Source organism: Leptospira jelokensis (assembly GCF_004769635.1).
In the GTDB taxonomy this organism is placed as follows: Bacteria; Spirochaetota; Leptospiria; order Leptospirales; family Leptospiraceae; genus Leptospira_A; species Leptospira_A jelokensis.
In genome coordinates, this window is sequence record NZ_RQGH01000028.1 from 57672 (window position 1) to 173014 (window position 115343).

General features: G+C 38.8%; 116 protein-coding genes (2 of these 116 cut by a window edge). 67 read left to right on the plus strand and 49 right to left on the minus strand.

Annotation, left to right across the window (positions count from 1 at the left end):
* The 11 genes from EHQ62_RS14200 to EHQ62_RS14250 form a co-directional block, all read left to right on the plus strand.
* On the plus strand, positions 1 to 498 hold the end of the coding sequence (locus EHQ62_RS14200; protein WP_135643911.1) for a glutamate synthase subunit beta. 945 nt of this gene lie to the left of the window's left edge; 498 of the gene's 1443 nt are visible here — the last part of the coding sequence; the start codon falls outside the window, past its left edge; it ends in the stop codon at positions 496 to 498.
* A gap of 215 nt (positions 499 to 713) precedes the next feature.
* Positions 714 to 1682, plus strand: coding sequence for an LA_0442/LA_0875 N-terminal domain-containing protein (locus EHQ62_RS14205; RefSeq protein WP_135643914.1), 969 nt, complete (start codon positions 714 to 716; stop codon positions 1680 to 1682).
* A 188-nt stretch (positions 1683 to 1870) separates the two neighbouring features.
* Positions 1871 to 3301: a cytochrome-c oxidase, cbb3-type subunit I gene (ccoN, locus tag EHQ62_RS14210; RefSeq protein ID WP_015679272.1), complete on the plus strand. Its 1431-nt coding sequence runs from the start codon at positions 1871 to 1873 to the stop codon at positions 3299 to 3301.
* Positions 3301 to 3996 carry a cytochrome-c oxidase, cbb3-type subunit II gene (gene ccoO, locus EHQ62_RS14215; RefSeq protein ID WP_135643917.1) on the plus strand — a complete coding sequence of 232 codons (696 nt, stop codon included), beginning with the start codon at positions 3301 to 3303 and terminating at the stop codon, positions 3994 to 3996. Before ccoN ends, ccoO begins: the two co-directional genes overlap by 1 nt.
* A gap of 4 nt (positions 3997 to 4000) precedes the next feature.
* Positions 4001 to 4150 (plus strand): hypothetical protein, encoded by a 150-nt coding sequence (locus EHQ62_RS14220; RefSeq protein ID WP_015679355.1) that lies wholly within the window; start codon positions 4001 to 4003, stop codon positions 4148 to 4150.
* A 5-nt stretch (positions 4151 to 4155) separates the two neighbouring features.
* Entirely contained in the window at positions 4156 to 4686 is a 531-nt protein-coding gene (locus tag EHQ62_RS14225) for a c-type cytochrome (RefSeq protein WP_135643920.1), read from the plus strand.
* 2 nt (positions 4687 to 4688) lie between these two features.
* A complete protein-coding gene (ccoG, locus tag EHQ62_RS14230) occupies positions 4689 to 6008 on the plus strand; it encodes a cytochrome c oxidase accessory protein CcoG (protein ID WP_135643923.1) in 1320 nt (439 codons plus the stop codon).
* A gap of 2 nt (positions 6009 to 6010) precedes the next feature.
* The gene (locus EHQ62_RS14235) at positions 6011 to 6499 is read left to right on the plus strand and encodes a FixH family protein (protein WP_135643925.1); all 489 of its coding nucleotides are present in this window, start codon (positions 6011 to 6013) and stop codon (positions 6497 to 6499) included.
* Entirely contained in the window at positions 6496 to 8958 is a 2463-nt protein-coding gene (locus EHQ62_RS14240) for a heavy metal translocating P-type ATPase (protein WP_135643928.1), read from the plus strand. Before EHQ62_RS14235 ends, EHQ62_RS14240 begins: the two co-directional genes overlap by 4 nt.
* Positions 8940 to 9155, plus strand: coding sequence for a cbb3-type cytochrome oxidase assembly protein (locus EHQ62_RS14245; protein ID WP_135643931.1), 216 nt, complete (start codon positions 8940 to 8942; stop codon positions 9153 to 9155). Before EHQ62_RS14240 ends, EHQ62_RS14245 begins: the two co-directional genes overlap by 19 nt.
* Positions 9133 to 9822, plus strand: coding sequence for a sulfite exporter TauE/SafE family protein (locus EHQ62_RS14250; RefSeq protein ID WP_135643934.1), 690 nt, complete (start codon positions 9133 to 9135; stop codon positions 9820 to 9822). The genes EHQ62_RS14245 and EHQ62_RS14250 overlap by 23 nt, the downstream gene beginning before the upstream one ends.
* 17 nt (positions 9823 to 9839) lie before the next feature.
* On the opposite strand, the gene EHQ62_RS14255 is transcribed toward EHQ62_RS14250, so the two are convergent.
* The 7 genes from EHQ62_RS14255 to EHQ62_RS14285 all read right to left on the minus strand — a co-directional run bounded on the left by EHQ62_RS14255 (position 9840) and on the right by EHQ62_RS14285 (position 13126).
* On the minus strand, positions 9840 to 10166 hold the full coding sequence (locus tag EHQ62_RS14255) for a hypothetical protein (RefSeq protein ID WP_244241789.1): 327 nt from the start codon (positions 10164 to 10166) through the stop codon (positions 9840 to 9842).
* A gap of 108 nt (positions 10167 to 10274) precedes the next feature.
* Positions 10275 to 10535: a hypothetical protein gene (locus EHQ62_RS14260; RefSeq protein ID WP_135643938.1), complete on the minus strand. Its 261-nt coding sequence runs from the start codon at positions 10533 to 10535 to the stop codon at positions 10275 to 10277.
* A complete protein-coding gene (locus EHQ62_RS14265) occupies positions 10516 to 11040 on the minus strand; it encodes an RNA polymerase sigma factor (RefSeq protein WP_135643941.1) in 525 nt (174 codons plus the stop codon). The genes EHQ62_RS14260 and EHQ62_RS14265 overlap by 20 nt, the downstream gene beginning before the upstream one ends.
* Before the next feature lie 3 nt (positions 11041 to 11043).
* Entirely contained in the window at positions 11044 to 11496 is a 453-nt protein-coding gene (locus EHQ62_RS14270; protein ID WP_135643943.1) for a Spy/CpxP family protein refolding chaperone, read from the minus strand.
* A gap of 92 nt (positions 11497 to 11588) precedes the next feature.
* Entirely contained in the window at positions 11589 to 11969 is a 381-nt protein-coding gene (locus EHQ62_RS14275; protein WP_135643946.1) for a TIGR04452 family lipoprotein, read from the minus strand.
* 91 nt (positions 11970 to 12060) lie between these two features.
* A complete protein-coding gene (locus EHQ62_RS14280; protein WP_135643949.1) occupies positions 12061 to 12741 on the minus strand; it encodes an SH3 domain-containing protein in 681 nt (226 codons plus the stop codon).
* Between the two features lie 37 nt (positions 12742 to 12778).
* Positions 12779 to 13126, minus strand: coding sequence for a hypothetical protein (locus EHQ62_RS14285; protein WP_135643953.1), 348 nt, complete (start codon positions 13124 to 13126; stop codon positions 12779 to 12781).
* A 71-nt stretch (positions 13127 to 13197) separates the two neighbouring features.
* Between EHQ62_RS14285 and EHQ62_RS14290 the strand changes: the two genes are divergently transcribed.
* The 3 genes from EHQ62_RS14290 (at position 13198) to EHQ62_RS14300 (ending at position 15745) form a co-directional block, all read left to right on the plus strand.
* On the plus strand, positions 13198 to 14604 hold the full coding sequence (locus EHQ62_RS14290; protein WP_135643957.1) for an aspartate ammonia-lyase: 1407 nt from the start codon (positions 13198 to 13200) through the stop codon (positions 14602 to 14604).
* Between the two features lie 72 nt (positions 14605 to 14676).
* On the plus strand, positions 14677 to 15066 hold the full coding sequence (locus tag EHQ62_RS14295) for a response regulator (protein WP_135643960.1): 390 nt from the start codon (positions 14677 to 14679) through the stop codon (positions 15064 to 15066).
* A 52-nt stretch (positions 15067 to 15118) separates the two neighbouring features.
* The gene (locus tag EHQ62_RS14300; protein WP_135643964.1) at positions 15119 to 15745 is read left to right on the plus strand and encodes a lytic transglycosylase domain-containing protein; all 627 of its coding nucleotides are present in this window, start codon (positions 15119 to 15121) and stop codon (positions 15743 to 15745) included.
* 19 nt (positions 15746 to 15764) lie between these two features.
* Here EHQ62_RS14300 and EHQ62_RS14305 read toward each other — a convergent pair whose 3' ends face one another.
* Entirely contained in the window at positions 15765 to 17096 is a 1332-nt protein-coding gene (locus EHQ62_RS14305; protein WP_135643967.1) for a hypothetical protein, read from the minus strand.
* A gap of 101 nt (positions 17097 to 17197) precedes the next feature.
* Between EHQ62_RS14305 and EHQ62_RS14310 the strand changes: the two genes are divergently transcribed.
* Together EHQ62_RS14310 and EHQ62_RS14315 are read left to right on the plus strand one after the other, a co-directional pair.
* Positions 17198 to 19216, plus strand: coding sequence for a protein meaA (locus EHQ62_RS14310; RefSeq protein WP_135643970.1), 2019 nt, complete (start codon positions 17198 to 17200; stop codon positions 19214 to 19216).
* Between the two features lie 99 nt (positions 19217 to 19315).
* A complete protein-coding gene (locus EHQ62_RS14315; RefSeq protein ID WP_135644390.1) occupies positions 19316 to 20308 on the plus strand; it encodes a P-loop NTPase family protein in 993 nt (330 codons plus the stop codon).
* A 17-nt stretch (positions 20309 to 20325) separates the two neighbouring features.
* On the opposite strand, the gene EHQ62_RS14320 is transcribed toward EHQ62_RS14315, so the two are convergent.
* The 7 genes from EHQ62_RS14320 to EHQ62_RS14350 all read right to left on the minus strand — a co-directional run bounded on the left by EHQ62_RS14320 (position 20326) and on the right by EHQ62_RS14350 (position 26469).
* Positions 20326 to 20763 carry an acyl-CoA thioesterase gene (locus EHQ62_RS14320; protein ID WP_135643972.1) on the minus strand — a complete coding sequence of 146 codons (438 nt, stop codon included), beginning with the start codon at positions 20761 to 20763 and terminating at the stop codon, positions 20326 to 20328.
* A complete protein-coding gene (locus tag EHQ62_RS14325; RefSeq protein WP_135643975.1) occupies positions 20764 to 22404 on the minus strand; it encodes a glycerol-3-phosphate dehydrogenase/oxidase in 1641 nt (546 codons plus the stop codon). It lies immediately after the preceding gene.
* A 4-nt stretch (positions 22405 to 22408) separates the two neighbouring features.
* Positions 22409 to 23335: a diacylglycerol/lipid kinase family protein gene (locus tag EHQ62_RS14330; RefSeq protein ID WP_135643978.1), complete on the minus strand. Its 927-nt coding sequence runs from the start codon at positions 23333 to 23335 to the stop codon at positions 22409 to 22411.
* Positions 23335 to 23976, minus strand: coding sequence for a TetR/AcrR family transcriptional regulator (locus EHQ62_RS14335; protein ID WP_135643981.1), 642 nt, complete (start codon positions 23974 to 23976; stop codon positions 23335 to 23337). Before EHQ62_RS14335 ends, EHQ62_RS14330 begins: the two co-directional genes overlap by 1 nt.
* Positions 23976 to 25592, minus strand: a complete 1617-nt coding sequence (locus tag EHQ62_RS14340) for an FAD-binding oxidoreductase (protein ID WP_135643984.1) — start codon at positions 25590 to 25592, stop codon at positions 23976 to 23978. Before EHQ62_RS14340 ends, EHQ62_RS14335 begins: the two co-directional genes overlap by 1 nt.
* Before the next feature lie 77 nt (positions 25593 to 25669).
* Positions 25670 to 26122 (minus strand): VanZ family protein, encoded by a 453-nt coding sequence (locus tag EHQ62_RS14345; RefSeq protein ID WP_135643986.1) that lies wholly within the window; start codon positions 26120 to 26122, stop codon positions 25670 to 25672.
* A 41-nt stretch (positions 26123 to 26163) separates the two neighbouring features.
* Positions 26164 to 26469 carry an HU family DNA-binding protein gene (locus tag EHQ62_RS14350; protein ID WP_004788037.1) on the minus strand — a complete coding sequence of 102 codons (306 nt, stop codon included), beginning with the start codon at positions 26467 to 26469 and terminating at the stop codon, positions 26164 to 26166.
* A 177-nt stretch (positions 26470 to 26646) separates the two neighbouring features.
* Here EHQ62_RS14350 and EHQ62_RS14355 point away from each other — a divergent pair, with 177 nt between their 5' ends.
* Positions 26647 to 27924, plus strand: coding sequence for an STAS domain-containing protein (locus tag EHQ62_RS14355; protein WP_135643988.1), 1278 nt, complete (start codon positions 26647 to 26649; stop codon positions 27922 to 27924).
* 457 nt (positions 27925 to 28381) lie between these two features.
* On the opposite strand, the gene EHQ62_RS14365 is transcribed toward EHQ62_RS14355, so the two are convergent.
* Entirely contained in the window at positions 28382 to 28909 is a 528-nt protein-coding gene (locus EHQ62_RS14365) for a hypothetical protein (protein ID WP_135643994.1), read from the minus strand.
* A gap of 87 nt (positions 28910 to 28996) precedes the next feature.
* On the opposite strand from EHQ62_RS14365, the gene EHQ62_RS14370 reads away from it, so the two are divergent.
* Positions 28997 to 30499: an HDOD domain-containing protein gene (locus EHQ62_RS14370; protein ID WP_135643997.1), complete on the plus strand. Its 1503-nt coding sequence runs from the start codon at positions 28997 to 28999 to the stop codon at positions 30497 to 30499.
* A 2-nt stretch (positions 30500 to 30501) separates the two neighbouring features.
* Positions 30502 to 30753 carry a hypothetical protein gene (locus EHQ62_RS14375; protein ID WP_135644000.1) on the plus strand — a complete coding sequence of 84 codons (252 nt, stop codon included), beginning with the start codon at positions 30502 to 30504 and terminating at the stop codon, positions 30751 to 30753.
* Between the two features lie 2 nt (positions 30754 to 30755).
* Here the strand turns inward: EHQ62_RS14375 and EHQ62_RS14380 are convergent, their stop codons facing one another.
* A complete protein-coding gene (locus EHQ62_RS14380) occupies positions 30756 to 31187 on the minus strand; it encodes a Crp/Fnr family transcriptional regulator (RefSeq protein WP_135644003.1) in 432 nt (143 codons plus the stop codon).
* 111 nt (positions 31188 to 31298) lie between these two features.
* Between EHQ62_RS14380 and EHQ62_RS14385 the strand changes: the two genes are divergently transcribed.
* A complete protein-coding gene (locus EHQ62_RS14385; RefSeq protein ID WP_135644005.1) occupies positions 31299 to 32369 on the plus strand; it encodes an acyltransferase in 1071 nt (356 codons plus the stop codon).
* Here EHQ62_RS14385 and EHQ62_RS14390 read toward each other — a convergent pair.
* Genes EHQ62_RS14390 through EHQ62_RS14405 form a run of 4 tightly spaced genes read right to left on the minus strand, consistent with a single transcriptional unit; the run spans position 32320 to position 35197 of the window.
* Positions 32320 to 32922 carry an NADPH-dependent FMN reductase gene (locus EHQ62_RS14390; RefSeq protein ID WP_135644008.1) on the minus strand — a complete coding sequence of 201 codons (603 nt, stop codon included), beginning with the start codon at positions 32920 to 32922 and terminating at the stop codon, positions 32320 to 32322. The two genes, EHQ62_RS14385 and EHQ62_RS14390, sit on opposite strands and share 50 nt — an antisense overlap.
* Positions 32919 to 33569 carry a DUF1569 domain-containing protein gene (locus EHQ62_RS14395; protein WP_135644010.1) on the minus strand — a complete coding sequence of 217 codons (651 nt, stop codon included), beginning with the start codon at positions 33567 to 33569 and terminating at the stop codon, positions 32919 to 32921. Before EHQ62_RS14395 ends, EHQ62_RS14390 begins: the two co-directional genes overlap by 4 nt.
* A 7-nt stretch (positions 33570 to 33576) precedes the next feature.
* Entirely contained in the window at positions 33577 to 34287 is a 711-nt protein-coding gene (locus EHQ62_RS14400) for a ParB/RepB/Spo0J family partition protein (RefSeq protein WP_135644013.1), read from the minus strand.
* Positions 34271 to 35197 carry a ParA family protein gene (locus tag EHQ62_RS14405; protein ID WP_135644017.1) on the minus strand — a complete coding sequence of 309 codons (927 nt, stop codon included), beginning with the start codon at positions 35195 to 35197 and terminating at the stop codon, positions 34271 to 34273. The genes EHQ62_RS14400 and EHQ62_RS14405 overlap by 17 nt, the downstream gene beginning before the upstream one ends.
* 178 nt (positions 35198 to 35375) lie before the next feature.
* Here EHQ62_RS14405 and EHQ62_RS14410 point away from each other — a divergent pair, with 178 nt between their 5' ends.
* The 4 genes from EHQ62_RS14410 to EHQ62_RS14425 are packed head-to-tail and all read left to right on the plus strand — an operon-like array spanning position 35376 to position 38835.
* Complete coding sequence (locus tag EHQ62_RS14410; protein WP_135644392.1) at positions 35376 to 36443, plus strand: putative porin; 1068 nt, start codon at positions 35376 to 35378, stop codon at positions 36441 to 36443.
* Complete coding sequence (locus EHQ62_RS14415; RefSeq protein WP_135644020.1) at positions 36430 to 37137, plus strand: M48 family metallopeptidase; 708 nt, start codon at positions 36430 to 36432, stop codon at positions 37135 to 37137. Before EHQ62_RS14410 ends, EHQ62_RS14415 begins: the two co-directional genes overlap by 14 nt.
* Positions 37100 to 37561 (plus strand): low molecular weight protein-tyrosine-phosphatase, encoded by a 462-nt coding sequence (locus EHQ62_RS14420; RefSeq protein ID WP_135644394.1) that lies wholly within the window; start codon positions 37100 to 37102, stop codon positions 37559 to 37561. Before EHQ62_RS14415 ends, EHQ62_RS14420 begins: the two co-directional genes overlap by 38 nt.
* On the plus strand, positions 37561 to 38835 hold the full coding sequence (locus tag EHQ62_RS14425) for an NAD(P)/FAD-dependent oxidoreductase (RefSeq protein ID WP_425269543.1): 1275 nt from the start codon (positions 37561 to 37563) through the stop codon (positions 38833 to 38835). The genes EHQ62_RS14420 and EHQ62_RS14425 overlap by 1 nt, the downstream gene beginning before the upstream one ends.
* Positions 38836 to 39077: 242 nt before the next feature.
* Here EHQ62_RS14425 and EHQ62_RS14435 read toward each other — a convergent pair whose 3' ends face one another.
* The gene (locus tag EHQ62_RS14435; RefSeq protein WP_135644028.1) at positions 39078 to 39506 is read right to left on the minus strand and encodes a hypothetical protein; all 429 of its coding nucleotides are present in this window, start codon (positions 39504 to 39506) and stop codon (positions 39078 to 39080) included.
* A gap of 93 nt (positions 39507 to 39599) precedes the next feature.
* On the opposite strand from EHQ62_RS14435, the gene EHQ62_RS14440 reads away from it, so the two are divergent.
* The 11 genes from EHQ62_RS14440 to EHQ62_RS14490 are packed head-to-tail and all read left to right on the plus strand — an operon-like array spanning position 39600 to position 53303.
* Positions 39600 to 40460 (plus strand): alpha/beta fold hydrolase, encoded by an 861-nt coding sequence (locus tag EHQ62_RS14440; protein WP_135644030.1) that lies wholly within the window; start codon positions 39600 to 39602, stop codon positions 40458 to 40460.
* On the plus strand, positions 40457 to 40999 hold the full coding sequence (locus EHQ62_RS14445; RefSeq protein WP_015679356.1) for a PaaI family thioesterase: 543 nt from the start codon (positions 40457 to 40459) through the stop codon (positions 40997 to 40999). Before EHQ62_RS14440 ends, EHQ62_RS14445 begins: the two co-directional genes overlap by 4 nt.
* Complete coding sequence (locus tag EHQ62_RS14450; RefSeq protein WP_135644033.1) at positions 40996 to 42315, plus strand: LIC20035 family adhesin; 1320 nt, start codon at positions 40996 to 40998, stop codon at positions 42313 to 42315. The genes EHQ62_RS14445 and EHQ62_RS14450 overlap by 4 nt, the downstream gene beginning before the upstream one ends.
* Positions 42306 to 43286, plus strand: a complete 981-nt coding sequence (locus tag EHQ62_RS14455; RefSeq protein ID WP_135644036.1) for an AAA family ATPase — start codon at positions 42306 to 42308, stop codon at positions 43284 to 43286. The genes EHQ62_RS14450 and EHQ62_RS14455 overlap by 10 nt, the downstream gene beginning before the upstream one ends.
* A gap of 1 nt (position 43287) precedes the next feature.
* On the plus strand, positions 43288 to 44106 hold the full coding sequence (locus EHQ62_RS14460; protein ID WP_135644039.1) for a DUF58 domain-containing protein: 819 nt from the start codon (positions 43288 to 43290) through the stop codon (positions 44104 to 44106).
* The gene (locus EHQ62_RS14465) at positions 44099 to 44938 is read left to right on the plus strand and encodes an LB_053 family protein (protein WP_135644042.1); all 840 of its coding nucleotides are present in this window, start codon (positions 44099 to 44101) and stop codon (positions 44936 to 44938) included. The genes EHQ62_RS14460 and EHQ62_RS14465 overlap by 8 nt, the downstream gene beginning before the upstream one ends.
* A gap of 1 nt (position 44939) precedes the next feature.
* A complete protein-coding gene (batA, locus tag EHQ62_RS14470) occupies positions 44940 to 45893 on the plus strand; it encodes a VWA domain-containing protein BatA (RefSeq protein WP_135644044.1) in 954 nt (317 codons plus the stop codon).
* Positions 45893 to 47530 carry a VWA domain-containing protein BatB gene (batB, locus tag EHQ62_RS14475; RefSeq protein ID WP_135644047.1) on the plus strand — a complete coding sequence of 546 codons (1638 nt, stop codon included), beginning with the start codon at positions 45893 to 45895 and terminating at the stop codon, positions 47528 to 47530. Before batA ends, batB begins: the two co-directional genes overlap by 1 nt.
* On the plus strand, positions 47514 to 49085 hold the full coding sequence (locus EHQ62_RS14480; protein WP_135644051.1) for a BatD family protein: 1572 nt from the start codon (positions 47514 to 47516) through the stop codon (positions 49083 to 49085). The genes batB and EHQ62_RS14480 overlap by 17 nt, the downstream gene beginning before the upstream one ends.
* A gap of 3 nt (positions 49086 to 49088) precedes the next feature.
* A complete protein-coding gene (gene htpG / locus EHQ62_RS14485) occupies positions 49089 to 50921 on the plus strand; it encodes a molecular chaperone HtpG (protein WP_135644054.1) in 1833 nt (610 codons plus the stop codon).
* Positions 50922 to 50978: 57 nt separating this feature from the next.
* The gene (locus EHQ62_RS14490; RefSeq protein WP_135644057.1) at positions 50979 to 53303 is read left to right on the plus strand and encodes a sensor histidine kinase; all 2325 of its coding nucleotides are present in this window, start codon (positions 50979 to 50981) and stop codon (positions 53301 to 53303) included.
* Here EHQ62_RS14490 and EHQ62_RS14495 read toward each other — a convergent pair.
* On the minus strand, positions 53287 to 54096 hold the full coding sequence (locus EHQ62_RS14495; RefSeq protein ID WP_244241790.1) for a magnesium transporter MgtE N-terminal domain-containing protein: 810 nt from the start codon (positions 54094 to 54096) through the stop codon (positions 53287 to 53289). The two genes, EHQ62_RS14490 and EHQ62_RS14495, sit on opposite strands and share 17 nt — an antisense overlap.
* Positions 54097 to 54187: 91 nt before the next feature.
* Between EHQ62_RS14495 and EHQ62_RS14500 the strand changes: the two genes are divergently transcribed.
* Together EHQ62_RS14500 and EHQ62_RS14505 are read left to right on the plus strand one after the other, a co-directional pair.
* On the plus strand, positions 54188 to 55351 hold the full coding sequence (locus tag EHQ62_RS14500) for an AZOBR_p60025 family cell surface glycopolymer formation protein (RefSeq protein ID WP_135644063.1): 1164 nt from the start codon (positions 54188 to 54190) through the stop codon (positions 55349 to 55351).
* Positions 55348 to 56175: a 1,4-dihydroxy-6-naphtoate synthase gene (locus tag EHQ62_RS14505; RefSeq protein WP_135644066.1), complete on the plus strand. Its 828-nt coding sequence runs from the start codon at positions 55348 to 55350 to the stop codon at positions 56173 to 56175. The genes EHQ62_RS14500 and EHQ62_RS14505 overlap by 4 nt, the downstream gene beginning before the upstream one ends.
* On the opposite strand, the gene EHQ62_RS14510 is transcribed toward EHQ62_RS14505, so the two are convergent.
* The 4 genes from EHQ62_RS14510 to EHQ62_RS14525 form a co-directional block, all read right to left on the minus strand.
* Positions 56161 to 58671, minus strand: coding sequence for a discoidin domain-containing protein (locus EHQ62_RS14510; RefSeq protein WP_135644069.1), 2511 nt, complete (start codon positions 58669 to 58671; stop codon positions 56161 to 56163). The genes EHQ62_RS14505 and EHQ62_RS14510 overlap by 15 nt on opposite strands.
* Before the next feature lie 52 nt (positions 58672 to 58723).
* The gene (locus tag EHQ62_RS14515) at positions 58724 to 59614 is read right to left on the minus strand and encodes a helix-turn-helix domain-containing protein (RefSeq protein WP_135644396.1); all 891 of its coding nucleotides are present in this window, start codon (positions 59612 to 59614) and stop codon (positions 58724 to 58726) included.
* Positions 59615 to 59987: 373 nt separating this feature from the next.
* Positions 59988 to 60809, minus strand: coding sequence for a ParB/RepB/Spo0J family partition protein (locus EHQ62_RS14520; RefSeq protein WP_135644071.1), 822 nt, complete (start codon positions 60807 to 60809; stop codon positions 59988 to 59990).
* A complete protein-coding gene (locus EHQ62_RS14525; RefSeq protein ID WP_015679390.1) occupies positions 60793 to 61545 on the minus strand; it encodes a ParA family protein in 753 nt (250 codons plus the stop codon). The genes EHQ62_RS14520 and EHQ62_RS14525 overlap by 17 nt, the downstream gene beginning before the upstream one ends.
* A gap of 284 nt (positions 61546 to 61829) precedes the next feature.
* Between EHQ62_RS14525 and EHQ62_RS14530 the strand changes: the two genes are divergently transcribed.
* The gene (locus EHQ62_RS14530; RefSeq protein WP_244241792.1) at positions 61830 to 63095 is read left to right on the plus strand and encodes a helix-turn-helix domain-containing protein; all 1266 of its coding nucleotides are present in this window, start codon (positions 61830 to 61832) and stop codon (positions 63093 to 63095) included.
* 2 nt (positions 63096 to 63097) lie between these two features.
* Positions 63098 to 64096, plus strand: a complete 999-nt coding sequence (locus tag EHQ62_RS14535) for a hypothetical protein (RefSeq protein ID WP_135644074.1) — start codon at positions 63098 to 63100, stop codon at positions 64094 to 64096.
* Between the two features lie 105 nt (positions 64097 to 64201).
* Here the strand turns inward: EHQ62_RS14535 and EHQ62_RS18590 are convergent, their stop codons facing one another.
* A complete protein-coding gene (locus EHQ62_RS18590) occupies positions 64202 to 64378 on the minus strand; it encodes a hypothetical protein (RefSeq protein WP_167482883.1) in 177 nt (58 codons plus the stop codon).
* A gap of 247 nt (positions 64379 to 64625) precedes the next feature.
* On the opposite strand from EHQ62_RS18590, the gene EHQ62_RS14540 reads away from it, so the two are divergent.
* From EHQ62_RS14540 to omp85, 8 genes are all read left to right on the plus strand, one after another.
* Positions 64626 to 65057, plus strand: coding sequence for a phosphatidylinositol phospholipase (locus EHQ62_RS14540; RefSeq protein ID WP_135644077.1), 432 nt, complete (start codon positions 64626 to 64628; stop codon positions 65055 to 65057).
* Between the two features lie 955 nt (positions 65058 to 66012).
* Complete coding sequence (locus EHQ62_RS14545) at positions 66013 to 66228, plus strand: hypothetical protein (RefSeq protein WP_135644400.1); 216 nt, start codon at positions 66013 to 66015, stop codon at positions 66226 to 66228.
* A 246-nt stretch (positions 66229 to 66474) separates the two neighbouring features.
* Positions 66475 to 67731, plus strand: a complete 1257-nt coding sequence (locus EHQ62_RS14550; protein ID WP_279638329.1) for an MBOAT family O-acyltransferase — start codon at positions 66475 to 66477, stop codon at positions 67729 to 67731.
* A gap of 8 nt (positions 67732 to 67739) precedes the next feature.
* Positions 67740 to 69260 (plus strand): hypothetical protein, encoded by a 1521-nt coding sequence (locus EHQ62_RS14555; protein ID WP_135644083.1) that lies wholly within the window; start codon positions 67740 to 67742, stop codon positions 69258 to 69260.
* A gap of 36 nt (positions 69261 to 69296) precedes the next feature.
* Positions 69297 to 70346: an aspartate-semialdehyde dehydrogenase gene (gene asd, locus EHQ62_RS14560; RefSeq protein WP_135644085.1), complete on the plus strand. Its 1050-nt coding sequence runs from the start codon at positions 69297 to 69299 to the stop codon at positions 70344 to 70346.
* A 15-nt stretch (positions 70347 to 70361) separates the two neighbouring features.
* Complete coding sequence (locus EHQ62_RS14565) at positions 70362 to 72365, plus strand: hypothetical protein (RefSeq protein ID WP_135644088.1); 2004 nt, start codon at positions 70362 to 70364, stop codon at positions 72363 to 72365.
* A 4-nt stretch (positions 72366 to 72369) separates the two neighbouring features.
* Positions 72370 to 73803 carry a pyruvate kinase gene (gene pyk, locus EHQ62_RS14570; RefSeq protein ID WP_135644091.1) on the plus strand — a complete coding sequence of 478 codons (1434 nt, stop codon included), beginning with the start codon at positions 72370 to 72372 and terminating at the stop codon, positions 73801 to 73803.
* 48 nt (positions 73804 to 73851) lie between these two features.
* Positions 73852 to 75228, plus strand: a complete 1377-nt coding sequence (gene omp85, locus EHQ62_RS14575; RefSeq protein WP_208720705.1) for an Omp85 family outer membrane protein — start codon at positions 73852 to 73854, stop codon at positions 75226 to 75228.
* A gap of 7 nt (positions 75229 to 75235) precedes the next feature.
* Here omp85 and EHQ62_RS14580 read toward each other — a convergent pair whose 3' ends face one another.
* The 5 genes from EHQ62_RS14580 to EHQ62_RS14600 all read right to left on the minus strand — a co-directional run bounded on the left by EHQ62_RS14580 (position 75236) and on the right by EHQ62_RS14600 (position 80384).
* Positions 75236 to 75538 (minus strand): P-II family nitrogen regulator, encoded by a 303-nt coding sequence (locus EHQ62_RS14580; RefSeq protein ID WP_015679400.1) that lies wholly within the window; start codon positions 75536 to 75538, stop codon positions 75236 to 75238.
* A gap of 2 nt (positions 75539 to 75540) precedes the next feature.
* Positions 75541 to 76518 (minus strand): sodium-dependent bicarbonate transport family permease, encoded by a 978-nt coding sequence (locus EHQ62_RS14585; protein ID WP_135644097.1) that lies wholly within the window; start codon positions 76516 to 76518, stop codon positions 75541 to 75543.
* A gap of 9 nt (positions 76519 to 76527) precedes the next feature.
* Complete coding sequence (locus EHQ62_RS14590) at positions 76528 to 77211, minus strand: carbonic anhydrase (protein WP_135644099.1); 684 nt, start codon at positions 77209 to 77211, stop codon at positions 76528 to 76530.
* Between the two features lie 221 nt (positions 77212 to 77432).
* Complete coding sequence (locus tag EHQ62_RS14595; protein WP_135644102.1) at positions 77433 to 79163, minus strand: S41 family peptidase; 1731 nt, start codon at positions 79161 to 79163, stop codon at positions 77433 to 77435.
* 483 nt (positions 79164 to 79646) lie between these two features.
* Positions 79647 to 80384 carry a pirin family protein gene (locus tag EHQ62_RS14600; protein WP_135644104.1) on the minus strand — a complete coding sequence of 246 codons (738 nt, stop codon included), beginning with the start codon at positions 80382 to 80384 and terminating at the stop codon, positions 79647 to 79649.
* Between the two features lie 107 nt (positions 80385 to 80491).
* On the opposite strand from EHQ62_RS14600, the gene EHQ62_RS14605 reads away from it, so the two are divergent.
* Genes EHQ62_RS14605 through EHQ62_RS14630 form a run of 6 tightly spaced genes read left to right on the plus strand, consistent with a single transcriptional unit; the run spans position 80492 to position 89187 of the window.
* The gene (locus tag EHQ62_RS14605; protein ID WP_135644106.1) at positions 80492 to 82069 is read left to right on the plus strand and encodes a methyl-accepting chemotaxis protein; all 1578 of its coding nucleotides are present in this window, start codon (positions 80492 to 80494) and stop codon (positions 82067 to 82069) included.
* Positions 82070 to 82111: 42 nt separating this feature from the next.
* Positions 82112 to 83380 (plus strand): caspase family protein, encoded by a 1269-nt coding sequence (locus EHQ62_RS14610; protein ID WP_244241793.1) that lies wholly within the window; start codon positions 82112 to 82114, stop codon positions 83378 to 83380.
* Complete coding sequence (locus EHQ62_RS14615) at positions 83364 to 84878, plus strand: Kelch repeat-containing protein (protein ID WP_135644111.1); 1515 nt, start codon at positions 83364 to 83366, stop codon at positions 84876 to 84878. The genes EHQ62_RS14610 and EHQ62_RS14615 overlap by 17 nt, the downstream gene beginning before the upstream one ends.
* Positions 84865 to 86718: a Kelch repeat-containing protein gene (locus EHQ62_RS14620; RefSeq protein ID WP_135644114.1), complete on the plus strand. Its 1854-nt coding sequence runs from the start codon at positions 84865 to 84867 to the stop codon at positions 86716 to 86718. Before EHQ62_RS14615 ends, EHQ62_RS14620 begins: the two co-directional genes overlap by 14 nt.
* On the plus strand, positions 86711 to 88459 hold the full coding sequence (locus EHQ62_RS14625; protein ID WP_135644117.1) for a Kelch repeat-containing protein: 1749 nt from the start codon (positions 86711 to 86713) through the stop codon (positions 88457 to 88459). The genes EHQ62_RS14620 and EHQ62_RS14625 overlap by 8 nt, the downstream gene beginning before the upstream one ends.
* A gap of 2 nt (positions 88460 to 88461) precedes the next feature.
* Positions 88462 to 89187 carry a hypothetical protein gene (locus tag EHQ62_RS14630; protein WP_135644119.1) on the plus strand — a complete coding sequence of 242 codons (726 nt, stop codon included), beginning with the start codon at positions 88462 to 88464 and terminating at the stop codon, positions 89185 to 89187.
* On the opposite strand, the gene EHQ62_RS14635 is transcribed toward EHQ62_RS14630, so the two are convergent.
* The 7 genes from EHQ62_RS14635 to EHQ62_RS14665 are packed head-to-tail and all read right to left on the minus strand — an operon-like array spanning position 89184 to position 96404.
* Positions 89184 to 89522 carry a nucleotide pyrophosphohydrolase gene (locus EHQ62_RS14635; protein ID WP_135644122.1) on the minus strand — a complete coding sequence of 113 codons (339 nt, stop codon included), beginning with the start codon at positions 89520 to 89522 and terminating at the stop codon, positions 89184 to 89186. The two genes, EHQ62_RS14630 and EHQ62_RS14635, sit on opposite strands and share 4 nt — an antisense overlap.
* The gene (locus EHQ62_RS14640) at positions 89509 to 90654 is read right to left on the minus strand and encodes a hypothetical protein (RefSeq protein ID WP_135644124.1); all 1146 of its coding nucleotides are present in this window, start codon (positions 90652 to 90654) and stop codon (positions 89509 to 89511) included. Before EHQ62_RS14640 ends, EHQ62_RS14635 begins: the two co-directional genes overlap by 14 nt.
* A 2-nt stretch (positions 90655 to 90656) precedes the next feature.
* Positions 90657 to 92153 carry an MBOAT family O-acyltransferase gene (locus EHQ62_RS14645; RefSeq protein WP_135644127.1) on the minus strand — a complete coding sequence of 499 codons (1497 nt, stop codon included), beginning with the start codon at positions 92151 to 92153 and terminating at the stop codon, positions 90657 to 90659.
* A 10-nt stretch (positions 92154 to 92163) separates the two neighbouring features.
* Positions 92164 to 93450 (minus strand): hypothetical protein, encoded by a 1287-nt coding sequence (locus tag EHQ62_RS14650; RefSeq protein ID WP_135644130.1) that lies wholly within the window; start codon positions 93448 to 93450, stop codon positions 92164 to 92166.
* An 11-nt stretch (positions 93451 to 93461) separates the two neighbouring features.
* The gene (locus tag EHQ62_RS14655) at positions 93462 to 94049 is read right to left on the minus strand and encodes an LIMLP_18675 family protein (protein ID WP_135644132.1); all 588 of its coding nucleotides are present in this window, start codon (positions 94047 to 94049) and stop codon (positions 93462 to 93464) included.
* A complete protein-coding gene (locus tag EHQ62_RS14660; RefSeq protein WP_208720706.1) occupies positions 94046 to 95140 on the minus strand; it encodes a glycosyltransferase family 4 protein in 1095 nt (364 codons plus the stop codon). Before EHQ62_RS14660 ends, EHQ62_RS14655 begins: the two co-directional genes overlap by 4 nt.
* Positions 95118 to 96404, minus strand: coding sequence for a glycosyltransferase family 87 protein (locus EHQ62_RS14665; protein WP_135644135.1), 1287 nt, complete (start codon positions 96402 to 96404; stop codon positions 95118 to 95120). Before EHQ62_RS14665 ends, EHQ62_RS14660 begins: the two co-directional genes overlap by 23 nt.
* A 63-nt stretch (positions 96405 to 96467) precedes the next feature.
* On the opposite strand from EHQ62_RS14665, the gene queA reads away from it, so the two are divergent.
* The 7 genes from queA (at position 96468) to pnuC (ending at position 104179) form a co-directional block, all read left to right on the plus strand.
* Complete coding sequence (queA, locus tag EHQ62_RS14670) at positions 96468 to 97508, plus strand: tRNA preQ1(34) S-adenosylmethionine ribosyltransferase-isomerase QueA (protein WP_135644138.1); 1041 nt, start codon at positions 96468 to 96470, stop codon at positions 97506 to 97508.
* A gap of 121 nt (positions 97509 to 97629) precedes the next feature.
* A complete protein-coding gene (locus tag EHQ62_RS14675; protein WP_244241794.1) occupies positions 97630 to 98583 on the plus strand; it encodes a hypothetical protein in 954 nt (317 codons plus the stop codon).
* Positions 98543 to 99073, plus strand: a complete 531-nt coding sequence (locus EHQ62_RS14680) for a FlgO family outer membrane protein (protein ID WP_135635619.1) — start codon at positions 98543 to 98545, stop codon at positions 99071 to 99073. The genes EHQ62_RS14675 and EHQ62_RS14680 overlap by 41 nt, the downstream gene beginning before the upstream one ends.
* A gap of 109 nt (positions 99074 to 99182) precedes the next feature.
* Positions 99183 to 101438 (plus strand): aconitate hydratase, encoded by a 2256-nt coding sequence (locus EHQ62_RS14685; RefSeq protein ID WP_135644144.1) that lies wholly within the window; start codon positions 99183 to 99185, stop codon positions 101436 to 101438.
* Positions 101439 to 101492: 54 nt separating this feature from the next.
* On the plus strand, positions 101493 to 102713 hold the full coding sequence (locus tag EHQ62_RS14690; RefSeq protein ID WP_244241796.1) for a hypothetical protein: 1221 nt from the start codon (positions 101493 to 101495) through the stop codon (positions 102711 to 102713).
* Positions 102713 to 103393: a class I SAM-dependent methyltransferase gene (locus EHQ62_RS14695; protein ID WP_135644147.1), complete on the plus strand. Its 681-nt coding sequence runs from the start codon at positions 102713 to 102715 to the stop codon at positions 103391 to 103393. Before EHQ62_RS14690 ends, EHQ62_RS14695 begins: the two co-directional genes overlap by 1 nt.
* Positions 103394 to 103516: 123 nt before the next feature.
* Entirely contained in the window at positions 103517 to 104179 is a 663-nt protein-coding gene (gene pnuC / locus EHQ62_RS14700; protein ID WP_135644150.1) for a nicotinamide riboside transporter PnuC, read from the plus strand.
* A 210-nt stretch (positions 104180 to 104389) separates the two neighbouring features.
* Here pnuC and cutA read toward each other — a convergent pair whose 3' ends face one another.
* From cutA to EHQ62_RS14725, 5 genes are read right to left on the minus strand one after another with little or no spacing between them, the layout of a single operon-like run.
* Positions 104390 to 104719 carry a divalent-cation tolerance protein CutA gene (gene cutA, locus EHQ62_RS14705; RefSeq protein ID WP_135644153.1) on the minus strand — a complete coding sequence of 110 codons (330 nt, stop codon included), beginning with the start codon at positions 104717 to 104719 and terminating at the stop codon, positions 104390 to 104392.
* A 50-nt stretch (positions 104720 to 104769) separates the two neighbouring features.
* Entirely contained in the window at positions 104770 to 105015 is a 246-nt protein-coding gene (locus EHQ62_RS14710) for a hypothetical protein (RefSeq protein WP_135644155.1), read from the minus strand.
* A 7-nt stretch (positions 105016 to 105022) separates the two neighbouring features.
* Positions 105023 to 105355 carry an LBF_4227 family protein gene (locus EHQ62_RS14715; RefSeq protein WP_135644157.1) on the minus strand — a complete coding sequence of 111 codons (333 nt, stop codon included), beginning with the start codon at positions 105353 to 105355 and terminating at the stop codon, positions 105023 to 105025.
* Entirely contained in the window at positions 105356 to 105640 is a 285-nt protein-coding gene (locus EHQ62_RS14720; RefSeq protein WP_135644160.1) for a DUF883 family protein, read from the minus strand.
* A gap of 8 nt (positions 105641 to 105648) precedes the next feature.
* Positions 105649 to 106374, minus strand: a complete 726-nt coding sequence (locus EHQ62_RS14725) for a response regulator transcription factor (RefSeq protein WP_012476707.1) — start codon at positions 106372 to 106374, stop codon at positions 105649 to 105651.
* Positions 106375 to 106432: 58 nt separating this feature from the next.
* Between EHQ62_RS14725 and EHQ62_RS14730 the strand changes: the two genes are divergently transcribed.
* Positions 106433 to 106849 carry a DUF4279 domain-containing protein gene (locus EHQ62_RS14730; protein ID WP_135644164.1) on the plus strand — a complete coding sequence of 139 codons (417 nt, stop codon included), beginning with the start codon at positions 106433 to 106435 and terminating at the stop codon, positions 106847 to 106849.
* Here the strand turns inward: EHQ62_RS14730 and EHQ62_RS14735 are convergent.
* Positions 106818 to 107177: a hypothetical protein gene (locus tag EHQ62_RS14735; RefSeq protein ID WP_135644167.1), complete on the minus strand. Its 360-nt coding sequence runs from the start codon at positions 107175 to 107177 to the stop codon at positions 106818 to 106820. The genes EHQ62_RS14730 and EHQ62_RS14735 overlap by 32 nt on opposite strands.
* Before the next feature lie 12 nt (positions 107178 to 107189).
* Here EHQ62_RS14735 and EHQ62_RS14740 point away from each other — a divergent pair, with 12 nt between their 5' ends.
* The gene (locus EHQ62_RS14740; protein ID WP_135644169.1) at positions 107190 to 108158 is read left to right on the plus strand and encodes an amino acid--tRNA ligase-related protein; all 969 of its coding nucleotides are present in this window, start codon (positions 107190 to 107192) and stop codon (positions 108156 to 108158) included.
* Between the two features lie 169 nt (positions 108159 to 108327).
* Here the strand turns inward: EHQ62_RS14740 and EHQ62_RS14745 are convergent, their stop codons facing one another.
* Positions 108328 to 108720, minus strand: coding sequence for an LA_2478/LA_2722/LA_4182 family protein (locus EHQ62_RS14745; RefSeq protein ID WP_135644172.1), 393 nt, complete (start codon positions 108718 to 108720; stop codon positions 108328 to 108330).
* Between the two features lie 90 nt (positions 108721 to 108810).
* Between EHQ62_RS14745 and EHQ62_RS14750 the strand changes: the two genes are divergently transcribed.
* Positions 108811 to 109395 (plus strand): DUF6935 domain-containing protein, encoded by a 585-nt coding sequence (locus tag EHQ62_RS14750; protein WP_135644175.1) that lies wholly within the window; start codon positions 108811 to 108813, stop codon positions 109393 to 109395.
* Positions 109396 to 110208: a ZIP family metal transporter gene (locus tag EHQ62_RS14755; protein WP_135644178.1), complete on the plus strand. Its 813-nt coding sequence runs from the start codon at positions 109396 to 109398 to the stop codon at positions 110206 to 110208.
* A 758-nt stretch (positions 110209 to 110966) separates the two neighbouring features.
* On the opposite strand, the gene EHQ62_RS14760 is transcribed toward EHQ62_RS14755, so the two are convergent.
* Positions 110967 to 112736: an alginate export family protein gene (locus EHQ62_RS14760; RefSeq protein WP_135644181.1), complete on the minus strand. Its 1770-nt coding sequence runs from the start codon at positions 112734 to 112736 to the stop codon at positions 110967 to 110969.
* A 390-nt stretch (positions 112737 to 113126) separates the two neighbouring features.
* On the opposite strand from EHQ62_RS14760, the gene EHQ62_RS14765 reads away from it, so the two are divergent.
* The 3 genes from EHQ62_RS14765 to EHQ62_RS14775 are packed head-to-tail and all read left to right on the plus strand — an operon-like array spanning position 113127 to position 114705.
* Positions 113127 to 113720: a GNAT family N-acetyltransferase gene (locus EHQ62_RS14765; RefSeq protein ID WP_135644184.1), complete on the plus strand. Its 594-nt coding sequence runs from the start codon at positions 113127 to 113129 to the stop codon at positions 113718 to 113720.
* A 45-nt stretch (positions 113721 to 113765) separates the two neighbouring features.
* Positions 113766 to 113990, plus strand: coding sequence for a TIGR02450 family Trp-rich protein (locus tag EHQ62_RS14770; RefSeq protein ID WP_135644187.1), 225 nt, complete (start codon positions 113766 to 113768; stop codon positions 113988 to 113990).
* Positions 113991 to 114042: 52 nt separating this feature from the next.
* Positions 114043 to 114705: a YdcF family protein gene (locus EHQ62_RS14775; RefSeq protein WP_135644189.1), complete on the plus strand. Its 663-nt coding sequence runs from the start codon at positions 114043 to 114045 to the stop codon at positions 114703 to 114705.
* A gap of 43 nt (positions 114706 to 114748) precedes the next feature.
* On the opposite strand, the gene EHQ62_RS14780 is transcribed toward EHQ62_RS14775, so the two are convergent.
* Positions 114749 to 115343, minus strand: the 3' portion of a protein-coding gene (locus tag EHQ62_RS14780; protein WP_135644191.1) for a zinc-dependent alcohol dehydrogenase family protein. It continues 428 nt past the right edge of the window; the window shows 595 of its 1023 coding nt (coding positions 429-1023); its start codon lies beyond the right edge, outside the window; the stop codon is at positions 114749 to 114751.

The window sequence follows — 115343 nt, forward strand, 5'->3', positions numbered from 1 at the left end:
CCGGAACCACCAAAGGAAAGAGACAAGTCCACTCCTTGGCCTTTGTATCCAAAAATGTTACGCACTTCCACTTCCCATGAAGAAGGTGTGAGCCGTAAATGGGCAGTCTCTACGATGGGATTTAAAGCCAATGAAAAAGGCGAAGTCACTGCCATTTATGGATCGGAAGTCAAAGAGGAAAACGGAAAATTCATTCCTGTGCCTGGCACTGAGTTTGAATGGCCTGCAGACCTTGTCTTTTTGGCAATGGGATTTGTGAATCCAGTGAAAGAAGGATTACTTGCTGACCTACAAAAAGAAGGTTTGGAACTCGATGGAAGGGGAAATGTCAAAGCAGAATTCGGCACAAAAGCTGGCTCTTTTGCGACCTCCGTTCCAAAGGTGTATGCATGTGGGGATGTAAGACGAGGGCAATCCCTGATTGTTTGGGCGATATCAGAAGGAAGAAAGTGTGCGGACCAAGTGCACCAATTTTTGACGTCTGACGTAGAAGCTTAAAACCTCACGAGATCAGAATTACGATCCACATTTGGAACAAACTTTCTCATAACAGGGATAATTTGTTTCCGACTGTGGATTCAGTTTCGGTTTGTCTTTGGCAAAAAAATTCTTGCCTAACTTCCAAATTGATAAAATCATTGGAGAGACCAATTGGAACGTAGCAAGTAACACTATAAATATTGTTAGATAATATTCCAACATTTGAGACTCCCTTGAAACTAACTGTAAAACAAATCCTAAAAATCGCAACACTTTTGGTAATCGTTTCCTCTGCCCTTTCTGCTGAGAGTATCCTTCTCAAAAAAGGTGGCACCATCAAAGGAAAAGTCATCGAACAAGACCAATACAAACTCAAAATCCGAAAAGAAGATGGGACAACGATTGTTCTTAACAAAACTGAAATTTTAAAAGTAGTTTATAAAGAAAACTTAACTGCTGCTGAAGAAGAAAAACTCCGCAAAGCAGAAGAAGACAAAGAACGGATCAAAAAAGAAAAAGAAGAAGCGGCTAGGCTAAAAAAAGAGCAGGAAGAAGCGGCTCGATTAGAAAAAGAAAATGCTAAAAACAATGCAGCATTAGAAGCGGAAGCCAAACGAAAAGCGGAAGAAGACGCAAAACTCGCGGAAGCAGATCGTAAAAACCTAACACGAAAAGGGGCTATGTGGCGTTCTGCGGTTTTACCTGGGTGGGGGCAATGGAAACAAGGCAGAAAGGTACAAGCCATCGTTTACCCTTCCATCATCGCAGTAGGTCTCTTTTTCACCTATGACAAACATCGAATGTATCTCAATGCTAAAAGAGATTATAATAATTTAGAAAATCCTTATACAACAAATGGTCTTGTACGTGCGGCGTTTACACCACAATCAGCAGCAGTTTCTCCAGGGGAAGCAGTGATTGCAAGCCAACTCGGTCCTTTTAAAGGGCAAAGGGAATCGGTGGAAAGGCATTACCAAGAAATGCAATACATTGGAATTGCCACCTTACTTGTGTATGCTTGGAATATTTTTGATGCTTATTATTTCCATCCAACTGGTTCAGGACTTAGTATGGATGATACAAGGAAAGAAAAGTTTTTCCTCACTTCAAGTGTAGACCGAGTGGGTTACCACCCAACCGCTCTCGCAGGAGACAGAGGACTTGAACATCGTACACAATTAGGATATGAAGTCACCTTCTAACGCAGATTAGAGGGATCCAACCATCATATTATTTTAGATTAATTCTAAATCTCAAATCCTCCCTTGACAAATATCAAGGGAGGATCTCACACTCACTCCCCTGTTTTTCTTTCTTTTCTTCGTCTTCTTTGTATAAAGGATTAAGTTCTCTATATACATGGAACTGATAAAGATTAAGGAGAGAAACATTGGCTACGGAAAAAACTCAATATGACGATTTTATCGTAAAAGGGTTTATCATTTCAGCGTTAGTCTGGGGCGTTGCTTCTATGACATTTGGTGTCATCATTGCGTTCCAACTTGTGTATCCACAGCTGAATTTGGAATTACCTTGGACGAGCTTCGGAAGATTACGACCTCTGCATACAAATGCTGCCATTTTTGGATTTGCATTAAGTGTGATCTTCGCCACTGCTTATCATACAGTACAAAGACTTTGTCGCACAAGAATGTGGAACGACACACTTTCCAAACTGCATTTGGCATTATACAACCTATCGATTGTTTTAGCTGCAATTACACTACCACTTGGTTACAGCCAATCCAAAGAATATGCTGAATTAGAATGGCCGATCGACTTACTGATTGTTGTATGGTATGTTATCTTTTTTGCAAACTACCTGATGACGGTACTCAAACGAAAAGAAGAACAAATGTATGTTGCCATTTGGTTTTACATTGCTTCCTTCGTAACGGTTCCCCTACTCTTCATTGTGAATAACATTGTGATCCCTGCTGGATTCTTAAAATCGTATTCGGTTTATGCAGGAGTATTCGATGCCAACATCCAATGGTGGTATGGCCATAATGCGGTGGCATTCGTCCTCACAACGCCATTTTTGGGACTTATGTACTACTACCTCCCAAAACACATCAAACAACCAATTTATTCTCATAGACTTTCCATCATCCACTTTTGGTCTCTCATCTTTATTTATATCTGGGCAGGCCCTCACCACTTATTGTATTCTCCAATCCCTGAGTGGTTACAAACAACAGGAATGGTATTTTCCATCATGTTATGGATGCCTTCATGGGGAGGTATGTTAAATGGATTTTTAACACTCACCCAAGCAAAAGATAAAATCAAAGTGGATGCAACCCTCAAAATGATGTTAGCTGCCGTAACATTTTATGGTATGTCAACATTTGAAGGACCTCTTCTTTCCATTCGTGCGGTTTCCGCACTTGGCCACAACACTGACTGGATCATTGGTCACGTTCACTCTGGAACACTTGGTTGGGTTGGTTTTATGTCTGCCGCCGCATTGTATTACCTAGTCCCAAGACTTTGGAATGCAAACCTCTACAGCGAAAAATTGGCAAATGTCCACTTTTGGCTCGGAACCCTTGGGATCCTACTCTACATCATTTCGATGTGGGTGTCTGGAATCACAGAAGGATCTATGTGGAGGGCTGTTGGTGAAAATGGGGAACTCGTTTACAAAGATTGGATCGAAATTGTTGAGTTCCTAAAACCATTCCGTTTGTTCCGTGCGATCGGAGGGACACTCTACCTAACAGGGATTATCCTTATGGTGTATAACTTTATCAAAACCATTCAAAACAAAGACAGTGGTTTTGTGGAACAAGACTTACGTATAGGAGTGAAATCATAATGTTTGGTTTTAATAAATTCTTAGATTGGTTTTCAGAAATTGCCGACCGCTGGGACACAAAAGGTGTTAAGTTTACCATTTATACAACCATCGCAGTTGTGATTGGTGGACTCTTTGAACTCATCCCTCCGTTTTTTTTGACAAAAACGGTCACACCGATTTCTACTGTGAAACCATATTCCGCATTGGAACTAGCAGGGCGTGATACCTACCAAAAAGAAGGATGTATTGGTTGCCACACACAAATGGTTCGACCTTTTAAATGGGAAGTGGATCGTTTTGACCCAACCAAATCCTATGGGCGAACAGGGTATTCGAAAGGTGGTGAGTTTGTGTATGACCATCCATTCCTTTGGGGATCAAAACGAACTGGTCCAGACTTAGCTCACGAATCACAAATGTTACGTTCTGATGAATGGCATAAAAACCACCTCATCAATCCAAGGACTGTTGGTGGTGTGCCTAACTCTATTATGCCAGCCTATCCTTGGTTATTCGAAGAGTCACACAAAGTGGACGTTGAACAAGTTGTTGCAAATATGAAGGCACTAAGATCCATCGGGGTTCCCTACACGGATGCGGACTTGGCCAATGCACCCTCTCTACTCAAAGACAAAACTGAGGGAGATGCACTCGTTGCCTACTTACAAAAACTAGGTCGCGACTCCGCTGAGTTACAAAAAGGGATGAAGTAAGTGTATGAATGACGCAGACCTTCTTCTCATTTACAAAAGTTTGCGATTGCCGGTCCTTGTGATCGCAATTGCCTACATCACCTACTACGTTTATAAAAAACGTACGAAAGAAGAAATGGAAAAACCCAAGTATCGAATGCTTGAGGAGGATTAATACGAATGAAAGAACCAAAAGAAGTAGACGGAATCTTCCAAGCCGACAACCCCATGCCACCTTGGTGGAAAATGGTGTGGCTTATCAGTATCATTGTATCCATCGGTTATGTTGTATACTTTCACTGGTATTCCGAATGGCCACAAGAAGTTGCTTTTGAAAAGGAAGTAGCAGAACATGAAGCCCAATTCCCAACCAAACAAGCTGTTGTTGCCAACACAGAAGATGGATCAAATCCATACCGCGACGACGCAGTTGCGATCAAAGAAGGGGAAGGAACTTACAAACAAATTTGTTCTGCTTGCCATGGTCCAACTGCGGAAGGTGCTGTTGGCCCCAGTTTAGTTGATAAGGAATGGATCCATGGAAATACGGATAAAGAAGTATTCCATAACATCATGAAAGGAATCGGACCTGAAAGGCAAAAACTCAACCGAGGTGGCATGCCCGCTTGGGAAGGGTTGGGTGCTGAGAAAGTTTATGCTGTGATGGCATGGCTTGCAACTAAGAATAGTACACTTGTGAAGGCAAAATAAAGATGATCATTTCAAGACCACAGTCAGGAAAAGTAAGGACACGTAGAAATATTGTTATGAGTATTCTCGTGGGATTATTTTTAGTCGCTCCATGGGTGGTGTTACCAGACGGTAGCCCACTCATCCGACTTGACATCCCAAAAAGGATGTTTCACCTGTTTGGTGGTCTTTTTATCCCACAAGAGGGATTGATTTTATGGTTTTTCCTTCTTACAATGGGACTCTCCCTTTTCTTTTTTACCTCCGTCATTGGCCGTGTTTGGTGCGGATGGGGGTGCCCTCAAACCATTTATACCGACTTATTTGATCGAATTGGTCGGTTTGTTTTGGATTCCAAATATGGGAAAAAAGACGCATCCATTTTAGGCAAATACACAGTATACTTTATATGGATCGTCGTATCTTTTATTGCATCATTCCATTGGATCGGATACTTTGTCAGCCCCTACGAAATGTTAGCTGACTACCTAAACCTTTCCGCCTTCTCTTCTACTTACTTTTATTTTACTTTATTTTTTACCGCTGCGATGTTTATCGACATCGGTTTTATCAGAGAACAATTCTGTCGGTATGCTTGCCCCTATGCTCGTTTCCAAACACTCCTCATGGATGAACATTCCTGGAATGTAACTTATGATTTCAAACGAGGGGAACCTCGCCGCGATGGAAAAACAAAAATTGGTGATTGTATCGCGTGTAATATGTGTGTGGTGGTTTGTCCCACAGGCATCGACATCCGTGATGGACTACAAGTGGGTTGTGTGGCATGTGGGAAATGTGTGGATGCTTGCACTTCCATCATGGCAAAGGAAAACAAAAAAACTCTCATCGGGTATTTTTCATTAAAACAAATTGAAACAGGTGATAAAATCAAATGGGTTCGCCCAAGAACTGTGGTGTATGCAATCTTGCTTGCTGTAGTCCTAACAGGTGCTACCATCCAACTCCTCACAAGGATTCCCATGTCCATGATTGCAGCATCAAACAAATCGATGCCACCTATCCTCATTCCCGACAATAAAATCAGAGCTTTTGTGGCACTCCGCATCCAAAACATAGCGCCAGTGGAAAAAGAATTCCAACTGTCTGCCTTTGATACAAGGCATGGGAAAGAAATTCTTGTCCGATCGGGGGAAGAAAATAATCAATTCACCTTGGGTTCTGGAGAAATCAAAAGTTTCTCAGTCGTTTTGGAAACACAAAGTCTCACAGAACAAGAATTAAATGAAGGGTACTTGCCAGGTTCTATCGTTTTAAAGAATACCCAAGATCCAGATGAAACATTAGAAAAAAAACTGTCACTCTCTCTACCAAGGAAATGATGATGTTCAAAGAATTACACCCAAGCCTCAGAAATGCAATGTATGTGGTATTATTCAGTTTTACTGCACTTGTAGCGGCAACTTTTTACACAATACGATTAACCTTCCAACATTTTGAACCAGTGATGGACAAAAACTATTACGAAATTGGTTTGAACTATGAAAAGGCAATCGAAAACCAAAAAGAACTTCTAAACCAAGGTTTTCAACTCACCACAAATTGGGACAATGCCACCCTCCTCACCCAAGGGGAATTGGAACTCAATGTATCTTTAACCCAAAAGGGAAAACTGGCAAAAGCGGATTCAATGTATATTGTTTTAGAGAGAAACGCAACCACCAAACATACATCCAGATACGACCTTACCCCTTCTAATCTTAGTTTTACGGGAAAAATTCCGTTAAAAGAGACAGGGACTTGGAATCTACGGATCATTTCGAGTATCAATGGAAAATCGTTTGAAAGGGAAGGAAAAATTACAGTTCGATGAACGAAGCAAGCTCACACCATACAAAGACTGAATGTGATCATTGTGGAAATCCCATTCGTTTGGTGGCGATAGAAACAAAAATAGAAAATGAAACTAAAGTTTTTTGTTGTGAAGGCTGTGAGACGGTTTATTCCATCATCCATTCCTTAGGCGGAAGTTACTACTACAGCCTAAAAGGAAACACCAAACTAAGCCCCGTTGAAATTGAAGAAAATGATACGGACATTGAAAACGATCTTGTTTACCAAAAATTTGTTAGGCCTTCAGGAGGATTCTCAGAAGTATCCATACAAATCACAAACATCCATTGTTCCGCATGTGTTTGGATCAATGAAAAAGTTCTAAACGAAGAGGACGGAATTCTTTCTGCACAAATCAATTTTGCTTCTGGTCGTGCCAGGATTCGATTTGATGCATCCAAAATCAATATCTCAAGGATCCTAACTCTGATCCGTGCCATCGGCTACAAACCCATTTTATTCTCTCCAACAGAAGGGAACTTACAAAAATCAAAACAATTAAAAACCCTACTCCTTCGGATTGGAGTCGCCGGTTTTTGTTTTGGTAATATCATGATTTTGAGTGTTGCCTTGTATTCAGGTTATTTTACGGGTATTGAGCAAAACCTCAAACGTATGTTCCATTATGCGTCATGGGTCTTTGCTACACCCGCGTATTTGTATTCTGGATTTCCATTTCTTTCGGGTTTTATAACAAGCATCCGAAGGCGCACACTCTCCATGGATTTTTTATTGTTTTTGGGAATCTCTATGGCTTACTTCTATTCCGTTTATGTAACGTTAACTGATAGAGGGGAAGTGTATTTTGATTCCGTAGCGATGATTTACTTTTTTATTTTGGTGGGGAAATACTTTGAAGAAAAAGCAAGGGTTTTTGCTTCGGATAAATTAGAATCCATCCTTTGTAAACTACCAGAAACATCAGTTCGTTTAACAGATGGTGGCGAAAATACCATCCCCAGTAGCGAAATCAAGTTAGGTGACAAAATCCAAGTCGCACCTGGGAAACGAATCCCTGTGGATGCCATTCTTTTATCGGAAGAAACTTATGTGGATGAATCTTTTCTCACGGGCGAATCGGTCCCCATTCGCAAACAAAAAGGTGATTCCATTTTAGCAGGGTCACTTTCTATCGACAACCCAGCGCTAATCCTTGCCAATTCCGATTACCATGCATCCACTTTGTCTTCTTTAAAACTTCGTTTAGAAGAGGCACTCCATCTAAAACCAAAAATCCAAATTTTAACAGAAAGGATAGCTTCTTATTTTATCTCTGTTGTTTTCCTCTTGGCCTTTCTTTGTTTTGGTGTTTGGATGTTTTTGACTTCAGGTGATTTGGAGCAAAGCCTCGTCATAACGATTTCGGTGCTCATTGTTGCATGCCCTTGTGCACTTGGAATTTCTGTCCCCACTGCACTAGTCACAAATCATATCATCAATGCAGAAAAAGGTGTTTTATTAAAAAACCCATCGGTGGTAGAGACTTTAGCAAAAGCGGACACCATCTTTTTGGATAAAACAGGAACACTTACAGAAGGAAAATTTCTGGTTCGTTTGGTGACTGTAAAAGAAGACCACCTACCTTTTGTTTATCGCATTGAAAAAGAAATCAACCATCCACTTGCCAAATCACTTGTGAAGTATTTGAGTCCCTTTCGGTCAGTCAAAGAAAAGGCTAACGCTATGGACCTCAGCCATTTGCAAAATATCCCAGGGCAAGGTGTCAAAGGAACCATTGTATGGTTGGGGAAGGAATACTCGATTTTAATTGGGAACCAAACTCTCTTCAAAAACCAAAATGTCTCGGTTCCTACACTTCCTGACAAAGATGGTTCCCTAATCCTCGTGGCAATTGATGGGAACATGGTAGGACAGTTTGTTTTAGCAGATGAAGTGAGGAGAGGTGCACATTCTTTTGTGAGCCTCTTAAAACAAATGGTTCCAAAGATTGCCATTCTTTCTGGAGACAGATTCCCTGCTGTGAAACAAATCGCAAGCACACTTGGCATCGACCAATACTACTCGGACCTTTCACCTGAAGAAAAATCAAATATCATACAAGATTCGCAAAACAGAGGGAATGTGGTGGTAATGGTAGGAGATGGCATCAATGACAGTTTATCATTAGCAAGGGCAAATGTATCGATTTCACATACAGAAGCAGAAGATATGTCTTTAGAAAAATCTGATATCGTACTCACTTCAGGTAATCTCAATGGAATCGTTCATTCTTTGCTTTCAGCAAAAAAAACAAGGCAAGTGATCATACAAAACATCATCATCTCATTCTGTTATAACTCCATCATGTTACCACTCGCCATGTTTGGACTAATGTTACCTGTTATCTGTGCTGTGTTTATGGCTTGTTCTAGCTTGACAGTCTTACTCAATTCGTTATCAATACGATTAAGGATCCCAAAATGGAAGCCCTCTATTTAACCATACCAATGGCAATGTGTATTGCTGGTTTCTTTTTATATGTATTTGTATTGGCATTCCGAAAAGGCCAATTCGAAGACATTGAGTCACCAAAGTACCGAATGTTTTTTGAAGAAGAATACCCCGTACAATCAAACCGCGAAACTGGGGAAACCGATTCCAAAACGAAAGATAATGGAAGAGCTAGCAAATCTTAGTTTTTTTGGCTCCATCTTAGTTTATGGATTCCTAAGTAGTTTTCACTGTGCATTGATGTGTGGACCATTTGTTTCTCTTTTGCAAACTTCACATCCTTCCAAAGCCACTCCTGTAATTTTATACCATTTTGGTAGGATGGTATCTTATAGCTTCTTAGGTCTCGTTTTAGGTATGATTGGGAAAGGAGCAAATGCCCTTGGAGAACTTTCCACCATACAAGGGTTTGCTGGTATTTTTACATTTTTGTTTTTGGTTTTTTTTCTCATTCGTATGTTTGTAAATCCTTCCAATACAAAATTGGGAAGTTTACCAAAAGGAATTTCCAACTTACTCCAGACCATACGCAAAAAAACATCTCAAAATGGATTGGGATTTGGAATCGGGTTACTGAGTGCCCTACTCCCTTGTGGAGTTTTATACCCAGCATACGCAGCTTCGTTTGCAACGGGAAGTGCACTCACTGGAGGAATTGTTATGTTTACTTTTTATTTGGGAACCGTTCCGGCGCTTACAGGCCTAAACCTTGTTATGGGCAGGATCAGAAAATACATCCAACCTAAGTGGATTCCAGTGTTCGGAACCTTCCTCATACTCACTTCTCTTGGATTTTTACTCTTCCGATTTTTTTTCCATTCGCATGGCGAGTCTTGCGACCATTTACTCTAAACACAAAGAAATCGAAACTAACCTCTGGGCCGAAAGTATTTTTCTTTAAAATGACTGACAAGTTGCGGGTTGATTTTTGTTTCCAATGTACTCCCAATCACAGCGATGAGTTTTTTAGCCAAAACTCGGTCGTGGTTGGCAAGCCACCTTCGGTATTCTGTATTTAAGCCGGAGTCCCCGACAAGGATCACTTCGCCCGGTGAATCCAAAGTTTTTGTGATTTCAGCAAAATCCCATTTGTCTGAATCTCTGTGTTTTTCCCAAAACTTTGATTCCATGTGATCTGATTCTAACTTGATCATCTCAATTCGTTTGTTGTTTAAGTAGAGAATGCAAGCGTTCATTTTCATTTGTCCTTTCCCTAAATTTGACGGAACAAATGTGAAAATCATACTCCTTTATGTAAATTGCAGCTCTGTCTCGTACTGATATTTATCAATGACATATATCAATTAATACAAAAAACTCACTATCGATTCTGAACTAAGTTCTTCCACCAAATAACTCATGTTACTGATCATTTCATTTGGCTCAATCACCCATTGGTTGACTATGACCGTCACGAACACAAGGAAAAGGAAAACAATTGAAACTGCCATCTTCTGAGTCTTTTTTTGTTTTGCGATCCGTGTTGTTGTTTTCCTAACAATTCGCGATTCAAAATCAGAATCATTCAATAATTCTTCCCATTTTTTACGATTCTTGGAATTCATTTTTCACTCCTGGCAATGTTTTTCGGATCCACTCCTTGGTTCGGAACAATCTGGACTTCACGGTTCCTTGTTTGATTTGCAGTTCGGATGCAATTTCGTCCATACTTTTCCCTGAAAGATACAATCGTAAGGTTTGCCGATACACTTCTGGAATTGTTCCCAATAAGGATTCAATCCAATCATCTTTGAGAAGTGAGTTGTTGCCATCAGATTGGAAAAGATCATATTTATTTTTTTGAAGGTAACGTTTTGCTTTTTCCTCTTCTCGTAATCGTTTTTCATTCATACGGAGGGATTCATTTTTTGCTATTGTATAGATCCAAGTGGAAATTTTAGACCTTCCATCAAACCCACCTTTTTCAAGTGATTTGAATACACGAAAGTACACTTCCTGGACCACATCCTCTGTTGCATCGTCAAAACGATCGATGAGGGTTTCACCGATCGTTTTTAAAACCAAGTATTTGGTTTCTTTGACTACTGTTTCGAAGTCAAACCTAACCATTGTTTACTCTTCTGGTGGTTGGTGACGCGATGCAAATTTTTCCACGAGCTCTGCAAACTTTTCTCTTTGTTCTGGCTTGAGAACGGCATGGAATTCAACGAGTTTTGTTTGGAAAAACTTACGCATCTCTTGGTGGCGAGTTTCTCTTTCTGAACTCATTTTATCGAGTAGTTTTGTATCAATTTTTTCAGCACGAATTTGGGTTGCCATTTCTTTGGCCCAAGATTCATGTTTTGGTTTCATTTCCTTGTGTTTGGCAATGAGTTCTTGTTTGATACTTTCCAGTTTTGCTTTTTGGGAATCATCCAAATCCAATTTTGAAGTGAGTTTGGAGGCTACCCATTCCATACGTTTTTCAAAGTCTTTGTGACCACGGCAATTTCCAAATGCAAATGCCATTGTGGAAACAAGGACGATTGTTGTTGTCATTTTGAGAACTTGTTTGAAAGAGATCATAAAACCTTCCTGTTTTGTTTTGAGAATATGACCCGGAAGATTTTGGTTTGGTTCCCTGCCCTAAAAAAAAAGAGCAGGGAGAAAACGAAAGATTAGAAACTTGGGAATGGTTCTCCCGTGATGTAACCATCCGAACTAATGTCTTGGCAAGAGATGATGTTTGTAATCAATGAACCTAAAAGATATCCTTTAAAACCTTTGATTTCATTTACGCATGCGTCAACGTCAGATTTGATGTAGTATTTGTCAGATTCAATTTTAGCAATCTCAGGGGCTACCAAACTAAAAATTGAGATATTGCCTCTTCCCGTTAACACAACAGAGTTGATCAAGTCCGTTTGTATTGCGGCATCAGTGATACGAGAAGCAGCTTCCGAACCTTTTTCACGATCAAGTGAAGCCCCTGCTGGGTTTAAGACCAAACAGTTGGTTAGCGAAATCGCTAGTAATAGAAATACAATTTTTTTTAACATATATGTTCCCTTGGATATGGTTTCACCTAATCTAAATTTTCCCGAATTCTGGTTCAAGAAAAAACTGAAATCCATTTCGATTTAACAGGGATCAATCGCCCGCAACAAAGATAGCGAGCACCCATTGGCCTTTTCGTTTTTCAAAAAAGGCCCTGTAGTCAAGAGGACTACGAACAAACCGGTCACAAACAAAACCAGGTTTGCCTTGTGGTGTACAAATTTTTTTCCAATTGCAATTACTTTCCTTCTCCAACCGACGTCCATCCAGGTCATCTGCTTCTGAACGCACAATTTGGTAACTGAGTAAACCAAGGGATTTGGATTCTTTCGATGCGTCTTCTCTCACATTCACATTTTTGCCAATGACCAAGTAGTGGGAAAAAGGATCGTACTCACTGGGGAAGGTTTCAAAGAAATAAGGAGCGACCATCTGTCCTTCTTGGTTTTGCCGGAAACCCAATTGGATGGTGTTGGATAACAAATCCCAAAAATCAGAATCATTTGGTTTTTCTGTTAGTTGGAAGGATTTTAAAAAATCTTTTTTACCAGACTCGGGTCCAAAACTGAAGTGGATATCTGATGCAATCATGGCCTCGAGCGACTTTCTGTCTTTGGTTTTCAAAACCTTTTGTAATTTGGTTTTGAATTCCAAAAAACTTTTGTCTTTCGACGAATGGTCGATAGGTGATAATGTTTTTGAAACAAAAGGTTCACATGGAAAAAGGGCCAAGGGAGTGATCAAGAAAAAAACTGTAAAAAGCAATTTCAACATAAAATTTGCAATAAATTTACAAACGCGAAGGGAAGAATCAATTCTTTTTTGTTAGGTTGGGAAGAGAATTACATTGTTTGGCCAAACCTAAACTCTCTTTGATGTCATCAAGTGATCGTTTTTTACGTTTGAGTTCACATACTTTTAAAAACAAATGGTTGTATTCTTTGTCCAATTTTTCTCCCTCTTCATCCTCTTCCGTAAGGACAAGTTTGGCAATCTCGGTGCAAGTCCTTTCTGATTCAGGGAGCAATTCGTATATGGTTTTCACGGTTTCTTCTTTTTGTTTGCAAGTTGTTGGGGAAACTTCTTTTTCATTACCAAAAAGGAACAACGGGGAAAAAACAAAGAAAAATAGGAACAAGGGCAATTGGATTTTCTTCATGCAGAACATAAATCTTCTTCCCTTTTCCTTTTGGTCGAGTATCTTTCGTCTTGATTTGGAGAAATTCTGGTATGACAAAACCCAATGTTCGCATTGAACACGACCTTCTTGGCGAAAGAGAGATTCCGAGTGATGCCTATTGGGGGATCCATACCTTACGTGCCTTAGAAAATTATCCCATCACTGGCAAAACCATTGGCACCTACCCTGATCTAGTGTTTGCCTTAGCCCATATCAAAAAGGCTTCCGCTTTGGCCAATTTAGAACTAGGGCTCCTTTCGAAAGACAAAACCAAATTCATTTCAGAGGCCTGTGACCTAATTTTAGCGGGAAAGTACCACTCTGAGTTTGTTGTGGATGTGATCCAAGGAGGAGCCGGAACATCTACCAACATGAACGCAAACGAAGTCATCACAAACATTGCCTTAGAACTTGCAGGCCATCCAAAGGGTGACTACCATTTCCTACATCCCTTAAATGATGTGAACATGTCACAAAGTACAAACGATGTGTATCCATCTTCGATAAAATTGGCTGCTGTGTTTTCCATTCGAGGTTTACTCGAAGCCTTGGAAAGTTTACAAATGTCATTTCGAAAAAAATCAGAAGAATTTAAGGATATACTAAAAATTGGAAGAACCCAATTACAAGATGCAGTTCCCATGACTTTGGGGCAAGAGTTTTCAACGTATGAAGTCATGTTAGGTGAAGATATTTCCCGCCTAAAAGAAGCAACATCACTGATAGGCGAAATCAATTTGGGTGCGACTGCCATTGGAACTGGAATCAACACAGACATTCGGTATTCGAAAATTGTGACAGATATCCTTGCCAAACAAACTGGATTTGATTTGAATGCTGCACCCAATTTAATTGAAGCCACACAAGACACAGGTGCCTTCGTACAATTGTCTGGAGTATTGAAGCGGATTGCAACAAAACTCTCAAAAGTTTGTAATGACTTACGACTGTTATCCAGTGGGCCACAAGGTGGCTTCAACGAAATCAATTTGCCCGCAAAGGCCGCAGGATCTTCCATTATGCCTGGCAAGGTAAACCCAATCATCCCTGAAGTTGTCAACCAAATCGCTTATGAAGTGATTGGGAACGATATCACCATCACGATGGCAGCAGAGGCTGGGCAACTACAACTAAATGCATTTGAACCAATCATTGCCCATAGTTTATTCAAAAGTATTGAGCACCTAACAGCTGGTTGCAAGACACTAGAAACCAATTGTGTTTCCGGCATTACGGCGAACCGAGAATTATTAGAAGCTCGGGTGAAAACATCTGCAGGCCTTGCGACCGCACTCAATCCATACATTGGGTATGAAAATGCAACCCTTGTTGCCAAACGGGCACTGGCAGAAAATCGATCTGTGGAATCCATTGTCCTTGAACTTGGTTTACTTGAAGAAAAAAAATTAAAAGAGATCCTAAGACCCGAAATTTTGACTTCGCCTCACTCTCTTTAAACTTGGTTAAATGGTATTTAATGGTTGCTTCTTTTTGCTAGATTAGTAACTTCTAATGGAAGTTTTCCAGCCATGATGAACCAATTGCCCAAAGTGTTTTTAATCGAAGATGATTTGGTCACAACATTTCTCATCAAAACCTTGATGGAAAAATTTTCCTTTGCTTCCGAAATTTATACCTACCCGAACGGTGCAGATGCCCTAGATGCCCTGCAGCAATCCAAAATCTTCCCTGATCTTTTGTTTTTAGACTTGAATATGCCCATTATGGATGGTTGGCAATTTTTAGATGCCATCCAAAATTCCCCCCTACTTTCCAAAATCCCTACCTATATCCTTACCTCTTCCATCGACCCGAATGACAAATCGAAAAGTGAAGCCTTTCCGAATGTGAAAGGGTATCTCACAAAACCCTTGGTCTTAAAGGACCTAGAGGCGATCCAGACTTCCCAAGGATTCTAAGAGACATAATTTTTTTTCTTTAGTTTTTGAGAATCTGACCGATGTATCCATTGTGAGACTCACTGACATCCCATCTGTTTCTTCCGTACTGACACGTATGGAATCACTCACCCAGTTGGCAAAAGACCCAAAGTCTCTTGTTTCGTTTCCCGATCTTTTAGAACGAGAATTTGCCAAACAGAGAGACAACCAAACAGTGCCAGACGGAAAATCCCAATCCATTGACAGTGCCAAATCCACTTTACCAGAACCCAATTTCAAACCGAACTCGAAAGACGAGTTAGGCGCGAACCAAAATGGATCCCTTTTGGAGACCATCGAATCGATAGCAGAATCGCAAGGGATGGATCCCAATTTAGTGAAAGCCATGGTAAAAGCAGAATCAGGATTCAAAACAAAGGCAGTTTCTCCCAAAGGGGCGATGGGTCTTATGCAACTCATGCCTGAAACGGCAGAGAGTTTAGGGGTGAAGGATCCGTTTGATCCAGAAGAAAACGTGGCCGGTGGTGTGAAATTTTTAAAAGGCCTTTTAAAAGAATTCAAAGACCCGGAAAAAGCCATTGCCGCTTATAATGCAGGTCCAGGTGCTGTGAAACGATACAAGGGGATCCCTCCTTATGAAGAGACAAAACAATATGTTTCGAAAGTGAAACGGTTTTACAAAGACTTTAGTTCCTAAAAAAGGAATTACAAAAAAACTAATAAAAACTCAAATACCCAAATTTTTTCTGTAAACTAGCCGTATACTCATCAAACGGACGTTTTGTGGGAGTACTAACCCATGCTTCGTCTACTTTTTTGAATATAAAATTCAAATTCTTTTCGTTTTTCATCCGATCGAATGTGGTTTTTTGGATGAGGACATCATCTTCACTGAGAGGCACAATGCCTATAGATCGATTGGATTTTCGAAATAAACCAGACTTTTGCACCAATTGGATGTCTTGGTTCCAAATCCCTTCCACATACAAAAAAGATTTGTCAGAGAGGTTTGTTTCTTTTAAATATTTTGTTTTGGTTCCTGTTTGGAAATACAAAGCAAACGAAAACTCTTTTGGTAGATAAATGGGATCAGATTTTAAAATCAAAGCTTGCCCAAAGGATTTGGTAAGATTTTTGGTTTGAGTTTCCCAAGGTTCTATGGCACTCGCTTTTAAATCTTTAAAAATAAAATAAATAGAAGTGAGAATCGCAAGGCCTAACACTACTGAGGCGGTGATCGTATTCAATTCTTTTTCTGTTTTTAATAAAACATGTCCGATCCCAATCGTTACCATTGGGAGTAAAATCACAAGGGAAGTTTGGTACCAAGTTTTAAAAAGAAAGGAGATGGAACCTTCTCCAAAAAAATTGGAATAGGAAAAGTAAATTAAAGAAATCACAAAAAATGCGAGGTACCCAAGTAAAAATAAAAACGGAACATTTTTCTTTTTATAGAAAACAGATGTTTTTTGAGCTGCCTTCCTTGACCCACGAATCCCCGTGAAGATCACAAAAAATGTGAACCCCAAATAGAACATGATGAAACTAGAGAAAAAAGCAAGGAGAGTGAAGGTAGGAAAAATGAGTAAGTCCGACATCTTCTCCAAACGGAAGGTTAAAAAAACGAGTAATAAAAATACCAAACAAAGTGTTTCGGTGAAGTAGGATGTGGGGAAACCGTAGGAAAAAGGGAGGAATGCTGCTAGGTAAACAACGAAATAATGATTCCGTTTCCATTCGAAATTCCTAAGGAGCAAAAGGAACAAATGAAGGAATAAACTATAGAAAAGACCAGCTAACGCAATGAAGGAAGGAATGTAATTGGAACTAAAGATTTTTTTCCAGGTGACCACAAACCAAAAAGCGAGAGGTTCTCTCGCAGAAACGAGTCCCCCTTCCTCCGTTGCTGACTTCACATTTGCCAAAAATTCCCATTCCGATTCCGTTGTAGGGAACGGGCGAAAATACGAGAACAAGGCATAACCCAAACTTAAGAGTAAGATGCTAAAAAAGAAAGGAATTGGGGAAAAAGGTTTAGGTTCGCGCATCTTGGAAAAGGCTTAATTTGCCTAGTCCTGTATAAATTTTTAGGTGAAAATATTCCAGAAGATTTTCAATTATACATAGAAATTATAAAACGAGGCAAAGAATGTCCGCCGAAAAAAAAGATTACCTTCTCGTTGACGAGAATGGACAGGGAAAACCTGACAAACCATGGATTTTTAGGACCTATGCAGGGCACACCAACGCAAAAGCCTCCAATGAGTTGTACAGAAAGAACCTTTCTAAAGGCCAAACAGGGCTTTCCATTGCATTTGATTTACCCACTCAGTGTGGTTATAGCTCCGACCATGAAGTTTCTAGGCCCGAAATCGGAAAAGTGGGAGTTCCTATCAACTCACTTGAAGACTTCCGCATCTTATTTGACCAAATCCCGATCGAAGAGATGAACACCTCCATGACCATCAATGGAACCTCCATGTGGTTGTTATCTCTATATGTTGCCCTTGCAGAAGAGCGCGGAGTGCCTCTGGAAAAGTTAAATGGGACCACCCAAAACGATCTCATCAAGGAATACCTGGCTCGCGGAACATACATTTACCCACCAAAAGATTCCATGAAAATCATCGTGGATATGTATGAATATTGCCTCCACAATATTCCAAAGTGGAACCCTTCTAACATTTGTTCGTATCACTTACAAGAAGCTGGTGCTACACCAGTTCAAGAACTTTCGTTTGCTTTAGCCACAGCCATTGCGGTGCTTGATGCCATCAAAGAAAGAAACTGTTTCACAGCAGATGAATTTGAGCAGTGTGTGGGAAGGATCTCGTTTTTTGTTAACGCAGGGATTCGTTTTGTGGAAGAGATGTGCAAGATGCGTGCTTTCACAGAGATGTGGGAAGAAATCACAAAAGAACGATATGGCGTGAAAACGGCAAAATACAGAGTGTTCCGTTATGGAGTCCAAGTCAATTCACTTGGTCTCACAGAAGAACAACCAGAAAACAATGCGTGGCGAATTTTGATTGAAGCATTGGGAGTCACACTTTCCAGAAATGCAAGATGCCGTGCACTCCAATTACCAGCATGGAACGAAGCCCTTTCCCTTCCAAGGCCTTGGGACCAACAATGGTCACTGCGATTACAACAAGTCCTTGCTTACGAAACAGACCTGCTCGAATACCCAGATATTTTCGAAGGTTCCAAAGTCATTGAAGCGAAAGTGAAAGCTCTTAAAGAGGAAGCCAAATTGGAAATCCAAAAGATTCTCGATATGGGAGGAGCTCTCGTGGCCATCGAAAACGGTTATATGAAATCACAACTTGTGAAATCACAAACCGAAAGACTTTCCAAAATCAATTCCAACGAACTAGTGATTGTTGGTAAAAACAAATGGACTGACGGAATCAAATCACCTCTTATGACCGACTCCGATGGTGGTATCTTCAAAGTAGATCCAAAATCCGCGGAACAAACATTAGGTGTTCTTTCTGAAGTGAAAGGCCGTCGGAATGCAGAACTTGCAAAAAAATCTTTAGAAGAACTCAAACAAGCTGCAAAAGATGGAAAAAATCTAATGCCTTTCTCCATCGCTTGTGCAAAAGCACTTGTGACAACCGGAGAATGGGCAGATGCACTCCGAGAAGTATATGGTGAATACAACCCACCTACCGGTGTGGATGGCCAAAAACTTTTCCTAACAGACGACAAAGTGGCGACGGTCCGTGGAAAGGTAGAGGCATTCACCAAAGCACATGGGCACAGGCCAAAAATTGTAGTCGGAAAACCAGGGCTTGACGGTCACTCCAATGGGGCAGAAATGATTGCCGTTTCAGCAAAACACAGTGGTTTTGATGTGATTTACTCAGGAATCCGTCTTTCACCAGAAGAGATTGTTCAATCTGCAGTAGAAGAAAATGCAAATGTGATTGGACTCTCTATCCTCTCGGGTTCCCATAAGGAAATCGCAAAACAACTGTTCGATGAACTAACTCATTACAAAGCGAACATCCCTGTTGTAATCGGTGGCATCATCCCTGAATCCGATTTTGAGGAACTTAAAAAAATGGGGATCAGAGAAATCTTCACTCCAAAAGATTACGATCTTATGTCGATCATGAATAAAATCATCGACATCATTTCTGTAGAACCAGCTCTCGTTTAAGAAAACGAAAGTCATCATAACCTTCACAAAAGATCGATTAGGGTCTGTTGTGGAGGTTTTTTTTAACGTATCATGTATTCATTTTAAATGGCAAATTCCTTGATTGATCCCACAGAAACATTATCCCAATTGGTATCCGAAGCCCTTCTCGGCGAAAAATTCCCAATTGCAAAAATCATTTCAAAAATTGAAACAGAAAACAACTTAGAATTTAGGAAATCTTTATTCGAAGAAATCCAATCACAAAAACCGAATGCCAAAGATGGACTCACGATTGGGATCACAGGTACACCTGGCGCCGGCAAATCTTCGTTACTCGGAGAACTTTGTCGAATGTTCCTTGATTTTGCACCAGACAAAAAAATGGCAATCGTTGCGATTGACCCCTCTTCCAATGTAAGTGGAGGCTCCATCCTTGGTGACAGAACTCGTGTGACTCTTCCTAGAAGGGACACACGGATCTATTTTCGTTCACAACCTTCTCAACTAGAACTTGGTGGTCTCAATCCTTATACCTACCACGTGATTCGTTTTTTACGCAAAATATTTGATTATGTTTTCATTGAAACTGTTGGTATTGGGCAAAATGAAATTTCTGTTTCACTTATCTCAGATATCTCATTCCTTGTGATGCAGCCACTTGGTGGTGACCAAGTGCAATTTATGAAATCAGGGATCATGGAAGTACCTGAAGCATTTATCATCAACAAATGTGATGAAGAATCACTGGCCAATTCAAGTTTTTATATGCTCCAAACTACCTTGGAATTTATCAAAGACATCCTACCAGACCAGTCCCTTCCCCCTATCTTCAAAACTTCTGTTACCAAAAGGAAAGGAATCGAAGAACTCTTACAGTATATTCTCGGTTACCCGAAGCGAAAGGATAAAAATGCTGAGACAATGACCCAACTTTTGCAATGGATCCGAAATGAATACGGTCGATTTGGTATTGGGATCTGGAACCAATTGGAGTCAAGTTCTTGGAACCAAGCAGTGAGGTTAAGTCCTGTTGGTGGGATTCAAAAACTGAAATACGAAGAGGAAGAAACTAAATTTGTTTCTCTCATCCAAAAACGACTCTTACCATAGAATTGGCATTCATTCATTTACTTACTTTCTTTCTCCCCTATCGCTTGCAAAAAAACGCCTGGGATCGAACATGCTTTCCGTTCCGAGTAATCAAAAAAGACAATTGCTGTTTTTGCCCGAGCAATTTCTTTTCCATCATGTTTATGAGTGATCACATAAACCATGTCTAATGACTTCTTTGCAACTTGATCAACATACAATTGCATTTGCAAATCATCAGGGAAAAATGCCTCAGATTTATAAACGATTGCAACATCGGAAACAACAATCCCCTTCCCTTCTACATTGATTTCTGTCCATCCATGTGAATGGAAAAACCGTGCCCTACATTCATGGGTTAATGTTAAAATGGCATCGTGAGCCAAATGCCCTGCAAAATTGATATCAGAAATCCTTACACTTAATGAAGTTTCATAAACTAATTTGGTTGGGATATCGATGACAATTCTTGGCATTTAGTCCACAAACCACTGGTAACGTTCGTCAACTTTTTTACTTTCTTGTCCCAGACGTTCCACATTCCAACCGAGTAATTTTGCTATTTTTTTATCCAATCTGTTGCGTTCAGGTGGGTCTAACTTCCCTACCGTACCAACTCCTGACCTTCTAAAATAAAAATCTGTTAGGTGGCAAATATCCTCATGTAACACAATGTACTCCACTTCCTCTTCGTAATACAATTCACCGTTGGGGATTCGGAATACATCGGATCCTTTCCCTTGTAAGATCCGCCATGTGGTACTTCCATAACGTCTCACTAAAGTTTCAATTTTTAATCCAGAAACCTGTGGGTATTTGGATTGGATCTCACTTACCAATTCTTTCAAATTTTGGTAACGACCACCAAGTATAGGTGTGAACTTTGTGGCAGAAGGGGTTTCACTCCCTTTTGAAAACATATCAATTGCATTTACTAAACTTTCAGCAACTGCTCTACTGGTTGTATACTTACCACCTAAGGCTGAGAAAAACCCTGGAAAACCTTCCTTTTCATAATGCAAAATTTCCGATTTTCGAGAAGCTGAATAAGTCCCTTCCGTACTTCCTGGGTCTTCTACAAGAGGACGTAAACCCCCATAATAATAATCAACATCTTTTAATGTAAGTTTTGCGAAGCCGAAACTATAATTTACTTCGTCAATTAGATCCACAATCTCTGACTGTTTGACTTTAAATTTGTCTGGGTCATCTTCATAGGCAGTATCAGTGGTTCCAATAATGGTTTTTCCACGCCAAGGAATAACAAAAAGGTGTGATCCATCACGTTTGGACAAAACAACACACTCATTCCCACAGATTTTACGAACCACTGCATGGATTCCTTTCGATCTTACTAATTTTTTTTCTGCAGAAATACCAGCCATAGATTCAATCACGTCGGCCCATGGACCTGCGGAATTGACAACTACCTTTGCAGATACCAAAATCTTTTTGCCAGTAATTTCATCTGACAATCCAACCGTATAACCACCGCTATTTTGTCTTTTTAAAGTAGTGACAGATAGGTAATTAAAGGCATGCGCACCTTTTTCTTTTGCAGAAAGGATAAACTCTGTTGTATGTTTTTCGGGATTTGGGTTGGCGTAATCATAATATTGAAAACTTCCTTTTAGAGACTTTCTACCTAGCCCAATCACTTTATAAATTGTCTCTGTAACTGAATTCCATCTATATTTTGGAAGTTGTACATCCGGATCGATTTCTTTATTTCGATCATACGAGAGTATGTTGTATAACTCCATACCTAATAATAATTGGATCCTTTGGAACCAAGATCGAATGGGAATGATAAAACCCATTGGCCGAACGGCATGGGGAGAAATTTTTGCCAAATATCTTCTTTCCGATAATGATTCTCGAACAAGTCCTATCTCAAAGTTTTTTAAATACCGAAGTCCGCCATGGATCAACTTGGAAGTAGCTTGGCTAGTTCCAGAGGCATAATCATTTTTTTCCGCAAGTAGGCAATTGTAACCTCGTAAGGTCGCATCCCATAATACATTGGCTCCCGTAATCCCACCACCGATGATGAGAATATCATATTCTTTTTTTATATGATTGAGTCTCGAATTTTCTTGTTTGGTGCTGTTTTTCATAAAATTAACATTTAATCGGTAATACTTTAGGTAGGACTTTGAACTCGGCAGGGAGTTGGCCCATATTTTCTCCGTCTACATCTATAAATACATCTTCATCCGATTCTGCTTTGAGTTCGGAAATTTGTTTAGAAATCACCTTTGCATCATCCGATAATTTCCCTTGGTAAAGATTTCCAAACTTTCGTAAGGTTTCAAATACCGATACATCTTGGATGGCTAAAAAATCCATTTTACCATCATCCAACTTTGCTTTTGGGGCAAACCACATACCTCCGCCAGCATATTCGCCATTTGCACAAACGATTAACCTACATTTATTGGTGATCTTTTCAAACTTTGAAAGTGTTAACGTAATTTTTTTGTTTGTATAGGAAAAAAGACAAACCACTGTATAAAACAAAAAGACGGCTTTCCCACCAATGAACTTGCCTAACTTAGATTGGTTCACTCGGTATACAACTTCCCCACCCATTCCAAAATCGGCCAAATTTAAACATAGATATTTTCCTTTTGATTGATCAGACTTTGTGTAGGTAACATCGATTAAATCGACCATCCTCTCACTTCCAACTAATACTTGTTCCAATGCTTTGACGGGATTTTTAGGAACTTTTACTGTTTTGATAAAATCATTTCCCCTTCCAGCAGGGATGGGACTAAATACTACATTTTTGTTAATAATTTTTCCATTTTCAAAAAGCCCATTGATGATGTTGGAAAAAGTTCCATCACCTCCAATTCCTACGATCCAGTAAAACCCCTGTTTGACGGCTTCTTTCGCAATGTCTTTGGCTGCTTTTTCTTTTGTGGTGGCTTCGTATGAATAGGGAATTCCCTTTTGGATGAGGATTGGCTCGATTTTTTTCCATACTTTTGCGGAAAGGCCTCCACCTGAAACTGGATTTAAAATCACCTTTATCTTTCTCATCACGTTTCTCCTTTATTTCCACCCGAAAATAAACCAAAAAATAAAACATGTTCGATCGTATCTAAATAAGCTTTTTCACTTTTGATCTCATTTTGGAAATGACCATCAAGGATCACTTCCACAGCACCACGAATCATCCCCCATGCAACTGCCACATTCGGATAAGTGCCACGCGAGTTGATTAAATTTTCTTGTTTTGCTTGTTTGTATATTTTTTCCAAAAGAGACAACCGATTTGACCTTTCATCTGTTAACATCTTTCGCAGATCTTCAGATACATTTTCAATATTCAAATTGACACCACATTGTTTAGCGACCACATACATATGTTTGTCGCCAAGGCAATGTTCAATGTAGGCTCTAATGGCACGCCTGGACATTTCAATAGCTGTTTTTTCATCCAATGCCATTTCTAAACGTTTTCGTAACCGAACATAGTCTTCATACTGGATACGCGCCATTAAATCGTCTTTGCTTTTGAAGTGAAGGTAAATCGTCCCACGACCAATTTCTAAATGTTTCGCAATATCATCCATCTTCACTAAGGATGGATGTTTTGTGCGAAAAAGTTCAATCGCACAACTTAGAATGTCATCTTCCCTTTTTGCAAATTCTCTTTTTTTCCGTTCCGAAACACCCATTATTTCAATCCTAACAGTCCACCTGGATTCATTATTCCCTTTGGATCAAAAGTTTTTTTCAAAGATGATAGAATGCGAAGGCCTTCTTTTCCTACTTCTTTTTCCATCCAAGGTGATAACATCCTTCCAATACCATGATGGTGTGACAACGAACCACCATTCTCGTGGATATGATCTATGATCCCTTTATGGAATTTTATAAAATTTGACTCTTCACCTGTTTCACTCATAGGGCTAATAAAAATAAAATATAAATTGGCTCCGTTCTCATAGGCATGTGAAATGTGTACCATACAAGATGTATTCTCAAAACTTTTGATGTACCCTCTCGTATTCTCCCATAATGTGTGCAAATTTGACCAATTCACTGCAGTTTCTAATGTATCGATACGAATCCCTTCATCCATTAAATAATCGCGGAGATAAGCACTCGAATACCTTTGGTGTAACCATTTATTAACCGGAGATTCGCCAGTTGAAAATCCACCGTTCCGTTTTGCAATTTTTTTGATTTTCTTTAATACTTCTTTTGTGTATTTAGGATCACCATCGACAATGATGTGCATGAGAGAACGTTGCATTGGTTTGTATCCAATGAATCGTAAAAACAGATCTTCTTTCCCACCATGTAATCCACTCATATGAAAGGAAATATCGGTTTCTTCAGGATCCTGAATCCGAAAGAAATGTGGTTTCCCAAATCCACCTTGCATCACTTCACGCATCGTCTCCACAGCCTTTTCAAAGTTTTTGAAAATGAAGGATCCTTTCGCAGAGTTCTCTACGTGGTACTTTCGAATTTTTAATGTGGCTTTTGTGATGACTCCAAAACTCCCTTCTGTTCCAAGAAACAATCGAAACAAATCGGGACCAATGGAAGCCGCAGGATAGGCTTTGGATTCAAATTTCCCTGAAGGTGTAATTGCTGTGATGCTAAGTAATATATCTTCTATTTTCCCATAGCCTGTCGATGCTTGCCCTGCACCTTTGGCAGCAATCCAGCCACCAACAGTTGAAAATTCAAATGATTGTGGGAAGTGACCACAAGTATAACCTCTTTCATTCAAATGTTTTTCAAGTACTGGTCCATAAACACCTGCCTCCACTGTGACAGTTGAATCAATCGCGTTAAATTCTAAAATCCGATTGAGCCTGGATAGATCCAGAGAGATCCCACCTTTGGGAGCTTGCAGAGCTTTTGTAACAGTTGAACCTGCACCAAAAGGGATGACTGGAATTTTATTGGAATTGGCGAGAGAAATTATCTCTTCGATTTCTTTTTCGTTTTTGGGAGAAACAACGACATCAACGACATCGTTTACTTCTCCAAACCTTGCTTTGTAAATTTCGGTATAAAATTTTCCAATGGAGTGCCTTGCCCTGTTCCCATCATCTAACGAAACATTGGCGTTCCCAACAATTTTTTTAAGTTTTGTTATTACCACCTGACTTAGTTTTGATTTTTTAAGTGGTTTTAAAGGCAATTCTCCTTTTGGCAAAGATGACTTAAATTCTTTTGATACAGGGAATTGATGGTTTAAAAAATCTAACGTGTGTGAGGGGAGTTTTTCTTCGACTTCCGGTGATCCCCATTTATAAATGCTTCGAGTTTGCATAGTGGTATCCAATTGCTTATTTGCTCCAATTTTTGAACCAAGTTCATAAATTGACAAGCAAAAAATTTGAGTTTGCTTTACCCTCGGAATTCTTTAAAGTATTCGGCCCGAACGGAAATCAAAAATTCGAGGTTTAAATTTGTTCCAAATAACAAGGACAAGGTTTCTCGAAGCACTTCATCCAAATCGAAACCAGTTAACAGCCATTCAATGAGCTCAAACGTTATGTCAACAGATGGGTCAGGGTTTGCTGTTGTTTTTCCTTTCGCTATGTTTACGAGTAATGTGGGAATCTCAGAACTTCGGTTTTCAGCAATTAAGTTTCGAATTTCCGTTGGGAAGGACACCATTAACTTTTGTTTTACGGCATTGGGCGTAAAAACCAACTGGTCTTCCTTTAAATTGAGAGCAGATAAAAGGTGTTCTTTTAGATTTTTTTCAGAATGATGGCTTTCTTGCCAAACAATGAGAATCTTCTCTCCTACGAGAGAATCTTCAAATGGTAAAAATGGATATGGTTTTTTATCCATAGTATCCCCAGGTGGTTGTCCTCCTGGGAGAAACGGTACCTTTATTTTTTAGGTGGAACAACAGCGTCTTTACAAGTTTTTGAAAGAGTGAATTTCACAACTGTTTTTGCAGGAATGACAATCGCTTCACCAGTTGCAGGGTTTCTACCTTTTCGTTTTGGACGATTCCGTTTTACCAATTTACCAAGTCCAGGAATGACGAAAGCGCCATTTTTCTTTGTTTCTTTGTATGCGAGTTCAACAAAAGAGTCAAGAAATGCTGCTACATTCTTTTTGGTCATACCAGTTGTTTCTGCTAATTCACTTAGCATTTCGGACTTTTTCATTGGGGTAGGAGTTGTTGCCATACTTTGATTTTCCTCTAAACCATTTAACGGTTACACATTATTTACAAAACTACCTGTTTTGGTACAAGATTAAATTGATTTTGGATACAATTTTTCTTAGGATTTCCTAAGAAAAACGTAGTTTTTTGAAAAAAACCTTTATTTTCCTAAGGAAAATGGGAATTTCTTCCAAAACTCATGGCTTCTCTCAAGTATAAGAAGATTGTCGTCGTATTCAAACGTACTAAATACGAATTGGATTTGGAAACTTACGGGTCCATCCAATCCTATAAAGAAGTCACAAAACAGAATCCAGATGTATTCCAAAGGACATTTGAATCCCATGAAAGGCAAATTCGTTCCAGAGAGTACCTAAAAACACATGTATTCCCTAAGGCAGACTTTGTGTTTCGGGAACAGTTTGAACCAGAAGGTGGAATGGATTATGATTTGGTAATTGCCCATGGTGGCGACAACCACTTCACTTATGTTGCCCATTTAGTGGGGAATACACACCTAATTGGTTGTAATTCCGATCCAGATTCATCCGTTGGTGCACTACTTGGGTTCACTGCTGAAGAATTAGGAGAAGCAGTCCGTACTAATTTCAAACAAACGAAATTGGAATCTTGGTCTTTACTTGATACCGAAATCATTTATCCAAATGGAACCAAACTCAAAACTGTACCGGCGATCTGCGAACTATCGATCCGCAATAATAGCCCGGATTTAACTTCGAGGTTTTGGATTTCTTATTTGGACAAAAAGGAAGAACAAAAATGTTCTGGATTACTTGTGTACACAGGTGCAGGTTCTACAGGTTGGATCAGTTCCTGTTTCCCTAAAAAATTCCCTCCATTTTCCAAACATGAGCCTTTTTTCCATGTTTATTCCCGAGAAATACGAGTCAAATCTCGAGAAACAGAGTTTTCCTTGGCAGATTTTAGGGCTTTGGATCAAGTGGAAGTTATTTCCGAAATGAATGGTGGTTTGGCCGTGGATTCTCTCACTGAGAGGCATTATCCGTTTCCACCATATGCAAAGGCGATGGTTCGATTATCGCCTGAGAAATTATTTGTAGTTGTTCCACTAAAGAGAGGGGAATCCATGCAGGACTTACCATACGAAATAGAACAAAAACGCATCAATGGAACTGTCATCGTTCAAATCAAAGGACGAATGGAATCAGGTCCTCTTGATCGCATCACACAAACGATTTTAGATGAAATGGTTGGTGCAGACCGTAAACATCTGATTTTAGATTTTTCTGAACTTCGCTACATTTCAAGTTTGGGGATCAGAATGATATTAGATGTTAAAATGAACCTTCAAAAACGAAATAAAGAAATGGCCCTAGTTGGCGTTACCAGTTCGATTTTACAAGTATTCCATCTATTGGGATTATCAAATGCGTTCCAATTTTACCCAGATAGAGAAGAAGCGTTGAAGTCTTTTGAGGAGCCATCTAATTCCTAGATGACACCACGAACTTCCGTTTGGATTTCCAACTCGGTTTTCGTTTCCTTTTTGGTTCTTACTCTATTTTATTCCTTAGTTCACTTTGAAAATCTATCTCTCCGAGAAGAATCGACCCAACTCGTGGACGAAAAACATAGAAGTTTTGCAAGAGTGCAAGAATTATCCAGGATCAAAAATCAGTTTCCCATTGCATACCAATGCCACTATAGTTTTGGTTTGAGCAATGGCTCACTTTTTGAATCCACGGAAAAGATCCCCTATTCCATCTATAAAAAACTGAGGTTAGGTGATTCGATTGAAATTTATAAAAAAGAGATATGGATTTTAGGTAAGAAGACTGCAATTTCTAGAATTATGGGGAATGATGAACCACTCCCCTTACTTGAGAACTTAGAAAAATATTTTCAGTATAGTTTCTATTATTTTCTTGCTCTAACAGTTGTTTTTCTGACTATTAGGGTTTCGGGATGGTTATTTCAAATTTATCCTTCCCAACAAAAACAAGTTGAGACTGACGTGATTGCTGTAAATAATTCTCAGGATTCACATCAAAAGTAACAAAACACATATATTTATCATACTTAACTACATACATAAACTCCATATAGTTTAAGTGAGTGTTTTGAGTCATAAATCCACGTAACCATTTACTCTCACGGTAAACCCTTTCGTATTGGATATTGGTCGCATCGATTTTTTTGATAGATTCTGCGGATTCTTTTGAGTAGTCACGGCTCATGATTTCTTTTTTGAGCGTCTTAATTAAGTTATACTCAAGTTTCGCTTTATTAGGTGGTAAATTTTCAGGACGTGTTTTATAATAGTACTCGAATAACTCTTTATCTTGGCCTTCTTTGGCATCGTGATTCTCTTGGTTCACGTCAGTGGGAGTTGTTTGTGGTTTTGTGTCCTGGGCAGAGATTGAAACAACTGCTAAACTGAACACAAGGGAAAATAGAAGGGATTTTTTCGAGAGTTCCATAGTTACTATTATCGGTTTTTTTAAGTAATTTTCAAAATAAAATTTTCGGTTTTCAAAAAGGGAAACAAGGTTCAAAACAGTTTTATCATGGCGATTCCCCCACTCATGACTTTCCAGGAGGACTTCCTCTCTGGAAAATTGATCAAAAAAGAATACGTTCACTTTTCGGAGATTGATTGCCCGGAACTAGACGTATGGATCGGTCGTGTGGTGAGGAGCATTTCGCTCGAATTCCTTCACGAAATTCTCTTTACGATTCTCAGTGAACTTTTGGTCAATGGGTGTAAGGCAAATGGGAAACGTGTTTTCTTCTCCGAACAAGGGTTAGACTTGTGGAATGAAAAGGACTATGCCAAAGGCATTGCTTTGTACAAAGACGAGTTTGGACACAACCGCAAACGAGTCTTTTTATCCTTAGAAAAAACAGATTATAAGATTTCCTTAAGTACCAGATACCAAGAAGATTTCATTGAATTTCGAGTTCGAAATAATGCCAAAATCCTTCCAGAAGAGAAAAACAGGATTCTAAAACGAGTACAAGCCTCAATCAAATACAAAAACATCAATGATGCGTACCGTGAGTCCGTGGATAATGAAGAAAGTTCTGGTCTTGGGATCGTGCTCATCCACATCCTTCTCCGTAACTCAGGCATTCCGAATCAGTTTTTTGAACTGGTGACTGAGGAAGAGTATACAGAAGTCATCATTCGGATCCCAAAACAACTGATCCCAAAAGAAAACCAAACGCGAATCAAAGAACTTTTGATTCGGGAAGTAAATTCCTTGCCCCCCCTACCCTCTCAAATCAGCAAACTCATCGTAATCGCAAAGAAAAAGGATGTCACGTTTCAAGAAATCGCTTCGGAAGCAGAAAAAGATCCGGCCATTTCAGCAGAAATCATTAAAATCGCCAATTCCCCCTTGTTTGGTGTCCATAAATCAATTGTTTCGATCGTAGAAGGAGTGAAACGAATTGGTTTAAAAAATCTAGAGTCAATTTTCCTTGCATTGGGAGCAAAAAAAATACTTAACTCTCGTTATGCGAAACAAGTTTTAGTTTGGACCCATTCCTTTAAAGCATCCATGTATGTAAAATTCTTATTGGAAGAGAAAAGGAAACACATTCAATTATTAGAAACGGCCACAATTGCCGCCTTGTTACATGATTTAGGAAGAATGGTTTTGTTATCACTAGATTTGAGTCAGGTGAATCAAATACGAGTTTTAAGGAGTGATGATAACACGGAAATATCCGAATGGGTGGAAGAATACACAGTAGGAACAACACATTCTGAGATTGGTTATTTGATTTCCGAAAAATGGCACTTCCCCGAAGAAATTTTAGACGTGATCCGGTTCCATCACAAACCTTGGCAATGCAAATCCAGAAACAATATCCTTTGCCAGATCATCTACCTTGCGGACATCTTAGCAAATATAGGCAAAGGAAAAGGGAATTATTTTACTGTTGAACCCGAAGTATTGGATTATTTTGAAATTCACTCTGAAAAAGAATTTCGTGAAATGCAAGATCGGTTTAAACTGAAATTCGAGGAACATAGGGAAGAGTACCAAAATCTCTTTATATAAATATGGAATGGAAACAACTACTTCGTTTAGATGAAAAAGAATTGGAAGACCCAAATTTAGCCGATGAATTCAATTTAGTTGGCCATCCCGAGTATCCTTTTCTTTCTAGTTTGCCTCCTGAAGAAACCTTAGAAATCTTAAAAGAATTTGTGATGGCGGAAGGACATGTGGTAAACTTAAAAAACCTATTGAGTTATGCCCCTATCCTAGAGCTTACATTGGTCAAAAAAAACCTACCTTCTATCTACGGTTAATTTTAACCTGTCGCCCCAATATCCGATTTTAAATCACCACCTAATTCTGTACTAAACTCTATCTTTTTCGCTACTGATTTTTCCATACTTGTAATTAATAATTCATTTGTTTTGGCAAGTCGATCTGCCATAATCGAAACCATTTTCGCTGCAAATTTTGGATTTTTTACTAAAAAGTTTTCTAGTTGTTGTTTGCTTTCTATGACTGCCAATTCGCAGTTTGTAATTGTCCTTGCGGTGGCACTTCGCGGATTCGAACTAAATAAAGCCATCTCCCCAAAAAAGTCTCCAGGTTTCATCAAAGCAAGCCTTGTCTGACTATTATTCACTGTGAAAAATATTTCAACATTCCCTTGCAAGATAATGTACATAGCATTATTCAACTCCCCTTCTTTGAAGATCCTCTGGTTCGGTGGAATGTTGAGTTTGCTCATAAAATGGTGACTCCTATATCTATTTTTGGTCATTTTGACTAAAATCTGAATTCATTTTCCTTTCCTTTGAGAAATATCAAAAGAAAATGTGACAAAAGGACATCTTACGTTATGGAATGGGAATACCTAGGGATCTTACTAGCTGGGCTTACATCACTTACAGTTTATTTTTTTAAGATCCCTGTTGAATTTCCAGCTCCGAGTGATTCAAAGGAAAAACGAGAGATCCGCTTTGATATCTTACGAGGATTTGCAATGATCGGAATCGTAATGATTCACATTCATTCCTATTTCCAATTTTTCCATCCAAATGACAACTTGGTGATCCAAAGCACGTTATTTTTATCGAATTTATCCAGGTTTTCAGTCCCTCTTTTCATTTTGACTTCTGCAATTTTTTTAAAGAAGAAAAGCAGATATTGGAATTCCAAATTATACCATTTGATTTTGCCTTATTTCGCATTTTCTGTTTTAGGTTACTTCATCAAATACAAGGACCATAGTGTTTATGAATTCGTTTATTTTTTCTTTTTTGGAAAAGTTTTCACACCTTTTTACTTTGTTCCGCTTCTCCTACAATTTTACTTAGTTTTTTATTTCATGAATTCGATATTCTTACGAGAATCATGGAAACAATGGATTTTATTCTTCTCATTTTTCATTAATTTTGTTTCAAACTTAGGATTTTTTGATCCTTATTTGCCAAAGGATTATCATTCTATTTCGATTTTTAACTACCTTTTTTTCTTTGTCCTGGGATTATCCATTGGCACATCAAAACCAACTAAGACCAATCCCAAACCAGAGCCAAATTTTATATTATTTGTTTATCTGCTCTTGGTACTCGTAATGATCTATGTTTTTAGTTTTTCATTTCAAATCGATTTTAAAAACCATCATCTATTCTATCCAATTTTTATCATGATTTTTGTTTGGAATCATTTGTTTGGCTTAAGCCCAAAAATTAAAAATACAATCAACTACATCGGTAATAATAGTTTGTATATATTTTTGTTACACCCCTTCATCATTCATTTTATGCACAGCATTGATCCATATACATTTGGAGGGCCGATAGTTGGTTATTTGTTTACCCTTCTATTAAATGTAGGGATTCCAATACTTACATCGTTCATAATCCAAAGGGGTAAGATTTTATATCAATCACGCCGCTATTCCTGATGGAGACAAATGCTTTGCCATATTCTACTAGAACTTTTAATACATAGTTCAGACGACCACGAATGTATTCATCATCCTTTGAAACGGGTGTTTCTCCATTTAAAACAGACTCTACATGCCTCACAATGACATGGTCAGGAATGTAAACAATCCTTGTATTTTTGTAACTTGACATTCTAAGTTCAGCATTTGGGTAACTGCCACCCATTCCACTTGAAACTGTAATGATTAAACCAGGTTTATGAGAAATGTCCCCACCAGATAAATACAAAAAGAAATTCTTCAAAGCAGGACTCGCCATTCCAGCGTATTCTGGGGTAACGAAAATGTAGGCATCCGACTCAAACAATCCTTTGCTATATTCCAACCAAAACTTCTTTAAATCCGAATCCTTTTCCCACATTGAAGGGTCCCAAACAGGCAATGGATGACTGCCTAAATCAATGAGTTTAACTTCAACACCGTTTGACTCTAAACTGTTACTTAAAAATTTCGCAACTTTTAATGATTGTGAATTCTTTCTATGGCTACCAGCGATAATTGAAATTTTCATTTAGGGCCACCACCCTGGTTTTTATTTCCTTTATAGTGAAATTTCTTCTTGTTTTTCCATTTTCTACTATTATGACCGCTAGGTTTTGTATCACCTCTATCCTCTTTTTTCTTTTGTCCTTGGTGATGGTGGTGTTTTTTCTCCGCGAAATTTTTATCTTTTTTGTTTTCGCGGTCTTTTAAAAATCTTAATTTTTCATCACCAAACAGTTGTATGTAGCCAAATAGGTAGGTCGCAAGAATACTATGCACTCTTTCCCATTGTTTTTTGTCTAACTCTCCAAAAACTTGATGTTCGGCAAATGGACCGGAGTGTAACTTAAATGCTGTTAATGAAGTTTTTAATCGAAGTTCTGCTGCCTGAGCATCTCCTAAATCTCTTGGTGGAAATCCAGGAATTTGGTTTGCCTTGGTGTAATTCCCTGTAGAAATTAATTTGGCAAACTTGTACTTCCCTAATAATTTATTAATTGTTGTCCGTTTTTTATTATAACTTATACCCTGAATTGACACCTCAATTGATTCTGCCAAAAAATCAAAAATTTGTGATAATGTAATATCTGATTTTTGTTTTCTTTCGCAGGCAAGAATGATGGTTAATTCTCTTTCGATATCATCTATCGTTTTTAATTTCAAATTTGATTTCATTTTTCCTCTATTCGCTGATACCGTATTTCTTTTTTAGGGATGCTAAATCCTTTAAAAAACTCTCTCTTAATTTCCCACTAAGTTTCCCAACATTGATACTGATCTTATTTTGGGTTGAAGAATTCCGGGGTGAAACCATTTCACCCCCCCTATTCTCTTTTCTTTTTAAAAGTTCTTCTAAATTTTTTACCGAAAGTGGTTTCCCACTTATCATTAATTCCATCACAGACTTTTGGTCTAAACGCGCAATGCTACTGAGTTGTTTTACATATCTTTCGCTATAGCCTAATAATATAGAAACTTCATCAGCAGTTTTCTTTTTTTCTTTTCTTAGAAACTGTATTGCTTTCCCCACTTCCCACGGATTTAAGTTCTTTCTTTTTTCGTTTTCTGCTAAGGACATCTCATAACAGACATCTTCATTAGCATCGGTTATGATAGCCGGAATCTCTTTCCATCCTAATTTGAGTGCGGCTCTGTAGCGACGTTCACCAGCAACAATTAAAAACTTACCTTTATCTTTTCGAACTAAGATTGGCTCAATTAGTCCCAATCTTTCCATTGAAGGTAATAAATCGGAAGTATCCTCTCTACCAATTAATCTTGGTTGGGTAGGATTTGGGAAAATCTGACTTAATTCAAGGTGAGAAGGATTCTTCTTTTTCTCAGAATAAGCGGAGATTAAATCTAAAGCTTGAAATTCAGTTTTTTTCGACATTGATTTTTTCCTTAATTTCAGCGGCTAGTTCCCGAAAGTTTTTCATAGTGGCAAGATCAATTTTCGCCAAAAAACTCATCTTTGCTTGTGCTTGAGGAATTGATTCTCTTCTTTGAATCACAGTTTCAAATACTGGAAAATATTTTTTCACTCCTTCAGCTAATCCCGCCAATGCTTTTTGTCCTTCAAACTGATTCAAAACCGCACCGAGTAATTTTAATCTTTGGTTAGCCTTTCTTTGAATTTTTAAAATTGTTTCATGAAGATCTCTTATGCCCTGCAAACTAAAGGCCCTGGTTTGTATTGGTACCAAAATAAAATCCGCACATATCAAAGCATTTTCTAAGATCAAACCTAATGACGGAGGGCAATCGATAATGATATATTCATAACTGGATCGAATTGGTAATATCGCTTCTTTTAACAATTCAAAGTCATCTCTTTCATACGGAGTGGTTAAATTTGCCAGTTCTAATGTGGAAGGCAATAAATCAAAGTTCTCGGAAACATTTTTTATTATTGGCATGATATCTTTTGATTTTTTGCCTCGATACCCAAGGTAATCCATAACCGAAGGAACGTCATCATTCAAAAACAGCTGAGTTGCATTTGCCTGCGGATCCCAATCAATTAATAATACTTTGTGATTTTCTGCAAGAGCTTCGGCCAAATAAAGACTAATCGTCGTTTTCCCTTCCCCACCCTTTTGATTTGAAATTGCAATCACACTACTATCAAAACCTTCATCGGATTTGATTTCAAAATATTTTGATAAAATTGACCTTTTAAATTCCCCTGTTTTCCAACCTGGAACTTTTAACTCAGAAACTTTTCTCTGAAAGTCAACTAGACCAAGGCCTACATATTTTGAGGCCGCTTCCAGATCAAAAACAGTATCCGCTTTACTCATAAACTTTCTTTACCCTCATACTTGCAAATCAGATGTCAATTTAATTATGTCTCCTAGGGGTGAAATGATTTCACCCCTAGGTATCTGATACCAAAAACCCAAACAACCGACCCGGAAAATGCACCACTTGAACTAAATAACGAATTTACAACAATTAGGTAATTTGGAACTTAAGTTGGTGCCAGAATTTTCCAAAATTTCCTTATTTTTAATCAGTTTGCTATTTTTGAATCGATCCCTATTCCCTGAAGTGATCTGGGGGCCTTCTTTAGAAAAATCTGGAGGTGAATATATTTTTGAAACTGGAAATAAGTTCCCTAACTTGTCTGGTATCAGAGGTGGGTCAAGGATCTCATTTCCAAGAACTTTTACTTTATTTGGAATCCAAGGGATCTATACAAAAGACAAATGGGAAATCAATGGAAAACTAAAAACAACCGGTTGGAACCAAAAATCAGGAGAAGCCAGAGATGAAGATTTTCTTTTGGGAACAATATCCACCGAAAACACAACGAATATTGCAACTAGAGAATGGAGTTACAGAGACTCTGCTACAGTTTATTCTGGTAGCCGTAATTTTGCCGATGGAAAAGGAAAATCCACAATTGTAGAAAATAGATTCGAAATTTACGGAAGGTATTATTTCCAAGAAGCAAGTCCAGATTATTGGAAAGATGGCTCTGGATTTTTTCTATCTACAGGTGTCCGCTATTCATACTTCAAATACCTTTTTTATGATGTGAACCAATTCATAGAATCAACTCCAGTGATTTATACTCCAATCGGAATTGGCCTAAGTTTCTCAAATGATTTATGGGAGGTTTTTTATGGTGGTGGTTATCGATTTTCCAAAGGAGATATCTATTTCGATTTAAATTTTATGCCATCAATTGGCAGAATCAAAACCAGAGATTTTCATATCCAAAGGAATATCAATTTTTTCTCAGACAATTATGGATTTGGATGGTCATCCAAATTAGAAATTGGTTACAAATTTTATCCCAACTGGCTCAGTTATTTTCGAGTGAATCATCGACGATTTTTTTCAGAAGGTAGATTCACTTCACAGGGAGGCTTAACTGTTTCAGACTTGTCATCAAACTTAGTTTCAGGGTTCAAATCACACATCAACATAAAAGATTATTCCCTTGAAATAGGGGTATTAAACAAAATAAATTGGGATAATCATTCTGAAACGGAACCCGAAACTTCAAAATATAAACCAGAGAGTAATGAAACCAATTAATATCGAAAGGAAAATTACAAAAGGTAGAAATTTATCATTAACTGTTTACCAAAACGGACGTGTTGTATTAAAACATCCAGTTAGGTATCCAAAACACCAGATTGAGAGTTTTTTAAGCGAAAAAAGAGAATGGATACAAAATAAACTCCAAAACTTACCAAAAGACTTTCCAACCAAACTTAATTTCACAGAAGGGGAATCATTTCCAATCTTCGGCAAAATGTATCCAATTTTAAGCATAGAGAAAGGATGTTATTGGAATCCAGAAAATGGTTTTTTTATCCACTCTCTCCTTCCTGACTTAAAACGACAAAAGAAAGCGAAATTAATTCTTAAATCATTACTCCAAGATAAAGTAAATCCAATCATTGAGAAGTATGAACGAAAATTTAATACAAAGGTAACCAAAGTATCAATTAAACCGATGCGGTCACTATGGGGAAGCTGTAATTCAAAAAACGCAATCGCAATCAACTTAAGTTTGGTACATTGCCCTGATTTCGTAATTGAATATATCGTCTTACATGAGATGGCACATACCTTAGAGCATAATCACTCTAAAAAATTTTGGGAGATTGTAAATTCGCAAAATCCAAATTACAAACTTGCAGAAAAATGGCTAAAAGACACCGGGAAAAAGTATATTTATTACTTAAATCAAAGTATTGTTTATCTGCCTTGGAAACATTTGTAGATCACCTGCCGCGGAAGGTGCATTTCGGAATTTAGTAAAAATAAAAAACTTAGAATCTAAATTTGAAATCGATTCTTGTGGTACCTCAGGTTACCATGATGGAGAACTTCCCGACCCCAGAACAAGAAAAGTTGCGCTCAAAAGAGGAATAGAACTTACCCATCGGTCTAGAAAACTAAAACATAGTGATTTATATGAATATGACTATTTACTTGTTATGGATGATCAGAACTTTAAAGAAGTAATCAGTCTAATAAAAGAGGAATCCATAAAAAACAAAATCTTTAAATTTGCAAAATTTAGATCCGGTTCAGGATCAGACATTGTTCCCGATCCTTATTATGGAACAGAAAAAGATTTCGAGTCAGTGCAAAATTTAGTGGAAGATTGTTCCATTGGATTTCTTAAATTTTTAGGAGAATGATTGTGTCCAAACAAAAAAAGAAAGTAGTTATCATTGGTGCTGGTTTTGGTGGGTTACAAGTCATTAAATCTTTAGCGAATCATCGTGATTATGAAATCGTTGTTGTAGATAAAAAAAATCACCATTTATTCCAACCACTTTTATACCAAGTTGCCACAGCAGTATTGTCACCTGCAGACATTGCGATCCCAACTAGGTCGATCACTACGAAATATAAAAATGTGAAAATCCTTTTTGGAGAAGTATCTGATATCAATTTTGAAAAAAAGGAAATCGTATTCCAAAATAGTACTGAATCTTATAATTACTTAATCCTAGCAACAGGAGCCAAAACAGGTTACTTTGGGAATACCCAATGGCAAAACAAAACTTTAGGTTTAAAAAACTTAAAGGATGCTTTGTCGATCCGAAGGCAAATTTTATTATCTTTTGAACAAGCGGAACTGATTGGTGATTATGAAAAAGCAAAAAGTCTGATGCACTATGTTATCATAGGTGGTGGACCTACAGGGGTAGAACTTGCGGGCTCGATCGCGGAATTATCTCACAATATCATCCGCAAAGACTTTAGAAACATCGATTCTGGAATGACAAAAGTTACCTTAATTGAAGCTGGCCCAAGAGTATTAAGTGCATTTAGCGAATCTTCAAGTCAATTTACAAAATCAAAATTGGAGAATAGGGGAGTAGAAGTTTTAACCAATTCACCAGTTCTGGACATCACCGATTCAGGTGTTGTATTAAAAGACCGAGTCATCGAATCTAAAACAGTGATTTGGGCAGCAGGAGTAGAAGGTTCAGATCTTGCAAAGAAACTATCGCTTAACAAGGATAAGTCGAATAGAATTTTAGTCGACGAATACTGCAAGACACTTGATTACCAAGAGGTTTTTGTGATAGGGGATGCAGCAAATTTTAGTAAAGGATTGGCGAAACCTCTGCCCGGTGTATCGCCAGTTGCCATGCAGCAAGGTCGGTATGTTGCAAAATACATTCAAAACCTTGACAAAAAAAGAGAAACCCCACCTTTTCAGTACTTCGATAAAGGGAATATGGCAACAATTGGAAGGACTGATGCCGTTGCAGAATTTGGGATCTTCAAACTCAAAGGAATTTTAGGTTGGTTAGGATGGTTATTTGTTCACTTGGTTTACCAAGTTGGATTTAAAAATAAAGTGAGCACCTTACTCAGTTGGGTTTGGAGTTATCTCACGTTTAGAGCCGGATCGCGGCTCATACAAGAAGAAGTGCAAGACCTATCAATTAGACCTTAAATTCAATTGGTTTTTTTTGGATTCAGAAATACATTTATTATAGGTAATTTCCGTATTACCAACCCAATATAAAGCATTTGTTTCCGTAACTCCAATCGGTGCATGCCTTTGCAATAGAGGAATCATATACAGGTAACTATTATAGCGAGTAGTGTCACATTCTTCTCTTATTTGATCTTCTCTAGAAATCTCTGAACAGCTGAAGAAAAAAAATATTAAGTGAAAAGAAAAATTTTTTAATTTCATTGCGAATTTTTATGCAAAACTTTGAGTTCTTCGATTTGTTTTTTTTGATCATCTGAACAATGGCAAATGTTTTGTTCTACGAACAAAATGTCTTCTTCCGCTTTCTTCAGTTGTGTCGCCTTATATTCAGGTTTATGGCTTACCTTTAATACGATTTCTCCTGTATAACCAGTTTCACCATTTGCCTCTAAGATGATGGATCTGGTTCTTTTTAAATACAATGAAATCAGCAATTTCATATCGGCGTCTTTAGAAAATTCTTCAATCCCCGTAGAAAGAAAGGTGATTTTTTTTCTATGAATCGAAGTGAGATCTGCTTTTTTATCACATTCAATCAGCGAATTACATGGAAGTTTTGTTTTAGTTTCACCATTCAAAGCAAACGAAACCAAGAGAATTGAAAAAATAAATCTGAGCACTTTCATACCAGAAATAAAATCAAACTCGAGAAAAAGAATCAAGCGCAAATAGTAAAGATAAATGTTTACAATGGGAAGGTTTGGAAAAACCCTTAGTTTATGTTGCCGATTTCAATTCGCACAAAATTCCACACAATCGAGGGAATAGAGTGGGGGAATCCACAAGGTGTTCCAATCCTTTGTTTTCATGGATGGTTGGACAATGCCAATAGCTTTGCTCCACTCGCGAAGTATTTCCCAAACTATCGGTTCTTATCTTTTGATTTTCCTGGCCATGGCAAGTCTAGCCATAAACCAGAAAATTCAATTTACTATTTTGCAGAATATGCTCTAGAAATTGTATCCATTGCACAAACCTTAGGATTAGAAGACTTTATTTTAATGGCTCACTCGATGGGAGCCGCCATTTCCACGTTAGTTGCAGGCACAAATTTACTTAAAATAAAAAACTTGGTGTTGATCGAAGCATTAGGCCCACTTACAAATGTCTCTGAGTCAGCTCCAGACATTATGGCAGAAGCAATCAAACAAGTATTGCACCCAAGAGGGAAAAAAGAGACCTATTTCCCAAATATGGAATCCGCGGTTGCCATAAGACTAAGAGCAGGGGATATGGAAAAAGATTCTGCATCTTTACTAATGGAACGAGGGATTGAAAAAACCCCTCGAGGTTTAAAACCGAGAAGAGATCTTAGATTGCATTTTAATTCTTTTTTTCGTTATACAGAGGAACAAGTTGTATCCTTTTGTGAAAGGATCAATTGCCCTACATTACTGATATTAGGTGACAAATCAAATTTTCCAATTGCAAACGCTTATCCTAATAGAAAATCTGCCGTTAAAAATCTAACGGAAATTACCCTAAGTGGAGGCCATCATTTACACATGGACCATCCAGAAAAGGTAGCACATGTCATTTTACAATTTTTAAATGATCACGATACAAAGGAAAATTCATGACATCACCAATCGAAAATCCATCTCGGCATGGTTTTGAAATTCACCACGACACTTGTTTTGGATGCGGAAAGGAAAACCCCCTTGGGCTCGTTGCTGATTTCACTTTCCATGATGAAACAGGGGAAGTAAACTTTACTTATAATTTCAAAAAATTGTATAATGGAGCACCTGGCTTTGTACATGGTGGGATCTTATCAACCATGTTAGACGAGGCAATGGGTGGATTATGTTTTCACCTTGGTTACATCGTTATGACTGATACCATGAGTTTTAAATTCCACAAGGCCACACCTGTCGAAACAGAATTACTCATCCGAGCATGGCCGATCAAAAAAGCAAAACGCAAAGTATTTTTGGAATGTGAACTTACTTCTCTGAATGGAGAAATTCTTTATGTCAAAGGTGAAGGCGCATTCCACATCTTACCTCCTCGATTTTTCTCAGAAAAATTGACTGGTGGAAAAATAGCGATTGCGAATGAATTATTATCTGTTAATAAATTGAAACGAGCACATCTCTTTGACAGGATAGAAACATGAATCGAAAATTTTACACAATACTAATCACTACACTACTCATCCAATGTTCTGGTGCATCAGTGAAAGATGGGTCTGGTGACCAGGAATTTGAATTAAAATTAACAAAGGGAAAATGGATCCGCACAGAAAGATTTAAAAATTCTGGTGGAATCCGAGCTGTTGGAGAAGTGAAGGCAGAATGTGGTGGCACTAAATGCACTGAAGACCAAGTGGCAAAATTTGCTCCACCTAAAATCAAATCGTTACCTAAACATGGAATTTGGGAAGAATACATCCAATTTGAACAACCTGGTTCCACACCTGAAAATCCTAAATTCAAATCAACACTCGATCAAGTTGGAGAATACATTGATGGGAAAAAAACTGGAATTTGGAAAAAACCTGACCCTGAAAACCCACAGAAATTCATTGCAGAAACTCCATGGATTGACGGAAAAAAAGAAGGTGTCGCTAAAACCTTCGACAAACAAGGAAATGTGACATCAGAAACTACTTATGCAGATGATAAAAAAAATGGACCTTACTTTCGTAAAAATAGCAAAGGTGAGTGGATTGAGAAAGGAGCCTTCAAAGACAATGAAGAAGAAGGGGAGTGGCTCTATCATTTCGTAGGAGCCGATGGAAACGGAATCAAAACAAAAGTTTCATACTCAAATGGTTTAAAAAATGGTTTAGAGATTAACTATTACAAAGATGGTGTTATCGAATCTCAAGGAAGTTATGTTGCAGATGTTCGGACTGGACCTTGGAAGATGTTTGGCGGGAAGGGAAATTTATTAGCAGAAGGGAATTACTCTAAAAAAGAGAACTCAGAAAATTTAGATATCAAATATGAAAGGTCAGGGATTTGGAAAGAATACTATCCTGATGGAAAACTATTTGGACAAGGACCTAGAAAACACACTCGCACTGGCGAATGGAAGTTCTATTACAAAAACGGTCAAGTTGCGTATCATGGGAACATGGCAAATGAAAGTATGTTAGAAACCGCGAAAGTGTATGACCAAACTGGAAAAATTTTAGGTGAAGGAAAACTATTTTTTTCTCTTGTTAAAATTGACGAAGAACTCCAAGACTTAAAATTAAATTACAAACCAAGCATACCTTTTACTTATTTTTATCCCTCTGGTAAAAAGAGAATGGTCATCAGATCAACGGAAGATGCAACAGAATATTCCGAAGATGGAAGAGAATTAGGAAAAGGACCAGTAGAACCACAAGGAAGGAAAATGGGATGTTGGACAATCGGTGGAAAAACAGAATATTACATGATCGATAAGCCAATGCCAAAAATGACTGCTTCACAATGCAAATAAACCAAGAACAAATCAAAGAAATCTCTGACCAAATCAAATTGATTCGGTCAGAATTAGCAGAATCAATCTCTGGGATGGAAAATGTCATCCAATCGTTGTTTGTTGGCCTCGTTGCAAACGGACATGTTCTTTTGGAAGGGATGCCTGGGCTTGCAAAAACCTTAGTAGCAAAAAATTTGGCATCCATTATCGATGCAAAATTTTCCCGGGTACAGTTCACACCAGATTTATTACCCGCAGATCTTATTGGAACAAATATATTCAATCCAAAAACTTCTTCGTTTGAGATTAGAAAAGGTCCAATATTCACCAATGTATTGTTAGCGGATGAAATCAACAGGGCACCTGCGAAAGTACAATCAGCTCTATTACAATGTATGGAAGAAAGGCAAGTATCCATCGCTGACCAAACTTTTGATCTTGACCCTCCTTTTTTTGTGATCGCAACCCAAAACCCAATTGATCAGGAAGGAACCTATCCACTTCCAGAAGCACAATTGGATCGGTTTTTGTTCAAAGTAAATGTTGGTTATCCAAATTTTGATGAAGAAGTTGCAATTCTGCACCAACATGGCAATGTTCATTACCAAAAAAAATCTCCAAAAAAATCAATGAATCCAAAAGAAATCCAAAAGATTTCAGAAATTTCCAACCATGTTTTTGTAGATCCAAAACTCTATTCCTATATCGTTAATTTAACGAGAAACACGCGCCCAAATTCAACTAACAGTGCAGAGTTGAAAACTTATATCCTTCACGGTGTAAGCCCAAGAGCAAGTTTAGCTTTGCTTAAAGTAAGCCGAATCAATGCTTTATTGGAAGGGAGAACTTTCGTAATCCCTGAAGACATCCAAAGGTTCTTCGCAGAAATCGTCAAACACAGAATTCACCTCACCATTGACGCGATCAGTGAAGATATAAGCACAGATTCTATCGTCAAAAGGATACTATCAGTAACGGAAGTTCCTTAAAATGCTTAACCCAGAGTTAAAAAGACTACTGCAAGTTTTGCAATGGGAATCAAAAAAGAAATTTGCTTCAAACAGAAAAGGACTTTTGTTCACGGCTGATCGAGGCAGAGGTTTAGATTTCAAGGAAGTACGGAACTACCAGTATGGTGATGACATTCGTTATATTGATTGGAATGTAACTTCACGAACAGGAGAATTACACACAAAAGAATTTTTTGAAGAAAAGGATGCGACGGTCATTCTCTTCATTGATACAAGCCTTTCGATGGATGAAACAAAGGCTAACTCAACTTTTCAAATTGCTTTATTTTTATCATTATTCCATATTCGACTTGGTAACCGTCTATTCATTGTCAGTTTTTCCGATCATATTTTCTCTTCAGGCAAATGGTTTAAAACGGAAACGGAAATTTTAACTTTTTTTGACCAACTAAAAAAACAAAAAGCAGGCATTGAAACGAACTATTTGCAAGCTTACCAATACGCTTTCAAAATCCATCCAAAATATGCTGTTACTTACTGGCTGAGCGATTTTATGAATGTGTCATCATGGTCAAAACAATTCACAATTCCTAAATTATGGGAACAATACGGAATCTGGATCAAAGATGCAATCGATGAAATAGATATGCCTTTTTCTCTTAGATTCTTTCGGGCCATCTCTCAAGAATCTAAATCGATGAAAGAAAACAAATCGACATACAATAATGATTTATTTGCTGCTAAGTCAATTTTTGGAAAAAATTTAATCCAAATCGATCCAAGTGCCAAACTCCACAACCAAATATTACCTTTGTTCAAAGTGAAAAACAATGTATAAATTGATACTTGTTTATTTATTTTTCTTTTCTGCCTTATTGGCATCCCCTAAGGAATTCCTCACTAACGATACAATCTATGTTGGTGACAAAGTTAAATACGAAATCAGTTGGGAAGATGACTCGGTAACAGATGTTATCCTGGAAGCCGGAGAACTCTACGAAGATGAATCGTTACCAGTTTTAGAAATTTTATCAGTAGAGAAAACTGAAAACAAACTTATAGCAACCATTATCTTTTTTATGGCTGGGGAATTTTATTTACCCACAGTATGGAAAGAAAATGGAAAAGAAGTAAAGTCTAAACTTAAAATCGTTGTTTCCTCTAATTTAACAGGCAAAGAAACTGATATTGAAGATATCGAACCACCTCTTTTGTTTTCAGGGCCTTATCTACTTAGGCTACTCGGACTCATCCTCTTTACTTGCATCAATTTATATGGATTGTATGCTTTATATTTGTATTGGAAATCAAAACCAAAAGTTGTAGATGCCATTTGGGAAAAAAATCCAATCCTCCCTGAATCTACAAAACGTTTACAAAGTATCGAACAATATCTACAAGCCGATTCCATTTTGGAAAAAGAATTAACCTTTAAAATCAGTGAATATTTAAAGGAAGTGTACTCTGAAAAGTTAAACGAAAATCTTCTTGGACAAACAGATTCTATGTTCCTTTCTACGATCCATGACAAAACACACATTCCCGACGCATTGATACGTGAGATCAGAATGTACTTCAGAGAATTAAAATACAACCAAAACGATGTGATCCTTACGAAAGAAAAAGCAAAGGCAGTTTGGGAAAAAATCAAAAAGGACTTTTTAGTATAAAATGGACCAACTCCAAAGACCTTTGCTACTTTTTTTAATTTTACCTATTGTTTTAATTTATATTTACCAATGGAGAAAAAATCCATATGGCCCACTTTTCCTTTTACAATCAGACCGTTTTGAAAAACCCAAACAAAAACTTTTCATAAAGATCAGAACCATCACGTATATCATCTCTGAATTTTTGGTGTACCTAGCTCTGTTCTTTCTGATCATAGCAGCAGCAGGACCAGGAGAAAAATACAAACTAACTCCAGATACCACGAAAGGTGTGGATATTATGATTGCCCTTGACATATCGGGCTCCATGGTCAATTCTTATGATTTTTTGCCAAAAAATAGATTAGCAGTTTCCAAGGATTTATTAAGGATCTTTATTCAAAAACGATTATATGATAGAATCGGAATTGTTTTGTTTGCTGGAGCTGCCTACTTACAATCTCCACTCTCTAGCGATCGTTATGCTTTAGAAGAACTAATTGCTGAAACTTCGAGTGAAGACATAGAAGAACAAGGTACAGCAATTGGAGATGCCCTTGTATTGTCCACATACCGACTCAAAAATTCAGAAGCAAAGTCTAAAGTCATCATACTTCTGACAGACGGAGTTTCCAATACCGGGAAACTTGATCCGGAAACAGCTGCTTATGCTGCCAAAGCAATTGGAGTAAAGGTATACTGCATCGGTATTGGCAAAGAAGAAGGCCAATACGAAGTGAATTATGATTCTCTTGCTAAAATTTCAATGAATACGAATGGACGTTTTTTTAGAGCTGAGTCTCCGGAGATTTTACAAGAAGTTCTTAATGAAATTAATAGCCTCGAAGTTGTAGATTTGCCATCCAAACCATTAGAAATCCATGAAACACATTTTCCTAAATTTGTTTACTTCTTCTTTTTATCATTACTCATCTATTTGCTTTTGAAACTATACCCCTTACACGAGAAAATTTGATGGATACAAATACAATCATCATTTATGGCATCATCACATTGTCGTTTGAGGCAATGCTCTCCGTTTTAAAAATATTCATCAATCACTCTGCAGAAAAAATAAAATCGGAACATCCTTCCCTTAAAAATAGACTTCAAACAACAAATTCGATACTTTTATTTGTTAGATCCACAATCTTCCTATTGGCATTATTTTTTGCCATTGAGTCCTTGTACAAAGTGAAATCTGTGGATGCCGAAACCACAAAAAATTTTGAATCAAGCGATATCCTCTTTGTTGTCGATGTAAGCTTATCGATGAATGCAATCGATGTAAAACCAAATCGATTGAAACGATTCCAAGATTTAAGCTTACGTTTGTTACCTGACTTAAAGGGAAACCGAGTGGGAATGATTGTATTTGCAGGCCAATCCTTTGCCTATTGCCCTCTCACCTCAGACATTACAGCTGTTTCCGATTACATTAAATCATTGGGAGTAGAAATGGTAGGTGCCAAAGGAACCAACCTAGGAAATGCATTAGAAAAGGTGGAGACCGTTAGAAAAAAAAGTAAAAATCTACAGTCAATGGTCACAGTCATTGTAACGGATGGAGAAGATCATGAAAAACAAAAACTGCCAAACTTAGAAGGCGATGTTGTTGTATGGGGGATCGGGACAGAAGAAGGAGGACCCATCGAATTCCGAGATCCAAGCACAGGGAAAGGTGGTTTTGTCACTTATGATTCAAACTTAGTAGATTCACCTTATTCGGATAATGTCATCATTACAAAGTTAAACGCAGAATTCTTATACAATCTTGCCAATCAATACAATGGAGTATACACCAATGTATCCTTCTATGAAGATGGAGCATACCAGCTTCTAGACAAAATTGACTCAATGAAAAAAACAAAAACTGAACGTTTGGAACGGTTTAAAAATGAAGATGGGGCTCATCCATTTCTATTGATTGCATTTTTTTTATTACTTCTAGAACGAGTTTTGTCCATTCAAATGCAAAAAAATCCATTTTTGAAATCTGCCCTTCTCCTTGTATTCTTTTTTACATTCCAAAACCAAATCCATGCATGGGAATTGGATCCAGGTGGCAATGCAATCGAAAGAGGGATACAAGCTTATGAGAACCAAAATTATAATGAAAGCGAAAAAGAATTTCAAAAAGCAAAAGAATACATCGAAGATGATCCTAGGTTACTATATAACGAATCTTCATCAGCTTACCAATTGGGTAAATTTTCTGAATCAAAGGAACTTCTCGAAAAAACAATCAATCACCCAAAAGCAAATTCTGAACTGAAATCCAAAGCTCATTTTGCCTTAGGCAACATTTATTCAAAGTTAGGCCAAAAGAAAGAAGCCCTTCGTTCTTATTTGGATAGTTTAAAAGAAAATCCAAATAACCAAGCAGCGAAAAAAAACATCGAACACTTAACCAAAAAGCAGAATTCCAATCAAAACAATCACCAAGGACAATCACAAAACCCAAAACCTTCCGAAAAACCCAAGGAAAACCAAAAAACGGAACATGAGAACCAAAATCCTTCGGACGTAGACCGAATCATGGAACCTTTTACGAATGATTCGATTCTAAAAAATAAAAGGGGAGGTTCCTTCGATAATGAAAAATTTTGGTAAAAATTTATCCCTCATCCTAGTTTTCATCTCCTTTCCCTTTTCTCAAATATTGCCAAATGAAGTTGAATTTTATTTTCACCCAGACGAATTTTCGTTAGGTGAATATGCAAAACTCGAAATCAAAGCTTTCGGAGACAAACCTTTTCGAGTATTACAAACGAGTCTCAAACAAAATGGAGTTCGAGTGCGTTATGTTGGAAGTGGCACAGAAACACAAATTATCAATTTAAAAGTAACAAAATCCCAAATCATCAACTATTATGTTGATACGGAAACGGAAGGAAGTTTCCAACTCCCAGAAATTACTGTTGAATATGACCAACAAAAATATACTTCACCTCCCATTAAATTTAAGGTAAGCAAAAAAACGAAACACAATCCTAACGGTTTTATGAACCCATTCCCATTTGAATTCGATGATAACGATACAAATGAAATACCGGAAGTGGCTTTCCATACTAACAAATCCGTGTTTTATAAAGGAGAACCCATCGTCGGATATTTTGTGTTGTACTATTCCCATTACAGGCAACCATTCTTAGAGAGGGACCCAAACCATTCGATTTCATTTCCCTTTTTTCTTTCCGAAACCCTTAGACAAGTTTCCGTTCAAATTGAACCAGAAGTATTGAGAAACAATACTCCCAAAAAAACGATGGTATTTGCAAAAGAAATTTATGGATTGACTGCTTTAAAATCAGGAACATTCACATTAGGTAAAACAAAATTCATTACAGGTGATAGCCTTCGCTTCAATTCGATCCAAGAAACAATCGAAACAAATCCAACAAAGGTAATGGTCCTTGATTTACCAAACAAGTCCCCAAAAGGTTTTACGGGAGCCATCGGTAATTTCAAACTCAAATTTATTTCCACACCCAAACAAGTTTATGAAGGGGAAACGGCTTATTTTGAAGTGAATATTGAAGGGGAGGGTGGATTTGAAGGAATCAAACCCATGGATTTTTCGAACGCAAAAATAAAATGTATCTCACAAACCAAATCGAAAACTTTCCAACAATTGGATTCTGGTGAATATGGATTTTATTCTAAGGTTAAATTTTTATACAGTTACCAAGTACTAAACAAAAAAAAAGAAATCATTGAACCGTATCGATTCAGTTTTTTTTCTCTTTCTGAAAAGAAATACACCACTCTCGAATTGCCATTCCCAGAGTTTCAAATTTTACCAAAACGAAATCTGAATTTAGAAACAATCCCACAGAACACAAAAGTAAATTTAGAATGGCCATTTTTTACTTTAGTTTTACTTGCGATTTTTGGGATTTTTTCCTACATAGGATTTAAGAAGTATTCATTTCATTTGGAGATCCAATCCTTTGTTGCGACTGTGGAAAGTTTTGGGAAAAAACGGGGATTCTTTTTAACGGAATACTTAACAAAACAAGGAATTCCTAGTTCTGATTCCGAGTGGTTCACCCAAATATTGGAGTCAGATCCAAATTCCGACCTCCAAGGTTTGTACAAAGGATTATCTTCCAAAGACCGTACCAAAGTATTAACAATAACAAAAAAAATTCAACCGAAGGAGTAAACTATGTCAAAAGAAGAAACAGGCAAAATCAGTGTCGAAACCGAAAACATATTCCCAATCATAAAAAAATGGCTCTATTCAGAAAAAGATATTTTTCTAAGAGAACTTGTTTCAAATGCAAGTGATGCCATTACAAAACTAAAAAAGATTTCTCTTAGCGAAGAATTTGATGGAGGAACTGATTATAAAATCAATTTAGATTTCGATGTAGACAAACGAATTCTCACAATTGAAGACAATGGGATTGGAATGACTGGTGAAGAAGTCAAAAAATACATTAACCAAATTGCTTTTTCTGGTGCAACAGACTTCGCCAAACAATACCAAAACTCTGAAAACAAAGCAGAAATCATTGGCCACTTCGGTCTTGGATTTTATTCATCGTTCATGGTTTCTAAAAAAGTAACCATCGAAACAAAGTCCTACAAAAAAGGTGAAACTGCCGTTATGTGGTCTAGCGAATCAGGCACAGACTTCACAATTACCACGATCGAAAAGGAAAATCGAGGCACAAAAATTTCACTCTACCTTGATAATGAATCTGGTGAATACCTCGATAAGTGGAAGTTAAAAGAACTAATTAAAAAGTACTGTGATTTTTTACCAGTTGGCATTTACGTGCAAGGGGAAAAGGCAAACCGAGAGAAACCACTTTGGTCTGATGAACCTTCTAAAATTACCGCTGACGATTACAAAGATTTTTACTCATACCTTTTTCCTTTTTCAGGTGAGTCTCTCTTTCATATCCATCTAAACGTAGATTATCCTTTTCGATTACAAGGGATTTTATACTTCCCGAAACTCACTCACGAATTGGATGCATCTAAAAATGGAATCAAATTGTTTTGTAACCATGTCTTTGTAAGTGACAATGCAAGCGAATTGATCCCACAATTTTTGACCATACTCAAAGGTACCATCGATATACCAGACTTACCATTGAATGTCTCTCGGTCCTATCTGCAAAACGATCCATTGGTTAAAAAAATCTCTAACCATATCATCAAAAAAGTGGCAGACCGTTTGATTGATGATTTTAAGAAAAATAGAACTAAATACGAAGAGAACTGGAACGATATATCCATTTTCGTGAAGTATGGAGTCCTGACAGATGAAAAATTTTATGATGCGATGAAAGATCATATCATTTTCAAAAATTCAGAAAACAGTTTTTCAACCGTTGCTGAATATTGGGACAAAAATAAAGAAAAGAACCAAAACAAGATATTTTATGCAAATGAAACCGAAATGGGTTCCGTTTACATGCAATTACTGAAATCACAAGGACTAGAGGCCTTACTTGTAGATTCTAAAATTGATTCACACCTCATCCAACATCTGGAAACCAAAAATCCTGACTGGAAATTCCAACGTGTTGATTCGGAACTTGCTGATCAAGTTTTGGATAAAGACTCTAAAACTGAAATTGTGAACGAAGCCAACGAAACAGAATCTAGCCGGATCACAAAGCTGTTCCAATCAGCACTTCCAACAGAAGGTGTTCAGGTCAAAGTGGAAGCACTAAAATCAGTAGAAGTCCCAGGCGTGATTTTACTTCCCGAATTTATGAGAAGGATGACAGAAATGAACTCCATGTTTAACAGGGAGGACACAAAATCATTACTCAAGTCTCATACGTTAATGGTAAATTCAAAATCACCACTCGTAAAATCCGCCTTACAGGCGTTTGAGGGCGTTAACCCAGAGAAAGGGAAAAAACTTGCTAGAGTTATTTATGACCTTTCTCTCCTCTCAGCCAAAGTAATGGACGAAAAAGAAGTCTCCGAATATACAAAGAGAACTACAGAATTTTTGCAGGAGATTTTTTCGACTTAAGACAATTTCCAAAATGAAAGATTTGGCAACGATTCCCGCAAATGGAATTGTTGCCATGTGATCCAGATTTGTATAACAAGTCGCCTTAGCTCCCTACCCATTGTAGTTGCCTACAAAAAAGGTTATTTCGAAGAGTTCGGAGTTAAAGTAAGCCTTCATTTAAACACTCACCATAAAGCCATTTTGCCCTTACTCGATGCAGGTCGGGTGGAAGCTGGAGAAATTCCCACCATTGCGTATCTACAAGAAAGTTTTTTAAAGAAATCCAAACTCAAACGAATTTATAAAGGGATTTATCTTTACCATTCACCATTAAGTTTTTATTCAAGATTTCAATTCAAACCAGAAGATCTCACAAGAAACAAAGCCTATATCCTACCAGTACCCCACATCAATTCTGTTGAACGATTATTCGCTGAAAAATTTTTAGAAGAATATGCTCCCAAAAACCCCGTTAAAGTTCGATACATCGATACTCCAGGTTTTTTAGAAGAAAAAGAATTTCTAAAACCGAATTGTTTGGGCCTCGTTTCGGATTCCTTCTCGAGCCCGTTCCTAAAAAACTTTCAAGATTTTGGGAACTCCTTAGACCTTCCCATCTTAAAACCAAATACTTTATATCCATCCACCTTACTAGCATTTAGTGGAGACGCAATCCTCAAAACAGGTAGAGAGGTTTCAGGAGTATTACTTGCTGTCAAAAAAGCAATTGATTTCCTCCAAAACACAACAAACCAATCAACAGGAAATTTATGGGATGACTTACAACTCTCTCATTTTTATCCACATTTACGAGTAGGGGAGACAAAAAACCTTCTTACGGCACACCCTCTGATCCAAAAGGGGATTTTTTCGCACCTTGGAGATGAATCCTCACTCTATCCACTTCTTAAAGATGTTTACTTTAGATTGATACGACGTGTGATCCAACCGGAAGCTGTGTCAGCGGCACTCAACTTTGAGGAAATCCTATCCGCCTTAGAACCGAAAAAGGTTTTTGATGTTAGGAAATTATCTAGCTTCCAAGAACCAACCAATGTAAAACTTCATGCCCCTTCCCAAATCAATTATCGAAAACTCAATGCAGTCAGGCATCTCATTGTAGATGTCAATTCACTTGTTTTGGATATGTTACAAGGTAATTATGGATCAAGACTCAACACAGACGAAACATTACAGTTAGATAACCGAGTAAAAGTTCTCGTCAACTCCATGTTAGACTCTTTTAATGCAAAAATCGAATTACAAAGAGAAGAAATCACGGAACTTGAAAACCTAATTTCAATTTTAGAAATCAAACTGGATCGTTCAGCGGTAGATTTACAATATTCGGAAGAAAAATATCGATATTTATTTGAATTCTCAAGAGAAGCAATTGCCCTTGTGGATGCAGATACAGGAAGCATCTTAGAAGCCAACAACCAATTTCGATTACTTACTGGTTATACACGTGGTGACATAACAAAGATGACAATTGAAGATATCATTTTAGGAAAACAAGTTTCTAGCCAATTGGGATTTGGATCAGATTTGTCTTCAGACACCATGTTATCTTTGCCTGATGTCGAAATTTTGGCGAAGGATGGTACGAAAGTGGAAGTTGATATTAGTTTTACATCCATTCTCCTCTCTCCCAAAAAAAGATACCAAGTACAATTCCGCCCAAATTCAGAACGTAAAGAACAAGAACGTTTGCAACATGAATTCATATCCAATGTAAGCCACGAATTAAGAAGTCCTATGACCAATATCCGAGGGTATTTGGAATTTTTTAAATCAGACACTTCTTTGCCATTTAATGCAGAACATACCAATATGTTGGAAGTGATTGATAAAAATGCCAAACGGCTCAGTTTTCTAATTGAAAACCTTCTAAAGTTAACGACTTCGCGAGAAAAAGACAAAGAAGTGGAAGTAGTCGAAATTTTTGATCCCGTTCCTGTGATTGAGGATGTGATTCATATGAATTCACATCTAGCCAAAGGAAAATCAATTGAGTGGGATCTTTCTTTAAAGAAAGGACTCTTTATCCGAGGAATAAAATTTGAGTTCTCACAAATCATTACAAACCTTTATGTAAACGCATTGAAGTATACGTTTAAAGGAAAAATCGGAATCTCACTTAAAGAATCCAACGGCAAAGTAGAAATCATCGTGGAAGACACTGGGATTGGAATTGATCCTACTTACAAAAATCAAATTTTTGATCGATTCTTTAGAATTCCTTCATCAGATAACAAAAAGATAGGTGGGACAGGCCTTGGTTTATCCATTGTTAAGTCTCTTGTTGAAAAAATGTCTGGAGAAATTTTTGTGGAGAGCACCATGGGAGAAGGTAGTAAGTTTAGTCTCTACTTCCCAAAGATCAATGCGACCGTTTAGATTGTTTTTTCTTTTTGGCTGAAGGCTTCTTTTTGACAGCTACTTTAGCCTTTTGCAAACCAGGTTCCATCTTTGTTTTGAATGGTAGGTGAGAAGGTATATCTGATTCTGCTAATTGCATTTTGGATAAAATCACTGACAATTCCATCATTTCTCTGGTTCCAAGTAAATGCATCATTGCTAGAGCTTGGTTCATGCCCAATTTTTTAAAAATCTCTAATACATTGGATACACCAAAAAACTTTAGTAAAATGGGCAATTCTTCCAGCCCCCTTTGTTTGATCCACTTTTTACAATCAGCCACTGACAATTCATTCACGAGTCGAAGGATTGGTTCTACTTGGACCTGGTCCACTAACCATAAAAAATCCCTCATGGGAATCTCCTTAAGTAAGGCAATGGACTTCTGGATTCCAAGTGATTTTAAGATTTCAACGCTGACTTCCCGACCCAAGGTTTTCGCAAGCAGGCCAACATCTTTTGGAGGGATACTTTTTGAAACAGTTGCTAAATCTGTGATTGATAATGAATGGATGAAATAAACCAAATCATCATCATCATTTTCACTGATCATTTCCACTAAAATTTTCTCAGGGATTTGGTTTACCAATTCAACAACTGTTTCTTCGCTTAACTTTTGTGTAAGAACAATGAGTCTCTCTTTAGGTACTTTTCCAGTGAGTGAAAGTAGTTTTTCATAACCTAAATTTTTCAATATTTGAAAGGATTTTTTAGGACCCAGTTTTTCTAAATATTGATACACGGTTTGAATCGTAACGAGAACTTCTTTCATTTGCCCCAACTTTGGATACAAACTGCCAGAATCTTCTTAAAATTCCAGAGAAATTCCTTTCAAAATCCATTAAATTTTACAAAATGGAAGAGTGAAACCGAGAGATCTTTGGATTGTTTTGATTTTGTTCATTTTAGGTGTCGTAGGGCTCATTTATGCCAAAACAGAACCCTATGGAAACTCACTTTCAGCGCTCATCGGCATTTGGGAAGGATTTTACGAAATCAATCCAAACCTAGTTGATCCCCAGTTTGTGATCTATTCTTCGGGCGGGTATGATGGACAATTTTTTTACTTACTCGCAAAAGACCTGTTTGCTGATGAAAAATGGGATTTGATTGTGGATAGTTTTTATTTTCGATACCATCGCATCGGACTTTCCTTTGCATCGGGAACTTTATCCCTCCTATTTGGTTCTGCAAACTATCCAATTCTAACATTAATTTTACTTTTTTCAGTTTTCATTTTATCTGTTTATTGTCTTTATGAACTTTTGCCAAAAAACTCAAAATGGTTGGTTTTATTTTACATTGTTTCACCTTATTCACTTAACGCCAATCTACTGCTAGTTGCCGATTCATTCTTTGTGAGCCTGGCCTTGATTGCGTATTATTTTTATTCAAAAGAAAAACACTTTCTTGCATTCCTATTTTTCTTTTTCACCGTATTCACAAGAGAACTGGGAATTTTATTTTTAGCACCTATTGGACTTCAATTTCTACTGAAAAAAAACTGGAAACTCCTTCTATTATATTCCATCCCAGGAATTCTATTCATCGTGTTTATCATTTATGGGTGGGTTGCAACACCCAATCACTTAGGCACAAACCCTCTTGGCTTTCGTGATATGACTGATTACCCTTTATTTGGTTTTGCAAAAAGTTTTATCGAAAATGGATCTTTCCATTTTAAAATCAAAGAATTTCCAAAACTTTTGTTTCTGTTCTCATTTTTTGTTGTTTGTTATTTATGTTTCAGCTCTCTCCGCCAACCATCGCTACAGAAGCTGGAGATCCTTTTACCAATCCTTGGAAGCCTATTGGTAATCGCCATTGCAGAAGAGGGCTATTGGCGATCCTTTGATAACCTCAGTCGGATGTTCACATTGATTTTACCATTTTCAATCCTACTCATAGAGGATAAAAAAAACATTGGCCTGAAACTTTTTTTAACTTCATCAGCATTGTTATTTTTCTTTTTACTCATTCGCATTCTTTTTATCACACCAAAGAAGGAGTACTTTTTAGCAATATGATCTCTCTTGCCTATTCACCTTGCCCAAACGATACATTTTTATTTTACCATTTGATCCGAAATCCCAATTATCCAGTAAAAGAAGAACTCTATGATGTAGAGAATCTAAACGAGTTTGCTAAAGAAAGCAAATTCCCAGTAACAAAACTTTCGTTTGCTGCCTACTTCCAAATCATGGATCGATACATTTTGTTGGAAACAGGATCTGCTTTGGGTAGGGGTTGCGGTCCCATTCTTGTGCGAAAAAAAAACTCCAACACAAGTCTTGCTAACTACAAACAACTATACATTCCAGGGCAAATGACAACGGCAAACTTGCTTTTGTCTTTGTATACAAATGGAACACACAAACCAACAGCCCTTCGGTATGACCAAATCATCCCAAAACTTTTATTAGAAGACGATAGTTTGGGTGTCATCATCCACGAAGAAAGGTTTACATATGAGGAAAGGAGGCTTGAGAAAGTGGTAGATCTTGGCGAATGGTGGGAATCTTCCACGGGTTACCCAATCCCACTTGGTGCCATTGCCATCAGGCGTGACATCCCAAGAGAAGAGGCATTACAATTCCAGATGGAATTACAACGGAGTTTAGAAAAAGCCTACCTTGAACCAAAAGAGATGATGGATTATATTAAAGAGAACTCACAAAACAAAGATGAGGTGGTGATCCGATCTCATATCAATTTATATGTAAATGGATTCACAAAAAAACTAGGCGAAGAAGGCCATAACGCTGTCTCCTACCTACTGAGACGGGCAATTGATGCAGGTTTCGTTCCAAAACCCACAGCAATCCCACCCTTATTTTTAGGAGAAAGTTAACATACAAAGGATATGACCCTTGTCTTTTTTACAAACTTCCATGGCTTTTGCGACAAGCATTCCTGGTTTTAGTTTTGCGGGATCTGCCTTGATTGCATGACCAGAAGAAAGTCCTGATACCAAAAGGTCTCCCGGATAAATTGGCACTTGCGTCGCATCCACATGGACTTTCGTAATTCCTAACATGGCAACAAGGACATACTCCACACCTTTCTCCTGCTTCCCAAACACAAGATTGGCATTGGATACCGCAACTCCAATCACATTGGTAGAGTAGGGGTGTTTGGACCTACCAAGCACACCTGTCTCTTCTGTAGCCACAAGTAAGTCACCGGATGTGATCACATCTTTCCCATCCAAGCGGAAATACCGAGCAATGCATTCTTCACCACCATCTTTTGTAATGCGAAGGTTCCCATCGAATACAGACTCTCCGTTCGCATAAATCGCTTTCCCAGACCCTGTTAATTCGTACCCGGGGATCCCTTTCCCGTCTGCAATGATGGCAAACTCTGATTGTGAAACAAAACGACCACCAGGTGACGAAGTTCCGGCACCTAAGACACCAGCAGAACGAGTATTGTCTTTGCCTTTGGAAATTCCATAAAGACCAATGGATTCCCCAAATCCAACAACACCAATCCCAGAAGATACACCCAGTACACCTGATCCGTTTTTTGTATTTTTACCGTAAATGATGGCATCACTTGGTTGGGGAGGGACATATCCTTTAGAAATCGATTCGGCTTCGCCAGTAATCTTTAATAAACCTGTATGGGAATTGAAATCATGTTCTTTTTCTGCGTAAGGATGGGTATGAGGTTTTGGATCTCTTTTGTCCGATAACCTTGGATCGTCAGATAAAACTACCTTACCTGGAACAGCTTCGCCGTGATTGGCAAGAACCACAATCCCAGCTTCATCAAACGCAGCTTTGGCGAGACGTTTGTCATTCCCTTGTACAACCACACCGGCTTTAGTTTCACCAGAGTGTGCAAGTTGCACAATCCCATGCGACTCCGTACTGGCCAATTTGAGGCGTTTGTCATTACCTTGGACAACGGTATTTGATTCCTCACCACCATTGGGTGCCAATTGTACAATTCCTTTCGCTGTCGTGGTTGCATCCTTTAGTCTTGGATCATCACCTGTGACTACCTTATCGATTGCAGTTTCACCCGCTTCTGCCAATTGAACAAGTCCAACTGATTTTTTTGTCGCTACCCGAAGCCTTGAATCATTCCCTTGTACCGCAACACCAGGCCTTGTCTCTCCATCTAACGCAAGCTCTACGATTCCGGGATGGTCTGTTGTGGCATTTCGCAAACGTTCATCATCTGATTGTACAACAAGCCCAGGCCTTGCCTCTCCACTCCTTGCGAGCCTCACAAGTCCATGTGTGAGTTCAGTGGCGATTTTTAGGCGTTTATCATTTCCTTGTACGGCCACTCCAGGTTTTTCTTCTCCATCGGAGGCAAGTTCCACAATCCCACGATATTCCGTTGTGGCATCTCGAAGGCGCCTATCGTTTGACTGGACAACAACTCCCTCTTTCACTTCACCATCAACAGCAAGCCGGATGATCCCTGATCTTAATACAGAAGCATAGGGGAGAGGTTCTCTTGTTGGCCCACCAGATTCTTTTTTGTCAGCACTGGAATAGAGTTCGATTTCGATGACTTCGGTAATGTATTCTTTTTTGTTCGATTGTTTTTCATCGACAAAAACGATTTTCAAAAATCGTAAATTGACGGGAGGGAAACGCCATTTGTACCAGGTACCTGGTTCCGATAAAAAATAATTCTCTTCATGCAACTGGTGCCAAGTCAGATCGTCTTCACTGTAATAAACAATGAAACGTTCTGGGAAATTGGTAATCGGATCATTTTTTGTCAACATTCGGAATTCTTCGATTCTGTTGACAGACCCCATATCTAAAATGACATACTCATCCGCTGGTTCTTCCTTTTTTTTGGAAGACCAACCATAATCAGGTCTTGTATCAAATAAGTTTTCTTTTACATACAACCTGTCCAATTCCGAACTGACTTGGATGGATTGCACACCACTGACGAGGATCCGTAGAGGCCCAAAACTAATTCTGTTTTTCCCATTACTTGCTTTTCTCGAAATTTTTGAGATGAACTTCACATAACGAGCGCTAGTTAACGAAAATAACCATTTGGCAGACGTTTTGAATGATTTTCTAAAGGATGATTCTTGTAAGATTGGTTCCCAATACTTTCCATCATGGGACAATTCAAACCGAAAAGAATCTGGGAAAAAATCCAATCCATCTTTACCAGGCAATAACTCGATTCCATTAAAAAAAACAACATCATCAAATTGAAAGATGATCGAGGAAAGGGAGGATTGCTCCTTTTCTTCCATAAAGGATAAAAATTCGTTATTTTTGATCTCAAAAGTGCCCGTAGTTGTTACGGATTGAATGGGGAGAGAGTAGGGGTGGCTTGTGCGGATTAAATGATCTTTCATGCGCTTTTTTCTGTTATGATTCCTTCCAAAAAATACCGTTTTTCTAATCAGTCTATCGAATTTCGCTCACACGTGAGCCTTCTTCCACTTCTGTAAACACCACAAGGACCACTGGTTTCACACGTTCCGTAAAATACATTTGGATGATTTGTCTCAAATGGCCTAACACAGGGGAAGTGACCACAATGACATTCCCATCGGTTTCCACTTTCACTCTTTCCAATTGGCGGTATGAGGATTCCGTTAATTCTTTGGAAGCCCAAGCCAAAAATCCAGACCAAGAAGCGGGGTGGGGGGTGGTTGCAGGTGAGGATTGAATTTGCCCAAGATTAAGCACTTCCTTTCTTTGCTGGCTGACCAATTCACGGCAAAGGGTTTTGACGTAGGATGCATTTGATTCCATATGTAGACTCACGGCTTTGCGATAAGCTTCCAAAGCAATCTCTGGTCCAAACAAATCCACTAGAGACTCAAAATCTTTTTTCTCTTCTTTGGTTTGCCCAAGTCCTTCTCCCATTTCTTTCGGCGTTTGCGCATTGTTTGTATTGGATATAGTTATATTAATATGGTTAGGGGTCCCAAAAGAACCCCCCTTGGCATCCAATTTCGGCCCCCCAGAGGGATCTTTTTCTGGCTCCCTGAGGTGTATCTGTGTATCCCCCAGAGGGGTAATTTTGGAACCCTCGTAGTGGAAGGAGAAGTGGTAACGAGTAGAGGTGCGCCCATTGCCAGGAACTTGGTATAAGAGCCCCGCACTGGTTAATTCTTTTTTGGCGGAAACAATTGATTTTTTTGTTTTGAATCCGGTGAGCCTCATGAGGGTTTCCGTGTTCGGCCAAACTGGTTTGAAATTGTAATCACTGAATTTTAATAGGACCGGGTAGAGGGTCTTTGCGGCATGGGATAACTCTGCCCAAACACCTGAATCTATGATGTCGGTCATCAGACGGATATAGGGGTGACGCAAGTCGCTCACAGGACTCCTCCATTTTTCTGCAAAAATGAAACTAATTTTAAGCAATTAAAATGAAGGAGTTGACATTATCTGACATAATGTTAATTATGTCTCATCCAACAACATTCCTTCGGGAAACCCCGACCCCCTGGTGTTCCAGGGGAATTTTTTTCTTTTCGGGTTGGGACAAAACTTGCCCCTCACCTTTTCCGTAACGAAAAGGTTTCTGCTTAAACTCAAATAGTTTTATTATGTCACATTATTGTCGGATTCTGGTGGATGTCAAGTTCGTACAGTATTTTTCCCAGCCAGTACTAAAAATTTTTTTCCTAAGTACTTGACTGCTAAGTACTTGTTTGGGTTATGCCGAGTCACCGTATTTTTTGGACAATTCCTTTCGTATAAATTTATAGATATCACCGAGTAAGATTTCGTCATCAGATTGGATTTGGATGCCGCTTCCTGTCCTCCGGATTTTGTATCCCGAGAGGGGAGAGGGATTTGGTTTTTGTGGTTCTCCTGACTTTACTTGTTTGTTAAAGTCTTTCGCGTCCTTAACGGTCTTCAGGGCGCCTTTATGGTAGAGGGTTAAGAATTCATCCAAACTTCCCTTTTTGGCGGCCTGTGCGGCTTGGACCAGGAGGTTTTTATTATAGATCTCGTTTTTCTTACATTTGTCCAAATCGGCCTTTGACATAGAGGTGATGGATAACACCTCAGTCATGTAGCTGCGGCTTTTCCCAAACAAATCTCCTAATTCTTGGTCCGTATAATTGTGTGCTTGTTTCAAAAAAACGAGGGCATCCACTTCTTCATAGGGGGAGAGGTTTTCCCTTTGTAGGTTTTCGATGACGGCAAGTTTATAAATTTCTTTGTCGGGTCGGTTGAGGATTTTGCATTCGATTTCAGACCAACCAAGGGACTTGGCAGCATGGTATCTCCTTTCCCCAGCGATGATCTTATAACTCCCTTCCTTGTCGCTTTTAGAAACGATGATGGGTTGGAGCAGACCATCTGCTTTTAACGTTTGTGCTAACTCTTCGATCCCTTTTTTCCTTTCTTGGCGAGGTTGGTGTTCGGAGGGTTGGATTTTGTCCATCCGGATGGTACGAATGGTGCCATCTAAGTTTTCGGCTTGGTAGATATCAGCAAGGGAACCGAGTCGTTTACTTTTTAAGCTCATTCAAAACCTCCTCGATAAAACCTTCATACTCCTGAGATTGCCTGGACGATCGGTTGTAATCATAAACTGATTTTTTTGCCAAATGGCTTTCCCCAATGGCCACCCCGTCCGAAATTGTGTGTTCAAAAATTCGGAAGTACTTGGTAAGAACAGGAAGGATGGTTTTTGTCAAAAGGGTTTGGGGTTTGAGTTGGGTGATGAGTGCACCTAGGATTTCTAGGTCTGGGTTGATCCTTTTTTTGATGGAGGAGATGGTTTGCTGTAAACCCATAATCCCATCCATTGAAAACTTTTCTGCCTGCAAGGGGATGAGGACGTAATTGGCGGCCACAAGGCTATTCACCGTAAAGATCGATAGCGATGGCGGGCAGTCGATGATTACAAATTCAAAATCCTTAAGTCCCGAGAGTGAGTCCCTCAGGATATAGGGAGCTTCCACTGAGTTAACAGAAACGGTTTCCATTTCCGCCAAACGCATGCTAGATGGGGCTATCCACAAATGCTCGTTATACGCCGGCGCAATGATGTCTTTGATATGGGCAGAGTTTTGGAATAAATGGGCAAGGTCTTTCTCAACGGTTTCCGGATTCAGAAAAATTCCAGTGGAGTTTGCCTGAGGGTCCATATCAATGAGCAAAGTTTTGAGATTTCGGCGAGCCAATCCCATGGCAAGATTCAAAGAAGTAGTTGTTTTTCCCTCTCCGCCTTTTTGATTCGCAACTGCAATGGTGATCATCTATCTCTTGTTTCCCTTCCCAATTGGTATGCTTTCGTTTCGAAAAATTGGGATCAATTGAATTTTTGGAAATGACCAAAAAAAGGATTTTTGGACAACTTCTACCCACATTGTCGGACATCCGACATACCAAAAATTAGCAAAAACTATCTCGTCTCTTTTGGTCGGACATCCGACATTTAAAACGGTACGTACTTGACAAAGTGATTAAATTTAAACAGTTTCATAGCATGCATTCTCACACCCTGTCCTTGTTTGCCTCTGGCAAAACAGGCAAAGATTGGATGGATTCCGTCCTCCCTGCTTTGTGGGTTGAGCTGTGTACCGAATTTGGATTGCATTGCGGGGTTGTGGTCCTCAAAGCCGAAGGCGAAGATTCATTTTACGAATCCGCAAGTTTTGGATATGGTGAGGATGGCTTTTATTATTCATTTTTAAACAGGGGTTCTGTTCACTGGGAAACCCTCATGACATCCAAAGAACCTGTTTCTTTTCCGGGAGTTGAATTTCCGGTTTTTGGGAAAAATACAAACGCCATTGGGATCCGGATCCACGCAAAAGAGAGTGTTGGTTTTTTGTTGGTAGAGCTTGAGGGTAAACCAAGTTTTTCTGTGTTGGCACTTCTTGTTTTGTTTGCAGAAAAAATTGGAACCGAGTGGGAGAGGGCAAACTTCATTCACTCTCCTGCCAGCCAAGTTCCGGTTTCTCTCGATGGAGCCCATCGTTTCTTTCGCGATGAAATTTCCAATTTGGAAACAGCCGTTTCCGAATTCCGAGAGAATCGAATTGTCTCCATTTTTGGAGCTGCGGGGACAGGGAAAAAGTCCCTAGCAAAGTGGATCCACCAGAGCCAAAATCCAGATGCTCCCATCCTAGTTGTGGAGTCACTCCCTGACCATTTTGGCAAATTTGAAAAGGCAATCTTTGAATGGGGGAAGGAGGCAAATGTTGGCAGTCTCGTGTTTACCAACGTCCAGTCTTTCTCATTAGGACAGCAGCAAATCCTTGTCGACTGGTGGTCGAAATCGGGTTACAAAGGTTCCCTTTTCCTTTTGGGACCAACAGAATTTGGACAGGAAATCCTCCCCGAATTCAAACAACTCCTCGAGCGGAATTCGATATTTTTGCCTTCCTTACGTCTGCTCCCTAAGGGGAGTTTTGTCCGCATCATCCAGTCGATTTTCCAAGAGCTCTGCCGGACTCAGAATCGGTTGGGACTGGTTTTAAGCCCCCAAGCAGAAAAGGAGCTTTCCGGTAGAGTTTACCAAGAAAATTTCGTCGAATTACGCAATCGAATCTTGTCAGGAATTCTCACCTGTCGCACCCAGACGGTGGAAGTTTCTGATCTAGAGGTTGGAAAAGTCCGAATGGATTTAGAGATTCCTGATGCGGAAGATTTAGACTTGCGGCGAGGGATAGAAGCCTTAGAAAGGCAGAAGATTCTTTTGGCGATGCGGATCTTCTCAGGGAACCAAATCCGAATGGCGAAGGCCTTGGGAATCTCGAGGGGTTCCCTCCAATACAAAATGAAACAACTTGGTTTGATGTAAAGATGGATGATACTGTATACGAAGAACGAAAAACCCCTGCCGGTTTTCTCGTAAAGGTCCGACTTTCCAAACTGACTTATGTTGTCTTTACCGAGTCGGGACCTGAGGTCCCCAAGGGTGCCAAAAACAACTCCATTGTGGTCAATGTCCCTCGGGTGGGTTTTTTCGGAGACGACTTCGACGTCTCCCATTTCCACTTGGGGGAACTTTCCTTTGTGAATGTCAAAGCTGGAAAAATGGTCATCCCATACCAACACGGATTCTCCAATGAAATCAAAACGATTTATTTGGGAACGGGGAGCCAAAGTGACGTCCTCCCTGTTGTCATTTACCACTACAAAAACAAAGAAGAATTGATGGCAGCTTGGGAGAAGGGTGAACAGGCCCAGTTTTTGGTTGTGGACGAAGAGATCCCTCGTTCGGACATGGTGTCTTTCAAAATCCGTTATCCAAGTATGAATATCCTTGTGATCAAAAAAAGGATCAATACCTCTGCGGAATCGCAGTCCCCTAAAACAGAAGAATCCAAAGACAAGGGTGTCGTGGACTATGACAAAGTCCGTGCCACCGATGTGGCGAAAAACCAGAACCTAAACACCTACAGCGAAAATCCTGTTTTCCTTGCAAGGATCCACTTGCGAGCCATGGAACTCGATAAGGTGAAACAGCTCCTCCTTGATTTCCATCTTTCCTCTGACGATGTGATGTTCATCCGTACATTTTTAGATGTGATGATCAAAAATGAGTACAAGAAGCCGGAACTTGACTCAGTCAAACCACAGCTCATTGCCATGAATGAAGCCTTTCGATTGGCAGTTCTCATTTTAGAATTCCAAGTGGAAGTATTTGAAAAAGAATTGGATGTGGGATTTTCGAAAGATATCTCCCATATGATTTATGCCCTACTTGCCAAAGAGCAGGACCTGGCCAAAGACCTGGAACATGAAATTGTTTTATGGGAATGGAAACTTCGGGTAAGAGCTTCCCTCTACAAAAAATAGCCAAAATTTCCAAAAAAAAGCTTTATTTTTCCCTGATTTCGGTGAAAACTATGGATATCTATATGTTTTTCGCGGTAAAATTCAAAAATTTGGCACGGAACTTGCTTAAAGTTGCGCCCTTGCTCTGCCTGCTTGGATTTTTGATTTTTCCTCAATCTGGTCTTTTGGCAAACGAGTGGGACAAACCCGTTGTCCTTTTGGAAGAACCACTCCAACCAGCCATTGAACTCCGCGACGGAAAAATTGCAGAAGTTCGTGTTGGATCCGAAACAGAAATTGCATTGGAAACTCCGGAATCCTTCCTTGGGTTTCATTCCAATCTGGGAAATGAAACTTCTGGTTCTCGCATCACTTCTGTTCCTTGTGCAATTTCAAATGCACAACTTTCTGCCCACTTGGAAAAATCAAATACCCTCATCCCTCTTTCCATTTCAAATTCTGAAGTAGGGCCAAACCATTCTTACGTCTGTCCGGAGCAATTTGGCGTAAAATCGATTGCCAACCCAGGACTTTTTGGTTTTCTGGGGATATGTCTCAGCCGAAGCGAGTTGCCTTCCAAAAATTCCTCAACGCCATGCGAAAACTTTCCACTGAAGTCAATGACTCAGAAATCTGCAAACGATTGGAAATCCTCATGGCAACGAGTAAGGACGACCTCCCTTTGGCACATGTCAACCAACTCCTCCAGGAGCCAAAAGACTTCGATCCAAAGACCATCCCAGAGCCTTACACCCAGTATGTCCGACACTTCATCTACATGGTCAAACGCAATGGAAGAATCCCTAGCGACATCCTCGCCACTGTTGATGAGCCAGGAACGGAAGGAACAGGTTCTCGGTCTGGAAAAAAATCCAGCAAACAGCAAAGTACTGCCTCTGGCACAAAACCCAAGAAGGCCAGTGCCAAATCGAGTCTTGCTGTAAAAAAATCAAAATCTACCCAAGCAAAATCTAAAAAATAAACTACGAAGCCGTAGTCCTTCCTTTGGGTTGTAGTTCCCAATGACCCAAAACCGAACTTTTCCTAGCCATTCACCTTCCCTGTGCGCACCACAGGGCGAATTGGCGGGAATATCCACTTCCAACCGTTTCCATCAAATCTCAAAAAAATGCCCAAATTTAGTCAAATATATGCTGTAAGAAAGCGATTTTTCACCTCGCGGCCCCGAAATTCCTCTCCCGTGCTCCGAACCAAGGCCAGATTGTAAAAACTGCCTAAATTAAGTCACTTATTTAGAGGGACCGATTGGGCATAGAAGTGGCGATGGGAGGGCAGGCAACTTTGGATCCAATCAGTCCCCGTGACGACAAGTAGGCAGCCAGTGCCAAACTGTGGGCACCGAAACACCTTAGCTGCCAGTTTTCCGGCGCCAGCCATCAGGCAGAAGTAAGGAATCCGATGGTTGCCCAATTGACGTCACTCGGGGCGGCTACAGACCAAATGGTCGATGTGAGGAGAGGGCATAAGAATGGCTTTCGAAAGATTGCCCTTTCGATTCGGCCCACTGCCGAAAATGCGCCAATTAGGACCGTCTACCGATGCAAAAAACACCCGCAAAGGATGCTTGAAAAATGGCACTCCGAGGGGAATCGGGAAAAGAGGCATAGAGATGGGCCCCTTTCATTAAAGAGGGCAGGAAACAAAGCAGGCATTGGGTAGAGCGATTGGATGCGGGTTCATCGCGGCCCCGTTTTGCCGAAAATCCGGCATTTAAACGGAGAAAATAAGGAATTTTTGGGGATTTCGCCTGTAGGTCTCACAACGGGGTTTTTGCCGTTTCTGCCTCCCGGCGCCTCTGAATTTTGGCGGTATATCTGCCAAAATGTCATGTGTAGACAGATTGCATACACCTGTAAAATTGGCAGATTTTGGAATATTGGTTGCCAGACAGGTCCTCCTCCTCATCTTTCCCTGGTATGGCAGAAACGATACGTTTGCGGGTGAAGTGCCACGCATGCTCCAATGTGATTGAAGGAACGGCAAAATATGGATCTGGTCACTTCGTTCCAGAAGGTGTCTCATTTGAATTTGTGGCTGTTGGGAAGGTGGAAGACTCAAAAGGACGAAGGGTAAAGGCTGAAGTCACTTGTGTCTGCCCCAATTGTGGGGTAAAATGCAAATACAATGTATAATGACTAATATTAAGCAATAAAATGCTATTTAATTCGGCAATCTATGCACTTTTTTTGGGTGCCACATTTCTTTTCTACTCCTTGCTCCGTGTTTCGCTTGCTCGACTTGGGCACATTCTATCACTTTATTCAGCAAGAATTCGACGATATTTGGTCGTTTATTTGCTTATTATTAGTCTTTTATTCTATGGTTATTGGAGTATTTACTACTTAATTTTAATCATTTGGATTGCCTTGGTTGATTTTTTGATCGCAAAGGCAATCTTTCGCTCCGCTTCGGACCGCAGGCGTTTCTGGGTTCTTTGGGTATCGCTTGCCAATAGCCTGGGAATCTTAATTTTCTTTAAATATGGTCACTTTATTGCTGAAAATTGGGCAATAATATCGGGAAGCCCTTTGCCAGCCGATGATCCATTTTGGAGCCAGTGGCTCCTTCCAGTTGGAATTTCTTTTTACACCTTTCAGTCGGTCTCTTATGTAGTGGATGTTTACCGAAAGGAGTTGCATCCCGAGTCCAAGTTTTCATCTTATTTGCTCTTTCTCAGTTTTTTCCCGCAATTGGTGGCAGGTCCAATCGTGACGGCGAAATCGTTTTTGCCCCAAATCCGACGGCCGATGGATTTTTCACGGATCCCTCTCCTCTTCGGGATTTTTTTGATCCTACTGGGGTTGTTTAAGAAAATGGTATTGGCTGACCATTTGGCTGAAGTTTCTGATTTGGTATTTTCTCATCCGGCCGGTATGTCGACTCGGTCCCTATGGATTGGGATGTTTTCCTATTCCTTCCAAATCTATTGTGATTTTTCTGGTTACACCGATATTGCCCAAGGCACGGCACTTCTCTTTGGGTTTCGTTTGCCTGAAAATTTTCGAATGCCTTACCTTGCTTCTGGATTTTCCGAGTTTTGGACCAGGTGGCATATTTCCCTTTCCCAGTGGTTAAAAAAATACCTCTACTTCCCACTCGGTGGCAATCGATTGGGGCAATTGTTTACCTATCGCAATCTCATTCTCGTCATGGCAATTGGTGGTCTTTGGCATGGTGCTTCTTGGAATTTCGTCATTTGGGGTTTGGGTCATGGTGGGTTTCTTGTTTTGGAGAGGTGGATGGCAGAGAAGGTTGGAAAGTTTCATTTCCTAAATTGGAAACCAATCCAAATCCTTTTTACATTTTTCATTGTTACTCTCCTCTGGATTTTCTTTCGCAGTATCAATTTAGAGGATTCTCTGTGTTACCTACAGGGGGTTTTTGTGAAAAAAGACGGTTTTTCACTGCCTTACAGCTTAGAAATGAAGTTTGTTTATTGTGTTTCTCTTCTTTTATTAGGCCATATTATTGGGGCCAGATACTTTAAGGAAAACAAACAGTTGTTAGGGATGTTTCAAAAAATGCAAAATTCCTTAGGAAAATCGTTGCTTTTTGCTTTTTTGGCAGTGATCGGTTTGGTGCTCGTCGTTTTGTATTCAGCGGAAAGTAAACCATTTGTTTACTTTGTGTTTTAGGGAATTTTATGAAAAAACGGATTATTTTCCTTATTTGTTTTTTGGTGTTTCTTGTGGGGATTGATTTTTTGTTTTTTAGGAAAATCCAATTCCTTTTACCAAACGAATCTCCTTGGAATACCAACCATTTCTTTAATTTTTTGTATGAGTATGAAAGGATCCGTTCCCTTCCCAAAACCAAAAAACGAATCATCATTGTGGGTAGTTCTGTAGCTTACTATTCCTTAGATGCAAAGGCATTGGAAAAGTCCTTACTTGAAAAATTTTCATTGGATGTAGATGTTTTTTATTTAGCATATGCGGGGAATAGTCCCCTCTATGTATATTTATTACTGGGTTGGTTAGAGCCTTTGGCTCCTGATTTGGTTGTATATCCGGTTAATTTTATTGATTACCGTCTCCACCGAACATATGTTTTGTTCCCTGAAGGAAGGAATGATTCCGTGGAAGAAACAGTTATGGTGCAAGATGCTCTGACGTTTACGGAGGCTCCCCAATCTTTATGGGTATTCCCTTGGGAGACAATCAGAGAAGTTGGATCTGCCATGGACATGGAAACTCTTTCGCGGTATCTGGTTTCCTCAGGTTTTTCGTTTTATCGTTATAAAGATATTTACGAGCAAAACTTACAAAATCTCTTCCAACACCGATTTGGTCGGAATACAAGTTATCATTCTTATATGGGTGTTTCCATCCCTGAGGGTGTGAACGGGCTTGGTTGGACGGGGAAACAGTTTAGCTTTTACCCAACCAAAAAAATGGAAGAAAAAGGGATTTGGTTAGAGGTGACCCCCTTTTTACTTTCCGGTTCTTCGTGTCAGTTGGAGTTTTCGAATGGCGAAACAAAACAAGTTGTGGAACTACGTGAGCCGCGTTGGACCAAAATCCACTTGGATCTTGCTTTTTTTCGAGAAAATAAACAAATCACCGCAACACTGGAACGAGTTTGGTTTGCCCATGAAGCAAGTGGTGCCTACCTAGACTACCATTGGGATCCAATGGGTGTGCGTTTAGAACAAACCTTTGGTTTGGAAGAACCGAAATCTGGTGTCCAATACATACGCGAGCCAAGGACGGAAGACTTTCGCTACAATGGGATGGATGATGAAACTTACACTCGGTATTTTTACTATCGATTGTTAGAAGGTTTGGAAAAGCGGCCGGGGATAGGTTATTTAGTCGCATTAAAAAATGCCAAAGAACGGATTCGAAGCGAGAAATTCCGTCCCATCTTCCATTTTCGTTACATCCAAAAAATTGCGGAACATTTCCGAAATCGGAATCTTCCCTTTTTACTCATCAACAACCCAGAAAATCCAATCTCACTCCGTTGGTATGAAGGTTCCGACTGGTACAAAGACCACTTACAATACCTACAATCTTTGGAATCAGGATCAGTCCATTTTTGGGACATCCACAATGCACTTCCGATGCAGGGATTTTCCGATTTCCATCACTTCACTTATGTGGGAATGGAGCAAATGAATTCGATTTATGCGGAAAGAATTGGAAATCTCTTTCCGAAATAACATGTTTTTCAATCCTTACATTAGATAAGGAAAATTATGGAAAAAATCAAAGTTGGAGTCCTGGGCGCAACAGGATCCGTCGGTCAAAGATTCATTCAACTTTTGGAGGATCACCCTTATTTTACGGTGACTCATTTAGCAGCTTCTGAAAAAAGTGCAGGCCAAACCTATGGTGAGGTGATGAAGTCGCGTTGGAAGATTTCTTCTGACATTCCTTCTTATGCAAAAGACATTATCATTTCATTACCAGATCCAAATGTAACAAAGGGCGTGCAACTTGTGTTTAGCGGTCTTGATGCTTCCATTGCTGGGGAAGTGGAAACTGCTTATGCGGAAGCAGGGGTTATGGTTTTATCCAATTCCAAAAATCACAGGATGGACCCTAATGTCCCAATCCTTTCTGCGGAAGTGAACGCACACCATTTGGATGTTCTCTCAGCACAAACAACAAAAGGAAAGATCATCACAAATTCAAATTGTACGATTATGGGTGTGACGATTTCTTTAAAACCTTTGATGGATGCGTTTGGTTTGAAATCAGTGATGTTATTTTCGATGCAAGCAATCTCTGGTGCGGGTTATCCTGGTGTTCCAACCATGGATATCCTTGGTAATGTAGTGCCATACATTGGCGGCGAAGAAGACAAAGCAGAAATCGAACCACAAAAATGTTTGGGGACTGTAGAAGGTGGGGTCATCAAATCGGCAGATTTTAAAATTTCGGCTCATTGTAACCGAGTGCCTGTGTTCGATGGACACACCGTTTGTGTTTCGGTAGCATTTGATAAAAAACCAAAAAAAGAAGAGATTTTAAAGGTTTGGGCCGATTTTAAAGGGGAACCTCAGAAATTGGGATTGCCGTTTGCACCAAACCCCGCTATCCTTTACCGCGAAGAAAACGATCGCCCCCAACCACGTCTCGATTTGGACACAGGAAAGGGCATGACAACTGTTGTCGGAAGGTTACGAGAGGATTCTATCTTGGACTGGAAATGGGTTGTTTTATCGCATAACACGATTCGAGGTGCTGCAGGGGCAGCCATTTTGAATGCTGAGTTATTGTATAAAAAAGGATATTTTAAGTAAGGATTCACCCGTTACATGTTAGATCCAAATCTCCCAGAATTAAAAGTCATGGACTACACTGCCTGTCTCCAAAAGGTGCAGGCAATGGATTCTCGCGGAGATTTTTCTTATAAAGGGATTTATAAGGTACTACTTGTTATCTTTGAATGGACAGATAAGTTTTTACAAAATAGGGTTCTGCCGAATGTAGAACAAATTGAACGAGATAGTTCGATTGATCGGGATCGCACGGAAAACTATGTGATTGATCTTAGTTACAAACAGAATCCTGCCATCATCAAAAAATTAAATGTTTTGGAATTCCACCCAAATGAACCTGGGGATCCGGAAAATCCAAAAACTTACATCAAACACAATACTGTTTTTGCAAGGCCAACTACCTCTGATGGAGGAACTGCCTTCCGATATGCACTTGGATTGAATGAACTTTCGACCACTGCAATCAAGGGTTGGTTCAATGAAAAAAGAAAGTATGTTGGGAAAGAAAAAATGCGTAAGGTCATCAAAGCAGCAGTGGATGCGAATCGATTGTTTGATACCTATGCTTCCACTGAAATTGGAAATTTGTTCCAATGTCCATATGACAAAACAAAGGTGCAAAAAGATGCAACCATTGTCATCCATCTAAAACCAATCTTAAAACAGTTGGTAGATGATAAAATTTTGTTTTTCTTTCGGAATGATTCGGCTTCAAGGCCTGCAAATAAAAGTGTCTTTTTATACAATAGGCCATCGGAAATTGCCGATCGGTATGAAGCTTATGTGGATTATGCCAAAAATACAATTTACCCTGCCTTAAAAAACTTAGGTGTTATGGGGGATGTCACCGAAGATTCTTGGAATTCACCTAAAAACATTTTAACAGAAATCAAAGGATACATGAACGAATCCTATGGTGACCAAAAAACGCTTATGGAAGAGTGTTTGGTATTAAATGAAATCATAGAAAAAGATAAAGAAAGAGAAGAAAAACAAAAACGTAAACAACACATCGAAGACCTGATGGCATTCCTTGCGGAAGCTGGTCGTATCGTTGAGGTGAATTTATTACGAGTGAGTGGTGAGCCATTGACAGATGAATTCCGGTCAATGTTATTGTCACAACCAGAGGTATTATATACGGAATATGCCGACAAACGAGTGTACAATGAATTCATTTTGCACAAATCTTGTATCCCACAAGCAATTGAGTCGGCAAAACGTACGTTCCAAATCAAACATTCGGATTTAGAAATTCGTGTTCTCAACCAAATGAACGTGACTCTCCATTTAAATGATGAGAGTCCAAAACGACTCTTAGAAGAAATTGAATCACAAAGTTTATTTCAGTTTTTGCCATTTTTTACTCGGTTGTGGCGGATGATCATGGGAAGTATGACGGTACATAAATTTGAAATCCCTCCGATCAAAGCCCGTTTGCAACAGCAACTCACGAGGGATTTGGCGAGCCAAAAAGCAAAGAAAATATCCCAAGAAAAAGAAAAATTGGTGAAAGCAAGGTTAAAAGAAAGAGAAGAAGCGGAAAAAGAAGCGGAACGCAAATCAAAACAAAGCCATTCCCAATCGACTGCTACATCAAATAGTTCTTCTGACGAAGATGAGGACCAAGAGTCTGTCAAACAAGGCAGTCCTGAGGAAGAAAAAAAATGGAAAGAATCCATTGAAACTGTTGTTCGCATTTTAGATGAAGCTTGGGAGTTTGGTGTCTTCCCCGACCGCGAATATGTTTTATCAAAACTCAACGGTAAGTTTACAGAAGAAAATTTGATCTTTTTCCTTAAAAAATTTGGAGGAAAGGAAATCTATAGTTTTCCAATCCGCAACCAAAGAGAGAAGTTCCCTTGGCCCATTCTTGTTTCAACTGGGTATTTGAAACGGCATGGCAAAAAACTTTTAGATAAGGTTTCTGCTGAGAGCGAAAAACAACGAAACGACAAATTCCCTAACCAAGAAAAATTCGACATTGCGGAATCGCAGTTGGATTTTTTAAACCGAATTTTACCCAAATTAAAACCTTAACATTATGCCAGCAATTGAACAATTAAGAGCCAGAAAAACCAAGATCGTTTGCACCATAGGTCCAGCGACAGCATCAAAAGAAATGATCCGAAGTTTAGCTTTGGCGGGGATGAATATCGCAAGGATCAACATGAGTCATGGTGATCACGAGTTCCATAGGAAAATCATTCGCATCATCAAATCATTAAACAAAGACGAATTACATAAACAACCGATCTCCATTTTGTTAGATACACAAGGACCAGAAATTAGAACTGGGGATGTCCAAAATGATTTACACTTAAAAGTGGGTGAGACTTTTACCTTCCACATCATTCCAGGGATGGAAGCAGAAGCACAAAGTGTTTTTGTGAATTACCGTGATATCGTAAAAGATTTAAAAGTAGGCGATAAAGTCACAGTGGATAACGGACTTATCAACCTTGCCGTCCAAGAGATCCGTGAAAACGAACTTGTCTGTACTGTGTTAGATGGTGGAAAATTAGGATCCAGAAAACATATTAATCTGCCAGGGATTCGAGTGAATATCCCTTCGATCACACCAAAAGATTTGAAAGACATTTTGTTTGGATTAGAAGAGGACATTGATTTTGTGGCCTTGTCATTTGTACGATCACAAGAAGATGTGGTACAACTTCGTGGCATCATCGATGAAAAAAAACACCATGCGCAAATCATTGCTAAAATTGAAGACCAAGAGGGCTTAAAAAACTTAGACGAGATCATCAAATCGTCTGATGGTATTATGGTGGCACGTGGCGATTTGGGAGTTGAGATTGAAATCGAAGAACTTCCTATCGTACAGAGACGAATTATCAAACGTTGCCAAGAAGAAGGAAAACGAGTTATCGTTGCTACCCATTTACTTGAATCGATGATCCATAATCCGTCTCCAACTAGAGCTGAAGTAACGGACGTAGCCAATGCCGTGTATGAAGAAGCAGATGCCATTATGTTATCTGGTGAAACGGCAATGGGCAAGTATCCAGTTCGTTGTGTGGAAATGTTAGATAAAATTGCGCGTCGAATGGAGATGTCGATTAACTTAGGTCTTGCGGCACAACGTAAACCAAAAGACCAAAAGGAAGAAATGGCAAGATCTGCGGCAAATCTTGCAGATTCCATGCAAGCACACGCGATCATCGCCATCACAAGGCGAGGGATTACTGCAAATAATTTAGCATCGTTTCACCCGAGATACCCCATTGTCCATGCTTTTACAAACATGACATCTGTTAGGCGAAAGCTTTGGTTAACTCGAGGTGTCATTCCCTACCGAGTGGATTTTTCTTCCGATCCTGAAAAAACGATCAAACTTGCCATCCAAACGTTAGTGAATAATGGATATTTGCAAATGGGTGAAAAAGTAGTCATTTTATCTGACATCATTGCGGGTGAAGAAAGAGTCGAAACCATTCAAGTCCGCGAAGTCAAATAACGCATGCCATTTAGGGGAACGACGATTTGGTTGGTAATGCTATCAACAATGGTCGTTTTTCCTTTATTTACTGAAGAAAGAAAATCAGATGTACCAGAGTGGTTGGGTGAATTCAAAAAACTCGACGAGAAAGAACTGGCCAACAAAAAAGAAGGTTGGTATGCAACAGGTCTGCCACTATTTGGAAATGATGCAGTCAATGGAGCTGGTCTTGGGATCCTAGCCAATATTTTTTATAACGGAACCAAGTCAGATTCCTCCTTTCAATATACTCCTTATGAACATATGTTTAATGTGGGAGTTTACAGAAGTAATCGTGGAACTCAAAACAACTACCTTGCTTGGGATGCTCCTTATTTTTTAGATACCGCCTATCGTTTGCGTGCTTATATTGGGCATGATGAAAGCCTTTATAACCAATACTTTGGAGTGGGGAAAGAAAGTTTACAACCATTGTACTACCGAGATCGTAATGCCGATGGAAGTAGAATCGTAAGGAATGCAACTTTTTCGGATTTTGAAAATGCAAATGCATATGCCAAAAACCAAGGGCCAGGCCGTGAGTTTGTTTCCACACAACACTATCACGATTACCAATTTGAAACTACTTATGGACAATTTGCTGCCGACAAAACAGTATTTCAAATTTTTCGCGTTTGGGGTGGTGTTGAGTTTTCTAAAAACATTGTTAGGCGCTACGATGGAAGATCAACGGACGCAAAAGACCCTCTCACCAGTGGCAAAGTCCCAGCCATCGAAGATGTATCTAAAATTACGGAAGATTCAAATTCAGGCAAAATCGTTGGTGTGAATGGTGGTAATCTAAATTACCTAAGGGCAGGGATTGCTTATGATACAAGAGACTACGAACCGGACCCTGATCGGGGATGGCTCATCGAATACAATATCAATAAAGCAGAACGAACCATAGGATCTGATTTTAATTATGTAAGACAGTTTGCTCAAATTAAAAATTTTTACCAACCATTCCCTAAACTTTTTGAAGAGTTTGTGATCGCACAACGTGTGGCACTCACCAAAGTAGAGGGGAATGTACCTTTTTTTGAATACCGATATTTGTTTTCAATTGATGGGCCCTTTGGTGCGTTAGGTGGACAGAATACTCTTCGTGGATACCGTCAGGAACGATTTTTTGGTCCTGTAATTGGTTTTTATAATATTGAATTCCGTTTTCGAGTGGGAAGTTTTTCTTTTTGGGATCAATTTTTTCAAGTCAGCATTGTTCCATTTTACGATGTGGGTCGTGTATGGGACAAATTACGCCAAGTGAATGCTTTGGATTACAAACATTCTCGAGGGTTAGGATTACGACTTGTTTGGGACCAAGCTACCGTAATCCTAATTGATTACGCTTATTCAAAAGAAGACCAATTGTTTTATGTAGACATTGGCCATACATTTTAAAGTTTTGTTAGTTGAATCTTTCCTTTCGGATCACTTCCACATCGTTCATAAAGATAACCATTGGATACTTTTCAAGGTATTTTTCCGAGATGATTTGGAATACCTTCAGGGCTTTCCCTTCCGAAACTAACGATTCCAATCGAATGTTTTTACCTTCCCATGATGTTAGGTGAGAGTGATTGATACCTTCCCCTTTTGCTTCGCTTATGGTATAACCTTTCACATTAACTGATTTCAATTCCGATACCAATCGATCTTGTAATGCTTCGTCAGCAATGATGGTGATGAGTTTTGCTTTTTCTAATTTCATGATTAGGCTCCGTAGAGGTATTTTGAGACAGCCAGGTATAAAGGTAACCCAACCGAAAGGTTAAAGGGGAAGGTGATGGCAAGGGAAGCTGTCAGATATATGGCTGGACTTGCCTCAGGGATGGCAATGCGAACAGCAGCAGGGGCAGCAATGTACGAAGCACTGGCACTGAGAGTTCCAAGTACCATGGCGCCACCCATTGATAATCCGATTCCATATCCTAAAAACAATCCAAACATAGCCGTACAGATAGGAAATAGGATTCCGAAACCAATCAAAAATACACCTGCTTTTTTTAGGTCTGCTAACCTTCTTCCTGTAACAATTCCTACTTCCAAAAGGAATAAAATCAACATGCCCCGGAAAGGTGTTTCAAAAAGTGGAGCAAATTGTTCGTGGCCTTTTTTTCCTGAGATCATTCCAATGAGGAGACCACCTAATAATAACAAGGTGCCTTTCCCTGTAAAAAGTTCATGTAGGATTTTATTCCAAGAAGATTCTTCGGATTTGTCTTTTGGGTTGATTTTGATGAGGAGTAAGGCAACAAGAATGGCCGGTACCTCCATAATGGCAAGTAAACTTGGCATAAATCCTTCATAACTGATTTGCAGTGAATCAAGGAACGCAAGGGCTTCACTAAATGTCACAGCCGAAACTGATCCGTAATGAGCAGCAAGGGCTGCCGCATTTGCTTTATCATACTTGCCAAATTTCGTTAACAACCCAAAAGCAATGAGCGGGATTGTGACACAAAGTATGAGTGCTGCGAGTGCCGGTCGGTAGAATTCGAGCAGTGTGGTGTTACTCAATTTGACACCACCTTTTAATCCAATCGCAAACAATAAATAAATGGTTAGCCCTGCATACATTCCATCAGGGAATTTAAGATCACTTTTGATCAGAGTTGCAATGATCCCGAGCAAAAATGCAAGGAACATTGGCGTCTGTAAATTGGCAACTAATGCGTGTAAAATGTCCATTTGTATATCCTACTTTGTGATGGAAGAGATGTAGTCTTCTGTCAGAAAATTCACTTTACCAGTTTCTAAATCGTAAACTGCACCCACGATTTGCAATTGGCCTTTGTTATAGTATTTGGATATAATTGGATCGAGTTTGCGTAGTGATACAACTTGTAACGCAACGTTGGCTTTGACAGCATTATCTAAAAAATCACCTTCCATGTGTTTGACCTTTTCGGCGGCTGGTTTAATGGCATTGGTAAGTGCGATGATGTGACCTGGAACTTCATCGGCTTTACACGCAGCACCCACAGCACCACAACTGGAATGGCCGAGGACAACAATCAGATTCACTCCAAGGACTGCTACGGAGAACTCAATCGAACCCCAAGAAGCGTAGGTAGAAACTTGACCTGCGGTTCGTAAGATAAAAAGGTCACCAAGTCCTTGGTCGAACACAATCTCATTTGGCACTCGTGAATCTGAACACCCTACGATCGTCGCAAATGGATTTTGTTTTTTGGAAACTTCTTTGATTCTCTCAACAGATTGGTTTGGGCGGATGGATTTTCCTTGTACAAATCTTAAATTACCTTCAACCAATCGTTGTAATGCTTCTTTAGCAGAAACACTGGTATTCCCACTCTGAGCCATTAGCTGTGCCGTAATGGAGAAAAAAAAGAAACAAATCAAAAACGTAAATCCTTTCATTGGATCCTCCTTGGCTTCCCTGATTCGATTTAAGGAGCCTTTAAAATACAAAAAAATAATTCGCGAATAAAAATACACGAAAAAATATACGTATGATGAAAAAAATGTAGGCCCTTGGTGTGAACAGTTCACACCTCAATTTTGAAAGGATCCTTGCTTCCTAAAGGAATGGAACTCGCATTCTGTTTCGTTTGGATGGATCGAAGTGAGTTTCGTTTTGGTTAGTTTCGAGTCGAAAGGATTCCAGAGAACACATCGAGAGAATGGATGAGTTGGTAGTCTGGTGATTGCCCGGCTTTTAACTCAAATTGGATGCGTTCATTGGCGGAACCATTTTTTTCCACCCATTGGCTAATCGTTGGTAGATCCAATAGGAATTTGGAATCCTTTGGTTGCATCTCTACCGACTCATTTTCTGTGAGATTGGAACTCGGTTTGGAAAATTTTGGGTTCTCATTTGCCCCATCAGCAATCCATATATCAGGTGTTATGCCGATGCCATGGAATGTTTTGCCATCGGGTAGGTATAAAAAACTTGTTGGGAATTTGATAAGGAAGGTTTCAAATCCTGGAACGTGCCTTAAATTATGAATGATCCCTTGTCCAAATGATTTTGTACCAAGAACTCTGCCTCGGTTTTGGTATTGTATCACTCCTGCGATTTGTTCTGATCCAGAGCCAGTATTTTCATTGATGAGGACTACCAATGGTAAATCAGTCATGGTGGAGTTTGTTGCAAAGGATTCGTTTGGTGGTGCATTTCGATTTTGAATTGATAATAGTAAACCTTTAGGAACAAACAAACGCATACATTCGATAACCATATCCAGAAATCCACCTGAATTGTCTCGTAGATCCAAAATGAAACCGTGGATCGTGATATTTTTGGTTTTTGCTTCTTCCATCAAGGATTGGTAGTTATCTTTGATGAGCTTGATAGAGTCTGAATCATTGCCTTTCAAAAATTTTAGAACTTTCATGTGAATGAAATTGTATTTGCCTGTTAGGATTTTTGCTTCTACAATTTTATCTTCTACTGATTCATCGCTCCAATTGGCCATTAATGGGATATTCAAGAAAAGGATTTGGTTAGTATTTCTTTGGATTTCGATTTTGATACTTTCACCAACTTTACCTTTGAGCATCGAATTTATCGTGGAGATTGATAGAAATCGAACTGAATTACCATTGATCGAAAGGATTTCGTCTTCCGTTTGGAAGCCTAATTTTTTTATGGAATGGGACTTCCGTAAGAGGTCTATGAACTTTCTTTTTGTTTTTGATTCTTTGATGGGAATCGAAATAGTAATAAAAGATTTTGGTTTGAATGAATCTTCCCATAATACTTGTTCGAAGATTGTCGTCGAAAATAATTTAGAAACATATCCTTCTAAGGCTGCGATTTCAATTTTTTCCCATTCTTGTTTGGAATCGGGTTGCTTATACTTCTTGTGAATTTGTTTGTTTAATACTTCCATGACTTCCTCAAGTTGTCCTTGTCCAAACGGAAGTTTTGTAAATTCCCCTTCTAGTTCTAATATGGTTTCGTCCGTTTTTAAATTTGGATTTTCTAAATCGGGGTTTTGGATGACGATCACGTCAGCCATTTCTCCATCTTGGATCACCTTCCCTTTGATTGCAGTATTGTATTTATGATAAAAGGATTTTGGGAGGAGGATATGATTGCCCAATCGTTCTGTTGCCACAATTGCCGCCGCTAAATGGGCACTCGGTAAATTCAATTCTTTGGGATAGATGATGTTTCGTTGCAAAAGAGTTTTGGTTTCCGTAATCCTTTTGGAGTAAAGGTACGTTTTATCCAAACCAGGAAGAGTTGAAAAAGTAGTGAGTGTTTCCGATTTCTGTTTTGGGAGTTGGCAGGTTAAAAAAAATAAAAAGATAGAGAATGAACCAATCAAGGTGAGTGGGGAGCGGTGGGAAAGTGGTTTCATCTGACGTGTACCTACCTGAGCTGATATAAAATGGCAATTTTACCGCCAACTAACAAACGATTTAGCGAACAGTTTTCTATTTCAATGAAAAGTCATATGCGAGTCAAATGACAGTTCCTGTAAAATTTCAGGTACTGTCAATAGAAGTAAGGGGAGAAGGGATTTGGGCTTCTTAGTGGTCAGGAGGTTTGTGACTGAGTGCAACCAAATGCAATGGATCTCCGAGGCATTTGGCAGGGAAAGGGAGGTAGTGATGAAAATGATTGCATGGGTAATTTTCTTTGGAAGGGAATTTTACACTGCGTGTAAAAAAAATCGCTCTAAAAGGCTACTGGAGTTTGAAATGGAATCGAAAAGGACCCATCGTACGAAAGTGTTTTTTGTGATGCCAATGCTACCCATTCGTTTCGAATGGATCTCACGTTGTCAAAACCCTTTTTTTAGTCCGTTGGTCCTTCTCTTGATTGGATACAGAGGAATCTTTCACTTCATTGGTATTTCTATCACAAGAAATTCTGATTTCACTGAAGCTTCAAAATGAACCTCATCAATCCCCCAAAGTCCTACTGCATCCCTTCGCCCAAGTTCTGTCCCTTCCACTTTGAGTTTTCCATTGATCAGGAAGGTATAAATCCCTTGGTTTGGTGCATGCACTTTGTAAGAAAGTGAATTGTTTGGCTCCAAGGTCGCTAAAGAAAAGTAGGCATCTTGGTTGATCCAAACAGCTTCCTCGTCAATGGGCGAAACAACGGTTTGGAACCTGTTCAATCTCCCGGCTTCGTGGAAAGACTTTTGGTCGTACCTCGGTTGGATATTGGCCACTTTCGGTAAAATCCAGATCTGCAAAAAATTCACTTTTTTCTCAGAACTATGATTGAATTCCGAATGTTGGATCCCAGAGCCTGCAGACATAATCTGCACATCTCCTGTTTTGATGATACCATTCGTACCTGTACTATCTTTATGCGCGAGTTCCCCAAATAAAGGGATGGAAACGATCTCCATATTTTGGTGGGGGTGGGTTCCAAATCCCATACTTGGTTCTACGATGTCGTCATTCAGTACGCGGAGTGCACCGAAGTTGGTTTTTTCAGGGTGGTACCAATGGCCAAAACTGAAGGAGTGATGGCTATCCAACCAACCAAAATTGACATGCCCGCGTTCGTTTGCAGGGTAGAATTTCTTTTGAACTGTGGTTTTGTTTGGGTTTGTTGCTTCCATATCAAATAGTTTAATATTAAACTATAATTTGTCAACCAAGATTCTTTTACACTCAGTGAAAAAAGAAAATCACTTTCCAATCACTTTGGCATATAGAGGATCAACCTATGCCGAAAACTTCTGTAGAATTGATCAAAAATAAAAAAAATTGGTTAGAACTTGGGCCAGTTTACGCAAACCGAGTGAGATTTTTACTCGCTGGTTTTTATATCATCGCCACTTTGGGATCGTTCAAAACGTCCACGACATTACAAACTACGAGTTATCTCGTGGGGATCACATGTATGTTCATGTACGGTGGTTTACAGGCTTACCTTTTTAAAAAAGGTCGTTTGAATGTATTTTTTCCCAAGTTATTAATTCTTTTTGATATCACAGTTCTTTTTGCAGTGACTGCTTCTGGGCTTATGGGTGGGAGTACGGTAGCTGCTGATTTAATCAAATCACCTACACTCTATGTCCTATATTATTTTTATGTGGTGTATTCTGCGTTTTTATTTTCGAAACGAACTTTACTTTTGAGTACTTTTTATTCCGCGTTTTGTTTGGTGTTGTTATTGGGAATTGCCTATGGCCAAGGTGTATCCTTTAGGGAAGCGGAAGGTCTCCAAAGTGAAAAAGGAACGGTTGCGATCTCGAATGAAGTATTTAAAATTCTATTTTTGATTTGTTTTGGGTATCTTACATCGACGGTTTTAAATTTGTTAAATGAAATCAAAAATGAAGCAGAAGAAAAACACAAACAAGCCGAAGAGGAAAGGTCTAACGCCGATACCTTAAATCGAGATTTAAAAAGAATTGGGTCTGAACTATTTGTAACATTAAAAAACATTCGCGAACTTTCCAGTGATTTTAATGGGCAAATTGAATCCCAAGACAAATCGATTGGTGAGTTAACAGAATTTGTTTCATCCTTTTCAGAGAGCATTCAAACTTCTGTGGAGAATATCGGGAAACAACACAATCAAATTACTCACTTAAATCATAAATCTGATTCGTTAAAACTCAATATCGTAGAGATTGGGAAAGCAGTTGAAGAGTTGAACGCAAATATGAGTGACTTCCAAGAAAGGAGTACGGTCCTTTCACAAACCGTAAAAAATTTAGAAGAAAGATTACGTTCCATTAATCTTTCACAAAAAGAAGTGAGTGAAGTGAATGACATCATGGCAGAGATTGCTGACAGAACTAATTTATTAGCACTCAACGCATCCATTGAAGCCGCAAGAGCAGGTGAACATGGTAGAGGATTTGCAGTTGTGGCACAAGAAGTTGCAAAACTTGCAGAAAACTCAAATGAGAATGCTACAAAAATTAAAAAAATCATCAATAATTCAAATCGATTTATCTTAGAGGGGACAGAACTTGCTTCTGTTGCATTGAACCAAACCGATACATTGCAAAACAAATACGCAATATTGAGTGAAGTGATGGATTTGGCTACAAAGAAAATTAATACACAAAAAGATTTGAATAACGAAGTTTTAGAATCTATCGAAACGATTGATTCCATTTCCAAGGTTCTAGACCAAGAATCAAAAATTTTGGATAAGGACAAAGAGCAAATGGTTTCTGTTGTGAATCAGATGGAAGAAATCAACCGACATGTTGTAATAAATGCTAGAAAAATTGGAGATAATACTGTAAGTTTGGAAAACCAAGCACAGGAATTAGCGACCAATTAAATCATTTCAATGAAATTTAAAATCCTAATATTCTTTCTTCTTATGCAGCCACTTTGTTTGTTTGCTGAAACTGCAAGCAAACGTTTTGGATTTGTGGTTGGAGTGAGCGAATACAAAGATTTAAGTTTAGTGAATTTAAAAACGGCAAAAAATGATGCACTAGGGATGACCAAAATTTTGTTTAGTTATGGTTCGTATAATCGCATCCAAACATTATTACAGGAAGGATCTACAAAGTCTACTCCAACAAAAATCAATATCATATCACAATTTGAATCAATGTTAGAAGAAACAAAACCAGATGACCTCGTTGTCTTTTATTTTTCAGGTCATGGAGTTGTGGACTATAATGATAAGGTGTATTTACTTCCAGAAGATGCAAATCCACAAAATCCATTTGAAACCGGGATTGCAGTGGAACAATTATTAGAAATGACGAGGCGTTTCCAACTCAAACGTGTTGTTTTTTTTATTGATGCATGTCGCAATCCTGAAGATAGTAAAGGTGATATTGGACGAAGGTATTTGGAAACAGTCCAATTCAAGGACAGCGAAATTATCTCTGTATTCTATTCAACGAAAGTTGGATATTCAAGTTTTGAAGATCCAAAATCTGGTTATGGGATTTTTACAAAATATTTAATATATGGATTAGAAGGTCGTGCAGATTCGAATTATAACGGAGAAGTAACATATTCTGAATTATCCAACTATGTAATCCAATCCATGAAGGAATGGTCAAAAGAAAACCAAAAGATTCAAAAACCTTATACGAAAGAATACGCAGAAAAATCTGAAGATACAATTTTGACTTATGCAGTGAACCCTGAGACTTCACTTGCCGATGCACCAATGTTTAATCCATACAACCCAACATATGCTTTCCGTTCGTTTTTGTATCCAGGTTGGGGGCAATATGCCAGAGGCCAAGAAGAGAAGGGAAAAATATATATGTCTATATTTACCTTGGGTCTTATGTATGCTGGGTATCAGTTCAACCAATATCGTTCTGACAAAGAGGCGTATGAATCTGCCATAGGGATTCCACCTAATTCTAGGGTATCCGAAACAATTGTATTCAATTATCTTTTAATTGAACCGTACCGACAACGTATGGAGTCTTCTCGTGCCAGTTTATCGCAGGCGCTTAACGTCTTGGTATTACTTTGGTCAGCAAATGTGTTTGATTTTTATTTGTTAGGGCCAAATCCTAAGGAAAAGACTGGTGTGTTTTTGGATTTGGATATGGAAAGCCAAGGTTATATGGGAGTCAATCGAATCGGTAAGGTTGGTTATGCGCTTCGGTTTTAAGATCTTTTTGCTTTTAATTTTGGTGCAATGTAGGGTCGATGCGCCAAAAGATAATATATTTGATCCCAAGTCTTTGTTAGGTGGATCTGCTTCCGTTTTATTCGGAATTTTAGATGGAACGGATATCAAAATCACGACTCGATATTTAGAGAGTGATTATCCAACTTTTGTCAAAACTGAATATTTGGATTTAGACTTAAGCGAACCAATCTCCGATTTATTTTCAAAGTCAGATTTCCAAATCTCTAATCCCTATCAAAATGATTTAATATTACGAGATGTATACCCACTATCAAACAAAAGATTAAGAGTTCTATTTTCTGTATCTTCCCGTTCTGAATGGCGTGATCCTCTTGTCATCACCATCACTCGTCCCAAAGATTTAAAAGAATTTGTGTTTTTAGGTAAACAACTCACTTTTCGATTTCCATATCCTAAATACTACGGCTCTATTTCGGAAGCAAAAGGTTATATCACAACAACCAAATTATTGGATGGTAAGGTGCTTTTGGTAGGAGGAGTCAATCCAAGTGGCAATACCGTACCAACAGTCGAAATTTGGAATCCAGATACTGGAGTATCAGAGTTATTACCTCAATTGAATCAAAATTTAATGGGGTTATCAGTATGTAGGTTTAATAGTGGTAAGGTGGTCGTTTCTGGTGGAAAATTGAAAGTTGGAAAACCTACTATTGATTCGGACATTTCCGATCGAATCTATCTCATTGATCCAATCCAGAAAACTGTCGATGAATTACCGTTTGTTATGCAAAAACGTCGTCATGGCCATGTTATGGTATGTTTGAATAATGGAGATCTGTTGGTTTCAGGTGGACAATTCAAAGTAGGAGATGATCCGAGTGCCATTGCAAACGATCATGAATACATCTCATTAAGTCAATATACATCCACTATCATAGGTGGTGCTTCTGATTTTTCGATAGGGATCCATTTCCACTCAGCAGAGTACGATGAAATCAATTCCAGGGTTTTGTATTTTGGGGGAAGGGATAGGCAAGACCAATATGCTTTATTTTCAAACAAAGTATTTAGCATCGATACAAACAGTTTCTCTGTTCAAATGTTGTCTGGTGTTCTTCCAACAGGTAGGGCAAATGTAACGTACGTAAAGATGCCAAATTCTGAATATGTTTTATTTGGTGGTTCTATCAGAGATGCAACAGGAACAAAAGCAATTGAATCTTGGAATGAGAAAAATGGGACGACATCGTCGTTAGGATTTACGAGTCGATTTAAGAACGGAAGTGGAATTGTTCAATTTTCTAATGAGCAAGTATTTTATACAGGTGGGGTTGATACTTATTACAAATCTGGAATTTTAGAGTTATACGATCATTTTGAGCGGAAAAATTTTATTGTAGATACAATGATGTTGCCTAGATCAGAACATTCTGCAATCCAAACCTCAAAGGGGATTGCGATTTTTGGTGATTCCGCCAGTCTCGATACAAGGGTAGAGATTTATGGGAAAGATTAAAAATTTGTTATTTTTAATTTTCCTATGCTCTTGTGAAATACCAACGGGTTCGAATCATTTTGATCCCAATTCACCTGTAAGCTTAGGCCTACTCATGTTAGGTGCCGATCGGATTGTACAAATGGAATTTTCTTCCAATAAGGTTCAGCCAGGAGGAACATTATTCATTTCTACAAATCATGATTTCACAACAACAGCAAATGGTTTACAACTTCCAGTTAAAAACTTAAGTATCAATCCAATCTCACAAGTGATTGCAAGGAGTAAATTTTTATACGAAGTGAGAATGAATCCAGCAGTAACCAATGGGAAATTCACTTTGAATCTGAAGGACTATTATTTAAATGAATCACTTTTGGTGAATCCTGAAACTTTTGAATTTGAAATCGATGCAAACCCTCCACTTTTGCAGTTAAAAACTGGAAATGGAATTGATATTTCAGAATTACAAACTGGATTTTTGGACATTGAAGCCAATGAAGAGATTGTTTGGGAAGGCAATTTATCCCAAATTTCATTATCTGGTAATGCAAAGAATAGTTTGGTTGTTTCCGATGTGATTGTTACGGAAAGGAATATTCGTTTGTTATTTGCGGGAAATCCGAATGCAAACGGTGGCATCCTAACAATAAGTTTAATGGGAATAAAAGACAAAGCGTCTAACACGGATGGGACGGTTATGGTCCCGGTGCAAGTTTTTGCCTTTAAAAGTGGGCCAAATATGAATTTATCCAGAAGGTCCTGTGGTGCAATAGAATTGGACGATGGTCGTAAAATTGTGTTAGGCGGCAGGGTTAAAAGTGGAGTGGTGGTCAATGGAAATGGTACTCTAAGTAGTATGGAGTATTACAATTCTGTTACTAAGGAGTTCAGTTTTGGACCTGATATGGTTTATCGTAGGCAGGAATTTGCGATCGTTAAATTATTAGATGGCAGAGTGCTTGTTTCGGGAGGTTTTGGGGCTTTGGTTGGCCCAGGCTCCAACGATGGCCTGGCATCTACAGAGATATTTGATCCGACAACAAATACCTGGACTGAAGGGCCAACTCTACATTCTCCAAGACAGTTCCACAAGATGACAGTCCTTCCTGATGGAAATGTTCTTGTTGTAGGTGGTATCAATCCATTTGGACCTTTCCAAACAGTTTCAGAAGTAGAACTCATCCATGTTACACCTGATCCGATGGCAATGACGGTTGAAAGTGTTGGCCACCTTACTGAATCTAGGTCAAAACATGCGCAGGTTTTATCAGCAAATGCAGGTAAGGTGGTGATATCAGGTGGAGAAAGGTCTGATGTGACTGGCCCTGGGGTTAATGATCATTATATCCGTTCAATTGATTCGATTGAAATCTATGATATCAACACAAAAACGATTACGACTTCCAATACAAAAATCACACGAAGGTTCAATCATTTCGCACACGTTCTTTCAACTGGTGAAGTCTTAATTTTAGGTGGAATCAGTTCTAGGTTTAACGATGGGCAACCAATTTTAAGGGCACAAATTTATAATCCAAACACAGATACAATTCGGGATCACAAAAATTTGCTATTTGGAAGGGAATGGGGATCTTCTTTTGTTTTTCCTTATGGAAAAGATCAGATTATGATTGCAGGCGGATTGGAATACCGAACGGTAAATGGGAATACTTTTGATTCCATATTGGATACGGAATCTTGGTCAGAATCAAGCCAACGTTTTTATCTGACTGGTAGATCATTGAATGCACGATGGGATGGCTGTGATTTGCCATTCACTGCAACAGGTGGTGGCATGATTTTGGGTGGTCGGATAGGTGCCATCGTTGCAAATACGGAGGAGTATAGTTTTGAATAAGCTGATCCTTCCTTTACTATTATTGTTTGTTGGTTGTATGGTCAAAGCAGAATTTAAGAATGTTTTTGATCCAAAAACAATGACGAGTATACTTCTGAGTTCTACATTCTCCAATGAAATATTCTCTTGTACTGAACGTTCTAATACAAAGTCTTTTGGTAATATTGACCAAATCTTACTCAAGTGTAACAGGGAACTGGCAAAGGTTGATACTGAATTTTTGACTTCAATCAATGAGGAAACTTTTAATAACATTACATTCACGAAATTGGGCAATGACCAGCTGTTGGTCCAATTTGATCCTTTAGTATCTGATGGTAAATATGATTTGAAATTACAAAGTGTTGTTTCTGGGTTTGGTGAAACTTTAGAGAAAGATACCTTTCCAATTATCATAGATACCCAACTGCCAACGGTTAGTCTTTCTAATTATTTACCAATCACGGATTATACATTTTTTTCAGAGAGGTATTGGGATTTTACAAGTTCGGAACCTCTCTCCCATTTTTCTCCTCCTACACTTAGCGGGAGTTTAGCGCCTTCCATCATCATTCGTTCCATCCAACGTATTAGTGATTCTAGTTTTAGAGTTTATTTTGAAACGAATTTTATCTCCAATGGACCAGGGACTCTCATTTTTTCTTTTGAAGATTCCAAAGACAAAGCCCAGAATCCAGTTACGAATTCTACAACAGTGAGATTGATTGGACTAGTCAAAGGTCCTGAACTTAACCAAGGTCGTTCAGAATTTGAGGGCTTCCAAAACCAAAATGGGGATGTCATCGCAATTTATGGATACAATGCGTCTGCTGAAATATTAAGAAAGGGAACAAATACGTTTGTGCTTACCAATCCGAGTTTACCGAGCATTGGTAAAGGAGAGCGAGGGGTGATGTTGGATGGGAAAAAACTACTCATCACAGGTGGGTTCCCTCCATATACTTATATTTCATTAAGCGAAAGTTATATTTTTGATACCGAGACTACTTCATTTTTACCAACAGGAAACATGAATCAAAATCGGGGTGAACATAATATCGTTAAATTAGCAAACGGTAAAGTAATGGTGCTCGGCGGGATAAGCCAAGTTTTCCCTGGATCACATTTTATCACACTGAATTCAGCTGAAATATACGATCCGAATACAGAAACATTTACTGAGTTACCAAATCGAATGCAAAGTCCAAGGTCATTCTTTTGTTCCGTTTTGTTAAATGATGGACGTGTATTTGTGGTTGGTGGAACCAACGGTATCTATGCTCCAATGGATACAACAGAATTCTTTGATCCTACAACTGAGACCTTTTCATTTGGACCGAACTTACCTATTGCAGTAGGTGCTTTAAAATGTTTAAAATTGAGTGATGGGAACGTTTTGATATATGGTGCACAGTTATCTAATTTAAGTAATGCAACTATGTTATTTGATGTAACTAAAAATCGTATCATAACCATTGCAAATTCAGTTTACCGAAGAGAGTGGAGTATTGCACAAGAGTTACCAGATGGTGGGATATTATTTTACGGTGGAGCTTACCGATACAATACAAGTGAACCAAGCCGAACAATCGAAAAATTAGATTATGGGAAAAGTAATAGTTTTTATGATATGGGAATGGCAAGAAATAGTATTTCGAAACATAGTGGTGTGAAATTTTCTGATGGGACTTTGTTTTACTTAGGCGGTGAGTCTGGAGGAATGTTCCACCATGGCACTGATTATTATGGTCTCACGGAATAAACATGCCACACAACCAGGGAAAAATTTATGGTTCCTTTAAAAAAATATGTATCCCTGAGTCGGATCTAAAGGCTGAAGCAGAAATTCTCAAAGCCGATTTATTAAAAATTCAATTTTGTTATAATGAAAAAACCATTTCTGAATGTGAAGTTGCATTTCAAATCATCTTATTATACCTCGAAAAGAGAGTGAAACGTCATCCATTTTTGAGGATGGGCAAAAAACTTCCGAAACGAGAGTATGTGAATGATTTTTTAGAAGTTGTACGTTTTTATGGGATGCCAGATACTGTGCGTTATGCGCTTTGGAAGTGGCAATTAAAAGAGTGGGATATCCGACTCATTGATTACAATCCAACATCACTTGAGATGTTGCAAACGCAAAGCCAAGGAATTCGTTTCGCTACGATATGTTGGGAGGAAGCAATTTCGGGTAATTTGGTAGAAGGCAAACGTGACGCATTCGAACATTTGTTGCACGATCTTGCGCACGCATATATGTTCTTTCGGGAAGATTATGATTTTTTTGGCCAAAAGAAGTTTTTTAAATCTATGTTAGATGATTTTCAAAATTACCAAATGTATTTAGAAGAGAATCCAATCTTTAAGGAAAAATTCGAATATTGTATTTCGGATATGAATTCACACCCTGCACATTTAAATGCATATTGGAATGCAATTCGTAAAGAAGCAGGAATTCCAATATATGAATTAAATCAGAACACTTAAAGTTTTGGGTTGTTTTTGTGCCGCGTTAAGTCGCGATTTGTATTTTTTTGAATTGTTCCCGCGATGGCATCTTCTAAAGAAATCCCCATCTGGTTTGCAAGGCATGTTAATACAAAAAGAATATCTCCGATTTCACTTGGAATTTTATCAGCTGATTCACCTGCTTTAAATGACTGATCTCCGTATTTTCTCGACATCAACCTAGAAAGTTCACCAACTTCTTCCATTAGAATCGCTAAATTGGTTAACTCAGAAAAGTATCGAACACCAACCGTTTTGATCCATTGGTCCACTTCTGCTTGTAAGTCATTGAGAGTGATATTATTGTTTCCCAAGTTTTTTCTCCAATTCTTTTGCCAATACATTGGAAAACTGAATCATACCTTTTTCATTCAGGTGGATCAAGTCGAAACAATATTCACCATTTTTTTCACCAAGTGAATCTTGTAAGTCAATTGCATCTAAAGATTGATTTGCTTTTAAAGCATTTGTTAGTCCATCATACCAAACTTTCATTCGATTTTCATCATTTGTTTTTCTGATCACATCGGAATAGGGGGCAAAAATATTGTAGATATGAATTTTTCTTTTGCCAATAAATTCATACATTTTTGTTAGGCGGCGAAAATATCTCTCCGTACTTTCAGTTTTACCAGTATCTTTGGGAACCACTGCAGCGACATTACATGTTTCATACAACATTCGGCGATGGTCTTGGTTTGAACCTTTGGGAATGTCGATTGGCAAATGAAGAGCCAAACGGTTGAGGCAGTCGTCAACGCTTGTTAGGTTGTATTCGTCTATTGATTCCGGATGATCATTTTCATAATCCCAAGGATTTAAATTCGGATTTTTGCTCGTTCTAGATATCGATTTAATCCTTTCATTAAAATTGATGATGAGATCAGACATATCCTTTCTGTAAGCAATCGACTTAAACAATAAGAAAAGATAATTAGAAACATCTAGTTCATATTCAAATTCATGTAAACTAGGAATTGCCTTAAAATTTCCCAATTCTGATAACATGGCAAGAGTTGGTTCAACAGCATTTTTTCTATCTACCCAAGGCATTCCAGGTTCCATCACATGAAGTATGATTTTCACATCTGGGAATTCATCCAAATACTCTTCTAAAATCCTATGTTGGACGATGAGTTCTGAACCCCTAATGGCAATCGATTGTGTTTTCCAACCCAGAGGCGCTAATTTCTCGTTTAAGATACGAACGCTGATCCCTTCAAATGCTACCGATGTCCCAACTATTAATATATTCGGATTTAATTCGTTTTTGTGACTAGTCACATGTTCTGTGACACGATTGATATTGGATGCATATGAATTCTTTTTGAGATAAGATTTGTAAGCCCCAAGTTGGAGGATGGTTTCGAATACGAATAAGAAGAGAACCACCGTAATGATTTTTTTATCTTGCAGGAATAATAAAGTCTCTTTGGTTAGATTCATAATTAAAATTGAAAGTAGAGGAAATTCTGACTTTCTGTGACTCCAAATAAAAGTAATAACAAGATGTTTACAATGACAAAGATGGAATATTTAATCCAATTCCCAGTGAGAAGAGTAGGAATTTGTCTTTTCGAAAAAATAGTACTAGCGGTGAAACAAATCACAAGTAAAATTCCATATCGATAATTTGACCATTGTGTTAGAGGAACATTTGCATCATTGATAAAAACAAGGGCTTTCATCATTGGGATTGCCTTTTCCATGGTCTCTGCACGGAACATGATGAATCCAAATGCCAAACAAAACATCGTAAAGATTCGTGAAAATAAATCATAAGTTTTCCCTCCCTTTGCATTCAAGAATTTTGAAACGGAAGTATCTCCATAAAATTTATGGGTGAGTAACATCACACCTTGCCAAATCCCCCAACCAACATAATGGTAAGCAGCACCATGCCAAAGCCCGGCAAAAAGCCATGTGATCATAATATTTCGGATGTAAAGTAATACGCTGACTCTTGATCCACCTAATGGGATATAAATGTAGTCTCGTATCCAGGTAGAAAAGGAAATATGCCATCTCGACCAATGGTCTGCTATATTTTTGCATGACATTGGGAAATTGAAGTTTGCATTGAATTGAAATCCAAATAATCGGGCGACACCAATTGCAATATCAGTATACCCGGCAAAATCAAAATAAATTTGCCAACCGAATGCCAAAGCACCTGTCCAAATTTCAATAGAGTTTAAATTTTGGTAGTTTGCAAACGTAAAGTCGACCACCTTTCCAAGGTTATCTGCAAAAACGATTTTTCTTGTAAAACCAATTAAAATAAGTGCAAATGCAGCTTCGATGTGTTCTTTATGGACACTCAACCGGTAATCTAGATCTCGAAAAAATGTTTCGGCTCTTACAATCGGACCAGCAACCAGTTGTGGGAAAAATGCAACGTACAAAGCAAAATCGAGGAATGATTTTCGCGCTTCGATTTTGCGATTGTAAACGTCGATTGTATAACTCATTGATTGGAAGGTGTAAAATGAAATTCCAACTGGTAAGATGATGTTTTGTTTTGCAAATTGAAAGGATCCAAATAAGTGGATATCGTTTAAGAGGCCAAGTAAAAAGTCTGTATACTTAAAGAATCCTAAAGTTCCAATGTTCACAACTAGTGATAATACAAGTAACCACCCTCGTAATGAATCACCATCTGCTTTTCTTTCGATGGCACGTGCTGCAAAATAATCAATGAAGGTAGAAAAAATTAAAATGAGTACATATGGATTGATTTTGAAATCACAATACAATCGATCCGTATAAAACTTTAATCCAGAATCAGCCATCGCCGAACAAGAGATTGAGGAAGGTTGCCAAGCCATGTAAAAGTAATAACTTGCTAAAAGAAAAAATAAACGTTGCCATCTGTTTTTTAATACATTGCCAATGATGATGGTTATAAAAAAGAAAACTAAAAATTCAAAGGAATTAAATAACATCTGTGTTGTCCTATTTGTAAATTGTTTCTTCTGCTAATTTCTCAACGGGACCTTGGATCCCTTCTGTATAACCAAATTTTGGTCCAATGGATCTAGGAAGGGTTGAGAATGTAAAATTGATAAGAAAATAAAATAAAAATAAAAAGCTATAAGTGGAATGTAAAATTGCATTGGAGAAACGTGGTAATGTTTCGGATCGGAAAGAACGGAGTATATAGGAATTCAAAATCCATAATCCAATGGTTGTCCCAACCCAAAATTCAAAAAAATAACCTTCCCACCAGGTATAAAATGCTATGGATGGTAATAACCAAAAAAGTAAAACCAGAAGTTCTTGTTTGTATTTTGCCCACATTGTACGGAAATTCAAAATTCCTAAACTCAAACTAAAAATCCAGAACAAAAGATTTAAATTATAGGGTAGGTGTTTTGGGTTTTGAAAATCAAAAAGGTTCACCCTAAATTTTGGAATCACATTTTGGAACACAAGAAAGGCGTCACCAATCCCTCGATAAAAGTACAATACATAGTTTTTGTCCTCTCCAAGGCTTGTGCCCCATCGATTGATAGCCGCATATAAAAACATCCAAAACGAAAAATGTTTTTCATCTATTGGGCCTAATCCTCTTTTTAAGATGACAAACCCCACAAACAAATAGGAAATTATAGTTGCGAGTCCTAAACATGTTAAGTAAACAAATATTGTTCTCATTTTGATACCAAAACTTCTGTTTGGTGAAAGTAAAATTGCCATCGGCACCATCCCAAAGTGAATGACATTGGATTGGTGGAAATAAATGGAAAATAATTGGATGATCCACAATATGCTTAGGTGTTTTGCCGATAAACCTTTCTTCAAAAAGTAAATAGTCAGCAAAAATAGTAAAGCCATCAAACAAGAGTGGATGAGGGGAGTATCGTTGTGTAGGCTATAAAACCAGAAAGCTTGGCTTACTTGGATGACAAGTGCAAGGGAAACAGCTAAAATGAAGTCTTTATACAAAAGGTAGTAAATCCAAATAAATACACCCAAAAAGAATAAGGAAAAACTAAGGATCCGTAAACGGAGAAAAAACATAATGTCTGTTGTTGGATAAATGGATCGAAGCATTTTCCAATACATTAGTCCTGATGATTCAAAACCTAAATGGTGTGGGTTAAAAAAAGCAGATTCCACTCGATCCTTTTGGATGTTTAAGGCGTAAACACAGGAATCCCAATCAAAGGCACGTGAAAGATACCTTAAATGGAACAGGAATAATCCTAAAAGTAGAAGTATAACAAATAATTTTTTCAAAAAAAACCTAGTTAACGTTTTAAGATTTGATTCACGATCGTTTTGTTTTTTCCAAAGGGGAAGAAAAAAGGAGTACTAAATAGAACCTTTCCTTGTTTTTTCCAAATCAGACGATTGCACCCGATATAATCGCTTAGTCCACCATGTTCATAAGTCAAAACGAGACCATCTTCAGTAAGATTGAATTTACTTAATTCTTTCCCAAGTCCTAAGTTTCGAATTTGCCAAAGTTCACCTTTTACAAATACAGTTCGTTTGTTCCACTGGTTTAAGAGTTTACTCAAATCAACTAACAATGAAATGGAAATATAAAAATATACAAAAACAGAAAGGTAGTGATAGTATCTCACTTCGTCGAGAAATGGAATTTTTAACACTTTTGTGATCTCAAGAACTCCCACAAACCAATAGAAAAAATGTCCTAGGTAATGGATGTAAGGTAAGCTAGAGTAGAAGAAACAAAATGCACCTAGCACAAGTAAGATGGATGGCAACGGATTCGAAAAAAGTTCATCGTATAGAGATGTTCCAAAATATGCAGTTTCTCTTTTGGATTTGGATTCTTTCCATTTTGAGATTAGGTTTTTTAATGGTTTCATTGGAAGAGTACTCCCTCAATTTTTTTTGTTGTTTCTTCCCAAGTCCATAGTTTTGCGGGAAACCTTGGGATTCTCTCTTTTCGTGGTCCAGACATTTTTTGAAAAGACTCTGTCCATAATTCCGTATCTTTTGGTGGTACGTATACATCACATTTATCTGAAAGGATTTCCTTAAATACAGGAATATTTGATGCAACACAACGTTTCCCTTCTAACATAGCTTCGAGTAACGGTAATCCAAATCCCTCATGCAAGGAGGGGAAAAAAAATGCCTTACATCTTTGAAATGCCAATGCGAGTGTATTTTCGTTTGGGTTTTCGATGAACTGAATTCCTAAGGAATTGATTTTTGGATCGTGCAATTTTTCATACAAAAGAGAACCTTCTTCTCCCCAACCTTTACGACCCATGATGAGAAGAGAATGTTTGTCTTTTGGGTTTTCCGTTTTGAAATTCAGAAATGCATCTACCAAACGATTGATATTTTTACGTGGTTCTAAAGTCCCAACTGTGAGAAAAAAATCTTTTGGAAACTTGATTTGGTTTTTCGAAGGGTAAGTTTTGGTTTTGGAAACACCTGGGTAGACCACCAAACATTTGTTTTTAAATTTTGGTCGAAATTGTACAATTTCTTCCATAGTATTTTTCGACAAACAAAAGATTGCATCTGCATTTTTTAAAGTAATTGGTGATAGGAGTTTGTGTTGCCAATAGTTCCATTTCGCCATGGTCTCTGGGGCGGAGATGAAATTTAAGTCATGATAGTTTACATAACTGGGTATCGGAAGTTTGAAAAAAGGTAACATCTGGATGGTTGCCCAAAATACTTCGATTCCGTTTTGTTCCAAACGTTTTGGCAGGATGAAGTTTAAATAAATTGGTCCGGGGATTGGTTTTTTTTCGATCACCAGACGCACATTTGGTGCCAATATTTCATTAAATACAGGATGGAGCTCTTTATTACTAAAAAAATAAAATTCTTTTTCTTTATGTTTCGGCAATAAAACCTTTAAGACTTCCGCGAGATAACGTGAGTTCCCTGTGATGCCGTAAGCAAGTGGCCTTACATCAATTCCGATTTTTGTTTTCATAAAGGCCAAACCTAACAATATAAATGTACAAAAAACTTGTGGTATAAAATAAAATCGAATGCATGGAAAGTAAGGATTCGAGTTTTTGCCCAACAAATGTCCTGTGAGTGAGAAGTGGTAAACTTAATATCAAAATGAGTACAAATTTTGAGTTTAGATTCCGAACCAAAACTTGGTTTAGGATGTAGTAAGTGGGAACAAGACAGATGATAAAACTATGAATCCAACTAATCCCACTGAAGAGTGCAGAAATTAAAAACAATAATGATACAATTGCCCATTTTTGATTTTTGATCCTCCAAAGCAGTAATAGCGGAAAACCAAAAAGGAAAATGAATACCAATTGAATTGTTTTTAAAGTGAATATTGACAATTCAAAAAATGGTAAGTGGTAAGTCGGTTGGTTAATGAAGTCTGCACCAGAAACAAAATACTTTGCTAACGTAGAAGGTAAAGATTGGTTATTTTTCCAGGATCGTAGTAAGGGATTGTTTAATGCATTCCCCAAAATCTCAGTCACCCATTCATAAGACATTCGGATCGTATAATCAAAGTTATAAATTAGCGGGAGTGAGTTCCAAAGGATTAAACCTAAAATAAACCAGAAGATTCGTTTGAATTTTTTTTCGTAAAGGAACACAAAAAGAAAAACAAGTGGGGTGATTTTGATACTCACTGCAAGGGCAAGTAAAAGTCCACTGAGAGAATCTCTCTTCACCAAGAGGGAGGCTAGAACAAGTAGTATCAGTAGGATTCCTACTTGGTTGTTTTGGATGTGGCTTTCAATGTAGCGAAAATTGAATATTAAAGTTAATAAGAGAATTGATAAAGGGAACTTTGAAGTTTCTAAATTGAGTTCTTTGTTTTGGAAAAGGAGATAAAAAATCGAAACTAATGAAATCCAACTGATGATTTCGAATACCAAGGCCGCATTTGATTCTGACAATAACGTGAAGGGAATTAAAAGAAAAGAGAAAAGAGGTGGGTAAATGTAAGTTGCAGTTTCATTTTGTAGGGCAACAAGAAGGGGTAAATTTTCCGGGCGAAACAAATCTTCTGTTGTTTTGATTTTGGTTTGGAGTTCTTCGGCAACATCAAAACGATATAAGTTCTCACCAGTGGACCATCGTTCACTTGCATGGTAATAATCCAAAAAATCTGATTTTTGGTCCGACCTTTGGATGGAATTTACCAATAAAAATAAAAAAAGAACACCGAGAATCCATTTCCACTGTCTTTCTATGGTTTCAAAAAATTTCCACATAGTTCTCCTACCATTCCCAATATTTCTGGTTAATTGACAAGGTTTTCCTAAGGTGATTCCAACATGGATTTTTTAAACGAATTTGATTTTCATTTGCCCGAAGAACAAATTGCTCGTTTCCCCGCAAAAAACCGGGATGAATCTCGGTTGGTATTAGTAGACAAAACAACAGAGAAATTTTGGGAAGCTCCTTTTTTTCGTGACATCCGCGAGTGGGTGAGACCTGGAGATGTGTTTGTTTATAACGAAACAAAAGTTTCGTATAGAAGGGTGTATTTACAAGTGGAGTCTGGCCGCATCCATGAATCAATTTTTTTAGAAGCAGAAGGTGATGGTTCACGAATCTGGACTTGTATTCTGAAAAATAGAGCCAAACTTAAATTAGGTGAAGTATTGGCTCCCGTCGGATTCCCCACATTCTCATTTCGTTATGAAGGGAAAAACGAAGAACTCTCAATTTTAGTTTCTGATAAAACAGTAACTGATTCTGACTTCGAAATTTTTGGAACGATTCCGATTCCTCCCTACCTCAAACGGAATGTGACAGAAGAAGACAAGGTGCGTTACCAAACCATTTTTGCCAAAAAATCTGGTTCCGTTGCCGCACCCACTGCCGGTCTCCATTTTACTGAATCCTTACGTGCTGAGTTGGAAAAGACTGGAGCCGAATTTTTGCCAGTGGAACTCCAAGTTGGGTATGGGACATTCCGTCCTTTAACCGCCGAACAATGGCAAACCAAAACCCTTCACAAAGAGAGGTATGAAATTACAGAAGGCACGGCAAGTCGATTGGATGGAGCAAGACGAGAAGGGCGGAGGGTGATTGCGATCGGAACGACAACACTTCGGGTCCTCGAAACTGTTTTTGATTCTCAACAACAGAAATATAAGGTAGGCGTGGGTCAAACTGACATATTTTTGTCGCCTGGTGACAAAATAGAATCCGTACAAGGACTAATCACAAACTTTCATTTGCCCAAATCGACCTTACTTTTGTTAGTGAGTGCCTTTGCCAATAGTCGACTTGTGATGGATGTTTATCGTTATGCATTGCAGAACAAGTTTCGTTTTTATTCTTATGGGGACTCTATGTTCCTATTTTAAAAATAGGTTTACATCCCTTTTGGATTAGGAAATATGTTTCTACAGTTTCTTTATGCATTCCCCACAAACGTCTCTTTTGATTTCGCTTTTTTCTGGATTGGGTCTTCTTGGGGTCGTCGTTTTGACACCAGTAAAAGAAAACCAAGTCAAAAAATTGGAAAATCCCGTAAAACCGGTGTTTGTCGAAAAGGATGCATCCAATCGGTCCAATCTTTGGAATGGGAACCAAGGCCAAACGAGAAGATCCGAGTTTGAAGTAGATAACAGTGATAAGTTGATTTCACTTGTACTAAACGGAAACCGCCTAGAAACACAAAAAAAAAACTTAAGACGATTTTTTAACTCTTATCCGTCTACTCGACTTGATTTTGATTCAACACCTGCCACTTATTCTTTTTTGGATGCGAAACTAAGTGGCGAACCAGCTTTATCCCAAATTTTACTTTCCACATCCACTCATCCATCCACTACCATGATATTCCGGCAGCTAGAGTCCAATAAACGTACGTTATATGATCCAAAGCAACTTTACGAATACCAAGGAAACTTTTCAGCAACTTCCTTTTTAAACGTTCAAACTTCAGTATATAACGTAAAAACTGAAAATCCAGTTTCTTCTTACGGAGCTGAAGGTGGCAAATTTTCTTTTTTTTTCGGAAGTGATAAAATCCAACTCAATGTAAAATACAATTACGTGAACCAAAGGCCAAGTGCTTCCAATGGCCAGGTTGGCTTTGTGCCCACACAAGACATTGCATCCCTTGGATTTATCTTTTATTTAGGCTCATCTAAGAATTATTCTTTATATGTCGGAAATCAGATTTTTAATGTTTTTAACGATCCTTTACTACGGGTAAGAGACCAAAATGGAAGGTCTCCAGAAACATTTTCGGCTTCCTTTCGTGGGAAACATTCAGGGAATCAAAAAACGACTTTTTTTCTTAATTTCCAGAACCAATTTTATAAAGACGGTGTGCTTTATGGGGTACCAGGTGGTTATATGGTAGGGAATACATTTAATGGAAAATCGTTTTATGAATATGTTACATCACTTGGGATGGAACTTGCATTTTAAATTATTAAGTTTCTTTTTGATCTTTGCTTTATTTAGCGCATGTTACTTGGGAGAGGAACGTGAGTCCAAACCCAAAAAACCTCCTACACCTCCATTAGAACAATTAGCAGTTTCCTTGTCGGAAAGGGGTTTGTATTTCCATCCAGAGAGATTGGTAGTGCTCACTTTTTTAGACAATGAGGGTAAAAAAAGTCCCTACGGTGAAATCCTTGCCGAAAAACTCACAACCGAACTTGTCAAAAAGGATCGTTACCTTGTGCTCGATCGGTTGGCCAACCAAAAGGTCTTAAAAGAAGCGGGACTCAGTTTGGATTCACCAACGGACACTGCCACCTTGCGGAAAATAGGTGAGGTTTTGAAATTAGATGTCATCATCACAGGGATTGTAACTCCTTACCAAGATGGTGTTTTTGTCAATACGAGACTCATCGAAATCAAAACAGGACTTATCTTAAAAGCCGATGAAGTGTATGTCCGCATTGACGGATAATCCCAATTCACTTCGCCAAAAGAACCAATTTTACTGATTTTAGCTTTTGTAGTTTAATTTTCGATTGATTCCCTTTTTTCCTACGGTCTGATAGGTATAAGAGGTTCAGATGGCATTTGATATAGAAATGATTGCGGCTCGTTATTCCAAAATGGAAGCGGCCATCGCACAAGCCAAAAAGATTGTGGGTCGACCCCTCACTCTCACAGAAAAGATTTTATACAACCACCTTTGGGACGGAAATCCATCCAAAAGTTTTGGACGTGGTGCTGATTATGTTGACTTTGCACCAGACCGAGTGGCGATGCAAGATGCAACAGCTCAGATGGCCCTTTTGCAGTTCATGCAAGCCGGCAGAAAAAAAGTGGCAGTGCCTTCCACCGTTCACTGTGACCACTTGATCACAGCCAAAGAAGAATCAGGAAAAGACCTTGGCATTGCGGTCACTGAAAACAAAGAAGTTTATGATTTTTTATCCTCCGTTTCCAATAAATATGGAATTGGATTCTGGAAACCAGGTGCTGGTATCATCCACCAAGTTGTTTTGGAAAACTATGCATTCCCTGGTGGGATGATGATTGGAACCGATTCCCATACAGTGAATGCTGGTGGACTTGGAATGGTTGCCATCGGTGTGGGTGGAGCTGACGCTTGTGATGTGATGGCGGGTCTCCCATGGGAACTCAAATGGCCAAAAGCCATCGGTGTCAAACTCACAGGAAAACTGAATGGTTGGACATCCGCAAAAGACGTGATTCTAAAAGTAGCTGGAATCCTCACTGTGAAAGGTGGAACGGGTGCGATTGTAGAATACTTTGGACCAGGTGCTGAAGCGCTTTCTTGTACGGGAAAAGGTACAATCTGTAACATGGGTGCCGAAATTGGTGCTACTACATCTACATTTGGTTATGATGCTTCCATGGAACGTTACTTAAGATCCACTAACAGAAGTGATGTGGCTGACCTTGCGAACAAATACAAAGCTCACTTAACCGCTGACCCGGAAGTGTATGCCGACCCAGCGAAATACTTTGACCAAGTGATCGAAATTGATCTCGACACTCTCGAACCATATGTCAATGGACCGTTTACACCAGACCTTGCCACTCCGATTTCTAAAATGAAAGAAGAAGCAGCGAAGAATGGTTGGCCTCTCAAAGTAGAAGTGGGACTCATCGGATCTTGTACGAACTCTTCCTATGAAGACATCTCTCGTGCAGCATCCCTTGCCAAACAAGTGGCATCCAAAGGCCTCAAAACCAAAGCAGAATTTACCATCACTCCTGGTTCGGAGCTTGTTCGATACACCATCCAAAGAGACGGTTTCATTGATACCTTCAACCAAATTGGTGCCAAAGTATTTTCGAATGCGTGTGGGCCTTGTATTGGGATGTGGTCACGTGTGGGTGCTGAGAAAAAGGAAAAAAACACAATTGTTCACTCCTTCAATCGTAACTTCCAAGCGCGACAAGACGGTAACCCAAATACCTATGCCTTTGTAGCATCACCTGAAATCACAACAGCACTTGCGATTGCCGGTGATTTGGGTTTCAATCCACTTACAGATACCCTCACCAACGAAAAAGGGGAAAAGGTAAAACTCGACCCACCTACGGGAGAAGAACTTCCAAAGAAAGGGTTTGCTGTTGAAGATGCTGGCTATGTGGCACCGGCCGCGGATGGATCTGGTGTCCAAGTGATTGTGGATCCAAGTTCCACAAGGCTCCAACTCCTTGCACCATTCAAAGCTTGGGAAGGAACAGACCTCAAAGGTTTGAAACTCCTCATCAAAGCAAAAGGAAAATGTACAACCGACCATATTTCCATGGCAGGTCCATGGTTAAAATTCCGTGGCCACTTGGATAATATTTCCAATAACCTTCTCATTGGTGCGACCAATTTCTTCAACGGCAAAACCAATGAAGTGAAAAACCAAATCACTGGGAATTATGAACCTGTTCCGCAAACCCAAAGGGCTTACAAAGCACAAGGCATTGGATCCATTGTGGTCGGTGATGAAAACTATGGGGAAGGTTCTTCGAGAGAACACGCAGCCATGGAACCACGGCACTTGGGAGTGCGGGCAGTCCTTGTAAAATCGTTTGCTCGTATCCACGAAACAAACTTGAAAAAACAAGGGATGTTAGCGTTAACATTTGCCAATAAAGAAGACTACGATAAAATCCAAGAAGACGATTCAATCGACATCAATGGTTTAACTAGTTTTCAAGAAGGTAAGGCACTTACACTCGTTCTCAACCACAAAGATGGGAAAAAAGACGAGATCCAAGTGAACCATACTTATAATGCGCAACAAATCGAATGGTTCAAAGCAGGTGCTGCCTTGAACTTGATGAAAGCGTAACTAAAAATTCGATGAAACACTTGCCAGAAATTTTCTGGCAAGTCACTCCTTTTCATGCCAAGTCCAAAACCTAAAACAAATCCATCTTCAAATCCAGAAACCCATCCGAAAAAAGGAAATCCTAAACAAAAGAAATCCTCAGTGGAAAAAACTTCCCAAGAAGAAGAACTTGTATGGTCTGGAGAATCTTCCAACCAAACCAAAGCACAAAAAGAATTCAATGATGCTTTGCGTAAACACAAAGAAACTCTCGACCGTTCCAAAGAAATTGAACCTTTATTCCAACTGGTGAATGAAACCTATCTGAATGTTGTTTTACCCGAATTAAACAAACAAAAACAATTAGAGCGGGAAAGATTTGAACTCATGTGTTCCATACTACTGGAAGAAAAATTATCTTTTGGTAAAATGCAAAGAGAGTTTCTGCGAAGGTATTTATTGGATATTTGTAACGATAATTTGACAGAAGACCCTGAATTTTATAACCCATTTCGTGACCAATTAGAAACCAAATTTGAAAAAATGGAAAGAATTCGGTATAAAAACCAAATGGAATCTCGCATCAAACAAACGTTTGGTATGGACATTGATTTGGATGATTTCAATCGAACCCAATTTGATTCGGACGAAGAACGAGAGTCTCACGAAGAAAAATACCGAGATTTTCGCGAAAAGTATGAAGAGTATCGGTCTGAGTATTTTAGAAAGTCCCAATCGGGATCCAACAATAAAAGAAAATCGAAAGCCCAAATGGAGAAGGAAAAAAAACAATTAGAAGCAGAACGGTTGTTGGGGACGGATATCAATACATTATTCAAAAATTTAGCCAAACTCATCCATCCAGACAAAGAACAAGATCCAATCTTACGCGAGAAAAAAGCCAAACTGATGACAAAACTCTCTGGTGCCAGAGATAATATGAATATTGCTGAAATTTTAGAAATTAAATTGCAAGTAGATGAACTCATTCCAAGCCAACAAACGAATGTTTCGTTCCATGATTCTTCGATCAAACGTTTTGTTGGAATCATCAAATCTAAAATTCGAGAATTAGAAGATTCGATTAGACAAAGATTTTTTTCGCACCCACTCATGGCAGATTTCCCTTCGAGTAAAATCACAAAAGAGTCATTGGATGTGTATCTAAAACGAGTGAAGTTAGACAACCAAATGGTCACAAAAGCCTACCAAAAGGAAGTAGACCAGTTAACAAAGGATCCAAAGTACATAAAAGAGATGATTCGGGAACTGCAAAGTTTGGGAGTTCAATTCTAATGAAACGATTTTTGAAACCAAAACAAGTGGGGCTCGGAAAAAACGGCAAAGAGTTTGGATCGGAATATTGGTCAGAGATTTATGGGAACGGACTTGATGTCGATGGATCCTATAATGCAAAGCAACATGCCGAATACCTAAAGTCTCTTTTCCAACTGATGGAAATCCCTGTTTACAAAATCGCAGACTTTGGGTTTGGAAAGGGGATTTTACTTCGTGAAATGGTAAAGGCCTTTTCGCCTGTCAAAGTGTTTGCTGTGGATGCATCCAAAGAAGCATTTGAAGAATTAAAAAAAAAGGATTGGGTCAAACGATCCGATAAATTTCACATTTACCACGAATCACTCGAAACATTGGTTTTACCAAAATTAGAAAAGGAACCCGTGGAACTTGGGATTTGTAATTCGGTCATCCAATATTTGCCAGAAAACCAAATCCCTTCCGTATTAGAAAAAATGGCCAAGTATTGTAATTATTTGTATTTCACTGTGCCAACAAATGAAGATTATGCGGTCATGAAACAGGAAATGTCTTTTGTAGATCCATATGCATTTTCTAGAACCAAAAAAAAGTATCGGAAGTGGATTGCGAGGGACTTTGAAATTGTAGGTTATAATCTTTTGCAGAGTAAATGGCTTGGGGAAAAAGGTTTTAAAGAAGATTTTTTTCGAATCGATTGATAGGCCAAGATCAGAAATGTTCTTTCCATTGACAAAATTAAAAAAATTCGCAGTTAAGTTCAAGGCCATTTCCTTTGATTTGCAAATGATTGAAAATGAACTCACCTTAGAGACTAGAAATTGATGCCAGAATTCCTTTTTTTGAAACAATACGTTTCCTTAGAGTACACAATCTTTGAGTTGTATGGGTATCCTTTATCGTACCTTGAATTTTTAGGAACCACATCTGGTCTTGTCTGTGTGTATTTGGCCGCAAGGAATCATATCGTAACTTGGCCCATTGGAATTTTTAACTCCATTTGTTTTTTCTTTTTATTTTTCCAAATCCAACTCTATTCTGATATGCTGTTGCAGGTCTATTTTTTTGGATCGAGTATTTATGGTTGGATCATCTGGAAAAAACGAACTGGTTCCTTTACCAAAATTGTTTCCCTTGGCAAAGAAAAAAATCTGATCCTCGTGGCCTTACTTGTTTTTGGAACTTTTGGCCTTGGCCAGTTCACAAAACACCTACCAGGATGGTTTCCTAGTTTATTTGTAAAACCTCCTGACTTTTTGTATTGGGATGCATTCACGACAGTGGCAAGTATTTTTGCCAATTTGTTACTGGCTCAAAGGAAATTAGAATCTTGGTTTTTGTGGGTTTTTGTGGATCTAGTTTGTATTGTTCTCTATTACTTAAAAGGAATCCCGTTTGTGACGATCGAATATGTGGTTTTCCTTCTCATCGCATTTTATGGCTCTTGGCATTGGTATAAAGAATACGATGAGAATCGGAAAACATAAAACAGGATGCGTATTTATCCTTTGGCCTTACGATTTTCCGGTCGTAAGTACAGTTTGGCTTAAAAGTAAAACCGATACCCATTGTATACTTTGGTGTATATCTGATAACAAAGGATTCTGTGATTTCCAGAATGAAGCTAACAGGTTTTAAAACAATTTGGTGATTACAGGCGAATGAAATATTATGAAAATCATTACTAACCTGTTTACTCACGAATTTTTTTTGATTTTGTCAGCAACAAACGCTTTGTAGGCGGGGCTACCAAAACTCACATCCATCCGAATGATCTCAGGAGCAATGTATGGGTGGTGTTTCATGATATAGGCTTCGATGGCTTCGTATTTGTCGGCCCTTGCTTTGAGGAGGATTTTGTTTTCGGTATCAACCGTGATTTTGCCTTCCCATAAGTAAACCAGTTCCACTTCAGGAAAGATCGTGCCTGATACGATGATGCCTTGTTCTAACATTTCAGAGATATGTTCTTCCGCCATGTCGCGGTCGCCAATTGTGGTAAATACTAAAATTTCTTCCGATGCCATCTTCTTCCCCGTATTGTTTTTACTAGGATCGGCATGGTAGAAAGGATTCCTTATCCTTTTGGTGGATCCTTTTGCAAATAACTTTGGATTCCTTCTTTGGCTTTGTCTAAAATGCCTGATTCACGAAGGGAACGTGCCACCCGCTGCCAAAATTTGATTTTGCCTTCTAATTCATTCCAACCGAGTTGTAAATCCATTCGTTTGATTTTGAGTAACATCCGTAATTCGGACAAGGTCATGTCCTTTGGGTCCTTGTCGAGGTAACGGTTGTGGTCTTGGAAGGGATTGAACACCATACGTTAGTTACTTACGAAATACAAAGGATAAAAAGAGAATGGCAAAAAGTAAAAATCCGATTCCAGTTCCGAAACTGGCAAGGATGGGATCTCCAGCAGAGATAAATTTTTGGATACTTAAAAAAATGCCGTACGAAGTGTACATAAGTCCGAGGAAAATTAGTGTGAGAGCCGTGAAAACCCAAACTGATTTCCTAACAAATTTTTGTACATAAAATTGGATGTTCTTTTGCAGGTAAATCACCATTACTTCTGCATAAGACACAAGTTTGGCGATGAATTCTTCGAAGGTGGCTTTTAAACCACCTTTTTTGCGGTGTTTAGAGTGTCTTTCGTCCAATTATTTCTTCTTAAAAAACCAACCGAGGGCTAAACCAAGTCCAAGTCCGACACCAAATCCAATCACAGCTGCTTTTTGTGGGTGTTCTTTTACATAAGTTCCCACATTATCGATCACTTCTCTGGCACGGATCGAAGCTTCTTCACTTGCTTTCCCTAACTTTTGTTTGATGTCACTTACTTGTTCCATATACTTCTCCTTGGCTCTTTGTTCAATTTCCTTGGCTTTTTTCTCATACAACTTAATTTCGTCGATGAGGGACTTTTCTTTTTTCACTTCTTCCATAACGTCTGTTAGTCTGGCACGACAATGTTTTCAAAATTGTCAGTGAAACGGTATCCAATTCCCCAAATGGTTTCAATCCATTCTGGTTGTGCGGAATTTTTTTCCAGTTTGGAACGGATTCGTTTAATATGGCTGTCGATCATCCTTTCAAAGCCATCCCATTCCACTCCCCAAACCGATTCCAAAATCATTTCACGAGAAAAAACTTTCCCTGGAGAACCAGCGAGCAGTTGTAAAATGTCGAATTCTTTTCGCGAGATGTTGATGATGTTTTCGTTAAGCGTAACACGGCGACGAATGGAATCAATTTTTAAGGCACCACGGATGATTTCCCCTGCTTGTCCCACATTGGGTTTGATTCCAATTTTTTTATCCCAACGACGAAAGAATACATCCACTCTGGTTTTGAGTTCACGTACGGAAAAAGGTTTGGTGATGTAGTCATCCGCACCTAACTCGAGTCCCATGATGCGATCAATTTCTTCTGTCCTTGCAGAAAGAATAAAAATGGGAGTACTTTCGTCCGATTTTCGGATGCTACGGCAAATTTCCATACCATCAATGTCTGGAAGTGAGAGGTCAAGAATCACCAAATCAGGGTGATTGGATTTATAAAATTTCAATCCATCTTCGCCATTTTCAAAAACGGAGGTGGTGTAGTGAGCTGAATCGAGAGATTTCCGGATTAGGTTCCCGATGTCCGGATCGTCCTCAATTACCAAAATATTTTTCATGTTTTTCCCTTGAGTTCTTTCTCAATTTGGTTCTTGTAGTAGAAAAAAAAAGTAAAAAATGGAATTGGGAACACAAAGAGAACTAAAATCGTGGGCAATGTTTGCCATCACTGGGACTAGGCTACGCCCTTTGGAAGTGACGGAAAAATTAGGCCTAACACCTGACTATTACCACGGTGGGGATGTGAAAGACATCGAAAATATGACAATTCCGAGTCATTGGCAGCTCAATTCTAAGTTAGGACCAGAGTTTCCAGCCCAAGACCACATCTGGGACATTTTGAAAGCGCTTGCTCCCGTTCGCAAAGAACTGAAAGAATTTACAGAAAACTACGATTCGGCGATTTACGTCTCTGTTGAATTTGCTTCTGAATTCACAAAAGGGGTCACTCTCGACAGACGAACGATGCTATTGTTAGGTGAAATGGGAGTGCAGTTGGAGATTATCCCTTGGGATCTCGATGAGACTCCCTAAGGATGGCTTCACTTGGGAAAACGAGTTTGGTTAGCCCAAATCGTTTGAGGTAGTGGTGGCTCGCAAGGGTGAGGCCATTGAGAACGAGGACACGTTTTTTCAAACGAAGGTCCCTTGCCATATTCAATAGTTTGGTGAGAAGGGTGAGCGGTAGGTAGGGCAAGTTGGATAGGTCCATTTGGATATGGGATCTTGTTTGGAAAAATAACATATGCATCACCGAATCCAATTCATCTTCCAATTCTGCATGGACTTCTTTGGATGAGATGACAATTTCATAGGCATTTTGGATTTCCCTAACAGATAAATACTTTGTTTTTTTTGCCATCGGAGGTTAGTTTTGCAGGTTTTACCAAAAGATACACTCATTTTTCGTTCCAAACTTTTACAAACAATCAGAGAGATTTTGATTCGGAATGAATTTATGGAAGTGGATACACCGACACTGAAACCCATCGTTGGGATGGAACCATACTTGGATCCTTTTGAGGTGCGTTCTCCTTCTGGTAGAGAAAAAGGTTACCTCATCACCTCACCTGAATACAGCTTAAAACAAATGATGGCAAAAGGGCTCTCTCGGATCTTTGAACTCGCCCATACCTACCGGTCAGGAGAAGTGGGCAGTTCGTATCATACCAAAGAGTTTCTGATGTTAGAACTCTATGCGGAAGGGATGGATGATGTGGTGCTACGTCATTTTATCGAAAAGTTTTTAAGGGAACTCATCTTTACCGTTGGTGAACCCAAACTCCACAACCAATTGTCGAAACCAGGTTGGATACGCCATTTCAGAGTGGTGGAAGTATTCCTCATCCACCTTGGGCATGGGTTTGAAAGGGAAAATTTGATCCAGTCCATCACCAAACAAAAATTAACAGCCACTCCAAAAGAAGAACTGGAAGCATGGCAGTATGAAGATTTGTTCTTTTTGGTATTCCTAAATTGCATCGAACCAAAATTAGGTGATGGGATTGTGTTTTTATATGATTACCCACCAGAATGTGCTGCCCTATCTCGGATTGAGGCAGGGGTTGCCAAACGATTTGAAATATATTGGGATGGATTGGAACTTGCCAATGCCTTTTATGAATTGAATGACCCAAAGGAACAACGCAAACGATTTTTAGACGAACAAGAGTTACGTGCCAAATTGGGGAAAGAAATATTTTCTATTGACGAAGATTTTCTCACTGCTTTAGGAGATGGGTTCCCAAATTGTTCAGGGATCTCTATTGGAGTGGACCGATTGGCTTTGAAACTATTAGGGGGAAAAAGTTTGAAAGAAGTGAGCCCTTATTGGATGGAATGAAAATGTTTTATAGAATGGTCACATACCATTTCAATGATTGGGTCTTTATAAAGTGGTGAGGAACACAAAATTGAACCAATTTGTGAGGGAAATCTAGAAATCGTTAACAATTGGAAACCGATTGTCATTGGAATGGACATCCGTTGGCAATCGATTTCTGTGTTAGGCATTAATCTTCGTCTGACTGGAATTTTTCACAAGCAGATGGAACTTTCCCATCTTCTAAATCAGCGCAAGAAAAAGCGGCCATTTCTTTGGCACATTGTTTCATGTCTTCGATGTCTTGTTTGGTGAGTTTTTTGGTTGGTTTGTCATTACTTGGTTTTTGGCCATCGACAACGTAATGTTTGTAACGAGATTCACAGACATTCCCATTTACAAATTGAGACTCGACCATTTTCCTTTGTTCCGGAGGAAGGTCTTTTAGTTTCTCTTTCATACATTCCGAAGATTTCGCGCACATTTTTTTGGAAAGGGCTTGGAATTCTTTTGCATCCTTTAATGTTTGTGAGGTGATAAGAAGTGGAAAAAGGATTAAACCCAAAGTAAAAATTTTTTTCATACGAAAACGGTAGTCCGAAGTTCTCTTTGGTAAAGAAAAAATTTAGAAAAAAGATTGCATCAGTGAACAAACACGGTAAGATTTTCGCCCATGAAACGAATCGTATCCTTACTCCTTGTCTCATTCTCTGTCTCCCTTGTGGCGCAAAATTTGACAGAACGAAAACCTGTCAGTTTTTCATCGGAACCTACAAGCATTGAAGAATTCAAAACCATCCAAGCGGCCACTGCCACCTCACCAGAAGGTGCAGCTGCGATGCTCGTTCTTGCGATGTCGATGTATGGAAAAAACCCAGAATTGGGACGGAAAGCAATTGTACTATCCATCCTTTCTAAAAATAGACAAAAGTCTAATAAACCCTCAGCAGTAGATGGCGTGGATTTAGGAGGGAGTGATTCCTACTTACTCGGCCAACTTGACAAATATAAAATGTTACCAAATGGGTATTGGAAAGGGGCAGAGCCATCTAACGGATATTCGCCGACACTTCCACTGACAGTAGAAACCTACACCAATCCCTATTCTGGGGATGAAGCAACTGGAAAAATCAAACTCTTTGTTGCCACAAAGGGTGCTTCTAGTTACCGACCTGTCAGTGTGGAAAAAGATGTCGATGGGCTTTGGCGTTCCAAAGAGATGAGTTCTCTATTTGTTGGGATGATGCCCGCCAAATAAATGTTTGACGGACTCCTCTCCCTCCACCCTGTGGTTTTGGCCCTCCTTGCCACTGGGTTTACTTGGTTTTGTACTGCCTTTGGCGCAGGGTTTGTTTTTTTCTTTCGGACCGTGCCACGACCAGTTTTTAATGCGATGCTTGGGTTTGCTTCGGGCATTATGATCGCAGCCAGTTTTTGGTCACTCTTACTGCCTTCCATTGAACTTTCGGAAAACGCAGGCCAACTTGCTTGGTTCCATGTGAGTTTTGGTTTTCTATCGGGAGGGCTAAGTTTGTATGCCCTCCACAAACTCCTGCCTCATTTACATGTTGGTTTGGAAGAGAACCGATTGGAAGGGGGGAAGTCTTCGTTCCAAAGGAGTTTGTTACTCATCCTTGCCATTACTTTGCATAATCTCCCTGAAGGGCTGGCGGTTGGAGTCGCCTTTGGTGCCTTAGGTGATGGATTTACCTACGATGCATTGATGGCGGCGATCGTAGTTGCCTTTGGGATTGGGATCCAAAATATCCCTGAAGGGGCTGCTGTATCTATCCCATTATTACGCGAAGGTTATAGTGCTAAAAAAAGTTTTTGGTATGGGCAATTGTCAGGATTTGTCGAACCCATTGGTGGACTTCTCGGAGCGGCCCTTGTGTTTTATGTAGAAAGTATCCTCCCATTTGCACTTTCGTTTGCGGCAGGAGCGATGATCTTTGTGGTGGTGGAAGAGCTCATCCCCGAATCCCATACAGGGAAGGAAACGGAAATGTCAACCCTCGGGGCAATGTTTGGATTTGTGCTCATGATGGCACTTGATGTGGGGCTTGGGTGAAAGTGGATTGGTACGTAGAAATCCCCGCCCTATCTGGACTGGGTGGGGTATTCCACCCGCCACCCAATGGCTCCATCTACCACATATTCTTTGTTTTGTGAACAAATTTACAAAAATCTAAAAAATTTATTCTCAAAAAGGTCATATTACTGCGCAAACAAGGGATTCACTTTCATTGCTGTTATCAAGATTAAGAAGCGATCAGTTCCCAAATATGCTTATACTAAAGATAAAAATGGGAATAAGTTTTTTTATGAAAATTCACTCGTTTATATTTTCATTTATGATTAAAACATCGCTCGCAGTGAATCTTTGAGAAATTCAGACGTAGCAGAGGTAGGTTTACCTTTTGATTAGGAATCACTTTGAAATAAAAATGAAGTCTCACGTTGAATAGGTAAAATAGTTTTTTTCTTTAACCAATATATTGAGCATAAAATTATGATTCAATCTGAAGGAGAGAAATTATTTATAAAGTTTTATTGCATTTTGTTTGGGATATGATTGATTCAAAACATTTGTTTTGAATCTTAATTCTCAACGTTTTTGAAAAGAATTAGCAGAGGAAAATCTTCTCCGCTAGAAAAGATTGAAGCGGATCGCGCGGTCGTTCTTGGATAGAATCGTGCTCAACTAACAAATCCGAGGCGCCAAAATAAGGACAATATTTTTAAATCACTATGTGATCTTTCCCCCTTGTCTCAATTCTCATCAAAACAAGGGAGGAGCCTGTCGAGAAACCTTCAGACAATTTATTCCTAAAATTGTGCAGTCATCATAAGATACGCAAACTGTGCGTTTTTCCCAAATTGGTTGGTATACACATTCGCATTGACGGTTCGGTCATTCACTTTGTTTTGGATGGCATCACCCGCAAAGATCATACTATACCCAGCTTCAAACAAAATATTTTTATAGGGGATGTTGTATTTTACATCCACTTCACGGAAGAGGGAGCGACCGAGTAGGGAGACTGGTCGATTGTTGCCAGCTCCATTTTCTGTTAGGACTTGGCTTGTGTTATATTGGTTATTGGAAATGGATTCAGTACTCGCACCTGATTTCGCAACGCCAGCAATGTCATACCAACTGTCTTGCAATTTGTGTTTTTCGATGGCAAAATAGTCAATACGAAATGATCCGTAGGATTCAGTCGTATAACTTAGATTTACCGATTTTGATTTCATGTTCACCCAACTGACTTGGTCGGCCATTCCATAAAATAAATGGTTGGTGTGGAATAGGTTTTGAAAGGATGCAACTGATCCATCTGTACGGTTTGGATCTCCACTCCCCACATCATATGCAGCTCCCATGCGGAATTTTGCGATCGTATAACCTATGTCAGAACCGAAAGCATATGTTTTGTAACGTTCTTTTTCTCGGTATAGGTTTTGTTGGTAATTCGAATTGGTAAGAGGGTCAACCAAACTCACATTCGTTTGAAACGTATCCCACTTGGGTGTAACATTCCTACCTGTTGTTCCTGTTTGTACTGCATATTCAAAGGAATAGTCGATCGCTTGTAATGCTTTTTTGTTTGCTTGTGTTTTGTTTGTGAGGCGAATCCCATAGGTATGAAGCACGTCCCATCTGCCAGCTCTTGTGTTTGGGTTTCCCACTTCTCCAGTGGTGAGGACAAGAGACTGGTTTGTTCTCAGGTATTCTTTTTGCAAGCCAAGGTAATACAAATCAATATGCAAGTAGTCCGATGGTTTTAGAGTATTATAAAATCCGGAAAAATAAGAGTCACCTAACTCTTGTCTTTGGGCATCGATTTTAGTTGTACAAACTTTCGTTCCATTATAAGGGCAATCGAGATAGGTATTGTATTGGTTTTTGACTCCAAAATTGGTTGTGTTGCCTGCGATATCAGAATGGCGCTCGCTCACCGAAGTGACAAAGATATGAGATGAAAAATATTTATCCTCCCATTTTAAACGTAACCCATCATAACTCCTTCCCACATTCGTCCAATCAAGTGAACCTACCAAACGTTCGTCACCATACCGCAAAATTTGTCTTCCCACTTGGAAGTGGAAGGGAAGATTGAAATTGTTTTTCACTTCCACATAAGCTTCTCGAACATCTGTGCTTTGCCTGGTCCCATCGTTGGCAGTCGACAAACCAGTCAATGATCCTTTTTCCGCACCCCAAAGCCTACTGTCTTGGAAGGTAATTTTTGCAATTACATCTTTTGTGAATTCCTTTTGGATCCAAAATTGAATCTTTTGGCCAGTGAAATCCACATTGTCATTGGTATTCCGATTGAAATCAAAATTGTATTTCATCTCAGGTCGTATACGAACAAGTGCACCTGCGCTGAATCCATCCGACCAAGTGGGAATTGGTGGGGTTTGTTTCAGATCTGTGGCAGATTGTACGGAAGTGGTGGTGGTTTGGGGAGCTCCTGTTGGATTCGGGTTAAGGTTTGGGCCTTGGGGTTCTTGTGGTGTTTGCTGTGCCACTAAAACATTCACAACCGATACAAGTAACGAAAACAAAAATAAAATCATGGATCTTTGCATTTTCAATTTTTGAAAGACCAAATACGGTCTTCTCCTATGCCAAAAACGAATGCAAGAATCGTACAGTTTTTAGTAAAAAAATCTAAAAAAGTTTAGAACCAATGAAATCTTGGACAATTTGTACTTTAATCCTAAAAAATCAAATCAAGTTGCTTCAAAATCAAAATGCATTTCGTGTATTTGATCATCTGAATGTTCTTAATTTCTAAAATATGTGTATACTTTCAGCATAGGACTGGTTGAATATCATTCCCTGTTTGGTAAATTCTGAAATCTTTTATAAGAATTGACGTCGTAGCAGCACTTACCATAAGTTACGGTTCTAACTTGGAAGGGGCCATATCGGCGTTTTTTGCTTGTTTGTTTAGGCAAACGAACCACTAGTTCCCTATGGCTCGTCGACGGACTTTTGTGGTTGTCCAACCTGCCAGGCAAACGTTAAAAATTGAATCTAATATGAAGATCAAATTAAGAAACTTTTCCGAAGTGGATATAGAACAAATTTATTCTTGGTCAAAAAATGAAGAATTTTTACTCATTTGGGCAGGACCTTTATATAAAATGGACTCTCTAAAGGACCAATTAAAAAACGATTTAGAATACGCTTCCACTCATCCGGAAAGATTAAAAATTTTTTCAGTGATCGATTCAGAAAATTCAGATCTCATTGGTCACTGCCAATTAACCATCGATCAATCAAACGAATCTGCTCATATCTCTCGCATTTTGGTTGGAAACGAAAACTTCAGGGGCAAAGGTATCGGTCGACAAATAATAACAAATTTATTAGAGATAACATTTTTACAATTAAATCTCAATCGAGTTACATTGAATGTTTACGATTTTAATGAGGCTGCAATTGACTGTTACAAAAAAGCTGGTTTCAAAAATGAAGGATTACTAAGAGAAAATACAAAATTCAAAGGGGCATTCTGGTCCACAATTCCAATGGCAATTCTAAAATCAGAATACCAAAATCTTTAGGATTTTATCCCAACAATAATCATATAGCGTGCGTTAGACTCTACTTTGCAAAATAAAATCAATCCGAAAAAACTATTACTCTCAAAATGGACCTCGGTAAAGGTTTTGGAAAGAGAAAAACATTTTATCGTGACCAAAGTCCATTGGCAGCAAGGGTCAACGGATAAGCTTGATCAAGTGACAATCGAAGCCATCCTCACTAAAAAGTCAAAAATGATCCCTTGGGAAAATTTGAAAGATAATACCCAATGGTTACCAGGTTGGAAGTAGTGATGAAGAGTAGGGCATTTGCCCTCAGAATCGCTTATAAAGGAACTAAAAATTGAAAATTCCTGATGAAGATTTCCGTTATGCTTTAGAGATTTGGGATTTTCTAAGTGTAAAAGACAGACTTGGCAAAGCAGATTTAATTTTTGTTCTTTGTAGCCACGATTTACGAGTGGCAGAACATGCGGTTTCATTGTACCATAAAAATCATACAAAGTTTGTATTGTTTTCTGGTGGACTCAATTTTTTTACAAAACATGTTTTCCCAAACTCAGAAGCAGAATCATTTGCGAAACATGCAATTGAATTAGGGATACCCAAAGAGAGTGTCATCATTGAACCCCATTCGACTCATACGGGCGAAAATATCCAATTCACAAAAAAATTAATTTCTAATATGGGTTTACATTTCGATACCATCATCGCACTCCAAAAACCATCGATGACCCTACGTATCAAATTGGCATTGGAAAAACAATGGCCTGGACCTATCTTCCAAATTGGATCACCTGACTACAGTTTGCTCGATGCACCACATTCTAAAATAAACCTATTTATGATCATCAACGAAATCGTTGGTGATCTAGATCGTATCATTGCCTATCCAAAATTGGGATTTCAAAACGAAACGTTCATCCCAGAAGGAATTTATTTCGCCTATCATTTTTTAATTTCGAAAGGTTACCATTTGCATTTGGTAACCTCAAAGATGAGTTGATCCATCTAAGATCCGTTTAGAATCTTTTAGTTGGATTCCAAACTCATTCCCAACTCACCACCACTTTCCCAAAATGTTTCCCTGTTTGTAAATAATCTAAGGCTTCTGGTACTTCCTTCCAACCGAACACTTTGTCCACAACTGGTTTCATTTTGTTTTGTTCAATGGCACGGTTCATTTTTTGAAAGTCGGCACGGCTCCCCACTATGACCCCTTGCACTTTGACACCTTGCATTAGGATTGGGTAAAGTGATAAACTGGATTCACCACCGGCAAGCACACCAATCAGTGCAATGGTCCCGTAAGGTTTCACACTCATCATAGACTTTTGCATGGTCCCAGCACCACCCACTTCAATGATGAGATCGGCTCCCGCCATTTTCGTATGTTTTCTGACGTCTCGTTCCCAATTGGATTTAGTTGTATAATTGATGGTTTCGTCGGCACCTAAGGTTTTGGCACGTGCCAGTTTTTCATCGCTCGAAGAACTGATGATGACACGAGCTCCCATCATTTTCGCAAATTGTAAGGCAAATAAAGAAACACCACCGGTACCAAGGCAAAGAACATCACTTCCAGGTTCGATCCCACCAAAATTCACAACGGCATTGTAGGCGGTGAGGCCAGCACAACCCAAT

Excerpts from the sequence above, each read along its gene's own strand:
- ccoO (WP_135643917.1), top strand. The coding sequence starts at position 3,301 with ATGTTTGGTTTTAATAAATTCTTAGATTGGTTTTCAGAAATTGCCGAC.
- EHQ62_RS14220 (WP_015679355.1), top strand. The coding sequence starts at position 4,001 with ATGAATGACGCAGACCTTCTTCTCATTTACAAAAGTTTGCGATTGCCG.
- EHQ62_RS14225 (WP_135643920.1), top strand. The coding sequence starts at position 4,156 with ATGAAAGAACCAAAAGAAGTAGACGGAATCTTCCAAGCCGACAACCCC.
- ccoG (WP_135643923.1), top strand. The coding sequence starts at position 4,689 with ATGATCATTTCAAGACCACAGTCAGGAAAAGTAAGGACACGTAGAAAT.
- EHQ62_RS14235 (WP_135643925.1), top strand. The coding sequence starts at position 6,011 with ATGTTCAAAGAATTACACCCAAGCCTCAGAAATGCAATGTATGTGGTA.
- EHQ62_RS14240 (WP_135643928.1), top strand. The coding sequence starts at position 6,496 with ATGAACGAAGCAAGCTCACACCATACAAAGACTGAATGTGATCATTGT.
- EHQ62_RS14245 (WP_135643931.1), top strand. The coding sequence starts at position 8,940 with ATGGAAGCCCTCTATTTAACCATACCAATGGCAATGTGTATTGCTGGT.
- EHQ62_RS14250 (WP_135643934.1), top strand. The coding sequence starts at position 9,133 with ATGGAAGAGCTAGCAAATCTTAGTTTTTTTGGCTCCATCTTAGTTTAT.
- EHQ62_RS14255 (WP_244241789.1), bottom strand. The coding sequence starts at position 10,166 with ATGAACGCTTGCATTCTCTACTTAAACAACAAACGAATTGAGATGATC.
- EHQ62_RS14260 (WP_135643938.1), bottom strand. The coding sequence starts at position 10,535 with ATGAATTCCAAGAATCGTAAAAAATGGGAAGAATTATTGAATGATTCT.
- EHQ62_RS14265 (WP_135643941.1), bottom strand. The coding sequence starts at position 11,040 with ATGGTTAGGTTTGACTTCGAAACAGTAGTCAAAGAAACCAAATACTTG.
- EHQ62_RS14270 (WP_135643943.1), bottom strand. The coding sequence starts at position 11,496 with ATGATCTCTTTCAAACAAGTTCTCAAAATGACAACAACAATCGTCCTT.
- EHQ62_RS14275 (WP_135643946.1), bottom strand. The coding sequence starts at position 11,969 with ATGTTAAAAAAAATTGTATTTCTATTACTAGCGATTTCGCTAACCAAC.
- EHQ62_RS14280 (WP_135643949.1), bottom strand. The coding sequence starts at position 12,741 with ATGTTGAAATTGCTTTTTACAGTTTTTTTCTTGATCACTCCCTTGGCC.
- EHQ62_RS14285 (WP_135643953.1), bottom strand. The coding sequence starts at position 13,126 with ATGAAGAAAATCCAATTGCCCTTGTTCCTATTTTTCTTTGTTTTTTCC.
- EHQ62_RS14290 (WP_135643957.1), top strand. The coding sequence starts at position 13,198 with ATGACAAAACCCAATGTTCGCATTGAACACGACCTTCTTGGCGAAAGA.
- EHQ62_RS14295 (WP_135643960.1), top strand. The coding sequence starts at position 14,677 with ATGATGAACCAATTGCCCAAAGTGTTTTTAATCGAAGATGATTTGGTC.
- EHQ62_RS14305 (WP_135643967.1), bottom strand. The coding sequence starts at position 17,096 with ATGCGCGAACCTAAACCTTTTTCCCCAATTCCTTTCTTTTTTAGCATC.
- EHQ62_RS14310 (WP_135643970.1), top strand. The coding sequence starts at position 17,198 with ATGTCCGCCGAAAAAAAAGATTACCTTCTCGTTGACGAGAATGGACAG.
- EHQ62_RS14320 (WP_135643972.1), bottom strand. The coding sequence starts at position 20,763 with ATGCCAAGAATTGTCATCGATATCCCAACCAAATTAGTTTATGAAACT.
- EHQ62_RS14325 (WP_135643975.1), bottom strand. The coding sequence starts at position 22,404 with ATGAAAAACAGCACCAAACAAGAAAATTCGAGACTCAATCATATAAAA.
- EHQ62_RS14330 (WP_135643978.1), bottom strand. The coding sequence starts at position 23,335 with ATGAGAAAGATAAAGGTGATTTTAAATCCAGTTTCAGGTGGAGGCCTT.
- EHQ62_RS14335 (WP_135643981.1), bottom strand. The coding sequence starts at position 23,976 with ATGGGTGTTTCGGAACGGAAAAAAAGAGAATTTGCAAAAAGGGAAGAT.
- EHQ62_RS14340 (WP_135643984.1), bottom strand. The coding sequence starts at position 25,592 with ATGCAAACTCGAAGCATTTATAAATGGGGATCACCGGAAGTCGAAGAA.
- EHQ62_RS14345 (WP_135643986.1), bottom strand. The coding sequence starts at position 26,122 with ATGGATAAAAAACCATATCCATTTTTACCATTTGAAGATTCTCTCGTA.
- EHQ62_RS14350 (WP_004788037.1), bottom strand. The coding sequence starts at position 26,469 with ATGGCAACAACTCCTACCCCAATGAAAAAGTCCGAAATGCTAAGTGAA.
- EHQ62_RS14355 (WP_135643988.1), top strand. The coding sequence starts at position 26,647 with ATGGCTTCTCTCAAGTATAAGAAGATTGTCGTCGTATTCAAACGTACT.
- EHQ62_RS14365 (WP_135643994.1), bottom strand. The coding sequence starts at position 28,909 with ATGGAACTCTCGAAAAAATCCCTTCTATTTTCCCTTGTGTTCAGTTTA.
- EHQ62_RS14370 (WP_135643997.1), top strand. The coding sequence starts at position 28,997 with ATGGCGATTCCCCCACTCATGACTTTCCAGGAGGACTTCCTCTCTGGA.
- EHQ62_RS14375 (WP_135644000.1), top strand. The coding sequence starts at position 30,502 with ATGGAATGGAAACAACTACTTCGTTTAGATGAAAAAGAATTGGAAGAC.
- EHQ62_RS14380 (WP_135644003.1), bottom strand. The coding sequence starts at position 31,187 with ATGAGCAAACTCAACATTCCACCGAACCAGAGGATCTTCAAAGAAGGG.
- EHQ62_RS14385 (WP_135644005.1), top strand. The coding sequence starts at position 31,299 with ATGGAATGGGAATACCTAGGGATCTTACTAGCTGGGCTTACATCACTT.
- EHQ62_RS14390 (WP_135644008.1), bottom strand. The coding sequence starts at position 32,922 with ATGAAAATTTCAATTATCGCTGGTAGCCATAGAAAGAATTCACAATCA.
- EHQ62_RS14395 (WP_135644010.1), bottom strand. The coding sequence starts at position 33,569 with ATGAAATCAAATTTGAAATTAAAAACGATAGATGATATCGAAAGAGAA.
- EHQ62_RS14400 (WP_135644013.1), bottom strand. The coding sequence starts at position 34,287 with ATGTCGAAAAAAACTGAATTTCAAGCTTTAGATTTAATCTCCGCTTAT.
- EHQ62_RS14405 (WP_135644017.1), bottom strand. The coding sequence starts at position 35,197 with ATGAGTAAAGCGGATACTGTTTTTGATCTGGAAGCGGCCTCAAAATAT.
- EHQ62_RS14415 (WP_135644020.1), top strand. The coding sequence starts at position 36,430 with ATGAAACCAATTAATATCGAAAGGAAAATTACAAAAGGTAGAAATTTA.
- EHQ62_RS14435 (WP_135644028.1), bottom strand. The coding sequence starts at position 39,506 with ATGAAAGTGCTCAGATTTATTTTTTCAATTCTCTTGGTTTCGTTTGCT.
- EHQ62_RS14440 (WP_135644030.1), top strand. The coding sequence starts at position 39,600 with ATGTTGCCGATTTCAATTCGCACAAAATTCCACACAATCGAGGGAATA.
- EHQ62_RS14445 (WP_015679356.1), top strand. The coding sequence starts at position 40,457 with ATGACATCACCAATCGAAAATCCATCTCGGCATGGTTTTGAAATTCAC.
- EHQ62_RS14450 (WP_135644033.1), top strand. The coding sequence starts at position 40,996 with ATGAATCGAAAATTTTACACAATACTAATCACTACACTACTCATCCAA.
- EHQ62_RS14455 (WP_135644036.1), top strand. The coding sequence starts at position 42,306 with ATGCAAATAAACCAAGAACAAATCAAAGAAATCTCTGACCAAATCAAA.
- EHQ62_RS14460 (WP_135644039.1), top strand. The coding sequence starts at position 43,288 with ATGCTTAACCCAGAGTTAAAAAGACTACTGCAAGTTTTGCAATGGGAA.
- EHQ62_RS14465 (WP_135644042.1), top strand. The coding sequence starts at position 44,099 with ATGTATAAATTGATACTTGTTTATTTATTTTTCTTTTCTGCCTTATTG.
- batA (WP_135644044.1), top strand. The coding sequence starts at position 44,940 with ATGGACCAACTCCAAAGACCTTTGCTACTTTTTTTAATTTTACCTATT.
- batB (WP_135644047.1), top strand. The coding sequence starts at position 45,893 with ATGGATACAAATACAATCATCATTTATGGCATCATCACATTGTCGTTT.
- EHQ62_RS14480 (WP_135644051.1), top strand. The coding sequence starts at position 47,514 with ATGAAAAATTTTGGTAAAAATTTATCCCTCATCCTAGTTTTCATCTCC.
- htpG (WP_135644054.1), top strand. The coding sequence starts at position 49,089 with ATGTCAAAAGAAGAAACAGGCAAAATCAGTGTCGAAACCGAAAACATA.
- EHQ62_RS14495 (WP_244241790.1), bottom strand. The coding sequence starts at position 54,096 with ATGAAAGAAGTTCTCGTTACGATTCAAACCGTGTATCAATATTTAGAA.
- EHQ62_RS14505 (WP_135644066.1), top strand. The coding sequence starts at position 55,348 with ATGATCTCTCTTGCCTATTCACCTTGCCCAAACGATACATTTTTATTT.
- EHQ62_RS14510 (WP_135644069.1), bottom strand. The coding sequence starts at position 58,671 with ATGAAAGATCATTTAATCCGCACAAGCCACCCCTACTCTCTCCCCATT.
- EHQ62_RS14515 (WP_135644396.1), bottom strand. The coding sequence starts at position 59,614 with ATGACCGACATCATAGATTCAGGTGTTTGGGCAGAGTTATCCCATGCC.
- EHQ62_RS14520 (WP_135644071.1), bottom strand. The coding sequence starts at position 60,809 with ATGAGCTTAAAAAGTAAACGACTCGGTTCCCTTGCTGATATCTACCAA.
- EHQ62_RS14525 (WP_015679390.1), bottom strand. The coding sequence starts at position 61,545 with ATGATCACCATTGCAGTTGCGAATCAAAAAGGCGGAGAGGGAAAAACA.
- EHQ62_RS14530 (WP_244241792.1), top strand. The coding sequence starts at position 61,830 with ATGGATTCCGTCCTCCCTGCTTTGTGGGTTGAGCTGTGTACCGAATTT.
- EHQ62_RS14535 (WP_135644074.1), top strand. The coding sequence starts at position 63,098 with ATGGATGATACTGTATACGAAGAACGAAAAACCCCTGCCGGTTTTCTC.
- EHQ62_RS18590 (WP_167482883.1), bottom strand. The coding sequence starts at position 64,378 with ATGCAATTTCTGTTTCGGATCCAACACGAACTTCTGCAATTTTTCCGT.
- EHQ62_RS14540 (WP_135644077.1), top strand. The coding sequence starts at position 64,626 with ATGTCTCAGCCGAAGCGAGTTGCCTTCCAAAAATTCCTCAACGCCATG.
- EHQ62_RS14545 (WP_135644400.1), top strand. The coding sequence starts at position 66,013 with ATGGCAGAAACGATACGTTTGCGGGTGAAGTGCCACGCATGCTCCAAT.
- EHQ62_RS14555 (WP_135644083.1), top strand. The coding sequence starts at position 67,740 with ATGAAAAAACGGATTATTTTCCTTATTTGTTTTTTGGTGTTTCTTGTG.
- asd (WP_135644085.1), top strand. The coding sequence starts at position 69,297 with ATGGAAAAAATCAAAGTTGGAGTCCTGGGCGCAACAGGATCCGTCGGT.
- EHQ62_RS14565 (WP_135644088.1), top strand. The coding sequence starts at position 70,362 with ATGTTAGATCCAAATCTCCCAGAATTAAAAGTCATGGACTACACTGCC.
- pyk (WP_135644091.1), top strand. The coding sequence starts at position 72,370 with ATGCCAGCAATTGAACAATTAAGAGCCAGAAAAACCAAGATCGTTTGC.
- omp85 (WP_208720705.1), top strand. The coding sequence starts at position 73,852 with ATGGTCGTTTTTCCTTTATTTACTGAAGAAAGAAAATCAGATGTACCA.
- EHQ62_RS14580 (WP_015679400.1), bottom strand. The coding sequence starts at position 75,538 with ATGAAATTAGAAAAAGCAAAACTCATCACCATCATTGCTGACGAAGCA.
- EHQ62_RS14585 (WP_135644097.1), bottom strand. The coding sequence starts at position 76,518 with ATGGACATTTTACACGCATTAGTTGCCAATTTACAGACGCCAATGTTC.
- EHQ62_RS14590 (WP_135644099.1), bottom strand. The coding sequence starts at position 77,211 with ATGAAAGGATTTACGTTTTTGATTTGTTTCTTTTTTTTCTCCATTACG.
- EHQ62_RS14595 (WP_135644102.1), bottom strand. The coding sequence starts at position 79,163 with ATGAAACCACTTTCCCACCGCTCCCCACTCACCTTGATTGGTTCATTC.
- EHQ62_RS14600 (WP_135644104.1), bottom strand. The coding sequence starts at position 80,384 with ATGGAAGCAACAAACCCAAACAAAACCACAGTTCAAAAGAAATTCTAC.
- EHQ62_RS14605 (WP_135644106.1), top strand. The coding sequence starts at position 80,492 with ATGCCGAAAACTTCTGTAGAATTGATCAAAAATAAAAAAAATTGGTTA.
- EHQ62_RS14610 (WP_244241793.1), top strand. The coding sequence starts at position 82,112 with ATGCAGCCACTTTGTTTGTTTGCTGAAACTGCAAGCAAACGTTTTGGA.
- EHQ62_RS14615 (WP_135644111.1), top strand. The coding sequence starts at position 83,364 with ATGCGCTTCGGTTTTAAGATCTTTTTGCTTTTAATTTTGGTGCAATGT.
- EHQ62_RS14620 (WP_135644114.1), top strand. The coding sequence starts at position 84,865 with ATGGGAAAGATTAAAAATTTGTTATTTTTAATTTTCCTATGCTCTTGT.
- EHQ62_RS14630 (WP_135644119.1), top strand. The coding sequence starts at position 88,462 with ATGCCACACAACCAGGGAAAAATTTATGGTTCCTTTAAAAAAATATGT.
- EHQ62_RS14640 (WP_135644124.1), bottom strand. The coding sequence starts at position 90,654 with ATGAATCTAACCAAAGAGACTTTATTATTCCTGCAAGATAAAAAAATC.
- EHQ62_RS14645 (WP_135644127.1), bottom strand. The coding sequence starts at position 92,153 with ATGTTATTTAATTCCTTTGAATTTTTAGTTTTCTTTTTTATAACCATC.
- EHQ62_RS14655 (WP_135644132.1), bottom strand. The coding sequence starts at position 94,049 with ATGAAACCATTAAAAAACCTAATCTCAAAATGGAAAGAATCCAAATCC.
- EHQ62_RS14660 (WP_208720706.1), bottom strand. The coding sequence starts at position 95,140 with ATGAAAACAAAAATCGGAATTGATGTAAGGCCACTTGCTTACGGCATC.
- EHQ62_RS14665 (WP_135644135.1), bottom strand. The coding sequence starts at position 96,404 with ATGTGGAAATTTTTTGAAACCATAGAAAGACAGTGGAAATGGATTCTC.
- queA (WP_135644138.1), top strand. The coding sequence starts at position 96,468 with ATGGATTTTTTAAACGAATTTGATTTTCATTTGCCCGAAGAACAAATT.
- EHQ62_RS14680 (WP_135635619.1), top strand. The coding sequence starts at position 98,543 with ATGAATATGTTACATCACTTGGGATGGAACTTGCATTTTAAATTATTA.
- EHQ62_RS14685 (WP_135644144.1), top strand. The coding sequence starts at position 99,183 with ATGGCATTTGATATAGAAATGATTGCGGCTCGTTATTCCAAAATGGAA.
- EHQ62_RS14690 (WP_244241796.1), top strand. The coding sequence starts at position 101,493 with ATGCCAAGTCCAAAACCTAAAACAAATCCATCTTCAAATCCAGAAACC.
- EHQ62_RS14695 (WP_135644147.1), top strand. The coding sequence starts at position 102,713 with ATGAAACGATTTTTGAAACCAAAACAAGTGGGGCTCGGAAAAAACGGC.
- pnuC (WP_135644150.1), top strand. The coding sequence starts at position 103,517 with ATGCCAGAATTCCTTTTTTTGAAACAATACGTTTCCTTAGAGTACACA.
- cutA (WP_135644153.1), bottom strand. The coding sequence starts at position 104,719 with ATGGCATCGGAAGAAATTTTAGTATTTACCACAATTGGCGACCGCGAC.
- EHQ62_RS14710 (WP_135644155.1), bottom strand. The coding sequence starts at position 105,015 with ATGGTGTTCAATCCCTTCCAAGACCACAACCGTTACCTCGACAAGGAC.
- EHQ62_RS14720 (WP_135644160.1), bottom strand. The coding sequence starts at position 105,640 with ATGGAAGAAGTGAAAAAAGAAAAGTCCCTCATCGACGAAATTAAGTTG.
- EHQ62_RS14725 (WP_012476707.1), bottom strand. The coding sequence starts at position 106,374 with ATGAAAAATATTTTGGTAATTGAGGACGATCCGGACATCGGGAACCTA.
- EHQ62_RS14730 (WP_135644164.1), top strand. The coding sequence starts at position 106,433 with ATGGAATTGGGAACACAAAGAGAACTAAAATCGTGGGCAATGTTTGCC.
- EHQ62_RS14735 (WP_135644167.1), bottom strand. The coding sequence starts at position 107,177 with ATGGCAAAAAAAACAAAGTATTTATCTGTTAGGGAAATCCAAAATGCC.
- EHQ62_RS14745 (WP_135644172.1), bottom strand. The coding sequence starts at position 108,720 with ATGAAAAAAATTTTTACTTTGGGTTTAATCCTTTTTCCACTTCTTATC.
- EHQ62_RS14750 (WP_135644175.1), top strand. The coding sequence starts at position 108,811 with ATGAAACGAATCGTATCCTTACTCCTTGTCTCATTCTCTGTCTCCCTT.
- EHQ62_RS14755 (WP_135644178.1), top strand. The coding sequence starts at position 109,396 with ATGTTTGACGGACTCCTCTCCCTCCACCCTGTGGTTTTGGCCCTCCTT.
- EHQ62_RS14760 (WP_135644181.1), bottom strand. The coding sequence starts at position 112,736 with ATGCAAAGATCCATGATTTTATTTTTGTTTTCGTTACTTGTATCGGTT.
- EHQ62_RS14765 (WP_135644184.1), top strand. The coding sequence starts at position 113,127 with ATGGCTCGTCGACGGACTTTTGTGGTTGTCCAACCTGCCAGGCAAACG.